103 protein-coding genes, 1 tRNA gene and 3 pseudogenes (2 of these 107 only partly in view) are annotated in these 115,343 nt (G+C 60.9%); 34 read left to right on the top strand and 73 right to left on the bottom strand.

All coding sequences use genetic code 11. The annotated features are described in order from the left end of the window. From XH96_RS33805 to XH96_RS33850, 11 genes are all read right to left on the bottom strand, one after another. A protein-coding gene (locus XH96_RS33805; RefSeq protein WP_027563340.1) for a DUF3024 domain-containing protein crosses the window boundary here: on the bottom strand, positions 1-325 show its 5' portion. 35 nt of this gene lie to the left of the window's left edge; the window shows 325 of its 360 coding nt (coding positions 1-325); it begins with the start codon at positions 323-325; its stop codon lies beyond the left edge, outside the window. After that, complete coding sequence (locus tag XH96_RS33810; RefSeq protein ID WP_092218298.1) at positions 322-579, bottom strand: nitrogen fixation protein NifZ; 258 nt, start codon at positions 577-579, stop codon at positions 322-324. The genes XH96_RS33805 and XH96_RS33810 overlap by 4 nt, the downstream gene beginning before the upstream one ends. After that, positions 576-890: a nitrogen fixation protein NifZ gene (locus XH96_RS33815; RefSeq protein ID WP_092218299.1), complete on the bottom strand. Its 315-nt coding sequence runs from the start codon at positions 888-890 to the stop codon at positions 576-578. Before XH96_RS33815 ends, XH96_RS33810 begins: the two co-directional genes overlap by 4 nt. 356 nt (positions 891-1,246) lie before the next feature. After that, a complete protein-coding gene (locus tag XH96_RS33820; RefSeq protein WP_035730299.1) occupies positions 1,247-1,471 on the bottom strand; it encodes a 4Fe-4S binding protein in 225 nt (74 codons plus the stop codon). A gap of 11 nt (positions 1,472-1,482) precedes the next feature. Beyond that, positions 1,483-3,039 (bottom strand): nitrogenase cofactor biosynthesis protein NifB, encoded by a 1,557-nt coding sequence (gene nifB / locus XH96_RS33825; RefSeq protein WP_194389714.1) that lies wholly within the window; start codon positions 3,037-3,039, stop codon positions 1,483-1,485. 363 nt (positions 3,040-3,402) lie between these two features. Then, a complete protein-coding gene (locus XH96_RS39550; protein ID WP_244553899.1) occupies positions 3,403-3,705 on the bottom strand; it encodes an SIR2 family protein in 303 nt (100 codons plus the stop codon). Continuing rightward, a complete protein-coding gene (locus XH96_RS39555; RefSeq protein ID WP_244553901.1) occupies positions 3,644-3,826 on the bottom strand; it encodes a hypothetical protein in 183 nt (60 codons plus the stop codon). Before XH96_RS39555 ends, XH96_RS39550 begins: the two co-directional genes overlap by 62 nt. 401 nt (positions 3,827-4,227) lie before the next feature. Next, positions 4,228-4,452: a putative nitrogen fixation protein NifT gene (gene nifT / locus XH96_RS33835; RefSeq protein WP_092218300.1), complete on the bottom strand. Its 225-nt coding sequence runs from the start codon at positions 4,450-4,452 to the stop codon at positions 4,228-4,230. Between the two features lie 5 nt (positions 4,453-4,457). After that, positions 4,458-5,630, bottom strand: coding sequence for a cysteine desulfurase NifS (gene nifS / locus XH96_RS33840; RefSeq protein ID WP_210337811.1), 1,173 nt, complete (start codon positions 5,628-5,630; stop codon positions 4,458-4,460). After that, the gene (locus XH96_RS33845; protein WP_194389716.1) at positions 5,627-5,917 is read right to left on the bottom strand and encodes a NifU family protein; all 291 of its coding nucleotides are present in this window, start codon (positions 5,915-5,917) and stop codon (positions 5,627-5,629) included. The genes nifS and XH96_RS33845 overlap by 4 nt, the downstream gene beginning before the upstream one ends. A 39-nt stretch (positions 5,918-5,956) precedes the next feature. Further along, on the bottom strand, positions 5,957-6,277 hold the full coding sequence (locus tag XH96_RS33850; RefSeq protein ID WP_092218303.1) for an iron-sulfur cluster assembly accessory protein: 321 nt from the start codon (positions 6,275-6,277) through the stop codon (positions 5,957-5,959). Positions 6,278-6,548: 271 nt separating this feature from the next. Here XH96_RS33850 and XH96_RS33855 point away from each other — a divergent pair, with 271 nt between their 5' ends. Beyond that, a complete protein-coding gene (locus tag XH96_RS33855; RefSeq protein ID WP_092218304.1) occupies positions 6,549-7,139 on the top strand; it encodes a hypothetical protein in 591 nt (196 codons plus the stop codon). A gap of 9 nt (positions 7,140-7,148) precedes the next feature. Here the strand turns inward: XH96_RS33855 and XH96_RS33860 are convergent, their stop codons facing one another. The 33 genes and pseudogenes from XH96_RS33860 to XH96_RS34020 form a co-directional block, all read right to left on the bottom strand. Then, positions 7,149-7,544, bottom strand: a complete 396-nt coding sequence (locus XH96_RS33860; RefSeq protein WP_092218305.1) for a Rieske 2Fe-2S domain-containing protein — start codon at positions 7,542-7,544, stop codon at positions 7,149-7,151. Between the two features lie 487 nt (positions 7,545-8,031). Further along, positions 8,032-8,655: a host specificity protein gene (locus XH96_RS33865; protein ID WP_246789871.1), complete on the bottom strand. Its 624-nt coding sequence runs from the start codon at positions 8,653-8,655 to the stop codon at positions 8,032-8,034. A 700-nt stretch (positions 8,656-9,355) separates the two neighbouring features. Beyond that, positions 9,356-9,652 (bottom strand): ferredoxin III, nif-specific, encoded by a 297-nt coding sequence (fdxB, locus tag XH96_RS33870; protein WP_092218306.1) that lies wholly within the window; start codon positions 9,650-9,652, stop codon positions 9,356-9,358. 11 nt (positions 9,653-9,663) lie between these two features. Beyond that, entirely contained in the window at positions 9,664-9,864 is a 201-nt protein-coding gene (locus XH96_RS33875; protein ID WP_092218307.1) for a CCE_0567 family metalloprotein, read from the bottom strand. Then, entirely contained in the window at positions 9,861-10,337 is a 477-nt protein-coding gene (locus XH96_RS33880; protein ID WP_092218308.1) for a NifX-associated nitrogen fixation protein, read from the bottom strand. The genes XH96_RS33875 and XH96_RS33880 overlap by 4 nt, the downstream gene beginning before the upstream one ends. Positions 10,338-10,343: 6 nt before the next feature. Next, positions 10,344-10,739, bottom strand: coding sequence for a nitrogen fixation protein NifX (gene nifX, locus XH96_RS33885; protein WP_092218309.1), 396 nt, complete (start codon positions 10,737-10,739; stop codon positions 10,344-10,346). Next, positions 10,736-12,145, bottom strand: coding sequence for a nitrogenase iron-molybdenum cofactor biosynthesis protein NifN (gene nifN / locus XH96_RS33890; protein WP_092218310.1), 1,410 nt, complete (start codon positions 12,143-12,145; stop codon positions 10,736-10,738). Before nifN ends, nifX begins: the two co-directional genes overlap by 4 nt. 9 nt (positions 12,146-12,154) lie before the next feature. Next, positions 12,155-13,801, bottom strand: coding sequence for a nitrogenase iron-molybdenum cofactor biosynthesis protein NifE (gene nifE / locus XH96_RS33895; RefSeq protein WP_194389717.1), 1,647 nt, complete (start codon positions 13,799-13,801; stop codon positions 12,155-12,157). 94 nt (positions 13,802-13,895) lie between these two features. After that, entirely contained in the window at positions 13,896-15,452 is a 1,557-nt protein-coding gene (nifK, locus tag XH96_RS33900; protein WP_092218312.1) for a nitrogenase molybdenum-iron protein subunit beta, read from the bottom strand. 66 nt (positions 15,453-15,518) lie between these two features. Further along, positions 15,519-17,021 (bottom strand): nitrogenase molybdenum-iron protein alpha chain, encoded by a 1,503-nt coding sequence (gene nifD, locus XH96_RS33905; RefSeq protein ID WP_194389718.1) that lies wholly within the window; start codon positions 17,019-17,021, stop codon positions 15,519-15,521. Positions 17,022-17,482: 461 nt separating this feature from the next. Beyond that, the gene (locus tag XH96_RS33910) at positions 17,483-18,730 is read right to left on the bottom strand and encodes a cysteine desulfurase (RefSeq protein WP_092218313.1); all 1,248 of its coding nucleotides are present in this window, start codon (positions 18,728-18,730) and stop codon (positions 17,483-17,485) included. Next, positions 18,727-20,049: a Fe-S cluster assembly protein SufD gene (gene sufD, locus XH96_RS33915; RefSeq protein WP_194389719.1), complete on the bottom strand. Its 1,323-nt coding sequence runs from the start codon at positions 20,047-20,049 to the stop codon at positions 18,727-18,729. Before sufD ends, XH96_RS33910 begins: the two co-directional genes overlap by 4 nt. Positions 20,050-20,066: 17 nt before the next feature. After that, entirely contained in the window at positions 20,067-20,819 is a 753-nt protein-coding gene (gene sufC, locus XH96_RS33920; protein ID WP_092218315.1) for a Fe-S cluster assembly ATPase SufC, read from the bottom strand. A 64-nt stretch (positions 20,820-20,883) separates the two neighbouring features. Further along, complete coding sequence (gene sufB, locus XH96_RS33925; RefSeq protein ID WP_194389720.1) at positions 20,884-22,377, bottom strand: Fe-S cluster assembly protein SufB; 1,494 nt, start codon at positions 22,375-22,377, stop codon at positions 20,884-20,886. A gap of 194 nt (positions 22,378-22,571) precedes the next feature. Then, complete coding sequence (locus XH96_RS33930; RefSeq protein ID WP_035730311.1) at positions 22,572-22,766, bottom strand: 4Fe-4S binding protein; 195 nt, start codon at positions 22,764-22,766, stop codon at positions 22,572-22,574. A 746-nt stretch (positions 22,767-23,512) separates the two neighbouring features. Next, positions 23,513-24,625: an alanine dehydrogenase gene (gene ald / locus XH96_RS33935; RefSeq protein WP_092216242.1), complete on the bottom strand. Its 1,113-nt coding sequence runs from the start codon at positions 24,623-24,625 to the stop codon at positions 23,513-23,515. A gap of 27 nt (positions 24,626-24,652) precedes the next feature. Next, a complete protein-coding gene (locus XH96_RS33940) occupies positions 24,653-24,808 on the bottom strand; it encodes a hypothetical protein (RefSeq protein ID WP_167380821.1) in 156 nt (51 codons plus the stop codon). Between the two features lie 192 nt (positions 24,809-25,000). Continuing rightward, the gene (gene hypE, locus XH96_RS33945) at positions 25,001-26,047 is read right to left on the bottom strand and encodes a hydrogenase expression/formation protein HypE (RefSeq protein WP_194389721.1); all 1,047 of its coding nucleotides are present in this window, start codon (positions 26,045-26,047) and stop codon (positions 25,001-25,003) included. Further along, a complete protein-coding gene (hypD, locus tag XH96_RS33950) occupies positions 26,044-27,186 on the bottom strand; it encodes a hydrogenase formation protein HypD (RefSeq protein ID WP_194389722.1) in 1,143 nt (380 codons plus the stop codon). The genes hypE and hypD overlap by 4 nt, the downstream gene beginning before the upstream one ends. Continuing rightward, on the bottom strand, positions 27,183-27,416 hold the full coding sequence (locus tag XH96_RS33955; RefSeq protein ID WP_092216239.1) for a HypC/HybG/HupF family hydrogenase formation chaperone: 234 nt from the start codon (positions 27,414-27,416) through the stop codon (positions 27,183-27,185). The genes hypD and XH96_RS33955 overlap by 4 nt, the downstream gene beginning before the upstream one ends. Before the next feature lie 2 nt (positions 27,417-27,418). Further along, positions 27,419-29,674 carry a carbamoyltransferase HypF gene (gene hypF / locus XH96_RS33960; RefSeq protein ID WP_092216238.1) on the bottom strand — a complete coding sequence of 752 codons (2,256 nt, stop codon included), beginning with the start codon at positions 29,672-29,674 and terminating at the stop codon, positions 27,419-27,421. Further along, positions 29,671-30,627: a hydrogenase nickel incorporation protein HypB gene (gene hypB / locus XH96_RS33965; protein ID WP_092216237.1), complete on the bottom strand. Its 957-nt coding sequence runs from the start codon at positions 30,625-30,627 to the stop codon at positions 29,671-29,673. The genes hypF and hypB overlap by 4 nt, the downstream gene beginning before the upstream one ends. Continuing rightward, entirely contained in the window at positions 30,627-30,968 is a 342-nt protein-coding gene (gene hypA, locus XH96_RS33970) for a hydrogenase maturation nickel metallochaperone HypA (RefSeq protein ID WP_092216236.1), read from the bottom strand. Before hypA ends, hypB begins: the two co-directional genes overlap by 1 nt. After that, positions 30,961-32,055 (bottom strand): hypothetical protein, encoded by a 1,095-nt coding sequence (locus XH96_RS33975; protein ID WP_194389723.1) that lies wholly within the window; start codon positions 32,053-32,055, stop codon positions 30,961-30,963. Before XH96_RS33975 ends, hypA begins: the two co-directional genes overlap by 8 nt. 100 nt (positions 32,056-32,155) lie before the next feature. Continuing rightward, the gene (locus tag XH96_RS33980) at positions 32,156-33,019 is read right to left on the bottom strand and encodes a hydrogenase expression/formation protein (protein ID WP_092216234.1); all 864 of its coding nucleotides are present in this window, start codon (positions 33,017-33,019) and stop codon (positions 32,156-32,158) included. A gap of 597 nt (positions 33,020-33,616) precedes the next feature. Next, positions 33,617-33,907, bottom strand: coding sequence for a HypC/HybG/HupF family hydrogenase formation chaperone (locus XH96_RS33985; protein WP_027557843.1), 291 nt, complete (start codon positions 33,905-33,907; stop codon positions 33,617-33,619). Positions 33,908-33,923: 16 nt separating this feature from the next. Then, complete coding sequence (locus tag XH96_RS33990; RefSeq protein WP_092216232.1) at positions 33,924-34,505, bottom strand: HyaD/HybD family hydrogenase maturation endopeptidase; 582 nt, start codon at positions 34,503-34,505, stop codon at positions 33,924-33,926. Between the two features lie 11 nt (positions 34,506-34,516). Continuing rightward, positions 34,517-35,226: pseudogene (gene cybH, locus XH96_RS33995) on the bottom strand (Ni/Fe-hydrogenase, b-type cytochrome subunit). Between the two features lie 4 nt (positions 35,227-35,230). Beyond that, positions 35,231-37,015, bottom strand: a complete 1,785-nt coding sequence (locus XH96_RS34000) for a nickel-dependent hydrogenase large subunit (RefSeq protein WP_092216231.1) — start codon at positions 37,013-37,015, stop codon at positions 35,231-35,233. Between the two features lie 13 nt (positions 37,016-37,028). After that, positions 37,029-38,129, bottom strand: a complete 1,101-nt coding sequence (locus XH96_RS34005) for a hydrogenase small subunit (protein ID WP_194389724.1) — start codon at positions 38,127-38,129, stop codon at positions 37,029-37,031. A 348-nt stretch (positions 38,130-38,477) separates the two neighbouring features. Then, a pseudogene (locus XH96_RS39985) lies at positions 38,478-39,729 on the bottom strand (DUF418 domain-containing protein). Between the two features lie 918 nt (positions 39,730-40,647). Further along, entirely contained in the window at positions 40,648-41,337 is a 690-nt protein-coding gene (locus XH96_RS34015) for a molybdenum ABC transporter permease (protein ID WP_194394374.1), read from the bottom strand. A gap of 613 nt (positions 41,338-41,950) precedes the next feature. After that, positions 41,951-42,148: a hypothetical protein gene (locus XH96_RS34020; protein WP_194389725.1), complete on the bottom strand. Its 198-nt coding sequence runs from the start codon at positions 42,146-42,148 to the stop codon at positions 41,951-41,953. A gap of 354 nt (positions 42,149-42,502) precedes the next feature. Here XH96_RS34020 and dctA point away from each other — a divergent pair, with 354 nt between their 5' ends. From dctA to XH96_RS34040, 4 genes are all read left to right on the top strand, one after another. Then, a complete protein-coding gene (dctA, locus tag XH96_RS34025) occupies positions 42,503-43,813 on the top strand; it encodes a C4-dicarboxylate transporter DctA (RefSeq protein WP_092216227.1) in 1,311 nt (436 codons plus the stop codon). 1,073 nt (positions 43,814-44,886) lie between these two features. Next, the gene (locus tag XH96_RS34030) at positions 44,887-47,562 is read left to right on the top strand and encodes a PAS domain S-box protein (RefSeq protein ID WP_194389726.1); all 2,676 of its coding nucleotides are present in this window, start codon (positions 44,887-44,889) and stop codon (positions 47,560-47,562) included. Next, entirely contained in the window at positions 47,559-48,242 is a 684-nt protein-coding gene (locus tag XH96_RS34035; RefSeq protein ID WP_028146457.1) for a response regulator transcription factor, read from the top strand. Before XH96_RS34030 ends, XH96_RS34035 begins: the two co-directional genes overlap by 4 nt. Positions 48,243-48,327: 85 nt before the next feature. After that, complete coding sequence (locus XH96_RS34040) at positions 48,328-48,705, top strand: response regulator transcription factor (RefSeq protein WP_027565169.1); 378 nt, start codon at positions 48,328-48,330, stop codon at positions 48,703-48,705. Between the two features lie 911 nt (positions 48,706-49,616). On the opposite strand, the gene XH96_RS34045 is transcribed toward XH96_RS34040, so the two are convergent. The 3 genes from XH96_RS34045 to glmS form a co-directional block, all read right to left on the bottom strand. Beyond that, on the bottom strand, positions 49,617-49,955 hold the full coding sequence (locus XH96_RS34045) for a hypothetical protein (RefSeq protein WP_194389727.1): 339 nt from the start codon (positions 49,953-49,955) through the stop codon (positions 49,617-49,619). Positions 49,956-50,330: 375 nt separating this feature from the next. Next, complete coding sequence (locus XH96_RS34050) at positions 50,331-52,295, bottom strand: glycoside hydrolase family 127 protein (RefSeq protein WP_194389728.1); 1,965 nt, start codon at positions 52,293-52,295, stop codon at positions 50,331-50,333. A 1,107-nt stretch (positions 52,296-53,402) separates the two neighbouring features. Then, positions 53,403-55,229 carry a glutamine--fructose-6-phosphate transaminase (isomerizing) gene (glmS, locus tag XH96_RS34055; protein ID WP_194394375.1) on the bottom strand — a complete coding sequence of 609 codons (1,827 nt, stop codon included), beginning with the start codon at positions 55,227-55,229 and terminating at the stop codon, positions 53,403-53,405. Positions 55,230-56,219: 990 nt separating this feature from the next. Between glmS and gmd the strand changes: the two genes are divergently transcribed. Continuing rightward, the gene (gmd, locus tag XH96_RS34060) at positions 56,220-57,305 is read left to right on the top strand and encodes a GDP-mannose 4,6-dehydratase (protein ID WP_194389729.1); all 1,086 of its coding nucleotides are present in this window, start codon (positions 56,220-56,222) and stop codon (positions 57,303-57,305) included. After that, positions 57,286-58,263 (top strand): GDP-L-fucose synthase, encoded by a 978-nt coding sequence (locus XH96_RS34065; RefSeq protein ID WP_092218682.1) that lies wholly within the window; start codon positions 57,286-57,288, stop codon positions 58,261-58,263. Before gmd ends, XH96_RS34065 begins: the two co-directional genes overlap by 20 nt. Positions 58,264-58,880: 617 nt before the next feature. Here the strand turns inward: XH96_RS34065 and XH96_RS39990 are convergent. From XH96_RS39990 to XH96_RS34075, 3 genes are all read right to left on the bottom strand, one after another. Next, entirely contained in the window at positions 58,881-59,339 is a 459-nt protein-coding gene (locus XH96_RS39990) for a hypothetical protein (protein ID WP_371739911.1), read from the bottom strand. Positions 59,340-59,341: 2 nt separating this feature from the next. Then, positions 59,342-59,692, bottom strand: a complete 351-nt coding sequence (locus XH96_RS39995; protein ID WP_371739912.1) for a hypothetical protein — start codon at positions 59,690-59,692, stop codon at positions 59,342-59,344. Between the two features lie 409 nt (positions 59,693-60,101). Continuing rightward, the gene (locus XH96_RS34075; protein WP_194389730.1) at positions 60,102-63,206 is read right to left on the bottom strand and encodes an efflux RND transporter permease subunit; all 3,105 of its coding nucleotides are present in this window, start codon (positions 63,204-63,206) and stop codon (positions 60,102-60,104) included. Between the two features lie 4,404 nt (positions 63,207-67,610). On the opposite strand from XH96_RS34075, the gene XH96_RS34080 reads away from it, so the two are divergent. Continuing rightward, positions 67,611-69,272: a recombinase family protein gene (locus XH96_RS34080; RefSeq protein ID WP_194394376.1), complete on the top strand. Its 1,662-nt coding sequence runs from the start codon at positions 67,611-67,613 to the stop codon at positions 69,270-69,272. Here the strand turns inward: XH96_RS34080 and XH96_RS34085 are convergent. From XH96_RS34085 to mnmA, 4 genes are all read right to left on the bottom strand, one after another. After that, positions 69,229-69,305 (bottom strand) — tRNA-Met (locus XH96_RS34085). The genes XH96_RS34080 and XH96_RS34085 overlap by 44 nt on opposite strands. A 274-nt stretch (positions 69,306-69,579) precedes the next feature. Further along, positions 69,580-69,936 (bottom strand): hypothetical protein, encoded by a 357-nt coding sequence (locus XH96_RS34090; protein ID WP_194394377.1) that lies wholly within the window; start codon positions 69,934-69,936, stop codon positions 69,580-69,582. A 46-nt stretch (positions 69,937-69,982) separates the two neighbouring features. After that, positions 69,983-70,621 carry a class I SAM-dependent methyltransferase gene (locus tag XH96_RS34095; protein ID WP_028180689.1) on the bottom strand — a complete coding sequence of 213 codons (639 nt, stop codon included), beginning with the start codon at positions 70,619-70,621 and terminating at the stop codon, positions 69,983-69,985. 247 nt (positions 70,622-70,868) lie between these two features. Beyond that, on the bottom strand, positions 70,869-72,050 hold the full coding sequence (gene mnmA, locus XH96_RS34100) for a tRNA 2-thiouridine(34) synthase MnmA (protein WP_194389731.1): 1,182 nt from the start codon (positions 72,048-72,050) through the stop codon (positions 70,869-70,871). A gap of 351 nt (positions 72,051-72,401) precedes the next feature. Here mnmA and XH96_RS34105 point away from each other — a divergent pair, with 351 nt between their 5' ends. The 9 genes from XH96_RS34105 to XH96_RS34145 all read left to right on the top strand — a co-directional run bounded on the left by XH96_RS34105 (position 72,402) and on the right by XH96_RS34145 (position 82,094). Continuing rightward, positions 72,402-74,000, top strand: a complete 1,599-nt coding sequence (locus XH96_RS34105) for a flagellar hook-length control protein FliK (RefSeq protein WP_194389732.1) — start codon at positions 72,402-72,404, stop codon at positions 73,998-74,000. A 13-nt stretch (positions 74,001-74,013) separates the two neighbouring features. Beyond that, positions 74,014-74,712: a flagellar hook assembly protein FlgD gene (locus tag XH96_RS34110; RefSeq protein WP_194389733.1), complete on the top strand. Its 699-nt coding sequence runs from the start codon at positions 74,014-74,016 to the stop codon at positions 74,710-74,712. Positions 74,713-75,136: 424 nt separating this feature from the next. Next, positions 75,137-75,412: a DUF1153 domain-containing protein gene (locus XH96_RS34115; RefSeq protein WP_002714638.1), complete on the top strand. Its 276-nt coding sequence runs from the start codon at positions 75,137-75,139 to the stop codon at positions 75,410-75,412. 181 nt (positions 75,413-75,593) lie between these two features. After that, complete coding sequence (gene fliF / locus XH96_RS34120) at positions 75,594-77,210, top strand: flagellar basal-body MS-ring/collar protein FliF (protein ID WP_061881323.1); 1,617 nt, start codon at positions 75,594-75,596, stop codon at positions 77,208-77,210. Between the two features lie 39 nt (positions 77,211-77,249). Beyond that, positions 77,250-78,341, top strand: coding sequence for a flagellar motor switch protein FliG (gene fliG / locus XH96_RS34125; RefSeq protein ID WP_194389734.1), 1,092 nt, complete (start codon positions 77,250-77,252; stop codon positions 78,339-78,341). Beyond that, positions 78,341-78,964 (top strand): FliH/SctL family protein, encoded by a 624-nt coding sequence (locus tag XH96_RS34130; protein WP_194389735.1) that lies wholly within the window; start codon positions 78,341-78,343, stop codon positions 78,962-78,964. The genes fliG and XH96_RS34130 overlap by 1 nt, the downstream gene beginning before the upstream one ends. Positions 78,965-78,967: 3 nt before the next feature. After that, positions 78,968-79,318, top strand: coding sequence for a flagellar motor switch protein FliN (gene fliN / locus XH96_RS34135; RefSeq protein ID WP_194389736.1), 351 nt, complete (start codon positions 78,968-78,970; stop codon positions 79,316-79,318). A gap of 49 nt (positions 79,319-79,367) precedes the next feature. Continuing rightward, positions 79,368-80,753: a sigma-54-dependent Fis family transcriptional regulator gene (locus tag XH96_RS34140; protein WP_194389737.1), complete on the top strand. Its 1,386-nt coding sequence runs from the start codon at positions 79,368-79,370 to the stop codon at positions 80,751-80,753. 192 nt (positions 80,754-80,945) lie between these two features. Then, positions 80,946-82,094, top strand: coding sequence for a M20 family metallopeptidase (locus XH96_RS34145; RefSeq protein WP_194389738.1), 1,149 nt, complete (start codon positions 80,946-80,948; stop codon positions 82,092-82,094). 142 nt (positions 82,095-82,236) lie between these two features. On the opposite strand, the gene XH96_RS34150 is transcribed toward XH96_RS34145, so the two are convergent. The 8 genes from XH96_RS34150 to XH96_RS34180 form a co-directional block, all read right to left on the bottom strand. After that, entirely contained in the window at positions 82,237-82,392 is a 156-nt protein-coding gene (locus XH96_RS34150; protein ID WP_028180679.1) for a hypothetical protein, read from the bottom strand. 94 nt (positions 82,393-82,486) lie between these two features. Further along, positions 82,487-83,068, bottom strand: a complete 582-nt coding sequence (locus XH96_RS34155) for a flavin reductase family protein (protein ID WP_194389739.1) — start codon at positions 83,066-83,068, stop codon at positions 82,487-82,489. Positions 83,069-83,102: 34 nt separating this feature from the next. Beyond that, positions 83,103-83,939 carry an ATP-binding cassette domain-containing protein gene (locus tag XH96_RS34160; RefSeq protein WP_194389740.1) on the bottom strand — a complete coding sequence of 279 codons (837 nt, stop codon included), beginning with the start codon at positions 83,937-83,939 and terminating at the stop codon, positions 83,103-83,105. 21 nt (positions 83,940-83,960) lie between these two features. Continuing rightward, on the bottom strand, positions 83,961-84,767 hold the full coding sequence (gene ssuC, locus XH96_RS34165) for an aliphatic sulfonate ABC transporter permease SsuC (protein ID WP_194389741.1): 807 nt from the start codon (positions 84,765-84,767) through the stop codon (positions 83,961-83,963). Further along, positions 84,764-85,939 carry an FMNH2-dependent alkanesulfonate monooxygenase gene (ssuD, locus tag XH96_RS34170; RefSeq protein ID WP_194389742.1) on the bottom strand — a complete coding sequence of 392 codons (1,176 nt, stop codon included), beginning with the start codon at positions 85,937-85,939 and terminating at the stop codon, positions 84,764-84,766. Before ssuD ends, ssuC begins: the two co-directional genes overlap by 4 nt. Before the next feature lie 10 nt (positions 85,940-85,949). Next, positions 85,950-86,072, bottom strand: a complete 123-nt coding sequence (locus XH96_RS39710; protein WP_256439327.1) for a hypothetical protein — start codon at positions 86,070-86,072, stop codon at positions 85,950-85,952. 2 nt (positions 86,073-86,074) lie between these two features. Further along, the gene (locus tag XH96_RS34175) at positions 86,075-87,025 is read right to left on the bottom strand and encodes a sulfonate ABC transporter substrate-binding protein (RefSeq protein ID WP_194389743.1); all 951 of its coding nucleotides are present in this window, start codon (positions 87,023-87,025) and stop codon (positions 86,075-86,077) included. A 545-nt stretch (positions 87,026-87,570) separates the two neighbouring features. Then, positions 87,571-88,731 (bottom strand): cytochrome P450, encoded by a 1,161-nt coding sequence (locus tag XH96_RS34180; protein WP_194389744.1) that lies wholly within the window; start codon positions 88,729-88,731, stop codon positions 87,571-87,573. A 456-nt stretch (positions 88,732-89,187) separates the two neighbouring features. Between XH96_RS34180 and XH96_RS34185 the strand changes: the two genes are divergently transcribed. Then, positions 89,188-89,439 carry a hypothetical protein gene (locus XH96_RS34185; protein ID WP_061881334.1) on the top strand — a complete coding sequence of 84 codons (252 nt, stop codon included), beginning with the start codon at positions 89,188-89,190 and terminating at the stop codon, positions 89,437-89,439. Positions 89,440-89,802: 363 nt separating this feature from the next. On the opposite strand, the gene XH96_RS34190 is transcribed toward XH96_RS34185, so the two are convergent. Together XH96_RS34190 and XH96_RS34195 are read right to left on the bottom strand one after the other, a co-directional pair. Then, positions 89,803-90,675, bottom strand: a complete 873-nt coding sequence (locus tag XH96_RS34190) for a L,D-transpeptidase (RefSeq protein WP_194389745.1) — start codon at positions 90,673-90,675, stop codon at positions 89,803-89,805. Positions 90,676-90,939: 264 nt separating this feature from the next. Then, the gene (locus XH96_RS34195) at positions 90,940-92,190 is read right to left on the bottom strand and encodes a hypothetical protein (RefSeq protein ID WP_194389746.1); all 1,251 of its coding nucleotides are present in this window, start codon (positions 92,188-92,190) and stop codon (positions 90,940-90,942) included. Positions 92,191-92,884: 694 nt separating this feature from the next. Here XH96_RS34195 and XH96_RS34200 point away from each other — a divergent pair. Continuing rightward, on the top strand, positions 92,885-95,383 hold the full coding sequence (locus tag XH96_RS34200; protein ID WP_194389747.1) for a hypothetical protein: 2,499 nt from the start codon (positions 92,885-92,887) through the stop codon (positions 95,381-95,383). Between the two features lie 50 nt (positions 95,384-95,433). On the opposite strand, the gene XH96_RS34205 is transcribed toward XH96_RS34200, so the two are convergent. The 5 genes and pseudogenes from XH96_RS34205 to XH96_RS40000 form a co-directional block, all read right to left on the bottom strand. Continuing rightward, positions 95,434-96,795: an amidohydrolase family protein gene (locus XH96_RS34205; protein WP_194394378.1), complete on the bottom strand. Its 1,362-nt coding sequence runs from the start codon at positions 96,793-96,795 to the stop codon at positions 95,434-95,436. A gap of 171 nt (positions 96,796-96,966) precedes the next feature. Then, positions 96,967-97,170: a hypothetical protein gene (locus XH96_RS34210; RefSeq protein WP_194389748.1), complete on the bottom strand. Its 204-nt coding sequence runs from the start codon at positions 97,168-97,170 to the stop codon at positions 96,967-96,969. A gap of 609 nt (positions 97,171-97,779) precedes the next feature. Further along, complete coding sequence (locus tag XH96_RS34215) at positions 97,780-98,271, bottom strand: septal ring lytic transglycosylase RlpA family protein (protein WP_194389749.1); 492 nt, start codon at positions 98,269-98,271, stop codon at positions 97,780-97,782. Positions 98,272-98,614: 343 nt separating this feature from the next. Continuing rightward, positions 98,615-99,175, bottom strand: coding sequence for a hypothetical protein (locus tag XH96_RS39570; RefSeq protein WP_246789873.1), 561 nt, complete (start codon positions 99,173-99,175; stop codon positions 98,615-98,617). 9 nt (positions 99,176-99,184) lie between these two features. After that, positions 99,185-99,819 (bottom strand): annotated as a pseudogene (locus tag XH96_RS40000) (LLM class flavin-dependent oxidoreductase). Between the two features lie 262 nt (positions 99,820-100,081). Here XH96_RS40000 and napE point away from each other — a divergent pair. The 11 genes from napE (at position 100,082) to XH96_RS34275 (ending at position 109,171) form a co-directional block, all read left to right on the top strand. Beyond that, entirely contained in the window at positions 100,082-100,267 is a 186-nt protein-coding gene (gene napE, locus XH96_RS34225; RefSeq protein ID WP_194389750.1) for a periplasmic nitrate reductase, NapE protein, read from the top strand. Between the two features lie 26 nt (positions 100,268-100,293). Further along, positions 100,294-100,623, top strand: a complete 330-nt coding sequence (locus XH96_RS34230; protein WP_194389751.1) for a chaperone NapD — start codon at positions 100,294-100,296, stop codon at positions 100,621-100,623. A 16-nt stretch (positions 100,624-100,639) separates the two neighbouring features. Then, positions 100,640-103,153 carry a nitrate reductase catalytic subunit NapA gene (gene napA / locus XH96_RS34235; RefSeq protein WP_194389752.1) on the top strand — a complete coding sequence of 838 codons (2,514 nt, stop codon included), beginning with the start codon at positions 100,640-100,642 and terminating at the stop codon, positions 103,151-103,153. Then, positions 103,150-103,620: a nitrate reductase cytochrome c-type subunit gene (locus XH96_RS34240; protein WP_194389753.1), complete on the top strand. Its 471-nt coding sequence runs from the start codon at positions 103,150-103,152 to the stop codon at positions 103,618-103,620. The genes napA and XH96_RS34240 overlap by 4 nt, the downstream gene beginning before the upstream one ends. Continuing rightward, positions 103,617-104,258 (top strand): NapC/NirT family cytochrome c, encoded by a 642-nt coding sequence (locus XH96_RS34245; protein ID WP_210337824.1) that lies wholly within the window; start codon positions 103,617-103,619, stop codon positions 104,256-104,258. The genes XH96_RS34240 and XH96_RS34245 overlap by 4 nt, the downstream gene beginning before the upstream one ends. A 259-nt stretch (positions 104,259-104,517) precedes the next feature. Beyond that, positions 104,518-105,633: an ATP-dependent RecD-like DNA helicase gene (locus XH96_RS34250; RefSeq protein ID WP_194389754.1), complete on the top strand. Its 1,116-nt coding sequence runs from the start codon at positions 104,518-104,520 to the stop codon at positions 105,631-105,633. A gap of 99 nt (positions 105,634-105,732) precedes the next feature. Then, positions 105,733-107,091: a S9 family peptidase gene (locus XH96_RS34255; protein ID WP_246789875.1), complete on the top strand. Its 1,359-nt coding sequence runs from the start codon at positions 105,733-105,735 to the stop codon at positions 107,089-107,091. Between the two features lie 153 nt (positions 107,092-107,244). Then, entirely contained in the window at positions 107,245-107,949 is a 705-nt protein-coding gene (gene msrA, locus XH96_RS34260; RefSeq protein WP_194389756.1) for a peptide-methionine (S)-S-oxide reductase MsrA, read from the top strand. Positions 107,950-107,977: 28 nt separating this feature from the next. Next, entirely contained in the window at positions 107,978-108,397 is a 420-nt protein-coding gene (gene msrB / locus XH96_RS34265; RefSeq protein WP_194389757.1) for a peptide-methionine (R)-S-oxide reductase MsrB, read from the top strand. 106 nt (positions 108,398-108,503) lie between these two features. After that, on the top strand, positions 108,504-108,668 hold the full coding sequence (locus tag XH96_RS34270; protein ID WP_035677634.1) for a DUF3309 family protein: 165 nt from the start codon (positions 108,504-108,506) through the stop codon (positions 108,666-108,668). Between the two features lie 209 nt (positions 108,669-108,877). Continuing rightward, complete coding sequence (locus XH96_RS34275; protein ID WP_027560969.1) at positions 108,878-109,171, top strand: hypothetical protein; 294 nt, start codon at positions 108,878-108,880, stop codon at positions 109,169-109,171. A gap of 126 nt (positions 109,172-109,297) precedes the next feature. Here the strand turns inward: XH96_RS34275 and XH96_RS34280 are convergent, their stop codons facing one another. Together XH96_RS34280 and XH96_RS34285 are read right to left on the bottom strand one after the other, a co-directional pair. After that, complete coding sequence (locus tag XH96_RS34280) at positions 109,298-109,840, bottom strand: DUF4112 domain-containing protein (RefSeq protein ID WP_194389758.1); 543 nt, start codon at positions 109,838-109,840, stop codon at positions 109,298-109,300. Between the two features lie 58 nt (positions 109,841-109,898). Beyond that, positions 109,899-110,324 (bottom strand): DUF5413 family protein, encoded by a 426-nt coding sequence (locus XH96_RS34285; protein WP_061880775.1) that lies wholly within the window; start codon positions 110,322-110,324, stop codon positions 109,899-109,901. A gap of 176 nt (positions 110,325-110,500) precedes the next feature. Here XH96_RS34285 and XH96_RS34290 point away from each other — a divergent pair, with 176 nt between their 5' ends. From XH96_RS34290 to XH96_RS34300, 3 genes are all read left to right on the top strand, one after another. Continuing rightward, positions 110,501-110,713, top strand: coding sequence for a hypothetical protein (locus tag XH96_RS34290; RefSeq protein WP_371740192.1), 213 nt, complete (start codon positions 110,501-110,503; stop codon positions 110,711-110,713). A 36-nt stretch (positions 110,714-110,749) separates the two neighbouring features. Further along, entirely contained in the window at positions 110,750-110,980 is a 231-nt protein-coding gene (locus XH96_RS34295) for a hypothetical protein (protein ID WP_194389760.1), read from the top strand. 247 nt (positions 110,981-111,227) lie between these two features. Next, on the top strand, positions 111,228-111,503 hold the full coding sequence (locus XH96_RS34300; protein ID WP_246789876.1) for a hypothetical protein: 276 nt from the start codon (positions 111,228-111,230) through the stop codon (positions 111,501-111,503). Between the two features lie 27 nt (positions 111,504-111,530). Here the strand turns inward: XH96_RS34300 and XH96_RS34305 are convergent, their stop codons facing one another. After that, positions 111,531-113,120, bottom strand: a complete 1,590-nt coding sequence (locus XH96_RS34305) for a hypothetical protein (protein WP_194389761.1) — start codon at positions 113,118-113,120, stop codon at positions 111,531-111,533. A gap of 37 nt (positions 113,121-113,157) precedes the next feature. After that, positions 113,158-114,450, bottom strand: coding sequence for an adenylosuccinate synthase (locus XH96_RS34310; RefSeq protein WP_194389762.1), 1,293 nt, complete (start codon positions 114,448-114,450; stop codon positions 113,158-113,160). A 425-nt stretch (positions 114,451-114,875) separates the two neighbouring features. On the opposite strand from XH96_RS34310, the gene XH96_RS34315 reads away from it, so the two are divergent. Next, positions 114,876-115,343, top strand: the 5' portion of a protein-coding gene (locus XH96_RS34315) for a DMT family transporter (protein ID WP_194389763.1). The gene runs 465 nt beyond the window's last position; only the first 468 of its 933 coding nucleotides appear in the window; its start codon is at positions 114,876-114,878; its stop codon lies off the right edge, out of view.

A 115,343-nucleotide genomic window follows, 5' to 3' on the forward strand; every position in this document is an offset into this window, starting at 1 on the left:
ATTCGTCGATTGCAGAAGTCAACCGATGGCAAAGGCTGTAAAATTCCCAGATTCCTCGCGCGTGGTTCTTGCGAAACAGCTTCCAGACCCCGCACACGGTATCATAAAGAATCAGCGCGACATCGATGAGAGCGCCATCCTTGTTGACGTTGCGCGAGCAACATGGGCTCTCGACGAGGTAGCCGCCCCTCACCGGCGTCACGTTCGGCGAGACGTAGAGATAGCGCCTGCGTGAGCTCAAGCCGCGCTCGATCCGTTTTCGATCGAGCTCGTTGGGGTGGGGCACCAGCCCGGCTTTTATCTTTCTCATCAGCGCAGCATTCATGGCGAACGCCTCCATTCAAAGCACTGTGATTTCTTCCTTAGACAGCCGATGAGCAGCTGCTTACCAAACTCGACAGCGTAGATCGGCACGTTCGCTTCGGTATTGATCGCGACGTTGATGATCTCTCCGCTCGCTCCGGCGGCGAGCAAGACTCCCTCGGGCTCTGTATCGGGAAATGAGTGGTCGTTAACGAGGTCGACTGCGGTCTTGGCCCGCTCGCCACGCCAATATTTTGGAAAGCCGCGCTGCGTCATGACTCCTCCGGCAACGGCAGATCATCGACCTCCGCGCAGGTGTCCACCGGCTCCAGTTCCCTGCGCTTCATGCCAACCCGGTAGCCGCCTTCCAGATATTCGACGCCGTAGATGTAGAATTGCTGCAGAAACGTGCCGATCGATACGACGTAACCCACCTCTCCCTTCTTGACGAGAACGTCGCCAATCTCCTTGCCGCGATAGGTGCCATCATTGCGGATGGTGCGATTGGCTCGCACCTTTTCGCCAAAGCTGAAGGCAGGCGGCTCGGTGAGCTCGACGACGTCGCTGTCCCGAACGATGCTGTTCATGTATCGCTCCTCATGCTTCGCTCCTTTGGAGATGCGGGGAGCCGCCGCGCCTACCGCAGGCAAGATCCTGCATCATTTCATGATCGCGCGGCATCGCTAGTTACATCGACGATGGCAGCCCTGGCGAGAACGCCGCTCTCGGCAGCGCGAACCGCCTTTGCACCACCGCGCGGAATGAAATGCCCGCCAAGGCCGTGCTGCCGACCAGCTACAGCACGAACGCACGGCAATCCAGCGCAGTCCTCGTCCGTGATGGAGGACCGAACGTCGGCGCCTGCGCCGCCGCCAACGCGCAGCACGTAGCTAATGACGCTTTCTGAACCAGCTATTGGCATGCCACTCATGGGCCTCACGCTTTAAGCTGGCGCCTGGTAGCGAGGCAAGGATGTGTCAACCACGCAGGTGTTGTCGACCGGACAGGCGGCGACACATTGCGGCTCGTCGAAATGGCCAACACATTCAGTGCATTTCGCTGCTTCAATGACGAAGCTCCCCCCCTTCTCCGAGATGGCATCGTTCGGGCATAAGGGTTCACAGGCTGAGCAGCTCGTACACTGCGAGGCGACAATCTTGAACGGCACATATTCCCCCTTTACGCTGCAAAGATCCCAGATCCTTGCCGGATCGCGGCGCCGCCGCGCTGCACGTGCTGGATCTCCCCGCGTTTCACCTTGTCCAGATAGGATTTGAACCAGGCGATCGCCGACTTCTCAATGAACTCATGGGCGTATTGATCGACGGGCTCGATCCCCGCCTCGATCAGTTTGCTTTTCGGGCAGCCGCCGATCTTGGACACGAAGACCGCATGGCAGTCATGGATGCCCCCCATGATGGCGGAAAGCCTGTTCTCCTCGCCATAACCACCCTGGCAGTAAACGTCCACGCGGCGGTAGCCGACGAATTTGGCGCCGGATGTAGAAAGTTCGTAAACCTGGAATTCCTTTGCATGCCCAAAGTGCTCGTTGATCAACCCCGAGCCCTTGGTTGCGACGGCCACTAGAAGAGTGATCGCGCTCCTCTCTCCGGCACATTCGGCAAGCTCCTTTTGGCCGGCCGCGACTTTGGCGGCACGCTCACGGTCTACCCTGCTCTGATATTCCTTGCGCATGTCTAAGTCATATTGGACGTCCATTTTCATGACCTGATCGGTGGTGAACTCTGCGCTGCGATCCTCCCCGAGTAGACCGACCGCATCGGCGCGGCACTGGCGGCAATGCCGCATCATTTTTATCTCCCCTTCACAAGCATCTTGCAGCGCCTTCAATTCCCACGCAGTCGGTCCGCGCTGACCGTTGAGGCCAAATACGGTGCCGTGCTCGGGCGCGGAGATCAGTGGCATGATATTGTGAAGGAAGGCACCGCGCGACTTCACCGCCTTGTTGACCTCGACCAAGTGGCGGTCGTTGATGTTCGGGATCATCACCGAGTTGACCTTGCACAGGATACCTCGTTCGCTAAGCATCTCGAGGCCTTGCAGCTGGCGATCGGTAAGTATTCTTGCCGCGTCGATGCCGGTGTAGCGCTTGTGGTTGAAGAAGATCCACGGATAGATCTTGGCGCCGATTTCGGGATCGATCGTGTTGATAGTGATGGTGACGTGGTCAACTTTGGACCTAGCGATGGTATCAATATGGTCCGGCAGAGCCAGTCCGTTGGTTGACAAACAAAGCTTGATGTCTGGAGCCGCCTTGGCGACCAGCTCGAAGGTCTTGAACGTCTTTGCCGGATTGGCCAGGGGGTCGCCGGGACCAGCGATGCCAAGGACCGTCATCTGCGGAATGGCGGTCGCGACCGCGAGCACTTTTCTTACCGCCTGCTCGGGCGTGAGCTTCTCGCTTACCACACCTGGACGCGATTCATTGGTGCAGTCGTATTTTCGATTGCAGTAATTGCACTGGATGTTGCAGGCAGGCGCGACCGCGACATGCATGCGAGCGTAATGATGATGCGCTTCTTCGCTGTAGCAGGGATGGTTCTTGACCTTTTCCCAGATTTCGATCGGCAGATCGCCTTGCCCTGCCTGCGAGCCGCAGCTCGCCTGCCCGGTGTTGGCGGAAGCGCGGCAGCCCTTATGCTCGGCGGCGGACTTCATCTTGCCGCCATCCACTGCAGCTTTGACATATTTTCCGCGTCCCACGACCGCGTTCATTTTCATTTTTCCCTTCAGGCACTATCGGCCCCCAAGACCATCCGTGAGCCAGCCTCAAGAAGCTGGGTAGCAACTTGCATGCCATGGCGGAGACGATGAAATTGCAGCCATACGCCCACGAATTGGCGGAAACGATGGGCGCTGACTCATGTAAGAACATGCAATGATGCGCTTGTTGTCAGTGCGACAGATACGTCGTCATTCTCACGCAGCGCTTCCTGGTTTGCGCATTCATTCTCGCGCTGAGCTCACCGGAACCCAGCTCCATCTGAACGGATCTTCTCGCGTTGCGGCTCTCGCAAATAACTCGACACGAGCTGGGGGATTCGGGCTTCACAAGGACGCTAATGCGTGATCAGTATCTCAACCGCGCAAGGGAGCCCGGTCGCAAGCGGTGTAAGGCCTTGCTCGAGAAGCTCGTTGCGAGAGAGCGCGTCCGGGATCCACGATCGCATAGTGGGTGTCGGCCGAGCGCTTGATGATCTGCCGGGCATACCTACGCAAGGGCTGATCGTTGAAGCGACAGCCGATGAAGAAAAAGGTCTGTCCGGTGTGCGCCTTTCCTTGATGATGTCCGGAATTGGTGTCTGAATGTCGATTTCGGTCAACGCCTCGACATGTGTGCGTCGGAAATAAGGAAGTTGTTGGCCGGCTGCACGCTGCCATGCGGCTTGTACAACACCGTCGCCGAGCTGCCGGCCACAGCACTGACGACCTCTTGGCCAAATGAATCGTAAAAGCGATACCAGCAATTCTCGTCAATGGCGATGCGGGTGATACCCTGCACTTCGCCCTATCCATCGCACTCACCCAGCACGTCCGCATAGCGGCATCATACCACGGGTCGACTACGACGGGCAGGGACAGGGACGCAAGATGATGGTGCAAACGCGTCGGCTCGACTGGCCGAGCGAAGGCCTGCGTCATCAATGCCGTCATGGCGGACGGTGTTTGCTGATCTCGAGATGCTGCGCCCACGCATTGTCGCTAGCCCGCCGCGGCGGCGTAACCTCGCTCGCGAAGAAGCTGGCCAACGCCTCTGGCGTGGTCGGCATATCGGATCTGCACGATTCGGCGAGGCCAGGACCGAGATAGGGAATGGCGCGCGCGGCCCTCAACCCGGCAGCGATGTCCACGAGCTCGCCTTTGCATCGGCACCATCGACAAAGTCGATCAGTGGGGGCGCCTTCACGGATCGTCCCCCTTCCCGCCCCGTTTTTTAGCGTTAATTGTGATCGGTAACGGTGTGCCGCTCGGCATCTCAGGCAGATCAAGCACCCAGCCATTAGCTACTTTGATCCAGCCGCCCCATAGCGTCTCGTACTCCGATTCAACGATTGGCTCTTCGAGATCCTTTTTTGGCACGTAGATCGACAGGCCCGCGTCCGGAGACCGGCGGATCATGATTTTCACGAGGTCTACTCCCTGACTGCGACGGGGGAGGTGGCGCGCAGGCGAGCCACGATGTCGGACACTGCGCACACGACCTCATCGACCTCCGCGACAGAGGTTTCACGCGACAGGGAAAAGCGCACGACGCCGTGCATCCGCCAGTGCGGCACCTGCATGGCACGCAGAACATGCGATGGCTGAATGGAGCCGGAGTTGCAGGCGGATCCGAGCGACACAGCGATGCCTGCCCGATCGAGATGGTGGGCGATGGCTTCGCCTTCGAGATTGTCGAAGGCAATATTGGTCGTGTTCGCTAACCGATTGCCGGTGTCGCCGAGCACAACGCACTCGCCACTCTTCAAGATTCCCTGTTCAAGACGGTCGCGCAAAGCGCCAATGCGAACGCGTTCGGGTTCAAGCCGCTCCGCCGCAAGCTCGGCGGCTTTTCCCAGGCCGACAATGCCGGGAATATTCTCAGTCCCGCCTCGGCGCCCTCGTTCCTGTGATCCGCCGCAGATCAGCGGCCGGAATTTTGTTCCTCTGCGCAGATATAGCGCGCCGGTCCCCTTGGGGCCGTGCAGTTTGTGCCCGGATAGCGACAGCATGTCGATCGCACTGTCCCTCAGGTTCACGCACACCTTACCGATGGCCTGGACCGCATCAGTGTGAAACAGCGCGCCGGCCTCCCGGGCCAACCCGGCCAGAAACTCCACGGGAAACATCGTTCCGGTCTCGTTGTTGGCCCACATAACGGAGGCAATCGCTGTGCGTGGCCCGAGTGCGCCGCGAAACGCCTCGATGTCGAGCCGGCCGCGGGAATCTACGGGCACGATGTGCGTCTTGACTCCTCTTGTCTCCAATTGCTCGGTTAGCGCAAGAATGGCGGAGTGCTCTACTGCCGTGGTGACAATCTCGTCGCGGTCTTCGTGTGTCGCAAGCGCAGAGAGGATCGCGGCATTATTAGCCTCGGTCCCTCCCGAGGTAAAAACGATCTCATGATCGCATGCGTTCCCTAGCATGATACGCAAGCTACGCCGGGCCTGCCTCACAGCAACTGCGACCTCGCTGCCAAACGCATGCGTGGACGATGCATTTCCGAACTTCTCGGTGAAAAACGGCAACATGGCTTGCACGACGGATGGATCGGTCCGAGTCGTTGCATTGTTATCGAGGTAAATCAGCATTGGATTTTCGCTCAATCCGCCACCTCGCCTGCAGCCACGACGGGGATCAGGCGACCCAATTCGTCGCGTTTATCGACAAGCCGCGCCTGAATACCTTTCAGCGTCACGCTCGAAAGCTTACACAACGTGCGGGCAGCGGACAGCCTGACCATGACCCTACTGCGATTGATCCCGATCAGGTGACAGTCGCAATCATCGCGTCTCAGATTGGGTCGGATCTCTTCGATAGCGCCGCGAATGCGGCGCTCTCGGCCTGTCGCAATGGGCGACGATTGCCTCAGTTGTTCCGGTTGGGCCGGCATGCTTCGATGTCCTCCTTATCAGCTGAACGATCTGTTTCATCAGCCAAACGATTTTCCGCACGAGCAGTTCGCGGTGGCGTTCGGGTTGTGAAACGTAAAGCCAGAACCCTCCAGTGCCATTACGAAATCGATGGTCGTCCCGATCAGATGCTCACGGCTCTTGTTATCGACGAACACCTTCAGCCCATCGCATTCGATCACGGCGTCGTCAGGATTCGGTTCTTCGACCAGACCCATCTTGTATTTGAATCCATTGCAGCCGCCCGGTTCGATCATGACGCGCAGACCGCCGGTCGGGTGCGTCGACGATGAAATCGCGCTCTTGATTGCGTTCACTGCGCTGTGCGTCAGGTTGATCACGGCTTTCCCTCATCATCTTGGATCTAGCTGCTAGGGGCAAGTCACGTGCCAGCGCGCAGACGTTTGATGATGCTCACTTCTTTGAATCGCGACTGTGGTGTTGGAAACCGGTGTCGGGTTTCCGACAAGGCTCCGTGAGCCGATGGCAGGCACTGACGCGTTTTCTTTTAAGTTACGGCGAAGGCCGCTACGCATGGGACGGCAAGCAATTTGCATCGCATCTAGCACCGGCCAAGGAGTCGGTGAAGAGTTTAGATCGAGGAAGAATTTAATGACTGCAATCGAGAACACCGCACTCGGCAGACTTGAGAAGGAGGGCCGCCTGCTCAATGCTGTACTCAAAGGCGGGACTACGAAGGCAGGCCGGTTCGGCTTCCGCGGCGACGTGGCACTACAATTCCAGAATCAGGTCGCGGACGAGAAACGACCGCCAGACTATTCGATTGAGCAGGTGTTGACGATCGCGCAGGACGGCGAACGCACTATTCCGGTGCTGGCCGGCTACCTGCATTCCTTCGCCTATCTTGCTGACGTCGCAACCGTCCTTGACGGCGCCTTAAGCCCAACCGGCCGCTACTTCATGTTCTGCAACAACATTGATTTACTGGCGAAGTACCGAGTGAAGATCGGTGATATTAGCTTTCACGTCCTACCGTGCGATGAATCCACGGTCTGGAAGGAGATGATGGACCTGGTTGGGCTCAACAAGGACGACATCAAGAAGCTCGATCCGGGCGGCAAGCTTGATTACCTTCTCGATGCCGCAAGGGATCTCGACCTGTCCTGTGAGGAGATCTCGTACGACGACGGGCTAAAGAGGATGGAGCCTGTGAAAAACCGCAACGAGAACCGTCCGGTCTGAGCGTGATCTTCAGTTGTTGGCCGATGCATCCTCTTCGACAAGATGAACACCAGCGACGCAGATATCACCATCCAGAACTGCCAAGGCGATCGGGGTGAGCGCCCTACCTTGACATGGACCTTCGACGCACCGGCCGGTGCCAAGTTCGAAGGTCGAACCATGCTTGCCACACATCAGCCTGATACCGTATGGATCGAGGAATTCGTTTCGCACCCAGTCCAAATTGACGCCGTTGTGCGGGCATTTATTGGTGTAGCCAAGCACCTTTTTGCCCCAGCGCACCACAACGATGGACCACGGCCGGTGATTTCCGCGATCATCCACGGCCATAAGATGGAATCCCATAGCTTGGCGGCTCGGAATGTCGTTAAAGCTGCAGATCGCGTAGACGGGATTTGGCTTCATTTATCGCCCATTCATTGCAAGACGCTTTTCATTGTCGCTGTGCAAGCAACCTGCAAGAACCGTACAAGTGCCGGGCTGATAGTGTCTGTGGTAATCCAACGCGCAAGCCAGCCATTGCTGGCTCACCCAATTACCCGCGTAGTCCAGACCAATGAGTTCGACAATTTTGGACTTGCTGCCGTGTCCATGGCGGCCGCGCAGCTGCAGCTTTCGGGTCCAGGCCCTCTGCACCATTTGCCGGATAGCTACCTGCGGTGGCTGATCGTTGCTGCTCGTTGATGGTCACTCCGTAGGCAGCCCCGTTACGCCCCTCGGATCGCATCCCACCGCAGTTTCGTAAGCGCCTTCGGAGAAAGGCTGAACGACCGTTTCAGCCAACGGGGACGACGCAGCGAGCGTGCGCCCCCTTTGAAGCAAGGCCGTTGAGCCCGGGACAGAACGGTTAAATGTCCGTCATTTCAGGCCCGCTGCTGCTATTGCAGCGGATTTACTCCATGTGCATCTCCCTAAGAGCGCGCTCCAAGTAAAATGAAGGGTCATCGTCCGATGAGTCCGTTTCGTAGCTTCTCTGAGGACCGAGATCACTGCCCCCATCTTTGGAAAGATACTTCGTAGGCTTGCCTACCCGCTGCCACTCATCGTTCTCGTTCTTCGCCCACACATCGGGGCGCTGGTGAGGATCAAGCACCCAGTGGTTACGACCTACGGGAACAAAACCCATATCCGCTAGACGAGGTTCCATGCCTGCTAGGGCCGGCCGCGACAAGATCAGTGGCTGGTCCCCGTCCTCTCGCAGTTGATGTTCTAGCAAGATATCGCCAGCGTTCTCGACAAGCGGATGAGTCACCCTAAGATCTACGACGGACGTGATATCGTTGCGCCCAAACTGCTGCTGAAAATGGTCTCCTTTAATCCGAGCCGGGCCTCCTACTCTTAGAAGCCCGACAATTTCGTCGCTCAACCGGTAGCTGTAAAATCGTGCTGTACTATTTGGATCGTCGTACGTGTTGGCGTAACTTCCAGCAACCGTTGCTGCGCGCTCAGCCTTTTGGGAGACGAAGTCCGAGTACTCTCCTGGATTCTCGGCGATGTGCCTGATATCATTGCGCAAGACTCTCTCAACTCCGCGCAAAAAGGAGTCTCGGTCGATCTCTCTAATGGGCGGTTCGGAAGCGAGAGAGTATGACGCCGCTGGTTCGGATGATGACCCACCTCGCTCCATTCCTGCAACTGTTTCCGCAAACCGGGGACTATGTCCCGCTTCTGACGAATCGTCAGTTTGGTTACCGGTTGTAAACTGGCTGGATGAGCCAACGCTTCTGCCATACATGAGAGCGCTCTCCTATCGGCAAAGTTGCACGCAACTGAGCTCGTGCCGTGCAAGCTCTGTTGCTAGGATAGGATTCCTAGCTGACCACAACCCGACAAAAATACCCTGCGCTTCGGCGTGACTACCTCTGCGCGTGAGTTACAAATGTCGCTGCGACAAGCCGCGATCTGTGGGTAGAATCGCACGTAAGATCGCCGGCTGCCGATCCGTCACAGAGACCGACGTCTAATGATGATGACTCGCAGATTCCCTATCAGCAGATGGGTACCAGGCTAGCGCTGCGGGAGGCGCGACTCGCCTTCCACGAATAAGCAGACCTTGAAGAGGAGTGGTTTGTGAGCAGCGGCTGTTGTATCGGCATAACATAGCTGGCCCCACCCAATCGAGATCCTTGCGCGGTTCTCACCATGAGTTCACCTGATCAAAATTGCACCTTTCCTCACCTATATCTCGCCTGCCGCGACAGGACGAGTGTGTTCACTCACGCCGCTTCAGGTATAGCTGATGTGTGAGTCTGGCAGTTGGCCGGGCAAACCCTGGCGCATGCACCGCAGCCAATGCAGGCGCCTTGATCATTCAGAACCATGACCTTCTTTTCGATCTCATCGTCGTTGTCATCGAGGTTGACAAATTCGCCATCCTCGCTGATTCCTTTCAACGTCATGACATCACGGCCGCAAACTTTGAAACAGCGACCACAGCCGATGCACTTCTTGGCATCGATCGAGATCAGGTATTGTGGCGTCCAATCGCGTCCGTCTCGTGTTTGAAACGACATGCGTTGCCCCTTTAAGTTTTTTCAAGCGCCTTCAAGTCGAGGCCCTTCCGCTCAAGTTCGGCATAGGCATCGTACGCCTTCTGCGCCACCAGCATGATCGAGGTCCAGTTGATGGGTAATTCTTCGGAAAGGTCGTGCAGATCCATCTTCGCCTGTATCGCCTTCGCCGACACCTTCCTTAGTTCCGCCTTCAATGTTTCACGATCGCTCATGAGTATCCCCAATAGTTTGCCACGTCCGGAAATTTCCGAATCAAGTCGATTCCGTCGCTGACGTACTTGTCGCCCTCCTGCGCGAGCTTTACGAAATTATCAAATCCGAAGCGATGGACGTCGCGCAGCTGCTTGTTCACGGCGATCAGCCGACCTGAGATGAGCACCATGCGGCCGAATCCTTCATGATGCAGATCCAGAATCGGCTGGATCATCCCGCCGGTCTCCTTCTCGATCGAGAGCGCGACCGCATCGAAGAACAGCTTAAGCCGCCACAGTGTATCGGAATCGGGATCACCGATAATCGGCAATGCGCGCCTTTTCTGCTTATCCAGGATATAGGGTTCGAGCAGGTCAAGATCACTCTTCGCCTCCCAGGCTCCGTTGGTATCCTGAGCACGCCAAATCTTGATCAACTCCTTGAGAAACGGCGCGTCGACGGCGCTGCCCTGTTGCTCTATTTTTGCGGTCATATCACCTCATTCGTCGAACTCGAACGTACGCCCTCGGTCCTTTGCCATGGCCTTGCGTAGCCAGGGAGGTGGCGTGCCCTTCAGTACGCGCTCGAGTTTTTCGAGCAACACCAGAATGCTTTCTGGCTTGTCCACCTTGATAGGATGGATCTTGTTGGCCACCACTCGCGCAGCCCCGGCACCACCAATGGCGGCGACGTAAAGGATTGCGCAATCCTTGATCGCCTCGATCTTCGGCGCCAACTTGTCGTCGTTGCCGTCTTCCTTTAGATCGCCCTCAAACTCGATCGCTTTGAGAAGCACGTGCCCTCCAGGCGTGACATCGTAGATTGCGATATTCTTTGCCCAACCAAAATGGGCGTCGACTCGTTTCAGGTCCTGAGTGGCAAACGCGACCTTCATCCAATCGACCCCGCAGCCGCGCCGGTGGAGCTGCGATAGCCCGAGCAAAGTGGCAGCCGGGACGCAGTCCGCCACTTATCGGGCGTAGGCCGATCGTTTTCCTCGCGGTGCGCGATCACGAGGTTGGCGATTTCAAAGATCAGATTGCGGGTACCACGATAGCCCACGGATAGTTGGTGTCCCGCACCAAGTCGATCGAACATCGGAAAACCCGTGCGATAGAAAGGCAATTTCAGCCGAGCCGCCGCTTGCCTGCCATGCGAATGCGTGATCAAGAGGTCGCAATGGTGTGTTTTGGCAAGCCCTTCCAGATCCTCGAGATCGCCAATGAGTACCTCGTTGGTCTTGATCCGCTCGATCACCTCCGACTGAGTGGTCGTCACGACCGCTGTCACCTGCGCGCCCATGTCGTGCAGCATGCCGGACAGATCGAACAGAAGATCTGGCTCGGCGCCGATAGCAACTTTGCGACCGCCAATATGGAAATGTGCGTCCAGCATTGCATCGGCGAGCTGACCGCGCTGGCGCCGATATTTCAAGGGTATGGGGCGGCCGCTGATCTCGCTCAGGAAGGTCATGAATTCGTCGCTCGGACAGAGACCACACAGCCGCTCGAAGACACGAAAAGGCACGCCGGTTTTGACCTGCATGACCTCTGCCGCACGCTGCATCTGCGCCCCGATTGCAATCGTCCATCCGGCGCGCCCCATGCTCGCAATTTCGTCGACGCCGATGCCGCCGGTGGTCGTTGGCGTATACTCATCGGGGATATGCCCATCGAGCGATCCGGCCAGGTCAGGGAGGAAGGACGGGCACAAGCCGAAATCCTCCACTATGGCGCGGAGTTCATCAATGTCGCCGGGCGTCAGGTGACATCCTGGCAGAACATTCACTTTCAATGGGTCCCTCAGGCCATTGGCGCTGGGCCCTTCCACCAGCACCTCCACAATGCGTGCCACAGCCTTCTCCCACCCGTCCTGAAACGCGCCCTTGAAATCAGGCGTCGAGACATACACCATTGGCAACTTTGCGAGTGGCGGGTGCTTGTTGCGGATTAGCTTGAGGTAGGCATCCACATCGTCGCCATTGGTCTCGGTGACACCGGTCGAGCAGATACCGATGACCTTTGGCTTGGTACGGTTGTAGATGTTCAGTATCGCCTGCTCGAGATTCTCATAACCGCCGAGTACGGTCGCGACCTCGCTCATCGCCGTGGTCTGCAGCGGTACTGCCTCTTTGAAATGCCGGACGAAGAGCGTGAGCCCGAAGGATGTGCATCCCTGGGAGCCGTGCAGAAGCGGCATCGCCCCGCGCAGCCCCATGAAGGCGAATGCGCCGCCGATCGGCTGACTCATCTTCAGCGGGTTGACAGCGCAGGCTTTCGTCGGCGCCGTGACGATGGCCATGACGCCTCCCTATTCTGCGGCCTGTCGCATGGCAGATGGCTCGGACACCAAGATACCTTCGATGCGTCTCTGGCAGCAGCCACCGGCCGCATTGGTATGCTCTCTCACCGCTGCGACGCTCCTCAGGCCGTGCGCGTAGATTGCATCCTCAATCGTGCCCAAATCGACCGCGTTACACACGCAGATCTTCCTCGCGCGGCGCGCGGTTTCGGCGAGCGCCGGATCGCAGGCGATCGCGGCCACGGGCGATTGCATCTGCTCCATCGCCTTGGCCAATACATCCCATGGGGCCGGTCGACGTAGCTGCTCCCACATCGGACTCGAGAGTGACTTATCGATCTCCTCCACCAGCTTGACCATTCCGACATAGCCCATATAGGCGTGGCAACGCTCCTGATTGATATCGAGCCATGGCATCGCCGCTTTCAGCGCGACGAACTGCGACTTGCCGCCCGATAGCATGATGTCCGCTTTTGCGTCCTTTAACATCTTAAACATCTCGCGCGGCGTCATGTCCTCAATCATGTGGGCGTCCTGCCCCATGAGCTCCTTGATGCGCTCCTTGTCTTTCCCGGTTGATTTCTTGACGCTGGTTCCGACTAACTCAAGCCCAGATTCCTGGAGTGCCGCAACGATCGACCATGACTTGACGCCGCCGGTAATCAATAAAGCCTTCTTGCCTTCGAATCGTGGCTTGTACGGCCCTATCGCAGCCCGGGCCCACGCTTCCTCGCGCGCGATCACCGATTCAGTGCGCCCGAGCAGATCTGCAGGCGCACCGCGCTCAACCAATAAGCGGGCAAGCTGACGCAGCGATACGCTCGAATCTTGAATACCGTAGAACGCCCCCTCGAAGAACGGAATCCCGTAGCGTTGCTCCATCTTGCGTGCGACGTTGATCATGGACTTTGAGCACACCAACATCGCCGCCCGCGCGCGATGGGCTGAAGCGACTTCGCGATACTTGCCATCGCCGGAGATGCAGGAGAGAATCCGTATTCCAAGTTCGTCTAGCAGTGGCTTCACTTGCCAGAGCTCTCCCGAAAGGTTGTATTCTCCGATCAGGTTGATATCGTACGGGGTGGTGTAGTCTGGCTCTTGCGTCCCGATCACATAGTCGAGCAACGCCTCGCCGGCGAGCTTGTTACCGAGGTTCTTCGAGCCGACGAAGCCCGGGGAATTGATCGGGATCACCGGCTTTGCGAACCTTTGAGATGCGGCCTTACAGACTGCGTTGATATCGTCGCCAATCATCGCCGGGATGCAGGTTTGATAGACGAAGATCGCGGGCGGGTCGCACTTGTCGATGATCTCCTTGATCGCTTTGCAGAGCCGCTTCTCGCCTCCGAATACAATATCGGTTTCGCTCAAATCGGTTGTGAACGAGGTGCGCCACAGATTCGAGCCTGACGACGCCGCGCCGCGATTGTCCCAGGAATTCCCTTCGCACGCGATCGGACCATGCACCAAGTGAGCGACATCGGTGAACGGCTGTAGCGCAACCTTGGCGCCATCGAAAGCACAGCCGCCCGCAGCGCTACCCGGCTGCAGTTGCTTGGTGCAGCCGTTCTTGCGTTCAGCCTCCGACTTACTGCCGTTCTTGGCGCAGCCCGGCTCGTCAAAAATATTCTGGACCGTGGCCGCTAGTGATCTCATCCTTTTTTCCTCTCAGCGCAAACTAATTGCATGGTCAACGGTCATGTGCTTGTGCCATCGCAGTTATTGCGATGGCACGCGACACGGTCGCTCATCAACGAATGATGTCAAAGCTGTAGTCAGTTTTGCCAAGAACGTTCGTCTTCTTGTCCATTTCATCGAAGACCTTGTCCAGGATCTTCACGAGTACATTCAGGCCGCCCTGATAGCCCCATAGGGGGGACCGGTGATGGTGATGCCGATCAAAAACCGGAAAGCCGATGCGGATCAGTGGCGTTCCAGTATCGCGCTCCAGATACTTGCCATAGGTGTTGCCAATCAGAAAATCGACTGGCTCGGTGAACAGGAGTGAGCGCATGTGCCAGAGGTCCCGGCCCGGATAGGCTTGGCAGCCCTGCCCGAATGGCGAGCTTGCAAGCAGCATCTGCATTTTTTCGTGCCATGCCTTGCTGCCGTTCGTGGACAGCACATGGGTCGGTTCGGCGCCGAGTTCGAGCAGAAACGCAGCCAGCCCATAGCAAAGATCCGGATCGCCATAGATCGCGAACTTCTTGCCATGGATATGCGCGCTGGAGTCAGCGATGGCGTCGACCAAGCGGCCACGTTCTCGCGCAAGCTGCTCGGGAATCTCCTTGCCGCTGATGCGTGACAGCGCCACGATAAAGTCATCCGTTGCGGATAAGCCCACCGGGTAGTTGAAGGATACGATGTCCTGCCCATGCTCAGCAACGAATGGCAGCGTTTTTTCGGTGCACCACTGCTGCATGGAGATTGTCGCCTTGGCGTGAACCGCGTTGGCCGCATCTTCCAGCGTCGTGCCTCCGTCATACATCCGGAATTCGCCGTCTGTCGGAGTATCGAAGACTTCAGAATTATCAGCGAGAATCGTGTGCTGGATGCCCATCAACGCCAAGATGCGCTTGATTTCGCGAAGGTTCCCGACAGTATAGCCATCGAACCCGCCAATGATGTTGATCGCCCCGTTCTGCTTGCGCGCCAGCTTCGGCGCTGTTCCGGCCTTACCGTCCCAAAAATGCTCCAGAATGCCCTTGAGCGCATTGTCATAACCGGTGACGTGGCTCCCGACGAACGCCGGCGTATGGGCGAATGGCACGTCGAAGTCCGCCGGGACCGAGCCTTTTTCTTTCGACGTTTTGATGAAGGCATTGAGGTCATCGCCGATCACCTCGGCCATGCAGGTGGTCGAGACCGCAATCATCTTGGGTTTGTACATGTTGTAGCTGTTCGCGAGCCCGTCGATCATGTTGTTCAGACCGCCGAATACGGCAGCGTCTTCCGTCATCGACGAGGAGACGCAGGAAGAAGGCTCCTTAAAGTGCCGCGACAGATGGCTGCGGTAGTAGGCAACGCAGCCTTGCGAGCCGTGGACGAAGGGCAGCGTGCCCTCAAAGCCAACAGAGGCGAATACGGCGCCAAGCGGCTGGCATGCCTTGGCCGGATTTACCGCTAGCGCCTCCCGCGCAAAGTTCTTTTCGCGATATTCGGCCGTCTTCGTCCATTCCTTGATGCGTTCGACCTCGGCGGGATCGCGCGGATTCTCGAATATCTTCTTCTTGGCCAGCATCTCCTGGTATTCTGGACCTCGGAACAGTTCGAGATGATCGAGCACGTGTTCGGCACTCTGCGCCATTGTTGAAATCCTTCACAATCGAGATTGGTGTCGCCCCGGCCTTCGCGCAGACCGAGATGAGTTGGTTTATTCTGCAGCCAGGAGCTTGGCCCTCGAAGCTTCCTTCCAGGGGGCCTTCGTTTTCTTCCAGACGGGCGAGTTGATGGCCATGTCCATGTCGCGGGCAAAGATGGCAAAGCCATCATAGCCGTGATATGGGCCCGAATAGTCCCAGGAGTGCATCTGCCGGAACGGCACACCCATCTTTTGAAAAACGTATTTTTCCTTGATGCCCGAGCCGACGAGGTCAGGCTGGAGCTTTTCTACGAAGCGCTCGAACTCATAGCCATTAACGTCATCGTAGATGAGCGTGCTGTCCTTTACGTAGTGCTGAGCTGTGCGCTGATAGTCGTCGTTGTGACCGAACTCGTATCCGGTACCAATGACTTCCATCCCGAGGTCCTCGTATGCGCCGATCACATGACGCGGACGGAGCCCTCCGACGTACAGCATCACCGTCTTGCTCTCCAGGCGCGGGCGATATTTTGCGATCACAGCGTTCACCAGCGGTTGGTACTTTTCAATCACCCGCTCGGCGCCTTCCTTGATCTTGTCGTCGAAATAGCCAGCAATCTTGCGCAGCGACTCTGCGATCTTTGAAGGTCCGAAGAAGTTGTACTCGCACCAGGGGATACCGAACTTCTCTTCCATGTGGCGCGAGATGTAGTTCATAGAACGGTAGCAATGCAGAATGTTGAGCTTTGCCTTCGGCGTTGCCTCGAGCTCAGCTAGTGAACCGTCGCCGGACCACTGCGCTATCACCCGCAGGCCCATCTCCTCTAGCAGAATTCGCGATGACCAGGCGTCCCCGCCGATATTGTAGTCTCCGATGATCGCAACATCGTACGGCGTCTGCTCAAACTTTGGTTTGCCATCGGACTCGAGCTGGTCGAAAATCCAATCGCGCACCGCATCGTTGGCGATGTGATGGCCTAGTGATTGCGACACACCCCGAAAGCCCTCACAACGGACCGGCACGATGGTCTTGCCGCCGTATTCCTTGGACTTCGCTCTCGACACGGCCTCGATGTCGTCACCGATCAATCCGATCGGGCATTCCGATTGGATCGTGATGCCGTTGTTGAGCGGAAACAGCTCCTGGATTTCGTCAAGAATTTTGACCAGCTTTTTGTCGCCACCGAATACGATATCCTTTTCCTGGAAGTCGGAGGTGAACTGCAGGGTCACGAAGCTATCGATCCCCGTCGTGCCAACGTAATAATTTCGTCGGGAGCCCCACGAATATTGACCGCAGCCTACCGGGCCATGGCTGATATGGACCATGTCCTTGATCGGTCCCCAGACCACTCCCTTTGACCCTGCATAGGCGCAGCCTCTGATTGTCATCACGCCAGGTATGGATTTGATGTTGGACTTCACCCCGCAATCTGACTTGCCGGCTTGGTGAACGTTGAGGTGCTTGGCACGCCGTTTCGCGGTTTTCTCCGGATAGACCTTCAGCACCTCCTCGATGAGCTCTTTATTGCGAGCCCTGATTTCTGCGATGCTCTGGGTCGTGGCGAGACTCATCTGATGTCCTTCAAAAGTTAGCTGTTGCGAGGGCGGCCTCTTGGGCAAGACTTTTGCAACCAGCATGCCAGCGCATCATAAGCACCAAAAACTTAGCAATCAAAATCGCTTAGCGCGCCTCGTGCGGTTACGGTGGCTGGTGTTGCGAACCCGACATTACGCTTGGGGCAGAGAACTCTTGGCTTGGCCCTGTTCGAAATTGAACAAGGGCTGGCTATGCGTGAAATTGCCAGCCCAATTCTCGAGCGTGTTCGCGATCGCAGTACTCTGCGATCGACCTCGCCGAAGGCGCCGCACTGGAAGACCGGCCGCAAGAGCGGCTGGCCGACACAGGCCCATCAATCCTATGTATGCTTGTTGCGACCTACAGGTGCTTACCTGCTATTTTGCGATGAGGTGCATGACCTCATCCTCCAGGCCTCTATGCGAGCTGCCCACCTGGAGATCGCAGGCTCGCCGAATCACGAGAACAGCTGCCGCGCCTTGATAAGCGCACGCACGAGCACATCGATCTCCTGACGTGTATTGTAAAGTCCGAGGGACGCGCGGCACGTTGCCAGCACGCCGAAGCGCTTGAGCAGCGGCATCGCACAATGGGTCCCCGCCCGCACCGCCACGCCGGCGCGGTCGATGACGGTGGCAATATCATGCGCATGCGCCCCCTTCATATCAAAGGAAACGATCGGTCCCTTGTGTGCCGCGGTCCCGATCATGCGCATGAAATTGATCCCCGCCAGCCTCTCCTGCGCGTAAGCGAGCAGTACGCTCTCGTGCCTGCGGATTTGCACCTTGCCTATTGAATTGATGTAATCGATAGCTGCCCCTAAACCGATGGCTTCGACGATCGGCGGCGTACCTGCTTCGAACCGGTGTGGCGGATCACCATAAATGACGCCGGAACGCGAGACCTCGCGGATCATCTCCCCGCCGCCGTTGAAGGGCGGCATCGATGCCAGATGCTCAGACTTGCCGTAAAGAACACCGATCCCGGTCGGACCATAGAGTTTGTGGCCTGTCATGACGTAGAAATCGCAATCAATGTCGCAAACGTCGGCGCTCAGATGGACGCAAGCTTGCGAGCCGTCAACCAGCACCGGGATATCACGAGCATGCGCGATCCTCACCACGTCTTTCACCGGCAATACCGTGCCGAGCACGTTCGACATTTGTGTGATTGCAACCATCTTGGTGCGTGGGGTCAGCAGTCGCTCAAACTCATCGAGCAAGAAGTTTCCGTCATCATCCACTGGCGCCCATTTGATCACTGCACCGAGTCGTTCCCTGAGAAGGTGCCACGGCACAATGTTCGAATGGTGTTCCATAATGGAGAGCACGATCTCATCACCCGACTTAATGCGTTCACGGCCAAAAGTCTGGGCGACCAGATTGATTGCCTCCGTGGCGCTCCGAGTGAAGATGATCTCTTCGTTTGTACGCGCGTTCACAAACCGCGCCACCTTGGTACGGGCGCCTTCATACGCCTCGGTCGCCGCGTTTGCGAGGTAGTGCAAGCCGCGATGAACGTTGGCGTATTCGCTGGAGTACACCCGCATCATACGGTCAAGCACCGCGTTTGGCTTTTGCGAGGATGCAGCGTTATCGAGGTAAACAAGCGGCCTGCCGTACACCGTCATGGCGAGCGCGGGAAAGTCCGTACGTATACGGTTGACGTCGTAACTGCCATTGCTCACCGCGGGATGTGCGCTCATCGCCCCGCCTGCAGCCAGTGTTCAGCTTGAGCTGTCACAAAATCGCGCAGATTCTCGGAAGTGATCTCCTCAATCGACTCGCCAAGGAACGCCTTAATCAGCAACGACTTCGCATCCTTCTCGGGTAGCCCTCGAGCGCGCAGATAGAATACGAGACTGTTGTCCAGCGCACCCGATGTCGCTCCGTGGCCGCAGGTCACGTCGTCAGCCAAGATTTCAAGTTCCGGCTTACTGTCGGCCTCAGCCTCGTCGGATAAGAGCAACGCTCGCGTCGTCAGGGTGGCGTCCGTCTTCCGGGCGGCAGGACGAACGACAATTCGGCCCTGAAATACCGAGCGGCCTCGATCGTCGACGACCGCGCGGAACTTCTCCCGACTGGTGCAATGTGGCACGGCATGGTCGACCACCATAGTTGTGTCGGCGTGAAGCTCGCCCCTGATGAGATTAACTCCATTCGCCGAGACATCGGTTCCCTCGCCAGCCAGCGAGATGAATCCCTGATAGCGGCTGATGGAGCCGCTGCAGGTCATGCTGAAGAGGTCGAGCTTAGCCCTGGCGCCGACTGCGATGATCGCCGACGAGATATTCACGGCGTCAGAGGCCGCGGCTGCGACGTGGATATACGAAAGGCTCGCCTCGTTACCGACTAGGGCGATTATCGCATCGTTGGCTTGATAGCCGCTCGCGCGTTCAGCCGAGACGAAACTTTCCACGATGGCCGCATGCGCGCCTTTACCAAGCTGTAGATACGAGCGTGTAAAGGTGGACACCGACACGCCGGTTGCGACGTGCACGATTTGAATTGGACGCTTCACCGCGTTGCCGTCGGAGATCGTAATCACCAGGCCATCTGTTGCCATTGCGGCGTTGAGCGAGATAGCGGAATCGCTCGTCGTCGACAGCACCAGACCTGCCATGTCGCCAGGGACCGAATGCTCCAGAACCTCTCGCAGCGACCGCACAACAAGTCCATTTTCCAGCTTGCCGAGATCGGATAGCTCCGGCACGAATATACCATCCACCAAAACCAGTTTGACCGCCTGATCGGCAGACACATGCTGGGCCGACACCTTTGCGCGCACTAGTGCCTCCGCATCCGGTCGCGGAGCGAGTGGCAGCACCTCGCCGATCAGGGCGCGCAGATCGGTGTATTTCCAGTCCTCCATGCCCCGATGCGGAAGGCCGGTACGCTCGTAGACCTCAAATGCGCTCGCCCGGATTTGAGGAACAAGGCCTGCACCAGGCAGCCGTCCACGCGCCGCAGCGAAAACATTGCCACTTGTGCGTTGGGGGTCGGCTTTGGGCAAAACCTGCTTCATCGGAGCCCCTAGAGCCGTCAGGCCGCGTCTTCGAATTGGCCGTAGCCACAGGCTTCGAGCTCCAGCGCGAGTTCCTTGTCGCCGCTCTTCACGATCCGCCCTTTAGACATCACGTGCACAACGTCCGGCACGACATGGTCGAGAAGCCGCCGATAGTGCGTGATCACGATCATCGCTCGTTCGGGCGAACGCAAGCCGTTGATGCCATTGGCGACGATACGCAGCGCGTCGATGTCGAGGCCGGAATCGATCTCGTCAAGGATGCACAGACTCGGCTCCAACAATGCCATCTGCAAAATTTCGTTGCGCTTCTTCTCGCCGCCGGAGAATCCGACATTAACGCCACGCTTGAGCATGTCCTGGCGAATGTTGAGTGAACCGGCCACCTTGCGGACTCTTTTCAGAAATTCGGGGGTGGAGAATTCCTGCTGGTCCCGCGCCTTTCGCTGGGCGTTCAGTGCCGCCCGCAGGAAGTTCATGGTGGTCACGCCAGCGATCTCGACCGGATACTGGAATGCCAGGAACACGCCCGCGGCGGCGCGTTCGTCCGGGTCCATCTCGAGAAGGTCCTCGCCCTTGAACAGGATCTGGCCGTCGATGACTTCGTAGCCGGGTTTGCCGGCAATGACGTGCGACAGGGTCGATTTGCCGGAGCCGTTCGGTCCCATGATCGCGTGCACCTCACCCGCATGGACGTTAAGATCGAGGCCGCAAATAACTTCGCGGTGTTCGACACCAACATGCAAATCTCGGATTTCGAGTAGCGCCATTCTAATCTGATCCCTGAAATGTCATCTGGCGAGCCGCATTCGGGGCGGCTCGCGGGAGGTTGGGTTATCCGACAGATCCGTCGAGCGAGATCGAGATTAGCTTCTGCGCTTCCACTGCGAATTCCATCGGCAGCTTTTGCAGAACTTTCTTGACGAAGCCGTTGACGACGAGGCCGACGGCCTCTTCCTGCGAAAGGCCGCGCTGGATGCAGTAGAACAGCACGTCCTCGGAGATCTTCGAGGTCGTTGCTTCGTGCTCGAACGTTGCCGACGAGTTCTTGGCCTCGATGTACGGCACCGTGTGCGCGCCGCATTTGTCGCCGATCAGCAGCGAATCGCAGGCGGTGAAGTTGCGCGCGCCGGTCGCTTTCCGATGCGCGGTGACGAGACCGCGATAGGTGTTCTGCGACTTGCCCGCCGCGATGCCCTTGGAGATGATGCGGCTCGACGTGTTCTTGCCGAGATGGATCATCTTGGTGCCCGAATCGACCTGCTGGAAGCCGTTCGAGATCGCGATCGAGTAGAACTCGCCGCTCGAATTGTCGCCACGCAGGATGCAGCTCGGGTACTTCCAGGTGATCGCCGAGCCGGTTTCGACCTGGGTCCAGGAGATCTTGGAACGATCACCGCGGCAGTCGCCACGCTTGGTGACGAAGTTGTAGATGCCGCCCTTGCCTTCCGAATTGCCGGGATACCAGTTCTGCACCGTCGAATATTTGATCTCGGCGTCATCGACCGCCACGAGCTCGACCACGGCCGCGTGCAGCTGATTCTCGTCGCGCTGCGGCGCAGTGCAGCCCTCGAGATAGGAGACGTAGGAGCCCTTGTCGGCGATGATCAGCGTGCGCTCGAACTGGCCGGTGTTGCGCTCGTTGATGCGGAAATAGGTCGACAGCTCCATCGGGCAGCGCACGCCCGGCGGCACGTAGACGAACGAGCCGTCGGAGAACACCGCCGAGTTCAGCGTTGCGTAGAAATTGTCCGAGGTCGGAACCACCGATCCCAGATATTTCTGCACCAGCTCGGGATGCTCGCGGATCGCCTCCGAGATCGGCATGAAGATCACGCCGGCCTTCTTCAGCTCCGCCTTGAAGGTGGTCGCAACCGAGACCGAATCGAAGACCGCGTCGACCGCGATCTTGCGGCGGGCGGGATCTTCCTCGCCCACCTTGGGCTCGACGCCTTCGAGCATGGCGACTTCCCGCAAGGGGATGCCGAGCTTCTCGTAGGTCTTCAGGATCTCCGGATCGATCTCGTCCAGCGAGGTCACCGTCTTCTTCGGCTTCGGCGCCGCGTAATAGTAGATGTCCTGGAAGTCGATCTTGGGATACTCGACGCGCGCCCAGGTCGGCTCGGTCATGGTCAGCCAGCGCCGATAGGCCTTCAGCCGCCACTGGAGCATCCAGGCGGGCTCATTCTTCTTCTGCGAGATGAATTTTACGATCTCTTCCGACAGCCCCTTGGGGGCCTTCTCGGAGTCGATCAGGGTCTCAAACCCATATCGGTACTGGTCGCCGATGCGCTTCACGCGCTCGACTGTCTCTTGTAAAGCTACCATTGCCCGCTCCACCGGGGCAACGACAACTCCCGCCGGCAGGGACTCCGCCGCAATCGATCCAAGCGGATCGCGCAAGTCGCCGGCAACTCGGGGCCAGCGAGCGAGAGAAACAGAAGACGAATCCGACGGACGGCCGCTGTCGATAGCGTCTTCATCATGTTTCGCGCAGGAGCTCCCCTCATCGACTACTCCACCTATGCCGGCACACAGGTATCTGGCACCGGGCAAACGACCGCGCATTGCGGCGCGTCAAAGTGCCCCTCACATTGGGTACACTGGGTCGGATTGATCACATATATATCGTTCTTCAGGCTGATCGCGGCATTGGGACATTCGAACTCACATGCACCGCACACGGTGCACTGGGATGCGATTATCTTGTAGGCCATCACTGCGATTCCATGAGCGAAAGTTGCGGACAGTTTCTTGCTTTCAAGTCTTGTGCCAAACAGTTTAACCCGATTTTGCCTGAGCTATTTTTGATAACGCAAGTCGCGGCCTCGACACGGTGTCGCAAATCCCACAGCGCATGACAGTAGCTTGTGCTGGATGCCGTGGTTTGCGCATGGTCCATCTCACGGCAGTCAGCGATCAGGTGAACCGCGTTCGCCAAACCCAGGGAACGATCTGCAATCCTTGCTAAGGCCGCCGCGCCGCGGCGATGATGGATGCGCCGCGCGACTTCAAAAAGTTCTCCGCCGGTGTGTCGGGTCGCCCCCGAGCCGCCTCTTGATGGTTCCACTCACCGGTACAGTGGCGGCGCCGGCGACAGCACCACGGTAAATAACCCGCGGCAGTCATCACCGGCCCGGTTGGCGTCTCCACAGTCAGTCAGATTGGCGGCGATCAAGCCAGACAAAGTCGCGCCGGTGATCGCGGGCCCTCACGGGCGCATTTTCAATTGGCTCGGATTACCTGGCAAAGCCGGCATTCATATGCGCTATATGGGCGAATGTACATTGTCTCGCATCGTGCGGGGACTAAAGCGAGGGGCTCGTCTGGCGATCCTTCGCTTCGCTCCACGTTCGAAATGCATGCCGGCGCCGGTAGCAGATCGATGGAGCCGAAAAAAAGAAGCCACCCCGGAGGAGGGTGGCCTAAGTCAGGGAGGAAATGCCCATAAGGGCCTCTGGGATCAGGCCGCAGCCTGTTCGATCGGTGAGAAGGGCAGCCCGAGGCTTTCGGCCGCCGCTTCGTAAGTTAGCCGGCCCCGATGGACGTTGAGACCTGCGCGCAAATGCGGATTTTCGAGCACGGCGGTAAAGCCCTTGTTGGCCAGAGCCAAACCAAACGGCAGCGTCGCGTTGTTCAGTGCCTGGCTCGAGGTCAGCGGCACGGCCCCGGGCATATTGGCCACGCAATAATGAATGATGCCATCCACTTCGTAAGTAGGATCAGCGTGAGTGGTTGGGTGCGATGTCTCAAAGCAGCCGCCCTGATCGATAGCGACGTCCACCAGCACCGCCCTCTTGCGCATCGAGCTCAGCATGCTCCGGCGGACCAGCTTCGGCGCGCTCGCACCTGGAACGAGCACCGCACCAATCACCACATCCGCCGCAAATACCTCTTCCTCCACAGAGTCGATAGTCGAAAACCTAGTGCGAGCGCGTCCTTCGAATAGCTCGTCCAACTCGCGGAGCCGGAGTATCGAACGGTCGATGATGGTGACCTCTGCGCCCAGACCAACCGCCATGCGTGCCGCGTGCGTACCAACGACGCCACCTCCGATCACCACGATTCGGGCAGGCTGAACACCAGGCACTCCACCGATCAACAGCCCTCGTCCGCCTGCACTCCGCTTCAGGGCGCTGCCCGCCGCTTCGATCGCAAGCCTACCCGCGACCTCGCTCATCGGCGCCAGCAGCGGAAGACCACCATGCGGATCAGTTACGGTCTCGTAGGCGATCGCAGTGCATCCAGATTTCAGGAGGCCCTTAGCCTGCTCCGGGTCGGGGGCCAGATGCAGATAAGTGAACAGGATCTGATTTTCCCGCAGCTGACACCACTCGGACGGCTGAGGTTCCTTAACCTTTACGATCATCTCGCTCGATGCGAATACCTCAGCTGCCGAAGTTAGAATCGTTCCCCCAACAATGCGATAATCGTCATCGGTTGCACCAATGCCAGCGCCGGCATTGGTCTCGATCATCACGCGGTGGCCCGCTGCCACGTATTCGCGGACAGCTCCCGGGGTAAGGCCCACGCGATATTCGTGCACCTTGATTTCCTTGGGGACTCCGACCTTCATTTGAAAACTCCTGCCTGAAGCGCCTTTCTAATCGGAAGCGAGCGGCGATGCTGCGACGCAGCCGTCAAAATGGCGCAGAAATTCAACGATATTTGACAAGGTTCGCAGGATTTCAAACCCACGGGTGCCGAGCGGATCGTGTGACCATGCGCTGCGCAACCGTCGAAACTGCGCGATGGCCATGAATCGTTTCGAATTGCGTTCTCGGCTCCTGGAAAAACTAACAAGGGATATTCAGCACGCCCAAAGAGCAAACTCGCAGTCTGCCGGTGGGCAGATTGCCCATAGAAGGGATGGTTTCCAGAGCTGATGGGTGATGGCTCACGACCATTGATCATAAACTTGGTTTCCAAAAGCTGGACGATGCGCAGCGTGTCAACAGATCCGAGGCAATTGTTCGCCCCACAACCAGTCGACGATTCGTCGACCGCCGAAACCGGTCGCCATCTGGACAAATTTCCGATTGTCAGCCACCGCTTCGCCAATATCAGCTGCATCGGACCCGAGCGGGTGTGCCTTCATGGCTGCAAGCACGGCGTCAGCCAAATCAGGTGCGACGATGGCAACGAGCTTGCCTTCATTGGCGACATGGATGGGATCCAGTCCAAGGAGTTCGCAGGTAGCCGCAACCGCCGGCTTCACCGGAATGGATGCTTCGTGCAGACGGAACCCGAGCTCGGATTGATGCGCAATCTCATTGAGGGTCGCGGCAAGCCCACCCCGCGTGGGGTCGCGCATCACCCGGATGCCGCTACCGCCGGCGGCAACCATGACCGCCACGAGATTATGCAAGGCTGCGGAATCCGAGCCGACCTCGGTCTGAAAAGCGAGGTTCTGACGTTTTGACATGATCGTCACCCCATGATCGCCGAGGCTGCCGGACACCAGCACACGGTCCCCCACCCTTGCCTTGTCGGCGGAGAGATCGAGCTCATCGGCCACAATCCCGATCCCGGTTGTAGAGATGAACAGACCATCCGCCTTGCCGCGCTCAACAACCTTGGTGTCTCCGGTAATGATGTGAACGCCGGCACTGCGCGCTGCCGAGCCCATCGAATCCGCGATCACCTTCAGATCAGAAAACGGGAAGCCTTCCTCGATGATAAAACTGGCCGACAGATAGAGGGGACGCGCGCCGGACATCGCGACGTCATTGATGGTGCCGTGCACAGCCAGTGACCCGATATTGCCGCCGGGAAAGAACAGCGGCGAGACCACATAGCCGTCGGTCGTCATCACCATTCTGCCCGCCGCAACCTCAAACGCTGACTGATCATTGCAGCGGGCGAGCCATTCATTACCAAAGGCTTGGTGAAAAAGGCCGGAGATCAGCTGTGCCATGGCACGGCCCCCGGATCCGTGGGAAAGATCAACGCGTCCGTTCTCGAGGTCGAGCTTGCGCTGATAGCCCTTTACGCTCATGACGTCCGCCTCAACGGTTCATCGCGAACTCGGCCATAGGTCCAATACGCCGCGCAAGCGCCTTCCGACGATACCATGCAGGACCCTATGGGAGTTTCCGGCGTGCAGACGGTTCCAAACAGCTTACAATCGACTGGCCGCTTGGCGCCACGCAGAATCGCGCAGCACTCGCAGGCTGGATTGTCTGCGACACGCAGGTCGTGGATCGCAAAACGCGTCTCAGCGTCGAATTGCGCGTAAGCCGGTTTCAGCTTCAGTCCGCTGTTGGGTACGAGTCCGAGCCCACGCCATTCAAACTGCGCACGCAGTTCGAATATCTGCGATACCTCGTCTTTGGCACGCCGATTGCCTTCACGCGTCACCACGCGACTGTACTGGTTCTCCACCTCGTTGCGATCTTCGTTCACCTGCCGCACCAGCATCAGGATAGCCTGCAACACATCGAGCGGCTCAAATCCCGCGATCACGATCGGCTTGCCAAATTGTTCTGCCAGGGGCTCGTAAGGCTGCGTACCAATAATGGTGCTGACATGTGCAGGCCCGATGAAGCCGTCAATTGGAACCCCGCCGGTGTCGCGGATTTTGGGGTTCTCGAGAATGCTGTGCATCGCAGAGGGTGTAAGCACGTGGTTGCAGAACACGCTGAGGCCCTTCAGCCGCTTCTTCTCGGCAATTCGGATCATCACCGCCGTCGGCGGCGTCGTAGTCTCAAATCCGATGGCAAAGAAGACCACCTCGCGGCTCGGTGCCTGTTCGGCGAGCCTGATAGCATCGAGCGTCGAGTAGACCATCCGAATGTCGGCGCCGAGCGCTTTAGCTCGCAACAGGGACTGTCCTTGAGACCCAGGCGCGCGCATCAGGTCGCCGTACACGCACAGAGTGACCTCTGGTCGGTCGACAAGCCGGATCGCCATATCAATTCGACTGGCGGGCAGAACGCAGACCGGACAACCGGGCCCGTGGATCATGCGGACGTTCGCGGGCAGCAGATCCTCCAGGCCATAACGGGAGATCGCATGAGTGTGCCCGCCGCAGAACTCCATGAACCGATAGGCCCTTTGCGAACTAACCTCGCCGCCAATCGCACGCGCAATTCCTTGAGCGATGGCCTTGTTGCGAAATTCGTCGGCAAATTTCATGATCGGCGTTCCCCTGCGCTGCCTAGCTCCTGCAGCAGCTCCAGCGTGCGCTCGGCTTCCACCGGATCGATCTTGGCCAACGCATAGCCCACATGGACAAGGACGCAATCACCGACCTCGAGCTCGTCGACGAGAGCAATCGATATCTCTAGGCTGATGCCGTCGATGGACACTATGGCCATGTCGTTGGGAAGAATTTTTGCAATCTTTGCCGGAACCGAAAGACACATAGTCAGGCTGATCCTCCCCTGGCGGACGACTGTTGAGCTATTTGCAGAGCGGCAATCCAGGCCTGGCCAAGGCTCAAACCGCCATCATTGGGCGGCACCCGCCGTGGCACGAGCGGGATAAGGCCGGCAGCGCTGCAACCGCGCGGGATTTCATCCGCCAGCGCCGCGTTCAGGAAGCAGCCACCGCTCAGAACGACCGTGTTAACGCCAGTTGTCAGCGCAGACCGCGCGACCCAGTCAACGCAGGCGGCGGCGAAAGTGCCATGAAACAGGCCGGCTCCGCCCACCGCGTCAATGTCATCTGCAATCAACCGCGCAAACAGCGGGCGAAGCGACAGCACGCCACCATCGATCGTCCAGCCGGCTTCGAGAATCGCAGTCCGCCGCACCAGCGCCTCGAGCTTCATCGCCGCTTCGCCCTCATAGCTCTGCAAACTCGCAATCCCCAGCAGCGCCGCTGCGGCGTCGAACAATCGGCCCGCACTGGTCGTGGTGGCCCCGCCCGGCTGTTCGAGCAACGCCGACATACATCCAGCCTGCCGTTGTGCCGCAAAGCGCAGCCCGATTTCGTTACCCCGACCGAGTCCGTGTAATACTGCGCTGGCCATCCGCCACGGCTCGCGGGCTGCACGATCTCCACCGGGCATTTGCAGGGGCGCTAAGTGCCCGATGCGTTGGCACCCCGCCCCTTCGCACAACAATAGCTCGCCACCCCAGTTACCGCCCTCGGAGCCAAGGCCATGGCCATCCAGCACCAGGGCAAGCGCAGGTCCCGCATGACCGTGCTCGGCGATCACTGCGGCAGCGTGTGCGTGGTGATGCTGGACAGCGACCAGCGCGCGGCCATTGGCTTCCGCAAACCGGGTAGAAGCCATATCAGGATGCAGATCATGGGCCATGGCGACAGGCTCTACATCGAGGCTCGATGTAAGGTGTCGGATCGTCTCCTCGAATGCGCGGATGCCTTCGGCCGTATCCAGATCGCCAATATGCTGGGAGACGAACGCTTGGTTGTCCCGCGTGATGGTGACGGTCGATTTCAGTGCGCCGCCGACGGCGAGCACGGACGGCACCGACTTCGCAAGCCTGATCGGTTCGGGAACATAGCCACGGGCACGACGAATGAATCGCGGCCGGCCAGCCACCACCGAGACCACGGAGTCATCAGCACGTGTCACTATATCTCGATCATGGGTCACGATAAGGTCGGAGATCCCCTTGAGCCGCTGCAGCGCCTGCGCGTTGTCGATCAGGAGCGGTTCGCCGCAAAGGTTGGCGCTGGTGGCGACGATGATCGGGCTGGTCCGCGCACATGTCCCTGCCGAGCGAAGCGCATGAAGGATGAGGTGATGCAGCGGCGCTACAGGCAGCATGACACCCACGCGCGATAAGCCAGGAGCTATGGCGGGCGCCAAATTGTTGCGCGAACACAGAAGGACGATGGGGCGTGCTACGGATTCGAGCAGCGCAAGCTCGGGCGCATTCGCCTCCGCGATGTCGCTGACCCGCTCTATGGAATCGACCATAACCGCGAAGGGCTTCTGAAGGCGCTGCTTTCTCCTGCGCAAACGCTGCACGGCACCCTGGTTACGCGCGTCGCAAAGAAGCTGGTATCCTCCGAGCCCCTTGATCGCCACGATTTGTCCGCCCGCGATTGCCGCGGCAATGGCGCTGATCCCATGGCTGAGCCGAGGCCCGCATGTCGGACACGCGATCGCCTCCGCATGGAACCTGCGGCTCGCCGGATCGGCATATTCGGCCGCGCAGGCAGCGCATAGCCTAAAAGCCCGCATCACGGTGTTGCGGCGGTCGTACGGAAGCCGTTCGGCGATGGTGTGCCGTGGGCCGCAATGGCAGCAACTGACGAAGGGGTAAAGGTAATGCCGACTTTCTGGATCGAACAGCTCGCTGAGGCATTGCTGGCAGGCAGCAGCATCAGCGACGATCTGAGTTGACAATTTGCCGGCTTCACTCGTGCCGATCGAAAATTCTTTCGCCTCGAGCGCCGCCGTCTCCCGAACGCAGATGTGGTCGATGCGTGCCAATGGAGGTGCCTCGAGCGGCAACGTTGCTACAAAGTCCGACGCACGGTTGCCCTCGACCTCGATCGTAACGCCCTCGGGGCCGTTGATGACAAACCCAGCCAATCCGTAGCGCACGGCGAGTCTATAGACGTAAGGACGAAAGCCGACCCCTTGCACGGCCCCAGCCACGCGCACGCGCAGTCGCGTTCGGTCGCAGGTGGTTGCGGCGCTCATCGCCTTATGTCCTCTACGGCGCGCCTTTGATGCCATGCCCGTCTATCGATCCAGGCGTAGAGCGCACCAAGACCCTCGCCCGTACGAGCCGAAACTAAAAGCACCTCGATGTTTGGATTGACTCGTCTGGCGTATCCGATCGTCTTGCCGAAATCGAACTCAAGCAGCGGGGCCAGATCAATCTTGTTGATCACCATGAGCGAAGAAGCTGCAAACATATCAGGATATTTGAGCGGTTTGTCTTCACCTTCGGTAATGGATAGCAGCACGATCTTGCAGGCCTCGCCAAGATCGAAGGCTGCGGGACAAATCAGATTACCGACGTTCTCGATGAAGAGAATACCACCCGTGAGCAGTGGCAACTGGCGATAAGCCTCGCCAATCATCGCAGCGTCGAGATGGCAACCCTTGCCGGTGTTAACTTGAATGGATGGCACGCCGGCGGCCCGAATGCGTTCGGCGTCGTTCGAGGTGTGCTGGTCGCCCTCGATAACTCCAACCGGCCGGCTGCGCTTGAGCTCAGACGCCGCGCGGACGAGTAGCGTCGTTTTACCTGCACCGGGACTGGATAAAAGATTAAATACAAGCAGGTCATTGGCGAGAAAGAGTGCGCGGTTGTGCGCCGCAATCCCATTATTCTTGCTAAGAATATCGCGCTCGATCTGAATGACCCGCTCTCTGCTCATACCCGCCACCTTCAAGCCAGCCGGCCCGGCACCACTCAGAAGCGCCTGCCCACCATGAGCCTGGTGATGGGCGGAGCGAGGATTGCGACTATGACTATCACCAGCATGGTTCGAACGCTGCCGCCCTTGGTCGTCATGCGGACGGGCACAATGGCGATCGCAATCGCCCTGCATATGGGCATCGTATCCCTCATGGCGCTCCGCATCATGCGCCTTGGCGCGTTTGGTCGACGGCGTCCCTTCGGTGCAGCCGCAAACGGTACACATCAATCGATCTCCAGCTCTTTCACGCGCATCTGTTCGCCCGCGGTTACCTGCAACTGATAGCTGCCGCAGCAAGGACAGCATTCACCGCGTCGCGCAATCTCGACGCTCTTCGAACAGCTCATGCACCAGGCAACGCCTGGCAGTTCGACGATATTAAGGACTGCCCCCTCGGCGGCCGTCCTCGTTGCAACGACAGCAAAGCAGAACCTGAGCGCTTCAGGCGCGGCATGGGTCAGCGCTCCCATCTCTAGACAGACGCTCCGCACCCGCGAGAACGATCGCCGACGTACCTCCTCCTCGACGATTTGAATGATGCCGAGACAAATCGCCATTTCATGCATCGCCAACTTCGCGAAAATTGAGGGTGAACCCGACGCACGGATCCAGCGATGCGATCACCGCATCGACTGCATCCCGACGTCGTCCAGCCGTCAGCACCGCTCCCTGCAGGCTGCGGACAAGCGGTCCGCACGGGTGGAAGTTCCACTCCGTCGGCGCAAGGAATTCGAAGCGGGATATCCGGCCTTGAGGATCGAGCTCAACCGCGTGGTAGAGACGCCCCCTGGCGCATTCGACCGCGGCCGCCGCACGGCCCGGCCCTAACTTGTATCTTTCGATAATCCCGTGCTCTGCCGAGTCAATCTGAGCACCGGCCTTGAGCCAGGCACATAACCGGAGCGTTTCAGCAATTCTGGCCCTCAGCCGCTCGGCCGCACCGGAAGGGCTGGGCGAGAGTCGATCACGCGTCATTTGGCGCGCCCACGGACCCGTCTCGGGCACGTTTCCGTCAAGATCCGGACAATAGCAAAACCTCGCGCCATCCACGAGCAGCCGCGTAACGATGTTGAGGTCGTCAGCAACGGACAGGAACGAGTGCTCCGCCGGAATTCGCTTAAGGTCGATCTCATCAAGCGCTGCAATGCGAAGCGCCAATGGGCTACCGGACCTCACCGCGCCCCCCTCATTCGTCATGCCGAGCGCGTTCAGCGCAGCCACAATCCGCGCTGTTGCTTCGCATTGAGCGGAGTGCCGGGGCGACTGTGCGCTGCCGAGAAGCGCTGACATTGCCCGCATCAGGGAGCGAATTGCCGCCGCACTGGCGATGTTTTGCGTAAGATGTCCGACAAACAGGGCCCGTAGCAAATCCGCGATGCGCTCGATAACGATAAGCGTAATACGACTCTGTTTTGTCGTACGAGTGATCACTTCGTCCCGCGCCGTCTCGACCGCGGACAGCAGTGCAGTTTGCTGTGCAGCGGCACACAATGCGAACAGCCGCGGCAGCACCTTGAGCAGCGACGAGACTTGCTTGCCAGCGAACAGCCGTGCCAGCGGCGGCCTGACTCGCGGAAGGATCTCGATCGCGGCGACTATGTCGGCAGCTAGCGATACGGTGACATCGATTTTGTTGCCGGCAGCGAGGCTCATGCGCACCGCTCCACCAACATCCTGGGCGAGGTATGCCGGCGGTCGCCGCGCCCGCTCCGTCTATGGGATCCCTCCAGAAGGCGAACCTTCTCCAAGCTTTTCATGTGAAGTACGCCTCAATAATTTCCTGCATGCGCTCGGCAGAGTCCTGCAAATCCTCGTCGGCGGCCAACGCTAGCATCGGCACGCCGCCGACCTCCAACGTATCAAGGATGATATTGTCCGTAGAATTGAAGAACTGGACCGACCAGACGTTCCTGATCCCGGTCGCCTGCACTCGGCATGTGCTGTAGCCGCGGAAGATGAGTTGGACCGGACCATTCCCCAGGCTTTGCTGCAGGAATGCCAGGTCGATAACGCTCATCGGCAGCAAGGTGAGATTGATGATATGCGCGCGCATTCCAAAGCGCCAGACGCGGGCCCGCTCGCGTATTTCGGCGAGGACCGGTTGCACGTTCATCGCGCCGTCGGGCGCGGGGCCGATCGCAAGGTCGGCGGACGTCAGGTCAGTTGCGGCGCGCCGGACAATCTGCGGGATCGCTCCGACCTCAAGATATTCGCGCGCCGGCTCGCTTCCGATGCGCACGCGCCAAATTCCTGCAAGCACGGACTCACGGATTTGCGCCAAAGAGCCATCTGGCAGCGCAACCACCCCAGCGACCTCACCGGCTCCGAGCACTTCGCCTATCAGCTTGCGCTCGGGATCGCTGAGATTCGCGAGTCCGTACAGTTGTGTCCGAGCGCCGCTCTTCTGTCTGCCAACGGCAGCGGCGGCATTTGATAATAGCGCGGTGGCATTCGGATAGGTCCTTGCAAGCTCGTCGCCGTCGCGCCAAGCGCGCTTGGCGAGCGCACTCGCACTCGTTAACCCGCTGTAGAATACATCGAGACTTCCAGAGCCGGTGGCAAGGTCATTCGCCGCCCCGTAGGCGACGTCGGATACAACGCGGATCGCTGTTTTCATAATGCGATGTTCCGTTGGCTGCATCGTGAGGCAATGCACTTGCCGACACAAGCGCTGCCGGCGTGTGGCCGGACCCTCGGTACCGAAACGCGATCCATCGCGACGAAACGGACCGGTCTCCTACCGATCAGGCGGAGTGTATCGTGCCGTCGGGTGAGGATCGGCGTCGACGGGCCTCGCGGGTCGAGCCACTCAACCAGTTCGCCACTTACGGCGCGCGCAGGCACTGCCCCTTGCCTGCGCCGCCGAAACGTCTTGACCATCTCAGAAAGTAAGAATGCGACCTGGATGATGCGGAGCAAATATGTGGGATCAGCCGCCGGCAGCGGCATCACGGCCGCTTTCACGGGAGCATGCGCGACCAGGCGCGCATCGACGCTGACGCGCTCGGCGTCGGACGGAGCGGGCCGCGCCAGACCATGCTGCGCCGGCTGCAACTTCATCACACGCCTTTCTGATACTGTTCGGTTCTGCTAGGAGGGTAATAGCAAGGCGCGTGCCAATCAGAAGCGCCTGACATTTTCCATGCCGAGGTTACGTGCGACTGGAATTCGATTTGTGAGCAAGCGTGATCGGCGCAACTGGCGAGCGGAACTGCTAGCGTAGGTGCTCGGGCAATTGCGGCTCATGACCGATCAAGTCCGCAAAGAAGCGATCGCAGTCCTGGCCGTTGAGGGTGGCCTCAAGTCCTTCAAGTGCTTCCGAGATCAGCCTTGCTTCATTTTCATCCAAAAGCCGCACCGCGGTATCGATATGAACGAGCACCTTGGCGCCGGCCGAGGCGTCGGAGAGCAGCATGACCGAGACGCGCCGCTGTTCATTGCCATACTTGCAGAGCGCCACGATGCCGTCGGTCTCGACAATCGTCATTGGCAGGCCAAGGCACATGGTCAGTCGCGGGCCGCTAGATCGGCTGCGCCCCCATCTCATAGTTTGCACGGTCGATATTGTTTGCCAACAGCCGTTCTGATGCAGGCAGCGGCGCGGTCCGCGGCTTTGCCGGCGAGCCCCACTGCGCCAGGAGTTTGCAAGCCAGTTTAATCGCAGGCGCAATCTGGAGGCGTACCGGGGTGGTCAGCGGACCGCCCCAATGCTCCAGGTTCATCGGCTGACAGCCGATGAGAGCGAGCTCTCGCGGGCGACGGCCAAGCAGGTCGGCCGCACTCAAGACCTCCTGAAAGCCGGTCTGATGTAGGCTCACCTTCTTGACGGCGGTAAATTTTGGCACTTCGTCATCTCGCACCAGCTTCAACTGCCCGGGCAGCAATCCATAGTCGACGGCATCGAACACGATCAGGCGATCGGCCTGCTCCAGAAAACTGACGAGGTAGAGTCCCTGTGTGCCGCCATCGAGGACCGTTACGTTGTCATCGATCACGTAGTACCGGTGAAACTCCTCGACCGCCCGCACGCCGAATCCCTCATCGGCCCACAGGATATTGCCGATGCCGAGCACCAGGATCCTTTTCTTGTTTTCCGGTTGCATCCGCTTTCCAGTCAATCGCGAAACCCACACTCACCCGATATCACAGAAGCGATGCTGCGGCGCGACATTAGTCTTCCCGGATGGCCGCGTAGATGTGGACCAGCGCAAACGTCACGATCACCCACAGGCCGAGATGATGCCAGGTATGGACGTCCTGACTGTTCGGCCAAATTGAAAATACCCAGCCGAATAGCGTGTACTGCCAACTGTCAGTGCCGGCACCTTGCCCATAAAGTGCAAAGCCTGTGACGACCATGAACGTAATTGTCTGCGTAAACATGAAGAACATCGCGAGCTGAGCAAGACGGTTGTGCCCGACGCGCCTCCCGGGCTCAACTGTCAGGAACGCATACCGGCGAATCTCGTGGTACACTTCGCGCCAAAAGCACTTGCGCCAGAGCGGCACCCAAAAGATCTGCATGGCATACGCGTTTCCGACTAACGCCCAGTAGATCCGCAGAAGAAAGCCGATACTGAGCACATATCCCGCCGAGAGATGAGCAAAGCGGATATAGCCGAACAGGAAATTGCCGCTTGCCTCTCCCGACATTGCCGGTGTCCCGGTTCCAATGACATAGCCGCTTAAACTCAGCATCAGAATGGCCGCAGCATTAACGCAATGCCACAGTCGCACCGGCGCGTAAGCAATGGCAGCGCCGATGCTGCGTTCAGTGGGTTCCGCATCGACGGCGGCAATTAGCTTCCGAGCTCTGTCCAGCATGTCGTTAACGAACATTCACTGAGGCCATTTCCTGGCCGTCAGGACTCATCACGTGGGTCGAACAAGCCAAGCACGGATCAAAGGAATGGATCGTGCGCAAGATCTCCAGGGGCCGCTGCGGATCGACCATCGGGGTACCGATCAGGGCGGCTTCAAAAGCGCCAATATTGCCCTTGTGATCGCGAGGAGATCCGTTCCACGTCGTCGGCACGACACATTGATAATTGTCGATCTTGGCGCCCTTGATCTTGATCCAATGCCCAAGCGCGCCGCGTGGGGCCTCACTGAACCCGTAACCCTTAGCCTCCTTGTGCCAGCTTTCCGGCTTCCACTTGCTGACGTCGGCAGTTGCCGTATTGCCTGCCTTGATGTGGATTACCAACTTATCCTGGAAATAGCGCATCTGATGCGCCGCCCACTGGCATTCGAGCGCCCGCGCCGCAGTACGGCCAAGCGTCGAGAACAGCGCAGTCAGGGGAAGATTGAGCCCCTTGAGTAGTCTCTCGGCCGGCTCCTTGAACTCGGCTTTGCCTTGCGCATAACCGATGATGTATCGCGCCAACGGCCCGACTTCCACGGCCTGGCCGCGCCAGCGCGGCGCTTTGATCCAGGAATACTTGCCGCCTTCGTCGAGTTCCTTGATATCTGTCTTGCTGCCTTTGAGTTTTGGCCCAAGTTCAAAAGACGGCTCGGTGATACCGTCCCAGGGATGCAGTCCACAACGATCGCTGGGGTATCTATACCATGAATGCGCGACGAATTCCTGGATCTGCTCGGGATCACCATGGTCGATCGGAAGGATCTCCTTGAGATTGCCACCAAGAATGACCCCGCGCGGCAGCTTGAAACAGGAAGAGTCATTTGCGTTTTCGGGGATATCGCCATAGGACATCACGCTCTTGCTCGAAAGTCCGCCGCCATGGAGCCAGTCCTTATAGAACGAGCAGATCGCGACAACGTCGGGCAGGTAGACCTGCTCGACAAACTCGATCGAACGGTCGATGATCGAGGAGACGATGTTCAGTCGCTCCATATTGATTGCACCCACCGCACCAGTTCCGTCGATGTTGATCGCGCAGGGCACGCCGCCGACCAGCCAGTTCGGATGCGGGTTCTTGCCACCATAGATGGCTTGGATCTTGACGATCTCCTTCTGGAAGTCCAGCGCTTCCAGATAATGCGCTACAGCCATCAAGTTCGCTTCCGGTGGCAGCTTGTAGGCCGGATGTCCCCAATAGCCATTCTTGAACGGACCGAGCTGCCCTGATCCGAAAAATTTGGTGAGCCGGATCTGCAAATCCCTAAAGTAGCCGGGGGACGATAGCGGCCAGGGCGAGATAGACTGCGCGAGCGCCGAGGTGGACTTGGGATCGGCCTTGAGCGCGGAGACCACGTCAACCCAATCCAACGCGTGCAGGTGATAGAAATGTACGAGGTGATCATGCACGAGCAGACACAGCTGCATGATGTTGCGGATCGAATTGGCATTCTCCGGAATCGCAATTCCTAGTGCATTTTCAACCGCGCGCACGGAGGTGAGCGCATGGGTGCCGGTGCAGACCCCGCAAATCCGCTCGGTGAACGCCCAGGCGTCGCGCGGATCGCGTCCGCGCAGGATGACTTCGATGCCACGCCACATCGTCCCGCTTGAGACCGCATTGCGGATCACATTGTCCGAATCGAGATTGGCTTCGACACGCAGGTGGCCTTCGATCCGCGTCAGTGGGTCGATGACGATTCGCCTGCCTGAACGATCGAGATTGAACCCATTCGGTGTCTGGACGGCCAACGTCGCTCCCTCCTCAACTCAGTTTACCTTTGGGGGCTGCGCGATCCGACTTGTGGGTCAACCGCTTCACTGCGGTGACCGCCGCATGGGCAGCGACCGTTAGCCCAACTACGCCAGCAGCGGCCATGCCGATCTGGTCGGCGTTCTCCTCGATGCCGAACTGCTTGATGGTTGTGAGACGGTCGTAAAAAGACCCATTATCCCAGAAGCCGTCTTCGGAACAGCCGAAGCAGCCGTGCCCGGATTGAATCGGAAATGAGACGCCGCCGTTCCACCGAATGGCCGAACAGGCATTGTAGGTGGTTGGCCCTTTGCAGCCCATCTTGTACAGGCAATAGCCCTTGCGCGCGTACTTATCGTCCCACTCTTCGACGAATTGGCCAGCGTCGAAATGGGAACGCCGATAGCACTTGTCGTGAATGCGCTCGGAATAGAACATACTTGGACGCCCTCGGCGATCGAGCTCCGGAAGCTTTCCGAACGTGGTGATGAAAGTCACGAGGCCACTCATGACCTCTGCGATAGGCGGGCACCCGGGCACCTTAATGATCGGCTTGTTGGTGATCACCTTATCGATCGACGCCGCGCCAGTCGGATTGGGCTTGGCCGCGTGCACGCATCCCCATGACGCACACGTGCCCCAAGCGATGATCGCCATGGCCTCTTCCGCCATGCACCTGAGCTTTTCAACGAACGGCTTGCCGCCGTCAATGCAGAACATGCCCCCCTCGTTCAGCGGTGGATTGCCTTCGACGGCGAGCACATACCTGCCTTTGTACTTGGCACGAGTTTCCTCCAGGATGGCTTCGGCCTGGTGTCCCGCCGCCGCCATGATCGTATCGTCATAGTCGAGCGAAATCATCGAGAGCAGCGCGTCCTTGATCAAGGGATGGGCCGAGCGGATAAAGCTTTCCGAGCAGCAGGTACATTCGAGCCCGTGCAGCCAGATGACGGGCACACGTGGTTTGGTCTCCAAGGCGTTGGCAATACTGCTTGCGGCGAGCGGACTAAGTCCCAAGCTCGCGGCAGTCAAAGTGCAGAATTTGTGAAAACTACGACGCGTCATACCTTGGCGTCTGATCACGCTGTAGAACGTTTCCGTTGGACCACCCATAAAGCCTTCCGTGTGAGTGTCGTCGGCCGTAACGAATTACTGACGTTCAGCAAGAAACAAGCCAGCGAAGCGAAACACTTGACTGATACCAAGTCACCGCTTCAGCACTGCGGACTGTCGAAAGCAGCGAGCCACAGGCTGCGCCATTGATCTTTCATGCAAACGGTGTCCGGTTTTGGACGTTCATGTGAGCACTTCTACAGAGCAGCAATATAGTTCATCACTGCATGGCGACTACGTCATGCTCGCTTTGACACCTCCGGAGGTCGCTGAAGGCACAAAATCAGCCGTACCCGCTTGGGCGGCTTCCACTTGAAGCAGAACGCAGCTTGGGTATCGGGGCCCGCATCAAACTGCTATAGTCGCGCGCATGATGGCTGAATTGACCGTTGCCCGGATCGGCTGCGGTACCCCATACATGCACGAGCGCCAGAGCCACTCGACCGGACCGAACCGATAGCGGCGCAGCCACCAAGCGCTGAACACCACCTGCGTGACACACGAAAATGCCGATCGCCAGTGTCGCGGTCACGCCGAGGCGGCCAAATTGGCCTAGACCATAGCCGTAGAAGATCCAGCCGCAGATCACAGATTGCGCCAGATAATTGGTGAACGCCATGCGGCCAAGCGGCGCGGCCCAGCCGAGCATTCTCCGCCCGCCCGGGAGGTTCACAGCGGCGATGACTGCGGCGGCATAACCCAGGGACATTACGACAACGCCCAGCTCTTCCACCAGAAAGCGCGCGCGACCGAGCGACGGCCAATCGAAGAACTCTTGTCGTGCTGCCGAGAGACTCAATCCGCCGCCGAGAAGAATGGCGGAGGTTGCGATGACGAACAGCAGGCGCCGGTTCGCCGAAGCCCGACGCAAAACTCCGCTGCGCCACGCAAGGGCGCCGATGAGGAACAGCGCGACAGTGCGCGGAAACACCATGACGTGCAGCGGAAAAATAGCCGGCACCTCGCGGATCCGAAACGCGAGCACATCGAAAAATCCGCCCGTGCCGTACACACGCGTCGCCTCCGCGGCAAGAGCGGCCATCTCGGCCGCACCCGGCAGCGGCACGATCGGCGATAACAGCGGCATGGTCACGTAGAGCCCCAGGAGCAGCAAGGCTGCACCTGCCATAAGCCACCGCGGGCCGCCGAGGAAGAGCAGCACCACGAAGCCCGCCAGCGCGTATTCGACGAGAATGTCCCCGTTCCAGATTAAATAGAGATGCACCAGGCCAATAGCCAGCAACACCAGCAGCCTGCGCACGAGCAAGATCATGCGCCGTGCATTGCCGGCAAGCCGCTCGAATTGGATCGCAAGGCCAACCCCGAACAGCAGCGAGAGGAGCGAAAACGCCTTCAACTCGACCATAACCGTCAGCACAGCCGCCACCACCTGGTCGAGCGGCCCCGCCCGCTCCACGTTCGGTAAGAACAGCGCGAAGATCGAGATCCGAAATATGGTCACGATGTTCATCGCGAGCACGCCGAACAGGGCCACGCCCCGCAGCACGTCAATTGCGTCGAGCCGCTCCGACGGGCTCATAGGCTTTCTTGACGCGTCACTCGCCGGCGCAGGTTGCGAGCCCATGCTTCCGCCGGTCATTGCAGGATTCCCCCCATTTGCGATGGAGAGATTTAGAATGCCGCCTCGTACCGCGTCAAACTACCAGAATTGGGCAAAGTCTCACATTGCGCTCGATGTGAGTTCGGGGTTTTGTCGGATCTAGCCGATGTGGTCCGGATGGGACCGGCAAGGTCCGGTTGAGGTTCAAGGCTCCCCTCGACAGCCAGCATGCCCTTGGTCGGGTCATCTCTCGGACGAGGACATCGCCGCGCTCTGAGTTAAGGTCAGCCACGCGTCACAAGCTGACATGCGCGACCGAGAGAGGCGAGCAACTAAGGGGGCACTGCGCTCAATTATCTTCTTGGCAAGGCCACCTGATGTAGCGGATCGGTCAGGTCGAGCTGAACGAAGAGACAGGCAAAAAAAGCCGTAGCTTCAGGTGATTGCTTCTGTCAGCTTAGCTCCCAAGTTTCGGGCATAGGTCGTAAAATGAACCTCCAGGCCAGATGTTTTCGTTGGCCAACTTGGTAATTCCTCCGAAGTCATGCGCAAGAAGTATCTCGATCATGTGACTGCCGAAACCCCTCCTGGTCGTTGGGCCGCCGGTTTCCCGCCAAGAGAAGCAGAACTCCTCCCCCTCGAAAGCCCAACCGATAAGAACATAGCCTTCATCACAGGAAAGGACCCCATGCTTCACCAGCGTTCGTCGCGAACTCGTGGATCGCCATCGCAAGGGACAGAGCCTGCTTTTGACTTCAGCTCCACTGCTGGACCCGACAACCTTAAGCGATCGGCGCTCGAACCGTACGGTGCGAGGAGCGGAGTGCACTGAATTGAGCCGATTCCAGCAGCCGCCGCGGCCATAACAAACTTGTTCATTGTAGCCTCGCAAGGATTGATGGATCTGGCTTGCAATACTGCTGCTCGGTCGTGATCGGATATGTCCGCCCCGCTAACCTAAGACCGTTCGGTGCCTCTCCTGGCATAGTGTCGGTCGATGAGGGCTAAGGTGGAGATTGCCGCAAAGGCGAACATCACCATACCGCCGGCAACTACACTCGCCTCGCGCCAGCGCGATGCTTGGACGTAGTCTACGACGTAGGCTGACAAAACCTTGGTGCGCCCAGGAATGTTGCCGCCGATCATCATCACGACGCCGAATGTGCCGATCGTATGAGAAAAGCCAACCACGGCGGCTTTAACAACCTCCAATCGCGCCAGCGGCCCCCTGATGGTAATGAAGGCATACAACGACGAAACGCGCCCCGTAGTTTCCAAGCGGCGATCTCCTATCCCAACAAAGGCGTTACGGATCGGCTGCACCACCAACGGCAACGCCGAGAGGACCGATCCGATCACAATTCCTGCGAAGGTAAAAGCGAGCGTGCGCTCGCCCCACAAAGTGGCGAGAACGCCACCCGGCCCGTTTGGGCCGAGCAACACGAGTAAGCAAAAGCCGAGAGCTGTCGGCGGTAGCACCAGCGGCAGGGCAATCATCGTCGTCACCGCCTCACTCAAAAGAGTCTTTGAGCGCGCTAGCCACCAAGCGAGGGGCACACCAATCACGAGGAGGATCACGGTCGTTACGGCGGCTAGCTCAATCGTGAGCGCAACAGATTGCGCAATCTCTGCCGAAAAGACATCCATGTGCGTCAGCCCAAAAGTGAAAGCAGGTCGTCTTACGGTTCCAGTGATCGCCTGCACGTCCGGCTCGCCCAGGCATGTGGCGCGGGTCGCCTTTTAGTCGCGCCGCGCTTCATGGCGGCCGCCACATTTACGCGCGTCGTTTCTACGAGCAAGAGCAGCGTCGCAGGTCTCATCGACAACTCCTGTAACAGGGCCGCCTCCATCCAGGTGACGGCGGCACCTCCTCGTTTGAAATCAGCAATTCCTGTGCCGCGTGCAAACGGCGCGGCGCGCTATGCCCGACATGGGAGAAATTCGCATAGACGTCGACGTCGCCGTGGCGCGGAACTAACGCTATGTCAGATTTCTGGCATCTCTGTTGCCGAGCAGACAGGCACGGTCAAGCAACGGAACGGCAGAATTTGATGCGGCCAGAGATGCCTAGGTAGTTTGTCGGTAGCTCAAACACCGTCCTCGTTGGGCCGATAATAAAACGGATCCAGGAGGCCTGCCCCTTGGCAGCAACGCGAACGATCTAACTGAGTAATCATCGTAACGCTGCTTCTGCGACGCGGCAGAAGGCGCGGGCCGAGAGCGAAGGCGGAATCACGACCAACCTGCCTAATGCGCATCGTTAGCGCAGGCTGGAGACAAATGCCCCGTGCACGACGAGCTTTGCCGCTAGCGACAAGGCAGTGCATCGATTCAAGATATTGTCACGCAATCGAGCTCCTAAAAGGCTTCCATCTCGTGGATGAGTGCGATCCAAACTATCAATTTTACCGATCTCATCTACTGTTGCATCCATCAGCAGTTGGCGCATATCGATCACGCTCGGGCTTCTATCCCGAGACGGGACTCCGCTAATGCGCTCAGCCGATCAAGTTGCGCGTCTCGCTGCGACTTTTTGTTTCGACCTTGCGAACGCGGGCCGAGCACCCAAACCGATACCGCCCGGAGACAGACGGTTTGTCCGAGACTGCTTAATCGGGCGCACTTTTAGCAACTGGTGCATATCTTGCTTAACGAGAAGGGATAACGCAACTAAACGCCTGCCTTTGGAACGACGCGCCGGCTCTCGAACCGTCTTCAATCGGACACGGCTAAAATGATGAGTCTCGTATGACGCTGTCGTCTCTCAATGACGCGGCGGCTCGCATTCGAGTATATTCGGGAAGGAAGCGTCATGACCACCATGGCAACTGCGGCGCCCGCACGCGCGTCGCAAGCTTGGTATAAGATTCTCTACGTGCAGGTGCTGATCGCGATCTTGATTGGCGCCATGGTCGGTTGCCTATGGCCCTCTGTCGCGACCAACGACTGGGTCAAGGCGCTCGGTGACGGATTTATCAAGCTCATCAAGATGGTGATCGCGCCGATTATTTTCTGCACCGTCACATCTGGTATTGCGCATATTCAGGATGCGAAGAAAGTCGGGCGCGTCGGCGTCAAGGCGCTGGTCTATTTCGAAATCGTCTCCAGTTTTGCCTTGGTATTGGGCCTGCTTATGGGCAATCTGGTCCAAATCGGTCATGGCCTTGCGGTCAAGCCGGACGCGGCGGCGGTCGCCAATTACGTCAAGCAGGCGGAAGCCTCGAAGACCGTCGATTTCTTTCTCAACATCATTCCGGATACCGTAGTCGGCGCCTTCGCCCGCGGCGATGTTCTGCAGGTTCTCCTGTTCGCGATCCTATTCGGCTTTGCACTGATGGCGCTAGGAACCCGCGGGGAGCGACTGCGAGGCATGATTGACGACGTCGCGCACGCGGTGTTCGGCGTGATCGCTATCATCATGAAAGCGGCTCCGATCGGCGCCTTCGCGGCCATGGCCTTCACTATCGGCAAGTTCGGGCCGGCAGCACTCGGCAATTTGATCGGTCTGATCGCGCTGTTTTACGCGACGGCGGCGTTGTTTGTCGTGGTGGTGCTCGGTTTGATCGCGCGCCTCGTCGGCTTTTCAATCTTCAAGTTCATTCTCTATATCAAGGACGAGATTTTGATCGTGCTCGGCACATCGTCCTCTGAAAGCGCGCTGCCGCAATTAATGGAGAAGCTCGAACGGCTGGGCTGCTCCAAGCCCGTGGTCGGCCTGGTGGTGCCAACTGGCTACTCCTTCAACCTCGACGGCACCAATATCTATATGACACTTGCGACATTGTTCATTGCCCAGGCACTCGGGGTCGATCTCACCTTTGGCCAGCAGCTCACGATCCTGCTCGTGGCAATGCTAACGTCGAAGGGAGCAAGCGGCGTCACCGGCGCGGGCTTCATCACGCTCGCTGCGACGTTGTCGGTGGTCAGCCCAGCGCTGGTGCCGGGCATGGCAATCGTATTTTCGATCGACAAGTTCATGAGCGAGGTGCGCGCCCTTACTAACATCACCGGCAATGGCGTCGCCGCCGTGTTCGTATCCTGGTGGGAGGACGAGCTCGAGCACACGACGCTGCAAGCTCGGCTCAACCAGCCCAACGTTTCCACCACTATCGACACACGATGAGATAGGTCCCGGATCCTGACCGCCGCCATTCAAAGACGGGTTGAATGCAAGCGCAGCGACATTTCTCGTAGTTTGAATCGAGACAGCCGACTTGACGAGCCGGAACTTTCACGGGCGATCGCCAGTGCGCAGCCCTTGCCCCACCTCGCCCGGGGCCAGCCGCCCTGAAAAGATTCCCGTCGAGCAAAAGAGTCGGGCTTTTTTACCAGTCATTTTCAAGCGCGTCTTTCACCGTAAGCTTCCAGCCATCCGAACGCTTCTGCGACATTTGCCGCGCCCGATATCAGGACTGCGACAGAACGGGTCGGCCTGACAAGCTAGTTCTTGCTCCGCGCACAATCGTGTGTGCGGTCACTGCGCTTGCCTCGTCCGGCCAACGACGTGGGTAGCGATCCTGTGACGCGACTCACTCCCTTGTTAAGGTCCGCGCTGTCGCATTAGATCAGATGGTGTGTGATCAGCACGGATTAGATGGCACCTTGACAGAGCTGTCGCGGGTCGCAGACGGCTAGGTCGGTTCGGCGTCGCTGCGCGCGCGCTCGGTTCCGGCCAACGCCCCGGAGGCAAGTCCTCCGCACCGAGGCGTGAGGCCGCAGGACATACAAAGCAGTCGCGTAACTTCGCCTTCGTATCTCCGCACATGACCATTGCGTTTTCTTCCGCATGACCGATCGTACCGGCGAGATGAGTGGTTCGGCAGCTTGTCTTTGTTCTTTCCGGTTCGGCCAGGCGCCCCTGATTGTTCCGGCTCAACGTCTTGACTGAACTGCAGCCGCTGTCCTCCTGCGGCTGGTTATCCCGGCTGCAGCCTCGAGCGCCTGCCCGGAGTTATCGGCAACGGAGGAAAGCAGGCACCTGAGCATCGATTGCAGGCGTGTCACCGCGCCATATTGAAAGGTTTAGGACGACTATACGTACGTCTGTAATGCAATTTTTCTCTGCGCGTGCTCAGTTCACCACCAAGCAATCGAGCGGAACCGCTCACCAGCGGGTGCTGGTGCTGAGTATTGCCCTATTTTTGCCTAAAATGTTATAGCTCCCCCGCCGGAGAAAAGAGGCCGGACGGTATCAGAATGCGTAGCCCGATCAGCAGTTTAGAACGTTCAGCCCCTCAGCTTACGTTCGGCAGCATAGCGCTGGCCGTGGTAACTCTGGCTTGCTTGTACCTTCACGCCCATTTCGCCGCGACGGCGTTCGCCTATTTGTTAGTGGTATTGCTGTTTTCGTTGATGGGAAGCTTCATTGCGTCGTCCGCGCTTTGCATCATAGCCATCGCTGCTCTCGCTTACTACTTTGCGCCGCCGGCGTTCAGCCTGCGTATCGATGACCCCCAAGATCTGCCGGTGGTTGTTGCATTCTTTATCGCCTCGATTGTGGGAGCGCACCTGATCGGAAAGCTCCGCCAGGAAAGAGAGGCTGCGCGTGTCGTTGCGGCCAAGCTTCAGCGGAGTGCGGCCGATTTGGAGGATCGCGAAAAGCGGTGGCGCGCCATCTTCGAGCACAATCCCGCCATGTACTTCATGGTCGATGAAGCCGGCACTATCCTCAACGTCAATTCACTCGGCGCGACACAACTCGGCTATGCTCGTGCTGAACTGATCGCTCGATCAGTGCTGGACGTATTTCTCGAGGAGGATCGCGCTTTCGTTCGCGAATGCGTTCGGACGTGCCTTGAGGATGTCGGACAAACGCGCACTTGGGACGTCCGGAAAGTCAGGAAGGACGGCTCGGTGTTGTGGGTACGTGAAAACGCCAAAGCCATGCTCTGGGGCGATGAGCAGCCCATTGTCCTTATCGCCTGCGAAGATATCACGGAGCGAAGGCGGACAGAACTTGCCCTGCAGCGGAGTGAAGCACATTTAGCCCAGGCGCAGGAATTGAGTCACACAGGCAGCTTCAGCTGGAACCCCACTACGGGCGAGGCCTTCTGGTCAAAGGAAACATTTCGCATTTTCCAATTAGATCCTGACACAGTGCCGCCGGGGCCGCAGCTCGTCGTTGAGCGCACTCATCCAGATGATAGGGCTTCAGTTAAAGAACTTATCGATCGCGCGATGCGAGACCCGAGCGATTTCGAGCACGAATACCGGCTCCTGCTACCGGACGGCTCGGTAAAGCACATCCATGCGCAGGCGCGAGCGACGAGAACAGCCTCTGGTGACATCGAGTTTGTTGGGGCAGCTACGGATATCACGGCGGCGAGGCGAGCAGAACAGCAGCTGCGCCGCAGCGAGGCCTATCTGGCCGAGGCTCAGCATCTCAGTCACACGGGCAGCTGGTCCTGGGACGTCTACCGTCTAGATTTCATATATCGGTCCGCCGAGGTCGATCGTCTGTTCGGCTTTAGCCCACAAGAGCCGGTATCGATCGAGACCATTCGATCGCGCATCCATTCGGACGACTTGCCGCGGCTACAGGAGGTGCAGCGCCAGGCGATTGAACACAAGGAGCGGCGGTTCGAATATGATTTTCGTATCCTTCTACCGGATGGCGGGATAAGACGCATACACTCCGTTGCGCACGTGGTGGTTGGCAGCGATGGCAACGTCAGCGAGCTGATCGGAACACATATGGATGTGACCGAGCAACACGCAGCTAGGGAACGCCTGGAAAACACACTTGTCGCGCTGCGCGAAAGTGAACAGCGCTTTCGCGACTACGCCGAAACAGCTTCCGACTGGCTCTGGGAGACCGGGCCGGATCATCAGGTCACTCGCTTATCCGAGCACACCAGTGCTGCGGGAATTTTGGCGACAGGATTGATCGGCCTGCTTCGCTGGGACATTGCGTGCGACCTCGAAGAGGAACCCGAGAAGTGGCGGCAGCATCGGGCGACATTGGAGGCCCATCTTCCGTTTCGGGATCTCGTCTACCGCACCGTGAATCGGACAGGTTCTCCGATCTACGTCCGCACGAGTGGCAAGCCTTTTTTCGATGGAAAGGGCAATTTTCTCGGCTACCGTGGCGTCAGCACTGACATCACCGCCACCATTCGCGCCGATCAAGCCGAACAAGAACTACGAAGGGCACAGTCGGAGCTTGCGCATGTGACGCGTGTAACGACTTTAGGAGAGCTGACAACCTCCATCGCCCACGAAATAAACCAGCCACTCGCCGCTATTATCAGCAACGCCGATGCGTGCCTCGGTTGGATGGGCCGGGAAGCGCCTAATCTTTCCGCCGCCCGCTCTTCGGTGGAGTGGATCATCGAAGACGCAATCCGGGCAAGCGAGGTGATCCGTCGTATTCGCGCGCTCGCAAAGAAGGGCGAGATTGAGATGGTGCCGCTCGATATCAATGAGGTCGTTAAGGACGTCATTGCGCTGGTAACACGAGAGCTGGTGAGCCACCGAGTGACGTTACGAACCGAGTTGACGGCAGGGCTGCCTAGGATCCTCGGCGATCGGATTCAGCTACAACAGGTGATCATCAATCTCGTGATGAACGGAATCGAAGCCATGGATGCAGTTACAGAGAGGACACGCGAACTGCTGGTTCAATCATCGAAGGACGATGTGGGGCACGTCCACCTTGCCGTGACCGATTGTGGCGTCGGCATCGCCGAGAACGACGCGGACCGCGTCTTGGATCCCTTCTTCACCACCAAATCGACTGGCCTTGGAATGGGTCTTTCAATCTGCCGGTCGATTGTGGAAGCTCATGGAGGACGACTGTCGATGGTCCACAAAAATGGACCGGGTGCGACGTTCCAGTTCGCCTTACCGCTGTATAAGGAGGCCGTCTCGTGACTGCACGATTTGGCGCGCCAGATGAAGGCAGCAATGCCGAGGCCTCGACAAAGGCGACCGTCTTCGTCGTGGAGGATGACATCTCCATGCGTCGCTCGCTTACGAACCTTTTTCAATCGGTAGGGTTAGGCGTCATTGCATTCGGATCGGCGCGCGAAATGCTGCAGAGCCCAATCCCGGACATTATTAGCTGCCTAGTTCTTGATGTCCGGCTGCCAGGCTTGAGCGGCCTTGACTTCCAGACCGAGCTCGCGAGGTTGAACATACATATTCCGATCATTTTCATTACCGGCCATGGCGACATTCCAATGACTGTCAGGGCCATGAAGGAAGGAGCGGTCGATTTTCTCAGCAAACCGTTTCGCGATCAGGAACTGCTTGATGCCGTGGTTGCGGCGACCGAACGCGATCGCAAAAGACGGGAGGCTCAGCAGACGGTCGCGAACCTGCAGTCTTTATTTGAGACCTTAAGCCCGCGCGAGCAGGCGGTGATGAAACTGGTCGCTGCCGGCCTGATGAACAAGCAGGTCGCCGCCGAGCTTGGGCTCGCCGAGATTACGGTCAAGATCTACCGGGGACACGTAATGAAAAAGATGCGTGCACGCTCGCTGGCCGACTTGATCAGAATGACTGAGACGCTGGGAGTTCGCACTAATCGTCCTGAACAAACGCAAGTATGATTTTACAAGTTCATCAGTCGAGCCCACTTTTCGCGCAAGGTGGCTAATGCTTGCAGCCGCTATTCCCGCTTCAGGAGGGCTCGTCTTGTCCACGCCTTTGATTTCCGTCGTTGACGACGACGCCTCAGTCCGTGCGGCGACAGAGAATCTTTTGAAATCGCGTGGCTACATCGCCCAAATATTTGCGTCGGCCGAGGAACTCCTGAGGTCCCCGCAATTGGGCGAGACATCCTGTGTCATTACCGATATGCAGATGTCGCCTATGAGCGGCCTGGAGCTGATGGCAGAGATGCGGACACGGGGTTACGACGCACCATTCATTTTCATTACCGCTTTCCCCAACGACCGCGTGCGCGCGTCAGCGCTGGGTGCCGGAGCGATTGGCTTCCTCGCCAAACCCTTTGCCGGACAAACGTTAATCGAGTGCCTCGACACCGCGCTGAACGGCCGAGGCGGCATCTGATGCAATCAACATGCGGCTTGAATTGCTGTGCGATCTAAACGCTCCACGCGTCGATCTCGCCACCGATCAACCTCTTCGGAGTCAAACACGCTAGTTGCTCTAAAAAGCGAACGAGAGGACGAATTGTTGTCCTGTCCACGCTTTACCAACTATCGCCGGGCGGCTAGTTTGGCGCAGAACAATCTTATCGCCGCGAGGACCGGAAGGGCACGTGAGCTCGGCTCATTCTGTAGGTCAACGTTCAACTTAACGCTCACGCAGTCGGCGACTTAAGCACTTCTTAACGCGTCTGGATCGAGGCTATATACTTCACCGCAGAGTGGAGCTGGCGCAAGAGCGCTCGGTAAAGCAAGAGATTGGCTGTTCGCAGCCCGACTGCAGTGACGATGATAACGGTGCTTCGCCAGGACAACCGCCTCGCGTGTTGTGTTGAGCCTTTTCTGGTGAAAGAGCTCTGCACGATGCGCGCTCACGGCTTCGTTATGTCCGTTGACGTATGCCGGCCGTCTTGCCCATAAACGCCGCTTCGCTGTGCATTTCCTTGCCGACCGACTCACGGCAGGCGCGACGCGCTTACTACTTCGTAGGCCGTCCTCTGTAGGGGGCTTCTGCCTCCAAGCCGCCCAAGGTGCTCGGCGCAACACGCCAGGCCCCTGGGGGGCCGGGCGCACTTTGGCGGCACCCCATGCAGGTCCTCGCCGCAGCGAGCATTGCCGTATTGCCTTGCGCAGTCAGCCCCCTACTTCCAACGCTCAAACAACTCAGCAACCGCCGGGCCAAGGAGCACTCTGGGGGCAGTCTTCTGAGCCAACTCAGAGGAACTCTCAGCCGAAAAGGCGATAAGCACAGAGGAGCCCGGAGCAGGCTAGATTAGTCTACTCCATCGGGCCCAATCTCCGGTGATCCCATGGTCACATAAAATCATCCTCATAATCGTATGCTGAGCGGCTCGCTGGGATCTCGGTATCACTACCTTCACTGTCGTCAGCTTTGGAACGATACCGCGCAGGAGCGCCTTTTCGCTGCCATTTGCCGTCGCTTTTCCTTACCCACTTGTCTGACTTCTCCGGGTCGAGAACCATGTTGTCGGCGTCAACCTCGATGAATCCCATCTTTGCCGCACTGGCTCTTGCTTCCGGATTAGCCGGACGCGAATTGAGCAGCGGCTGTTCGCCGTCCATTCGAAGCTGGTGCTCGAGCAGGATATCGCCAGCGTTCTCGACAAGCGGATGAACGACTCGAAAATCCACAGTAGAGGTAGTCCCGTGGTGGCATCTAGTTTTGGCTTCTTGGGCTGATAGGGAGCCTGGCTTAGCAAAACTTGACGTGGCCGCCCTCACGTTGGCTTGTCGTAGGACTTCTTTCTGAACGACACGGGGACACACGCTCGTGCCGTTGGCATTCGCCAGGTTTTGATGAGAGGTCGCGAACAGCTCCGAGGAAGCTCCTTTATTAGGAATTTGGTTGATCGCCGTCTCATATCCGGGTTTTCTTTTCGACGTTCCAGTGGAACTCGCGGACCGCCTTCAACGGATTGGCCCATTTCCAGAATTTGAGCAACGATATCGCCTGCCCAGAAACGTAGCCTAACGTCGGCTCGTAGAAGCGCGACCGGGCGTTCGGCGTCAACGCTCATTTACCCAAATCCGCATTTCGCCTTCGCCGCGGTTAGCCCAGCTGAACAACGGAATGAATGTCAGCTGCTGCGGTTCTAGCTGTCCAGGCACTTTGTCGTAGTGATAAAGCGCCGCTTCTTCATAATGCGTGTGTTGCAACCGCGTCCCGTCGGCCTGCAGCAAGATCTTGCCACTAAAGAGACCAGTTCCTTCGATAAGTGAGAACCGACTGTCTGCATTAAGCCAAAGGTTGTGTAACTCGGTCCCGTTGTCGGCCTCCTCCAGACAATAAATTAAGGGCCCACGCTGGATGGCCACCTTGCCGGCCAAATTGCGAAGTTGTGGATGGCCGTATACGCGACGCACTTGCATTGGCAGCGATAGTTTGACGCGATCTCCCTGCCGCCACGTTCGGCGAATGTGCAAATAGCCCTTGCGCGGCTCGCAATTCACGGGCTCGCCGTTCACGCTCGCCTGCGGCGCGCTGCACCATTCCGGCAGGCGCAGGGCGAGCGTGTGGGCAATTGGCGGCGCAGATTCGACGGCGATTTCCACCTGGTCTCTCCAGGGATAGCTGCCGCTTATGAGCAACCGCAGCGCATGTCCGTCGACGGATATTGCCACCCTAGTACCAACGTAGAGATTTACATAGAGCGCGTCGGTGCTGGGCGTGTAGATGTAGTGACCAATCGATGTGAAAAGGCGTGCGATGTTCGGTGGGCAGCACGCGCAGCCAAACCATCGTCGTCGAACCGGCGAGACGTGATTGTAGATGCCATTAGACCTCAGCGTTTTGGGATGCACTTCGAGCGGGTTAACATAGAAATAGTGACGCCCGTCGAACGCGATGCTGCCGAGAACGGTATTGTAGAGCGCGCGCTCCATCACGTCGGCATAGCGGCCGTCCAGTTCCATCTCCAACATGCGGCGCGCGAACATCATCAGGCCAATCGACGCGCAACTTTCCGCGTACGCCGTATCATTTGGCAAATCGTAATCGCTGCTGAACGCTTCGCCGGCGCCTTGCGAGCCGATGGCGCCGGTAATATAGATCTGGCGCTGAACCATGTTTTGCCATAGCCGCAGGCAAGTTTGGCGCTGCTGCTCGTTCTGGCGCAGACGCGCGAGATGAGCTACTGCCGTCATGAGGTATACAAAACGAACCGCATGACCGGTTGCGGTCCGCTGCTCCGAAAGCGGCAAGTGCGCTTGGCTATACGCTTTGTTTTTTACCATCCAAGGCGCGGCATCGGATTTGGCCACGCAGGATTGCTGGCGCTTCTCGTACTCAATGTCGTAGAAGTGTGGCTCCGTGCCGCGTTGCTCTACGAAATAATTAGCCAGCGTGAGATATCGCTGCTCTTTTGTCGCTTCGTAGAGGCGTACCAACGCAAGTTCGATTTCCGGATGGCCATCATAGCCGTGCAACTGATCGCACTCTGGGCCGAAAACTGTGCAGAGGTGGTCAGCAAGCCTGCAAACGACCTCCAGCAACCGCCGTTTGCCAGTCCCCTGAAAGAATGCGACACCCGCTTCAATCAAGTGGCCAGCACAATAAAGCTCATGGCACTCCGTTAAGTTGGTCCAGCGCTCCTGAGGCGCGTTCAGTATGAAATAAGTGTTGAGGTAACCGTCGCCGCTTTGGGCAGCCGCAATCAATTCAACCAGCTCGTCGACGGCTTTCTCCAGCTCTGGATTTGGTGCCTGGCATAGCGACCATGCAGCCGCCTCAAGCCATTTTGCGACGTCACTGTCCTGAAAAACCGTGCCATGAAACTCGCCGCTCGCACGCCCGGCAGCAAGGCGGAAGTTCTCTACCGCGTGACTCGGTATCACCTCGGGATTGCGATCGTTTAGCACCTCCCATTGGTAGGGAATTGCCACTTCCCTGACCAGCTGCTGGCATTGCCCAATCAGTGGATCCGAGACCTGTAGGTTGTGAAGATCGACTTCGCCCACATTTCGTTCATTCATCGCGTTCCTCCTTGAAGTGTGGCGAGCGGAGACCTAGCTCGGCAAGCCATCTCACCACGATTGCGTTGTTGAGCTTGTCGCCCGGAGATTTTCGGCTACACACTCGTACTCTCGGGGCGAGGCTTCAAAACGATCAAATGGAGAGCTGCCCTAAGGCGCCGCCCTCCCAGACATGCGTTGAGAGCAGTCCGTCGAGGAGCGGGACAGCAAATCCCGTGCCCGGAATAAGGAGCGGTTCTTCTGGTCAACCAGATCTGCGGCTCCCCGTAGGAGCCCAATGCGATTGCTGCCCACCAACCGGATTTGCCAGTCGTGCTAAATCCCGCGTCGCTGCAAGGCTGGTTGATCCTGCTATATGAGCGGGTCGGCCGTCGCTGGATATAATAGTAGTACTCTCCTGCCGCTAAAGCCGGGAGCACCGCGTCTTTCCGGTGCGACGCCCCCTGCACTTGATTATAGGCCCTCGACCTAGCGCGAGAATGTTCGGTTTCTAACAATCCATTTGATGACACGTAGCAGCTGGGAGGGCCGCAGTGACGCGTATGGTCCAACAGGATTGCGTGAGCCGCTGCTAGGCGCCGAAGCGACAAACTGGACTGCTAATCCTAAGCAATCGTCGCAGGGAGTCGAAGTGCATGCTCGACGTGCCCGACATGTGGGCCGATGTGGGCAATCGGGAAAAGTAGGTTGTTGCGCGTATGCGCCGCCAGTGAACAATCCGCGACGGAGCGGCTCGAATCTGTCGTGTGCACCGACTTGCTCGTCGGCTTCGGCAAGGTGGGAGGATGAGTTAGAGAGTCACTTTTGTGCACCGAGCTTCAGGCTGATTTGGCCCTGCAAAGGAGATAGCAGGCTGGATAACCGAGAGCCGACTTGGATCTCCCAATTGTGCGTAATTCCCACTTGTTATCGACCGTTCCGCTCGAACGACAGCATGGTAACGTCCACGCCATTGGCGTTGGCCGGTTAACGATGATGACGGAAGCAGGACTGACTCTGCTCATCGAGCTGGATCGGTCTACGATTTAGCTGTTGATAATGGGATCGTTCTCCGTGAGCTCGCCCACTCCATTAGTGGCCTCACCGCTCAAATATGACACTGCCGCCTCATTCCACAGTCACCGATTTTGCTAGATTACGCGGCTGGTCCACGTCCGCGCCCCTTACGAGCGCGGTATGGTAAGCCAAGAGCTGAACCGGAATGGCATAGACCATTGGCGTAAAGCCTGCGACCATCTCCGGCAGCACAATGGTCATGAGTGTGTCCACCGTTGCTTCCAAAGCACCCTTCGAATCGGTCATCAGGATGATCTTGCCGCCCCGAGCCGCAACTTCTTGCATGTTCGAGACGGTCTTCTCGAAGACCTCGTCATAAGGCGCGATCACCACCACAGGCACTGCCTCATCTATCAGCGCGATCGGTCCGTGCTTGAGCTCGCCGGCGGCATAACCTTCTGAGTGGATATAGGCAATTTCCTTCAGCTTGAGTGCGCCCTCCAGTGCCAGGGGGGCCGATGTGCCACGACCTAGATAGAGCACGTCCCTTGTGTCGGCGATATAACGCGCGAGCTTCTCGATCTGCGGCTCAATCAACAGTGCCGTAGCAATCAACCGCGGCACTTCGATAAGCGCACGCACAAGCTTCGTTTCCTCGATCTCAGACAGTTTATCGCGCTCTTTGCCTGCTGCGACGGCAAGCGCGGCCAATACCATCAGCTGGCAGATGAATGCCTTGGTGGAGGCGACGCCTATTTCTGGCCCCGCCAGCGTCGGCAGAACGGATTCGCTCTCCCGCGCAATCGTCGACGTCGGGACATTGACCACAGATATCGTGTGCACGCCCTGGTCCTTGGCGTATCGCAACGCAGCTAACGTGTCAGCGGTTTCGCCCGACTGCGAGATGACGATCGCGAGATCGCCCCGGCGCAATGGCGCCTCCCTGTAGCGGAACTCGGACGCTACATCGATCTCGACAGGCAAGCGCGCCAGCCGCTCGAACCAGTATTTGGCGATGTGCCCGGCATAGCTTGCAGTGCCGCACGCCGTAATTGAGATGCGCTGAATGGATTTAAAGTCGAATGGCAATGTGAGCGGCAGGGCGACGCGCTCGGCCGCCGTGTCGAGATAATGCGCCAATGTCTTGCCGGCCACTGTCGGCTGTTCGTGAATTTCCTTGGCCATAAAGTGGCGATAATTCGCTTTGTCCACAAGGAGGGACGATACGCCAGACTTTGATGTTTCCCGCTCGACGACAGATCCGTCTACGCTATAGATCACGTACGTCGTGCGCGTAAGCACGGCCCAGTCGCCGTCTTCAAGATAGGTGATGGTGTCGGTCAAAGGCGCGAGCGCGATCGCATCCGATCCTAGATACATTTCGCCGTTACCATGCCCGATCGCAAGGGGCGACCCCCTACGCGCGCAGATCAAAAGATCGTCGTGGGCCTTGAACAGGAACGCCAGCGCGAAGGCACCGCGCAGCCGGGGCAGCGACGCTTGTACCGCATCCTGCGGCGAGTAACTCTTCTTGAGATAAGATTCGACGAGATGCGCCACCACCTCTGTGTCTGTCTCTGAATTAAAATGGGCTCCATTCCGCTCCAGTTCGGCTCGCAACTCGCGGAAATTCTCAATGATCCCGTTATGAACGACCGCGACATTTTCCGTCGCATGCGGGTGAGCATTGCTCTCGGTCGGCTTTCCATGGGTCGCCCAGCGGGTATGACCGATTCCCGTGTGACCCGACGGCGGATAATAGCGCAGCCGCTCCTCAAGGTTTCTCAGCTTACCTTCAGCGCGGCGGCGCTCGATATTGAGACCTTCGAGAGTCGCGAGGCCTGCGGAGTCGTAGCCCCGATATTCCAATCTCTTGAGCGAGGCCAGCAACTGCCCAACGACCGGACCACGCCCCAAAATACCAACAATTCCACACATATCGATCAATGCAGCCCAAGTTTAAGGAGTCAGGAACCCGGTCATGAAATTCGCTTACCCGATGGTAACAGGTGTCGAGTTCGGTTTTCGCGACCGCCTGTACCGCCGCCGCATTCACAAGCGTGAGTTAGATCTCTTTCAGCCATCATCGCTTCGCGCGGCTACATTCCACTTGTAACTGGCGATCGAGTACAAACGGCGCAGCAGCTCTAGCTTGAATTGTTCCGCGTTACTGGATACGTTTTTCCAGCGCGGGTTTAGGAGACTTATCATACTTGAACCGAGGCAACTTACGCTCGGCCAGGTTAAAGCATTGGCGCCGAAGCTCCATTGTACGAAAGTAAGCTCTCGATATCGAAACGTTCGTCGATCTATACCAACGTTTGCTACTCTTTCTCACTTTGTCGCGCCTCGCCCCTCACTGCCTGCCGCGAGCTGGACATTAGCAACGGCACAGATCATGGTTGATGAGTCGACCCAAGATTGCGTGTTCTGTTCGGAAGTTAAAAGCGCTTTGTAGACTGCGGCTCTATGAGCAAGTTTTGGCTGTGTTCTGACTTGCGTGCCGCCATTCCGACAGATGCATTGACGAATGCGACGTCGCTCTCCCACGCCATGACGAGACCGCACGAAATGCACACTTGCTCCTGAGGACAGATAAGGAGCACAGACCGCCGCTTCTATCTCATTACAAATGTCGCCCAGGGGCAAACGCGCCGCGAGCACGCGTAAGGGCGTTTTGCCATCCATCTCGCCTGCTTAGGAACATCGCGTCGCTAGGGTTACTGGGCTTCATTTTTGAAGCTCAATGTGTTGGCATCCTTCAGTCCAGATATAAATGAATGTATATAGTGTGCATTCCTACATGATGTGTATGACTGAGCTAACGATCGCTTTCTTTTAATTGCGGGTGGAGCGCGTGTGCGCATCTAGATTTTTCGAGAAACGGCTTCGCAATGGTGTTTCTTTGCGGCGCTACTAAGGGAAACTATGGCGGCTCAGGAGTCAAAACGGCGCGTTGCGCTGATTACGGGCGTCACCGGGCAGGACGGCGCCTATCTCGCCGAATATCTGCTGTCGCTTGGCTATATCGTGCACGGCATCAAGCGCCGCTCGTCCTCGTTCAACACCGCGCGTGTCGATCACCTCTACCAGGACCCGCATGTCGGCAACGGGCCGTTCCTGATGCACTATGGCGACATGACGGATTCGACCAATCTGATCCGGCTGATGCAGCAGATCCGCCCCACCGAGATCTACAATCTCGCCGCGCAGAGCCACGTCGCCGTCAGCTTCGAGAGCCCGGAATATACCGCCAATGCCGACGCCATCGGCGTGCTGCGCCTCCTGGAGGCGATCCGCATCCTCGGCATGGAGAAGCAGACACGGTTCTACCAGGCCTCGACCTCCGAGCTCTACGGCCTCGTGCAGGAGATCCCGCAGAAGGAGACCACGCCGTTCTATCCGCGCTCGCCTTATGGCGTCGCCAAGCTCTACGGCTACTGGATCACGGTGAACTACCGCGAAGCCTACGGCATGTTCGCCAGCAACGGCATCCTGTTCAACCACGAGAGCCCCATCCGCGGCGAGACCTTCGTCACCCGCAAGATCACCCGCGCCGTCGCCCGCATCGAAGTCGGCCTCGAGGACACGCTCTATCTCGGCAATCTCGAAGCCAAGCGCGACTGGGGCCATGCGAAGGACTACGTCGAAGGCATGCACATGATCCTCCAGGCCGACAAGCCTGACGATTTCGTGCTCGCCACCGGCGAGACGCGCTCGGTGCGCGAAATGGTCGAGCTGGCCTTTGCGCAGGTCGGCCGCCGCATCGCGTGGCGCGGGCAGGGCGTCGACGAGACCGGCGTCGATGAGGCGACCGGCAAGACCGTGGTGAAGATCGACCCCACCTATTTCCGTCCGACCGAGGTCGATCTCCTGGTCGGTGACGCCAGCAAGGCGCGCCAGGTGCTCGGCTGGAAGCCGAAACGGACGCTTGCAGAACTCGTCGAGGAGATGGTGGCGAGCGATCTGGCGGACGCGAAACGGGACGTCGGCCGTGGCAAGCACAGCGTTTGAGCTGAAAGATAAAAGCGTCTACGTCGCCGGCCATCGCGGCATGGTCGGAGCCGCGCTGGTGCGCCGGCTCGAACGGGAGGACGTCAAGCTCGTCACGGTGGATCGCCGCGAGGTCGACCTCTGCAATCAGGCCGCCGTGTTCGACTGGTTCGCGCGCGTGCGGCCGCAGGTGATCTTTCTTGCCGCCGCAAAGGTCGGTGGCATCGTCGCCAACAACACGCTGCGCGCCGAATTCATCTACGACAACATTGCGATCGCGGCCAACGTGATCCATGCCGCGCACCAGAACGGTGCCGAGAAGCTGATGTTTCTGGGCTCGTCCTGCATCTACCCGAAGCTGGCGCCGCAGCCGCTAGGCGAGGATTCCGTGCTGACAGGCCCGCTGGAGCCGACCAACGAGCCTTATGCGATCGCCAAGATCGCGGGCATCAAGATGGTGGAGGCCTATCGCAGCCAGTATGGCAGGGACTTCATAAGCGTGATGCCGACCAATCTCTACGGTCCCGGCGACAATTATCATCCCGAGTACAGCCACGTGGTTGCCGCCCTGGTCCGCCGCTTCCACGAGGCAAAGCTCGCGGGCTCGAAGAGCGTTGTGGTCTGGGGCACCGGCACGCCGCGCCGCGAATTTCTCTACGTTGACGATCTCGCCGACGCTTGCATCCATCTGATGAAGACCTATTCCTCGCCGGAATTGGTCAATATCGGTACCGGCGAGGACATCAGCATCGCCGAGTTAGCACTCATGGTTGCGGCCGCCATCGGTTTTCGCGGTGAGATCAGATTCGACACGTCGCGCCCTGACGGCACACCGCGCAAGCTGCTCGACGTCGGGCGGCTGTCCAGGCTCGGCTGGCGCGCCACGACCTCGCTTGAGGACGGCATTCAGCTGGCGTACCGGGCGTATCGCGCCGACGGCGATGAACGGTACCAAAGTGATCTGCCTGTTCCGGGATAACGGGCCCAATCCTAGGCATCAATCCGCGGTGAATGTCCAGCCGAGCGCACTTGCCGCTCACGTCCTCCAACTTTGCTTCGCAGTTGACAAGCGTTCATTGTCACCGGGCTCGGTCGGACGCCAAGAACCCAAGTGACGCGATGTATCATAGCTACGACGCAGCATGGCCATGATCGAGACCTGCTACCATGAAGTCGAGAGCTCATCGTCTCAAAGCCGCTAAGTGCCGACCGCTGGACGGTCATTAGTCGGAAGCTTACTGGTGTCCCTTTCCTCTCGGCCAAGGCCTTAGCGATGGTCTGTCATCATCCTCGCTGACAGCGTAACGATGGACATGAGCGCGCCCAATATCCCAAACGCCACGCGCAAGCCAAACATGTGTGCGACGAGCCCAATGCCGGCGGGTCCAACGAGTATACCCGCGTAGCCGGCTGTCGTGACAACCGCGATCGCAACGGCTGGCGGCATTATTTTCTGTTTGCCGGCGCGTCGACAAAGTACAGGTACAACATTAGAAATGCCCAATCCAATGAGCAGGAACCCCGCCATAGCAATTAACGCAACGGGCGCGGCCACCACAGCCAGGAATCCTGTTACGATCGGCAGAGTCCCAAGTATCAATATGGCACGGTCACCGATTCGCGCCACCACGGCATCTCCACCGAGACGCCCTGCGGCCATTGCGATTGAGAAGAGCATACAACCAATGCCCCATGCGCTTCCGCGAGAATATCTCGTTCAACGAGAAGCAAAGCGCTCCAATCGAGCATTGAAACTTCGACGAGGAAAGTGATAGCCGCGAGCACAGCTATTAGCAACACACTGCGATTGGGCAAAACAAACGATGGCCCCTGCTGCCCCGCCCCCGCCGCGAGCAACCCCGGCCAGGCCGATACAATCGCGATCGTCATCAGCGCCGAACAGACCAACGTCGAAAAAAGCGGGCCAAGCTGCAGCGACAGGAGCGAGGTCACGGCGGCAGAGCCGGTGAATTCCCCAATGCTGTACTGGGCGTGGAAGCCAGACATCAATGGACGGCCCGTGACGCGCTCCAATTCAATCGCGTGAATGTTCATGGCTACATCGATCGAGCCCAGTGAAACGCCGAAAGCAAACAGCGTAGCACCGAGCCTGACAGGTGTGTTTTGGCAATTCCAAGGCACGGCAATAAGATCGCGAGTCCAAGTCCACCCCCAAGGATAATGGGCTTGCTGCCGTACCGCGCATTCAATACGCCGGTCAAAAGCATCGCGATAACGGATCCCGTTCCGAGACAGAGCAACAGAAAACCAAGCATGCGGTCACCGACCGCGAGCCGCTCCTTGGCGAGGGGCACCAAAGGCGTCCAGGCCGCGAGGCCGAATCCGGCCACAAAAAATGCGAGCCGGATCCCAAGCAGGCCGGCAGACCAATTAGCAGGCAGGATCACGGGCGCTCCTGAGAGAACGGGGTCGCGAGCGCGACGCCCCTCATCCTGCGTGCGTCGCCTGCAGGCGGCGCTATCGACAATGATGGCCTCAAGCTGGCATTCTTTATCCCTGCAAATGCAATGCCGTCACAAAATTAGTAGACCACCTCACTAGGCAAGCGGACGGTGATCGTCGAGCCCGTGGATAGGGTGTGTCGGTTGTTCCTTCCCGGTTAAGCTGGCCATAAGAGGGTGACAGTTTTTGCTGATCTGCGACAACCGGAGGCTCAACGCTCACTGTGGCTTTGTCGCAAAGCCTACAAACCTCGCAAAGCCAACGGGGCGTGAAGATCTCGATTTGTAAGGTAACGTGAAGCGATCGCGGGCCCCTTCGCGTACCACACTGAGCGAACCTGGATTGATTTTATCGTCATTGCTTGGCCATCTGGGCATCAGCAGCGCCGGTGAGGTCGAGATCGGCAGCGATCTTCGCGCGGCCGGAGCTCGCATCGGCACGATGATCGGACGCGATCGCGACATAGACCGCCGGCAGCACGAAGAGCGTGAACAGCGTGCCCACAGACATGCCCGCGACGAGCACGAGCCCGATCGAGAAGCGACTCGCGGCGCCAGCTCCCGTTGCGGTCATCAGGGGTATGAAGCCCGTGACCATCGCCGCAGTGGTCATCAAGATCGGACGCAGTCGGACGCGCGCCGCCATCTCTATAGCCGAGCGACGGTTAAGTCTCTCTTTGAGCTGCAGCTCATTGGCGAACTCAACCATCAGGATGCCGTGCTTGGAAATTAACCCGACCAGTGTCAACAGTCCGATCTGGGTGTAGATGTTCATCGTCGCCCAGCCAAAGAATGGCGGGATCAAGGCGCCGACGATTGCCATCGGCACGCTGATCAGGATGATGAGGGGATCGCGCAGACTTTCGAACTGCGCCGCAAGCACCAAGAATATGATTATGAGTGCAAATGCAAAGGCAATGGCCAGTTGGTTACCCTCGTGCACATATTGGCGCGCGTCGGCAAGGAAGTCGTGACTGAATCCTGCGGGCAGTTTCTTCGCCTCCGCTTCCAGGAAGTCCACAGCCTGACCGATCGTGACGCCGGGCATCGGCACAGCCTGAAAGGTCGCGCAGTTGAGCTGATTGTAGTGGGTGAGCGCGTTCGGATCGGTTGCAGTCTCGATGGAGACTACGGTCGAAAGCGGAAGCATCGAGCCCCCCGCAGTCTTCACATAATAGCTCCCGATTGCTTGCGGCGCCAGGCGTTCTTCGCGGGGCACCTGCGGGATCACCTCGTAAGAGCGGCCCTGCAAATTGAAGCGGTTGACGTAGTTTCCGCCGAGTAAGGTGGCGAGCGCGTTTCCGATGGTCTGCATGGTGATGCCAAGCTCGTTGGCCTTGGATCGATCAACCTTGATTCGCACCACCGGCCGGTTGAACTCGAGGTCGGAGTCGCTCACCATGAATAGACCGCTCTTCTGCGCGGCTTCCTTCAGCTTCGACATCTGCTCGTAGACGGATTGGAAGTCAAACGTCGAATTGATCACCATCTGCACTGGTAGGCCATCCGAACCGCCTGGAAGTGGCGGCAAACTAAAGGCAAACGCGTTGATGCCTTCAATTTTGGACAGCTCGGCCTGGAGGAGCGACTTAAGCAAGATCGATGAGCGCTTGCGCTCGTCCCATGCCTTGAGCAACATGCCGGCCATGCCACTCTGCTGGCCGCCAACACCATTGAGTACAAAGCTCAAATCGGTCTCTGGAAATTTTTGGAGCGCGTGTTCGAGCTTGGTGCCGTAATAATCGAGGTAGTCGATATTGGCGTATCTCGGCGCCTTGGTTAAAGCGAATACGATACCTTGATCCTCCTCGGGTGCGAGTTCCTTGGAAGTATTCACATAAAGAAAGCCGACGAGGCCCAGCATGGTCAGCGCAAACAGGCCGGTAATCGGACGATAGTCGAGCGAGCGGTCGAGCTTTCGGCCGTACCATCGTGTCATGGTGCTGAACCCGCGGTTCACAAATGTTGCAAACCGCCCCCCCTCTGCGCGCCTCAGGAAGACCGAGCACATCATCGGCGATAGGGTCAAAGCAATCACGCCCGACACGATCACCGCTCCTGCCAGCGTAAACGCAAACTCGCGGAACAGCGCGCCAGTGAGGCCGCCGAGAAACCCGATTGGAGCATATACCGCAGCCAAGGTAATCGTCATGGAGACAACGGGGCCGACGATCTCGTGCGCGCCCCTTATAGCAGCCTCTAGAGGCGGCGCACCTTCTTCCAAATGGCGATGAATGTTCTCCACCACAACGATCGCGTCATCGACCACGAGACCGATTGCGAGAACCATCGCAAGGAACGTCAGGAGATTGAATGAAAACCCCAGCGCCAGCATCATGCTGCAGACACCAACAAGCGAGAGCGGAATAGTGACCACAGGAATGATGACCGACCGCAGCGACGCCAGGAAAAGGAAGATTACCGCCACCACGATCACGACGGCTTGGATGAGCGCCTTCTCCACCTCATCGAGCGACGATTGAATGAATTTGGTGGAGTCGTAGGCCACGTTCATCTTCAGTGACGGCGGCAGGTTACGCTCCATTTCTGGAAACAGCGCCCGAACGCCTCTCGCTATGTTTAGCGGATTGCCTTGCGGGCTTGCTCGGACGCCGATAAAGACCGCGTGCTCGCCGTTCATAGCGACGCTAGTGTCAGTGGTCTGCGCGGCAAGCTCGACTATCGCAATGTCCGCTATGCGTACAAAGCCACCGTCATTGGATTTGACGATCATGCGCTTGAAGTCATCGACACTCCGCAGATCCGTGTTTGCCGTAACATCGGAGATAGTGAAATAGCCCTTGGTCTGGCCGGCCGCGGCCTGGAAGTTGTTAGCGGCGAGTGCAGCCGACACTTCGGCCGGCGACACGCCGTGCCCTGCCATTTTCGCGGTATCGAGCCATAGCCGCATCGCAAAGCTCTGGCCGCCCAGGATGTCTGCCGCTGCGACGCCGTCGACCGTTGACATAGCGGGCTGCACAACGCGCGAGAGGTAGTCGGAGATCGCGCTGGCCGCCAGTTCCTCGCTGGAGAAGGCGATATACATGACAGCGGTGGCCTGACCGGTCGACTTAGTGACGACCGGATCGTTCGATTCCTTCGGAATTAAGTATTTAACTGAGTTTACCTTGGAGAGCACCTCGGTGAGCGCTTCATTGGGATCAAAATTGAGCTTGATGTAGACTTGGATCGTGGAGGTACCGAGCACCGATGAGGAAATAACGTAGTCGACGCCCTCGGCGGAAGCGACTGCCTGCTCCAGGGGAGTGGTGATGAACCCCTGGATCGTATCGGCCGAGGCCCCCGGATAGGAAGTCGTGATATTGACGACCGTATTAGATAGCTTGGGATATTGCCGGATCGGCAGTACCGTGGCCGCGCGAACGCCGATCAGTAAGATCAGGCAACTAACAACGACAGACAATACCGGACGTTTGATGAAAAGCTCGGTAAATGCCATCTCGACTCGCATTTCAAGAGGGGTATGCAAATTCGCCGGCAACGTACACCAGCGATGATCATCAATGCGGCGACTGTACTAGAGACCCGAGCACAAGCGACGCGTTATTGGCTACTCTAAGAGCTCACGCGCTGGCGAGCGCGGACGCCCTGTCCTCCGCTTCCAATTTCGTCGCTCAATAAAGTGCTATTCCGCTGATCTGGTGGCTGATCGGGATCTCGATAGTGGCACCTTCTAGGAAGCTCCTGCCCTTTTTGCGTGCAACAAGATGTTCGTCTCAACACCTGATTGGAACGCGCCGACTTCTGGCAAGGCATCAGTTCAAACTTCGCACTGAACCGCAGATCGAATGATCTAGGTTCGACATCGAAAGTACAAACGATCTAACCGGCGCTCAACTCTACAAAGGTAAGTGGGTGATATAGCATCGGCTGCAAAGCACTAAACCAAGGTTTGTCGAATTGGCCGCTGATCGCCGCCAACAAGACTTACAGGGTTGCCGGACACAACGTTCACGGCCCCACACATTCCGTGCGCACGCACTGTCGCTTGGCTGACGCGCCGAACAAATTCGTATCGGCGCTCGCCCTCTGCTACCAGCTCGATCCGCCTCTCGTAACAGTGGCTTGAGTGTTTCTTGCTCGATACACTGCGCACGGTTTGGCCACTCATTACGCTACCGGGTTGGCAACGCAAGTATTACGTTGTCGATCAGCCGCGTTGAGCCAACATAGGCGACCGCACAAAGCGCCGCGGGGCGCAGCAGTGGCCTCGGTTGCGATCTGTTTTACCTGTGCGACGCGGTCGTCGAACGCTCCGACTTCCGGGCACGTGGCAGCCAGGGTTTGGCTTGGCGATGCAAAATGTCTTATGCAGCGATCACGGTCCATCCAAGCCTTCTTCGCGGAACGCTTGGCCGTTTGGTGAAACTGCAGGGCGCTGCAGTCTTCGTCACGCCACCTTACGATTACGCTTGGCACTATGGCCCCTCGGCCATTCCGCGTCAGAGGCGCATTCTTATGGGTATCCATCCGATCCTCACAGGAGTACGCTAAAGATTCGGCATCTTCAGCTTCCTCGTTCAGGGATGGACAACCGACCGAAAACTCACATCTAAGTGGTCTCAGAGGCATCCTATTCGAAGCGGCTGCCCCTTGCGGCCCTCTAGAAGCGCGCGTATGCGCGCAGCGATCTGCCGTGCTTCGTTCGGCCGCAGGTTGGGCGTCATGCAATCGAGTATGGCTAGCATCGCCTGAACTTCGTCGATGTTAAATATTGCGGCGTCGCGATCTGATGGTCCTAGCGACTGATCGGCGGCACGGGCTTGATTGGCCGCAAGCACCGCAAGGGCTTGCGACCGCAAGGACATGATATGCCGCTCGAATATATGCATTTGTTGGCCTGAGCTGCCCTGTGGGCATAGTGCCGCAAGCGCTGGTGGCCAACCCCGTCACGAAGACTGGAGTTGGCCACCTTTGCTCCCGGGAGGCTCAAATCCTCAAGGCTATCAACTTGTATCTTCTAGAAGTACCGAAGGGCACCTACCAAAATCGGTCGGTCCCATCCTCACCGGCGGCTCTCTAAGCTAGGTTTTCGCCCTTAGATAAATTGGAGACACCAGCATGCCCAGACACGTGCGCTGTGCATAAACAGGAATGAACAGCCAAACGCGCATGAGAGACGCGAGAACGTTGACGGAGTAAATCCAGACGGAGCGCGATAGAGGCAGTCCCTTGGAAAGTTTATCCGAGACCTCGAAAGCCACGACAGGGAGTACCGGCAACGCAGTCGGCGTCGTCGTCGCTACACATGGCGGACACAATTGCACCAAGATAACCGCGGCCGCGGCTTCGCAGGCAAACCTCCTTCCCTTCCAGGGGGTTGGTGATGATTGATCGGAAGCAGTGCGGCGCGGCTCGGCGCCGTTTGGTGGCACTGGCGCAGACGTTGTCCCTTGCCCGTCCCCATTGCTAATTGAACTTAGCACTCGGCGCTCGTCCCCCACGGGGCAGCGCTGCCCCTGCAACCCCGCTAACAGGCTCCAAGCCCAGCTAGCGGTGGCAAAATGCTAATCGGGAACTTAGCGCTCGCAACACGAGTAATATTGCCAGAACGAGACCTAGCCCGTAAGTCGGAAGCAGTGCGAACACGGCTCGGCGCCTGACGGCCTGGGGGCATCATGAGGCACGATCTCTGCCGCATCCGCGGTGCAATGAGCTTAACGGAAGCGTAACTCGGCACATGGTGGTCCTTCAGCTCATGCGCTGTCCCTGCCACGCCCCCGTTAAACCCAACGATTGTTTATCGGGGCTGGCTTACCGAAAGCTGACAGACCTGCGCAGCAATTTACATAACGAAAAGCAGCCCATGTGGCCGCTTGCCGCCGAGAGCGATATCGACGTTTACCTCTCGGATAGTAGCCACTCGGCATGTTTGCGATCAGCGGCAGCCGCTCCGGGGCAACGCGCCGGATAGCGCGCAGCCAATCCACTGCACGTTTATGACTGAGTGACCTCACGCCCCCCGGCTCGTGCCGGCTTTTTGACCGCGCAGGACTGGCCATTCGGATCGCGCATCAGTTGCTTTCGAACCCGAATACGCCGCGCCGCTTACCGGCGTCCGCTCCACGCTAGGTTCTCGTACCGAAGATGATTGTGTCCGTTTCGCCAAAATGCGCTACCAAGCCTTCATGAGGCCCATTAGCCTGTGAGCGTCTAAACTAGACTGAATTGGCGAGTTCGACAGAAAGCAGCGCGCATGCGACTCGGCGCCTATATCAAGGAGCTTTCCCTATCACGTGCCGCTGGCTCAGTAGTTAGCCCCCGGGGATCACAAGGTAAGGCACCCGGCTTTCCTGCGATGCCCGTCGCCTCAGGGTACGGTGGGACTTTAGCGATAGAGCGTCCTCGGGTGACCTACCAGCATTGGTGGTCATGCACAGCAATCGAGAAACTGCTGGTCGAACTTGAAGATATGCGCGTTTACCCCGCTGATCCTGGGCAGGTTAAACTTCCCCGCTGCTCCGGTGGGTGCCCGTGGATAGCTGATTACGGTGCCTCCTCAGCATAGATTGCCCGCGGTGCTTCTCACCTCAGTTAAGCAAGTGATGGGTTCTGGGATCTGATGCTGAGGTCGATCATATCGGTCGTTCGATGCGCACCACGGCTGCCGTGAGCAATACCACTACGTTGTAAACCGTCGAGAACAGCGCGACACTCGAGCCGTTTCGCGGTGGCGGACGTATTGAAGACGCATCAGAGCTCATCGGCACGATGAGACCCCAACCCTCAATGCAAACTGGAATAGGAACGGTCGTATCAAAGTCTCTTTGATAACGAGTTTGATACGGTCGCCGCCTTTGGCCGTCACAGAGAGGCATGTAAAGCAAAGGAGGACATCAATTGATCAGACCTTCGGGCCTCATCCTGCGGCTCGCCATTCCCGCCTCTCGTCGGTGCATCTTTCGCTCATGGGGCAAAGGGTCGTGGGCCAGCGAAAGGCATCGATTTCGTCAAAGATCGGTACCTATGGTGCGCTTTGCTGGTTCGAACGCCTGTTTCATCGAGGAAGTTATCTGGTGGCGAAGGGCCACGAGGTAACTACGCCAAACTCGGAGGTTGTCTCTCGACGCCGGTGACGATTACGTCGAGCGCGTGGGTCTTACCGTGTGCCGTCGGTCCCTAGACCAAGGTGCCGCTCGTAAGCTGTGACTGCGGCGAACAATATAGTTCCCCACGCGCTTGGCTCATCAGTTACGGCGAGATTGTCAGGTAAGACAAGAACTTCGGATGCCACGCACGCGCCGACGCGGGAGATATCTTCCAAAAGAAGCGGCTCCAAAAACTAAATTTCCTCCCGGCCCGTTTCCACGCAATATCCAGGCTCATCGGCCTGGCCCTAGTAGTCCGCCGATCATTGCCCGAACCGCGAAGATCATTTCCGCTCGCCTGGATAGACCTGCTAGAGACATTTGAGCCATCGGGTCCAATCAGAGCGAACTGGTGGCGAAATCGATAGCTGGAACAGAGTCCGTGACGGAGCCCGGAGTTTCCACCCTGGTATTCGCTAGATTGAGACGATATGCCCCTCGGAGCAGTATCAATTCGGCGCAAGCAAGGCCGTTCGCTCCCCTCTTTTTCATCGATTAAGCACCCGATTGCACGACGAGCTCATAGCGGCCGTTGCACTTAGTTATCATCCGAGCAGGATGCTCGAGATGATCAGTCCCCACCACCTCTTGTCGACTGGCGCCAGCGCGGGTGCGTGCACCTCGTTGAGCCTCGCGATGGCGTAGAGGCTCGATCGTGCGGGAAGCTGATCGTAAATTTGTCTTGCAGACGAATCCAGACAAGGCGATCTTACGTCTCGCGCGAGTACTTGCTCGTGTGGCCGCGAGGGAAGATCATGAAAGAGAGCTCGCCAATCGAAGAGACGACAAGGAAAAGAGCGACGATCTATGCTCGATTCTCAACCGATCTGCAGAACGAGCGGTCGATTGAGGATCAGCTTTCACTTTGTCAAAGCTATGCCGAGCGCCAAGGTTTGACTGTTGTCAGTACCCATGAAGATCGGGCTCGTTCAGGCGGGTCCGTCATGGGCCGCGAAGGCCTTCTGCGGATGTTGGACCAGGCGCGAGAGAGATCCTTCGACGTGGTAATCGTCGAAGCGCTCGATCGCCTCTCTCGCGACATGGAAGATCTCGCTGGCATTCATAAGCGGCTGTCATTTCTCGGGATCGAGATCCGGGCGGTCCACGAGGGAGTCGTTAACACTGTGCTGGTCGGCCTTCGCGGTTTGGTCGGACAACTCTATCGTGAGGACAACGCGCACAAAGTGCGTCGCGGCCAAGCGGGGCGGGTCAAGCAAGGTTTGGCTGGCGGCGGCCTGACATACGGGTACGCCGCGGTCACTGGAAGAAGCGGCGAACGAGTGGTTGTCGAGACCGAGGCACAAGTGATCCGGCGCATATTTCAGGAATACGTGGACGGTCGTACGCCTCGGGAGATCGCGCATGATCTCAATAAGGAGGGGATATCACCTCCGCGGGGGCGAGCCTGGAACGCCTCAACAATCAATGGCAATCAAGAGAGGGGCGCCGGCATTCTGCTGAACGAACTCTATATGGGGCGCCTTATCTGGAACAAAGTCAGGATGGTGAAAGATCCCGACTCGGGGAAGCGCCTGTCACGACCAAATCCGAGGAGTGACTGGCAGATCGCTGAAGTGCCGCATCTTGCAATTGTCAGTCCAGAGTTGTTCACAGCCGCCCAGCAACGCAAAGGGGAGCGCAGCCACGGCCACCCCAGCCATCAACGTCGGCCCCGTCGGATGTTATCTGGCTTACTCCGTTGCGGTTCATGCGGCTCGGGTATGGCAACGAATGGACAGGACAAATCGGGGCGCGTTCGGATTCGTTGCTCGGCGGCCACCGAAAGTGGCACGTGTCCTGACGCCAAGACGTTCTATTTAGACACGGTCGAGAGTGCAGTCCTCAGCGGGCTAAAGGCCGAATTGCGCGCGCCGAAGGTTCTTTCGGAATACGTGCACACATATCTAGAGGAGCGGAAGCGCCTCGCAGCTACATCAAACGCAAAACGGCAGCGCCTTGAGCAGCAGCTTGGGCAATTAAACCGGGAGATAGAACGACTGGTGGATGCGATCGCAAAAGGACATGGCGATCCGTCTGTTCTCGGACCGCGATCAACCGCACTGGATGTCGAACGAAAGCGGATATCCGAGGAGTTGCAGAGTGAACCCCTCGCCCCGAAGGAAATCGCGCTGCATCCGGCCATCCTCAAACGATACGAGGAGCAACTCGGTCGGCTTGAAGAAGCACTAGCAAAAGGTGCCAGTGCGGGCGACGGAGAGGCCGCAGAAGCCATCAGAGACCTGGTCGAGACGGTCACTGTGTTCCGCGATCCAGCGCGCCCAGGTGGTGTAGCCGTCGAGATAGCAGGCCGGCTAAATGCCTTGCTCGGGGAAAACGCCTATCCCAACCAAGTCAAAGGAGTGTGGGGAAAGGTGGTAGCGGGGGAGGGACTCGAACCCCCGACCCCAGGATTATGATTCCCGTGCTCTAACCAGCTGAGCTACCCCGCCACAGGGATCGCGGCGGCGACTGAGGCCGATCTCGCGAACGCGCGGCATATAAAGAAGCGAGCGACGGGAAGTCAAGCAAAGCGGGCCGCCTTTTTCCGGCCTCGCCGAGGCCAGGTCGCACAAGCTGCCCGGCGAATACAGCCTCTTTTTCAATGCGTTCGTCATGGCCGGGCTTGCCCTGGTCATCCTCGCCTTCAACGCCTTCATTCGCAGCCCAGGAACGTGGATGCCCGGGACAAGCCCGGGCACGACGAGATCCTGGGGGACTAAAGGCCTATTTCGGCCTCACATTCGGATCGCCGCCGGGGCTGCCGGGGGGCGGGATCACCGGGGTGTTGCTGCCGGTGTCGGGGGCCGGCGCGTGCATGTCGGGGTCGATGCCGGAGGGCGGGCAGAGCACGCCGTCGGATTTGGCCAGCTTGTCGCCGAGCGGTTCCCGGGACTGGCCGGTGGTGGTGCCGTCGGCCTGACGATTCGGACGGTCCTGCGGCGTGCAATTGACCGCGTGCTGCGGGGACGGCGGCGCGGTCTGTTGCGGCGGTGTCGCCGGGGCGGGCGGGGCCTGCGCGATCGCGCTGCCTGAAGCGGCGATCAGGAGGCCAGCCAGAATGATGTGTGATGTCGTGCGCATGAAAAGGAAACGCACGCGCGGCGTCCCCTGTTCCCATGTCACGCAATCACGATTTGCGGTAGCGGATCAGGGAGAAATGGCCCATCGGCGGCATGGGGCGGCGCTCGGTGAGGGTGATGCCGCCGTGCCTGGCGGCCCAGTTGACGAGGCGGGCCCACGGGAATTCCGGGCGCCAGCCGAGGCGGCGGGCGATGGGGGCGAAGGCGAGCTCGAACAGCTTTCGGGGGCCGCTCTCGGCGCCGATGTGGTTGACGAGGATCAGCTCGCCGCCGGGCTTGAGCACGCGGACGAACTCGTCGAGCGTACCTTCGGGATCGGGCACGGCAGTGATGACATATTGCGCGACCACCGCGTCGAAGAATTTGTCGGGGAAGGCGAGGTTCTTCGCATCCATCACGGAGAGCACTTCGACGTTGCTCAAGCGAAGCGCGCGCACGCGCGCCTGCGCCTTGCGCAACATCGGCTCGGAAATGTCGACGCCGCAGATCTTCGTCGTGCGCGCGTAGTCGGAGAGCGAAAGCCCGGTGCCGACGCCGACGTCGAGAATGCGGCCGCCGATGCGGTCGGCCTCCGCGATGGTCGACTGCCTTCCGGCGTCGAACACCTTGCCGAACACGAGATCATAGACCGGCGCCCAGCGGCCATAGGCCTTCTCGACCCCGGCCCGCGAGATGTCTGCTGCCATGCCCCCCTGCCCTGCGCGAAGATTCTCTAATAAGGTGTGTTTGTTGGTGAGAACGGATCCTGCCCCGCGCGCGGTCTGGAGCCTCTCCCGCTTGCGGGAGAGGTCGCGCCGAAGGCGCGGGTGAGGGTTCTCTCCCCACCGGGAGTATCCCATTGCGGAAGCACCCTCTCCCCAACCCTCTCCCGCAGGCGGGAGAGGGAGCGCACTTCCGGTCTCGCGAGAGTGCAGTCCGATGATCTCATGATGATCAGCCGCGGACCACTTCCGCCAGTGGGCGCGAGGTAGCAGCGCCGACCTTCGCCGCGGCGCTCTGGATGAAGCCGCCGCCCAGCACGCGGGCCTGGCCGCTGGCTGCGTCGTAGAACACGCAGGCCTGGCCGGGCGAGACGCCCTCCTCGCCGGCGACGAGCTCGACCTCGTATTGGCCATTGCCGCCGCGCAGCCACGCCGGCTGGGGGCTGCGGGTCGAGCGCACGCGCACGAACATCTCGAGGCCGCCGCCGATCGCGCTGTCGATGTCGCCATCGCCGATCCAGTTGACGTCGCGCAGCACGATGCGGTGCATCTTCAGCGCATCGCGCGGACCAACGACGACGCGGCGGTGCGCTGCATCCAGCCGCACCACGAACAGCGGCGAACCGGATGCGATGCCGAGGCCGCGGCGCTGGCCGACGGTGAAATTGGCGATGCCGTTGTGCCGGCCGAGCACGCGCCCCGAGAGATCGACGATGTCGCCGGGGTCCATCGCGTTCGGACGCAGGCGCGTGATGATGTCGGTGTAGCGGCCCGTCGGCACGAAGCAGATGTCCTGGCTGTCGTGCTTGTCGGCGACCGCGAGCCCAAAGCGGCGCGCCAGCTCGCGGGTCTGCGGCTTAGTCATGTCGCCGAGCGGAAAGCGCAGGAAGTCGAGCTGCTCGCGTGTGGTCGCGAACAGGAAATAGCTCTGGTCGCGGTCGGCATCGGCCGCGCAGACCAGCGCGCGCGAGCCATCGGGCAGGCGGCGGGAGGCAACATAATGACCTGTCGCGAGCGCCTGCGCGCCGAGCTCACGCGCGGTCTTCAGGAGGTCGCGGAACTTGACCGAGCGGTTGCACTCGACGCACGGCACCGGCGTCTCGCCGAGCGCGTAGGAATCTGCAAAATTGTCGATGACGGACTCGCGAAAGCGGTCCTCGTAGTCGAGCACGTAATGGGGAATGCCGAGCTTGGCCGCGACATCGCGGGCGTCGTGGATGTCCTGGCCCGCGCAGCAGGCGCCCTTGCGGTGGGTCGCCGCGCCATGGTCGTAGAGCTGCAGCGTGATGCCGACGACGTCGTAGCCTTCCGCCTTCAGCAGCGCAGCCGTCGTCGAAGAATCGACGCCGCCCGACATGGCGACGACGACCCTGGTGTCTTCGGGACGGCCTTCGAGATCCAGACTATTCAGCATGGGCCTTAAAGCGTTGTGACGGCGGCGTAGCGCGATCCGCGATTGCTGTGCCTTCTCGCGGGACATCGGCGATCCCCCGGAACTTTAGTTCCCGAAGGGCACGGCTGCCCAAGTCGAAAGCGGCTGAGAGTGACCTCTTTAATATAGGCGGCATTCCGGTGAAGCAATCACGCGAGCAGCCAGCTTAGGGCAATTCTTGCCGGGGCCGGCAGAAATGGCGGGGACGCCGGCGCGCTGCCGGGCGACGATATAAACAATCAACATATTGATTTTGCTGTATAAATTTACATGGAGGGACACTGGCCCGCTCCTTGCTACCCCTTGTCCGAAGTTGCTTCCAAGGGGTCGCCTGTGGTTGGTCGTACGTCAGATGTCGTGGCAAGCGTGCAAGTCCAGAGCGCGCAGCAAAAGCCTGCCCGGTCGCAAGCCTCGAAAGACACCCCCGCGAGCGACGCTTTCGGCTCGCTGGTCGACAGCAATACCCAGGCAATCGCCAACAAGGCGCAGGACACAGCCCCGCGCCGGAGCGATTCGACGTCATCCTCCACGGCATCCGACCGAAGTCCGCGCGACACCTCTTCCACGGAGCAGCCTTCGCAGAGCAAGGCGAGCGACGATACCGAGACGTCTGCGCCGGCGAAGAACGACAAGAGCGACGCGGCCGGCGATTCCGCCAAGGACGCCGGCAAGATCAAGGACAAGTCCGAGACATCGGACGCCAAATCGACGGACGAATCCGACGAGACCAAGGGCGACAAGACCGACGGCACCGACGCTCCAGCCGCCGCCGTCGATGCGGCTGCCGCCGCGTCGACTGATGCGACGCAGCCCACCCTGCCCGATCCGAACGCGATTGTCGTTGCCGCGCCCGTCGTGCCGGCCGATCCGAATGCGGCTGCGAGCCAGGCCGGCGATGCCGCCGCCTCGCCGCTGACGATCGCCGCAGCAGGTCTTGCCGCCAGTGCCTCCACTGCGGCGCAGATCGCCGGCAACAAGACCGATACCGCCGGCGACAAGAGCGCCAAGGCCGCGGGCGCCGAGGTCGATGCCGAGACCACGACGACGCTCGGCGAGACCGCGACCGGAGCGAGCGAGGCGACCGCGACCGAGGCAAAGGCCAATGGCGGACTGATCGCCGCCGTCAGCCAGGGCACGCCGAAGACCTCGTTCAAGGACGCCGCAACCGCGCAGGCCCAGAGCGACGTCTCGAATATCGGCCAGGACACCGGCAAGGCGAACGCCGCGCAGGCTCCGGCGACCGCGACGGCCGCGCATCCGCAAGCCGCAAAGCCGCAGGCAGATGGCGGAGCGACCGAGGCCAAGGCAGCCCTCGCCGACCGCGCCGCCGACCCGGCACAAGGCGCGCCAGCCACGCACACGCATGCGGGTGCGCAAGCCACCATCGCGCCGACGGATCCCGGTGCGCAGGCCGCTTCCGCCGTGCAGGCGCCGCTGACCAATACGACCTCGGCCGCCACAGCATCGACCGCGACGCTCACCGCGACCGCCGCAACCCATGCGGCCGTGCCGATCAGCGGCGTGCCGATCGAGATCGCGGCTGCCATTCGCGCCGGCAAGTCCCGGTTCGACATCAGCCTCGACCCGGCAGAGCTCGGCCGCATCGACGTCCGCATCAATGTCGACCGCAACGGCCAGGTCACCTCGCATCTTACGGTGGAGAAGCCGGAGACGCTGTCGATGCTCAAGCAGGACGCACCGCAATTGCAGCGCGCGCTCGACGATGCAGGCTTCAAGACCGGCAGCAACGGGCTGTCCTTCAGCCTGCGCGACCAGAATTCATCGGGTCAGAATTCCGGGCAGAATCACGAGAATGGCGGCAATGCCCGCCGGCTGATCATCAGCGAGGACGAAACCGTTGCCGCCGCGCCCGTCGGACGCGGCTACGGCCGCATGCTCGGGTCGAGCAGCGGCGTCGACATCAGAGTGTGAGGAGTATTCAAAAATGGCCACCACGAATGCCGCCACCGCCCCTTCCGTCGTCTCCGGCACCACCGACATCCCGAAATCCTCCTCGATGAGCTCGACCACGGGGTCGACGCTCGCAAGCAACTTTCAGACGTTCCTGACGCTGCTGACGACGCAGCTCCAGAACCAGAACCCGCTGGATCCGCTCGACACCAACCAGTTCACCCAGCAGCTGGTGCAGTTCGCCGGCGTCGAGCAGCAGCTCAAGACCAACGATTCGCTGGCCCAGCTCGTCACCCTCCAGCAGACCACGCAGGCGACCCAAGCGTTGGGCTTCGTCGGCAAGACCGCGCTGGTCGACGGCTCGACGACGAGCATGACGAACTCGGCGGCGATTTGGCATCTCAACGTGCCGACGGACTCCACCGTCGAGATCTCCATCGCCAATTCCAGCGGCCAGACCGTGTTCACCGGCAAATACAGCTCCTCCGCCGGCACCGACATTCCCTTCACCTGGAACGGCATGGGCAATGACGGCACGCAATGGCCCGACGGCAAGTACACGATCTCGGCCACGGGCAAGGACGTGGCGAACAACAATGTCGGCATCGCCGCGCAGGTGCAGGGCGTGGTGTCGTCGGTCGACCTGACCCAGTCGCCGCCGCTACTCACCATCGACGGTGCCAGCTACACGCTGAGCCAGGTCAAGAGCATCATCGCGACAAGCGCCTATTGAGGGGAAACGCTGCAACGACAAATTCAGTTGTCATCCCAGCGAAAGCGGGGATCCACACCCCAGGAAGTCGTTTTCGCGCGAGGCAGTAACCCCGAGTCTTCGTAAGAACGACTCCCTGGGGTTTATGGGTCCCGGGCTCGCGCGGAGCCTGTCATCGGGCCGCGCTTCGCGCGGACCCGTTGGCGCGCCCCGGGACGACGGTTGGGGCCTCGGCGGCACCGCGCTCGGGTCCGGTTCGTTAGTAAAGTATTTACCTTCTGCCCCGCTTGGCCCGCCGGAATCGCGTCTCCCGCCGGTCGAGACGGCCTTGTTCCCGCAAGTTTCAACGAGAATTGTATTGAAGCCTTAGGCTTAGCGGATTTTTAAGCCGCGGGGCGTAGGGTTACTGGCGTGAGTTCAGTGGTTGAGAGTTTGTGAGTACGCCATGACAGAACCCCATCGCCCGAGGGTAAAATACGTCATCGGGCCGGACGGCAGTCCGTTGACGATCGCGGATCTGCCTGCTCCGGGCACCAAACGCTGGGTCATCCGCCGCAAGGCCGAAGTCGTCGCCGCTGTCCGTGGTGGACTTCTCTCGCTCGAGGAGGCCTGCAGCCGTTATACCCTGACGGTAGACGAATTCCTCTCCTGGCAGTTTTCCATCGACCAGCACGGTCTGGCGGGTCTTCGCACCACCCGCATCCAGCAATATCGCCAGTAGGCGATCCGGAAATCTGCGGCTTTTGAAGAAAATCGGCCTCGCCCTGCGAGGCCGATTTTTTTGATGATGCAGTTTTGTCCGACCTCTTAACTCTCGTTAACCATATCGAAACCATCACCTAGGCAATAATTGCCCACTCGGCCTTTCCGGTGAAAGCGGCCGAATCTGTTGGGGCGGTTGCTTGCAAGGGCTTGCGGACTTTCTGAAGAGTATCGGTGCCGCCCGGTTCGGGGCGATGATCGCGGTCACTGCCGCGCTCATCGGCTTCTTCGCCTTCGTCATCATGCGCGTCACCACGCCGCAGATGACGACGCTGTTCACGGACCTCAGCGTCGAGGATTCCTCCAGCATCATCAAGGACCTGGAACGCCAGGGCATCCAGTTCGAGATCCGCAATGAGGGCTCCATCATCATGGTGCCCAAGGACAAGGTCACGCGGCTGCGGATGAAGCTCGCCGAGGGCGGCCTGCCCAAGGGTGGCGGCGTCGGCTACGAGGTGTTCGACAAGTCGGACGCACTCGGCACCACCTCCTTCGTCCAGAACATCAATCATCTCCGCGCGCTGGAGGGCGAGCTCGCCCGCACCATCCGCGCCATCGACCGCATCCAGGCCGCGCGCGTCCATCTGGTGCTGCCCGAGCGCCCGCTGTTTGCGCGCGAGGCGCCGGAGCCGTCGGCCTCGATCGTGGTCCGCGTCCGCGGCTCGCTGGAAGCCCAGCAGATCCGCGCCATCCGCCATCTCGTCGCCTCCGCCGTCAACGGGCTGAAGCCGCAGCGGGTCTCGATCGTCGACGAGGCCGGCCAGCTGCTCGCCGACGGCGCGGCGACCGATCCGGAGCAGACGGTCGGAGACGAGCGCCGCATCGCCTTCGAAAAGCGCTTGCGCAAGCAGGTCGAGGACATCGTCTCCTCCGTGGTCGGTTCGGGTCGCGCCCGCGTGCAGCTCTCCGCTGATTTCGACTTCAACAAGATCACCCAGACCTCGGACAAGTTCGACCCCGAAGGCCGCGTGCTGCGCTCGAGCCAGACCCGCGAAGAGCAGAGCATGACCGCCGACAACAACGGCCAGGTCACCGTCAACAACGAGTTGCCCGGCAACCAGCAGAACAACGCCGCCGCCGTCGCCAAGGACCAGAGCAAGAAGTCCGAAGAGACCAACAATTACGAGATCTCCCGCACCACCAAGACCGAAGTGACCGAGGCCGGCCGGGTCAACCGCATCTCGGTCGCGGTGCTGGTCGACGGCATCTACAGCAAGAACGACAAGGGCGAGCTGGCCTACCAGGACCGCACCAAGGAGCAGCTCGACAGCATCGCCACCCTGGTGCGCTCGGCGATCGGCTTCGACCAGAAGCGCGGCGACCAGGTCGAGGTCGTGAATCTGCGCTTTGCCGACGCGCCTTCCACCGCGCCGATCGGCGAGTCCTCAGGTTTCCTCGGCATGCTCCAGTTCACCAAGGACGACGTCATGTACTTCGTCGAGCTCGGCGTGATGATGCTGCTCGGCCTGGTCGTGCTGTTCCTGGTGATCCGCCCGCTGGTCAAGCGCATCCTCGCCTCCGACGAGGTCGCCGCCGCCATCTCCGGCGTGCTGACGGGCCCCGCCGCGTCGGAAGAGGCCGCGCCGGCCTCCGGCCAGCCGCTGCTGCCGAGCGGCGCCGCCAGCGCCATCGACGTCGCCACCATCCAGGGCCAGGTCCACGCCCAGTCCGTTCATCGCGTCGGCGAGCTCGCCGAGCGCAACCCCAACGAAACCGTCGCCATCATCCGCCAATGGCTGACCGAACCCGCCAAATGACCAAGCAAACTTCGCCGGTGAATCAAGAAGTGATCTGACATGGCCGCCTCCCTGCAAAACGCCAATTCGAACGACATCACCAGCGTGATCTCCACGCTGGGCCAGCGCGCCGGCAGCCGCGGGGGCAGCAAGGCCGAGGCGCTGGCCGGGCCGAAGCGTGCTGCGATCCTGATGCTGGCGCTGGGCGAGCAATATGGCGGCAAGATCTGGAGCTTGCTCGACGACGACGAGGTACGCCAGCTCTCGCTGGAGATGTCGACGCTTGGCACCGTCGAGGTCGAAACCGTCGAGGACATGCTGCTCGAATTCGTCTCGCGCATGTCGGCTTCCGGCGCGCTGATGGGCAATTTCGACGCCACCGAGCGCCTGCTCCAGCAATACCTGCCGCCGGAGCGCGTCAACGGCATCATGGATGAGATCCGCGGCCCCGCAGGACGCAACATGTGGGAGAAGCTCTCCAACGTGCAGGAAGAGGTCCTCGCCAACTACCTCAAGAACGAATATCCGCAGACCATCGCCGTGGTGCTGTCGAAGCTGAAGTCCGAACATGCGGCGCGCGTCCTCGGCATCCTGCCCGAGGAGCTCGCGCTCGACGTCGTCAACCGCATGCTGAAGATGGAGGCGGTGCAGAAGGAGGTGATCGAGAGCGTGGAAAAGACGCTGCGCACCGAATTCATGTCCAACCTGTCGCAGACCCGCCGCCGCGACGCCCACGAGGTGATGGCGGAGATCTTCAACAATTTCGACCGCCAGACCGAAACCCGCTTCATCACCTCGCTGGAAGAGGACAACCGCGAATCGGCCGAGCGCATCAAGGCGCTGATGTTCACCTTCGACGACCTCGTGAAGCTCGATTCCGGCTCCGCCCAGACCCTGATGCGCAACGTCGACAAGGACAAGCTCGGCGTCGCGCTGAAGAGCGCCAACGAGGACGTCCGCAACTTCTTCTTCGGCAACATGTCCTCGCGCGCGGCCAAGATGCTCCAGGACGACATGGCGGCGATGGGCCCGGTGCGCCTGCGCGACGTCGACGAGGCGCAGGCGCTTCTGGTCAATCTCGCCAAGGACCTCGCCGCCAAGGGCGAGATTATGCTGACCAAGAACCGCGCCGACGACGAGCTGGTGTACTGATGGCCGCCCCGGCAAAATTCCTGTTCGATACCGACTTCGCGGCGCCCGAGCGGACGACGCGCGAGAAGGCCGCGACGGCAGCCGAGATCGCCCAGAAGATCGCGGAAGCCGAGGCGCGCGCCTACCAGCAGGGCTTTGCCGCCGGCCAGCACGAGGCCAAGGCCGAGAGCGACCGCCGCGTCGCGCTCGCCATGGAGGAGATCAACATCGCAATTCGGGGCGTCGCCTCCGGCATCGGCAACATCGAGACCAGGATGGAGACCGAAGCGGTCGAGGTTGCGGTCGCGGTGGCGCGCAAGCTGTGCGCCGATCTCGTCGCCGCCGAGCCGCTTGGCGAGGTCGTCGCGCTGGTCAAGGACTGCTTCTCGCATCTGGTCGCGACGCCGCATCTCGTCGTCCGCATCAACGATACGCTTTACGACGCCGCGCGCGAGAAGATCGAGCGGCTCGCCAAGCAGAGCGGCTTCGAGGGCCGGCTGGTGATCCTGGCCGAGCCGGAAATCGCCACCGGCGACTGCCGGATCGAATGGGCCGATGGCGGCGTCGTGCTGGAGCGCGGCGCCATCGCGGCCAAGATCGACGAAATGGTCGGACGCTATATCGCGTCCCGCAGGGGGAATTAAGCCATGAGCGACACAGACGGACAGGTCCCACTGCCCGATCTCAACGGCCCGATGCCGCCTGCTGGCACCGACGTCGGCTACAACGAGGACGAATATGCGGCGCGTGCCGCCGCCGACCTCGAAGCGGTGTTCGACGTGCCGGTGCAGGTCTCGGCCGTGCTCGGCCGCTCCAAGATGGACGTCGGCGAGCTCCTGAAGCTCGGACCAGGCACGGTGCTCGAGCTCGACCGGCGCGTCGGCGAAGCCATCGACATCTACGTCAACAACAAGCTGGTCGCCCGCGGCGAGGTCGTCCTGGTCGAGGACAAGCTCGGCGTCACCATGACGGAAATCATCAAGGCCGAACGCGCCTAGCACAAGGACATGACGCGCGGCAGCGCGAACAGACGGACAGGAGACTGATATGCGGCTTCTCATCGTTGGCACATTGAAGGGCCAGCTCACCACCGCCACCAAGATCGCGATGGAGAACGGCGCCACCGTGACCCATGCCGAGGATCACGAGCAGGCGATGCGCGTGCTGCGCGGCGGCAAGGGCGCCGACCTCCTGCTGGTCGACGTCGCCCTCGACATCCGCGACCTCGTGCTGCGGCTGGAGGCCGAGCACATCCACGCCCCGATCGTCGCCTGCGGCATCACCAACGACGCCCGCGCCGCGGTCGCCGCGATCCATGCGGGAGCCAAGGAATACATCCCGCTGCCGCCGGATCCGGAGCTGATCGCCGCGGTGCTCGCCGCCGTCGCCAACGATTCCCGCGAGCTGGTCTATCGCGACGAGGCGATGGCAAAGGTGATCAAGCTCGCCCAGCAGATCGCCGGCTCGGACGCCTCGGTGATGATCACCGGGGAATCCGGCACAGGCAAGGAGGTGCTGGCCCGTTACGTCCATACCCGCTCGACGCGCGCCAAGCGTCCGTTCATCTCGATCAACTGCGCCGCGATCCCCGAGCACCTCCTGGAGTCGGAGCTGTTCGGCCACGAGAAGGGCGCCTTCACCGGCGCGGTCGCGCGCCGCATCGGCAAGTTCGAGGAGGCGACCGGCGGCACGCTGCTGCTCGACGAAATCTCGGAGATGGACGTCCGCCTGCAATCGAAACTGCTGCGCGCCATCCAGGAGCGCGTGATCGATCGCGTCGGCGGCACCAAGCCGGTGCCGGTGGACATCCGCATCATCGCCACCTCGAACCGCAACCTCGCCGAAGCCGTGCGCGAGGGCACGTTCCGCGAGGACCTGCTGTTTCGGCTCAACGTCGTCAATTTGAAGATCCCGCCCCTGCGCGAGCGCCCTGCCGACATCCTGGAGCTCGCCCAGCACTTCGTGAAGAAGTACGCCGAGGCCAACGGCGTGCCGCTGCGCCCGATCTCGGCGGAAGCCCGCCGCGTGCTCTCCGGCAACCGCTGGCAGGGCAACGTCCGCGAGCTCGAAAACACCATGCACCGCGCGGTGCTGATGGCGCACGGCGACGAGATCGGACCCGACGCCATCATCACGCCGGACGGCGACCGCCTCGATCTCGCCAAGACCGCGCCGGCCGTGGCGCATGCCACCATGGCCGCCGAGCAGGTGACGCGCGCACTGGTGGGGCGCACCGTGGCCGACGTCGAGCGCGACCTCATCCTGGAGACGCTGAAGCACTGCCTCGGCAACCGGACCCATGCCGCCAACATCCTCGGCATCTCGATCCGCACGCTGCGCAACAAGCTCAACGAATATGCCGACGGCGGCATCCCGATCCCGCCGGCGGGAACGCCGGGCGAGTATCCGCGCATGCCGATGGTGGGGGCGTAGGCGGCCACGCTGGTTGAGAGAATGCAGATGCCCGGGCTGGTCCCGGGCATTTTGTTTGTCGGTAGGACAAACACTCGCACCACCCTCGGTGTCGTCCCCGCGAAGGCGGGACATGGCCGCACCGCGTTAGCCGACTAGGTCACGCCTGCGCAAGGTCCTATAACCCCGCGTGAAAACCACGCGAGGGACCACATGTCTGAAGCTCAAATCACGGATTGGCTGGCGTCGCAGCGGCAGGCGATGATCGATCTGCTCCGCGACGTCGTGAACATCGATTCCGGATCCTACGACAAGGAAGGCGTCGATGCGGTCGGTGCGCGGTTCGAGCGGCACTTTGCCGAGCACGGCATTCCGTTCCGGCGCGAGGCCAACGTCACCTTCGGCGATGCGATCCATGCCGAGGTGGCAAAGCCCGGCAGCAACGAGAAGCCCGTGCTGTTGATGGGACATCGCGACACCGTGTTCGCCAAGGGCGAGGCCGGGCGGCGTCCGTTCACGATCAGAGATGGCCGCGCCTATGGACCGGGTGTCGCCGACATGAAGTCCGGCCTTGTCATGAACGTGTTCGTGGCGACTGCCTTCCACAAATTCGGCGGCTCACCGCACCCGATCAAGGTATTGATCACCTCGGACGAGGAGATCGGCTCGCCCTCCTCGCGCCCGGTGATCGAACGCGAGGGACGCGCCGCCCGCGCGGTGTTCAATTCAGAGCCGGGCCGCCCCACCGGCAATATCGTCACCGGCCGCAAGGGCGGCATCTTCATGCATCTCGGCATCACCGGCAAGGCCGCGCATTCCGGCGCCAATTTCGCCGCCGGCATCAGCGCGATCGGCGAGCTCGCACACAAGATCGTGCATATCCATGCGCTCACCGATCTCGACAAAGGCATCACGCTCAATGTCGGCCTCGTCTCGGGCGGTCAGTCCGTCAACACCACGGCGCCCTACGCCGAGGGCCAGATCGACCTGCGATACGTCGATCCGGCGGATCGCGCGAGGGTGATGGCCGCAATCGAGACGATCGTCGCAACGTCGTACGTGCCGGGCACGAGCGCGACGCTGACGATCAAGGGCGAGTTCGTGCCAGTGGTGCAGAGCGCGGATTCGAAGGCGCTGTTCGAAAATTATCAGGCCGCCGCAAGACGGGTCGGCCTCACGACGCTGCAGGGCGAATTCTCCGGCGGCTGTGCCGATTCCGGCTTCACCGCCGCGGTCGGCACGCCGACGATCTGCGGCCTCGGGCCGGTCGGCGGCCTCGCGCACACGCCGGAGGAATATCTCGAGCTCGACAGCATCGTGCCCCGCGCACAGGCGCTGGCGCTGGCGATTCTGCGGGGATAGCCGCCACGCACTCCGTCGTCATGCCCGGGCTTGACCCGGGCATCCACGTCGATCCCAAATTGCCGATGCACGTGGATGGCCGGGTCAAGCCCGGCCATGACGAGGAGAGAGGGCGGCGCGCACCCGCGCGCACGCATTCAACTCACGAATAACTCGGTGCGTCGGGCTTGCGGAAGATGTGGATGGGGTCGCCCGGCACGATCGGAGAGCCTGAGAACATCGCGTAGGCGTAGAGCGCGAGATAGGCGATCGCAAGCGCGCCGACGGCGTAGAAGGCCCAGGTTGCAACGCGTTTCATCGATCCGCTCCATTGCCGTCCCGCATGGGGGTTCAGGCGCTTCTAGAGCGATGACGGAGAAAAGGCCAGCCTTCCGCGCCGACACGCGCGGCGATCAAATGCCGCGCCGGCCGCGCGCGGGAAGGCTGACGTCCGCAAGCCTGGCCGCGTCCTCGTCCTGGTCGACCGCCACATACTGGCCGTGCCAATAGGCAAGGGCCGCGGTGCGGGCCGAGCTCCTAATGTCCCTGACACGGCCGATGACGATGCCGTGCGAGTGGCGTTCGACGATCTCCTCGACCTCGCAATCGAAGGCGGAGAGCGCGCCAACCAGGAGGGGAGCGCCCGAGACCGCCGTCACCCATTCGGCGCCTTTGAAACGATCGGCGCCCTTCAATCCGCCCTTGCCGGAAAAGCGCTCGGCAATCTCGAGCTGGTCGGCGTTGAGGATGTTCACGCCAAAGGCGCCGTGGCGCTTGATCAGCGGAAAGGACGACGCATCGCGGTTGATGCTGACCAGCAGCGTCGGCGGCTCGACCGACAGCGAGGTGACCGAGGTCACCGTCATGCCCGTAATATCCTTGCCCCGCCCGGCGGTGATGACGCTGACGCCGCCGGTGAGGTGGCGCATGGCGCCGCGAAAATCGACGGACGAGACGGGGATTTCGGTCATGAGATCGCGGGGCACTACATTCATGGCATTGCTCCCCGAAGCGGGGATTCCCTCATATTTAGGTACGATCGTCCGCCGACAAAAGGTGGCTCAGGATCGAGCCTTCAAGGCTTGCGAGCTCGACCGAGCCGCGCTGGCGCGGCCGGGCCGCGTTGACCGTGACGTCATGGGCGATCCGGCCCTCCTCGATCACCAGCACCCGGTCCGCCAGGGCGACGGCTTCGGAGACGTCGTGGGTCACCAGGATCGCGGTAAAGCCCTGGTCGCGCCAGACGCGTTCCAGGAGCCGCTGCATCGAGATGCGGGTCAAGGCGTCCAGTGCGCCGAGCGGCTCGTCGAAGGCGAGCACGCGCGGGCGCGAGACCAATGCGCGGCCGAGCGCGACGCGCTGCTTCTGGCCGCCCGAAAGCACCGAGGGCCATTGGTCGCGCTTGTCGGCGAGACCGACCTCGATCAGCGCCTTCTCGGCGCGGTCATGCGCATCCTTGGAAGCACGATCGCGGCCGAGGCCGACCTCGACATTGGCGAGCACGCGGGCCCAGGGCAACAGCCGCGGCTCCTGGAACATCACGCGGATGTCCTCGGGCTGAATATCCTGGCCGAAGCCGATGCTGCCGGCATCGATCTTGTCGAGGCCGGCGATCAGGCGCAGCAGGGTGCTCTTGCCGCAGCCGCTTTTGCCGACGATCGCAACGAACTGGCCGGCGGGGATGTGCAGATCGATGCCGCGCAACACCTCGTTGTCGCCGAAGGATTTGCGCAAGCCCCGGATGCTGAGCGGCAGGCCGCTGGTCTGCACCGGACGATCCTCGCGCACCACGCGGGCGTGAGGCACGAAATTGGCGCGGCTGGCGAGCTCGGTCTCGGGAAGGGAGGTACGAAGCGCTGTCTGCATGTGATTCCCAGTATTTCTTGCTCAACGTTTCTGGAAGGCGGGGTGCCAGGAGAGGGTCAGGCGCTCCAGCACGCGGGAGGCGCTGTCGGCGAGCTTGCCGAGCAGGGCGTAGATCAGGATCGAGAGCACGACGACGTCGATCAGCATGAACTCGCGCGCCTGCATCGCCATGTAGCCGAGGCCCGAGGAGGCCGCGATGGTCTCAGCGACGATCAGGGTCAGCCACATGATGCCGAGCGCGAAGCGGATGCCGACGAAGATCGAGGGCAGTGCGCCGGGGAAGATCACGCGGCGGAACAATTCGCCGTCGGTCATGCCGTAGATGCGGCCCATCTCGATCAGCTGCGGATCGACGGTGCGGATGCCGTGCAGCGTATTGAGGTAGATCGGGAAAAAGACGCCGAGCGCCACCAGGAACAGCTTTGCGCTCTCGTCGATGCCGAACCAGAGGATGACCAGCGGGATCAGCGCCAGATGCGGCACGTTGCGCACCATCTGCAGCGTCGTGTCGGTGAGCTTCGCCGAAAGCTGCGACAGGCCGTTGGCGAGGCCGAAGGCAAAACCGATGCCGCCGCCGATCAGAAAACCGATCGAGGCGCGCCAGAACGAGACCCAGATGTTGCGGACGAGTTCGCCGGAGAGCAGCAGCTTCCACCCGGCGAGCACGACGTCGCTCGGCGCCGGCAGCACGCGCGTCGGCACGAAGCCGGTGACGCTCGCGACCTGCCAGATCGCGATGATGGCGAGCGGCACGATCCACTGGATCAGGCCGTCCAGGCGCGGCAGGCGCAGGCTGCGCGGAAGCGAAATGCTGTCGATCAGGCTCATGACTGCGACACCCGGTGCTGCGGACGGAGATCGCTGCCGACCGTCTCGCCGAACGGACCGCCGTTGAAATGGAGCTTCGTCACGTTGCCCGGCTGCTCCAGCGCGAGCAGCGGAAACACCAGCTCGGCGAAGCGGTAAGCTTCCTCCAGGTGCGGATAGCCCGACATGATGAAGGTATCGATGCCGATGTCCTGATACTCCCTGATGCGGGCCGCGACGGTCCGGGCGTCGCCGACCAGCGCCGTGCCGGCGCCTCCGCGCACGAGGCCGACGCCGGCCCACAGATTCGGCGCGATCTCGAGCTTGTCACGCCTGCCGCCATGGAGCTGCGCCATGCGCTGCTGGCCGACGGAATCCATGCGGGCAAAGTTCTTCTGCGCCAGCGCGATGGTCTCGTCGCTGACATGCCTGATCAGCTCGTTCGCGGCGCGCCAGGCTTCGTCATTGGTCTCGCGAACGATCACGTGCAGACGAATGCCGAAGGAGAGCTTTCTGCCGCGCGCAGCAGCGACCTCCCTCACCTTCGCGATCTTCTCGGCGACCTGGGCCGGCGGCTCGCCCCAGGTGAGATATTTGTCGACGGTGTCGACCGCGACGTCGATGCCGGCATCGGACGATCCGCCGAAGTAGAGCGGCGGCCGCGGCGACTGCACCGGAGGAAACAGCAGCCTGCCGCCCTCGACATGGATGTGCTTGCCCTCGACATTGACGGTCTTGCCGGCGAGGAGGTCGCTGTAGACGCCCAGGAACTCGCGGGTGACCTCGTAGCGCTCGTCATGGCCGAGGAAGACGCCGTCGCCCTTGTTCTCGACCGGATCGCCGCCGGTGACGACGTTGACGAGCAGCCGGCCGTTCGAGATGCGATCCAGCGTCGCCGTCATGCGCGCCGCCACGCTTGGCGATTGCAGGCCGGGACGGACCGCCACGAGATAGCGCAGCCGCTCGGTGAACGGCGCCACGCTCGAGGCGACGATCCAGGAATCCTCGCACGACCGGCCGGTCGGGATCAGCACGCCGAAATAGCCGAGCTGGTCGGCGGCCTGCGCGATCTGGCGCAGATAGTTGAAGTCGACCTCGCGGCCGCCGATGCCGGTGCCGAGATAGCGCCCGTCGCCATGGGTCGGCAGGAACCAGAGGATGTTGCTCTTGGATTGACTCTTGGATTGGCTCATGGATGTGCTCCTAACCGTAGGTCGTGCCGACTGCGGCGGCGACGATGCCGATCGAGAGCACGATGGCTGCGATCAGACGCTGAATGATACGTCTCATGTTCAAACCCTTGTGGATGGGAAGGCCGGTCGGCACGATCAGGCTGCCGGGTTGCGCCAGACGATGTCGCGAATCACGATCGGCTTCGGGATCAGGCCGAGCTTGTAGAAGCGGTCGGCGACGCCCTGCTGGGTCGCGACGATGTCGTCGGTGACGGGGCCGACCACGAATGACGAGCGGTTCGCCGCGATGGTCTGGATGTCGAGAGGAATGCCGGTGACTGCAGCGAGCGATTTCGCGACCTCGTCGCGGTGCTGCTCGGCCCATCTGGCGGTCGCGGTGGTGACGTCGACGATCTGTTGCAGGATCGTGCCGTGGTTCTTCGCAAAGTCGCGATTGGCGATATAGAACGAATTGGTCTTGGTGACCTCGCGCGCATTGATCAGGATGCGGCCGCTCTGCCTGATCTCGCCGATCGCGAAGTAAGGATCCCAGATTGCCCAGGCCTCGATGCTGCCATTGGCGAAGGCAGGCCCGGCGTCCGGTGGCGTCAGGTAGACCGGGGTGATGTCGGCATAGGTGAGGCCGGCCTTCTCCAGCGTCTGCACCACGATGTTGTGCGCGCTGGAGCCCTTGGTGAAGCCGATGCGCTTGCCTTTCAGTTCGGCGATGGTGCGGATCGGCGAATCCTTCGGCACCAGGATGCCCTGGCCGTTGGTGATGGGCTGGCCGGCGGCATAGACGATCGCGGCGCCCGCGGCCTGGGCGAACACAGGCGGGGAATCGCCAACCGCGCCGTAGTCTACGCTGCCGACGTTCATCGCCTCCATCATCGGAGGCCCCGAGGAGAATTCGACCCACTTCACCTCGATGCCTTGGGGCGCGAAATGTTTTTCCAGGGCGGCCTGCTGGCGCGTAATGACCAGCACACCGTTCTTCTGGTAGCCGATACGAATCTCCTTCACCGCGGCTTGCGCGTTGCCGTGCGAGGCAAACGCGGCGACGGCCGCAGTTCCGACGGAAAGTTTCAGAAAGTCCCGACGCTGCATTCCACTCTCCGGGCCGCGTGCGGCCGTCATCATTCACGTTTGAGGAATGATGGTGTGCGTCATCGGAGCTGTCGAGATGTCCGGGAAAATAGCGATGCGAGCACTGCGGTGCATGCTGCGCGCGTGATTAATCTTTCGAGCGGCGAAGCGAATGAGGATGGAATTTTTCTGCACGCGAATGTGAGAGATGCACGGATCTGGTCGAGCGCTCCTCCGGTGGAACACAAAACGTGAAAAACAACCCCATGCACAGTAGCCGAGACGTGCAAGATCAATGAATTACGATTTATCCGAAGTTTGCTTGACCCGTCGGGCAAAACAGGGGCATAATTGCATGATCCCGAATAAGGGCAGAGGTGTGAGGCCCCCCTTTCCGACTTCCACTGTCATTCCCCGCGAAGGCGGGGAATCCAGTATTCCAGAGGCGCCAATGCTTCACACGACGGCTGCGGCGTACTGGATCGCCCGCCTTCGCGGGCGATGACACCGAACGTATGACGAGCGGCGCGCCACAATCATTCAGGTGAGCCCCGAGCACCACGGGCTTAGTGCCACCTCACCGGCAGATTGATCAGCCCGCGGAAGGCCCAGCCGCCGAGCCGCACCGGCTCGTCATCGGCGATCTCGAATCTGGCGCGCGCAAACACGGTCGGCAGCGCGACGTCGGCGATCATGGCGCGGGAGGCGAAGGCGCCGGCGCAGAAATGCGGGCCGGCGCCGAAGGCGACGCTCTTGGTGGTGTCGCGGCGCACGTCGAACTGGTCGGCGCGCTCAAAATGCTTCTCGTCGCGGTTGGCGGAGCCGAACATCAGGAACACGCGCTCGTCGGTTTCGAAGGCGACGTTGCGGATGCTCCAGGGCTTTGCGATCCGCCGCGGCGACATGCCGATGGGCGAGATCCAACGGGCATATTCCTCGAAGACCTGCAGCCAGGACACTTCACCGCGCAAGACCAGATCGAGCTGCTCGGGATGGGTGAGCAGCGCCCAGACCGTCCCGGCGATCGCCTTGCGCGGCTCGTTCTGCCCGCCCGAGATTGCGAGCTTGACGTTGGCGCGCACGCTCTCCATCGGCATGCCCGAGGCGAGAAGGACGCCGAGAATGCTCTGGTCTGGATGCTTGCGCATCACCGGCAGGATGTCGTCGATGGCCGCATCGATCCCCGACGTCGCGGCGTGGCAACGGGCCTCGACGGTGGGATCGCCGGCATAATTGGCGATGCCCTCGATCATGCCTTGCGACCACGCATCCATGTGCTCGAAGCCGATATTGGTGAGGCCGGTGATCGACTTCAGGCATTCGCCGGAGAACGGCAGCGCGAAGTCACGCATGAAATCGATCCGGCCGGGCCCGAGGCGGTCGAGGATTCGATCCGCATGGGCCTGGAACAGCGTGGTCCAGTGCGCCTTCACCGTCTTCGGCGACACCGTCGGAAACATCGCGCGCCGCTCCACCTGGTGCGCCTCGCCGTCCTTGCGCATCATGTTGTGGCCCATCAGCCGGTTCATCAGGCCGGCGGGCTGGTGCGAGGAGAACACGTCGATCTGCTTCTCGGAGATCGAGATGTCGTCGCGGCTCGTCAGCAGCGTCGAGCCGAGCTGCGGCACGAAGGCGATCGGCGCCTCTCGCCTCATCTTCGCGAGCATCGGATAGGGATCGGCCCAGAAGGCGGCGGGGTCGATGTCGATGCGCGGCGCGGTGCTCAAGGCGGTCCCTCCTGATTTCGTATGCTTCAGGGCAGATTAGCGAACTCCGCGGCCGCCGTCTGTCCCTAGCGATAGGGACGGGCGGCATTGGTCTGTTTCGTGAGCCTCCGGCAATGAACTATTAATCGTGAGCACGCGCCTCACGTGCCAGCTGATCGATTATCGCCTAAGTTGCAATCGACAATCATCGAAGAGCTCTGGCGCAAAATCGCATGCAACCATCCGATTGGGCCGTTGTCCTGTACTACGCGTGGCCAGTCATCTTGATACCCGCGGGATGGCTCGTGTTAGGGCGATTGTGCCGGGAACGCGCAGCTTCCGGGGCATCGATGATCGAATTGCGGGAGCAGCACCTCGCAGAAACACACCGGATGAGCGCTGTGATGGAGAGGATCGCAGCTGTTCTCGAGAAGAACAACGGGAAATAGTCGAAGTTACTGGCTTGGGAGGTTGTGGATGACCGTAGCCGATATACTGCTTGCGATGTACTCTTGGTGGCCGTTCATCCTGATGGTGGGCGGCTCGATCCTCGCGATGCGTGCGATGCGCCAACGCACGTCGTCAGGTGCCACGATGATCGATCTGTATGAGCAGCAGATTGCCGAAACGCGCCGAACGAATGCCGGATTGGAGCGAATCGCTGCTGCTCTCGAGCTTGGGATGGGCACGGCCGGATCCCAGGCCAATAAGGGTGGCGGAACCGCTTGAATACGCAAAATGTCCGCGAGACCAAATCGACGGCACGACGGTGAAGCCCCCCAATCCAAATAGGCATCGATCCAGTTGGCGATACCGCTGGACTCCGGATCGCGCGGGCACTGCATGGATGCTGATGTCAGCAATTATCGCTGTCGCCATCTTTGCGGCCGTCGTGATTCATTATCCACTCCTGCCACAGCGAAACGCCGGTGCCGGCTTTGGACCCGACTGGGACTGCACACCTCAGCCCAGAGGCGAACCCACTTGCATCAAGAAGATTGATCGGTAGATCAGCCTGGACCTGCCGCCTGGACAATCAAGCAGTTGCTATCGCGGCCCCTAGATCGCCGCCCGTCGGGACCGAGGACTAACCTACCGGGCCTCGGCAACCTTCGGCCCGGATGACGGTATCTGCGCGTTGGCCGCCGAGGACCGGTTCGACGGCGATGCCGGGTCCGGCGACCGGAAGGCGGCATCGGCCGGCGCTCCCGGGGACGGCCTGCGGGCTGCGGTCGCCGGAAGCACGATCACTTTCGCTCCGACCTTCACCCGCTCGTAGAGATCCGTGACGTCCTCGTTGGTCAGCCGGATGCAGCCGGACGACACCTTCTTCCCGATCGTCGCCGGATTGTTGGTGCCGTGAATTCGATATTCGGTCTCGCCAAGATACATCGCCCGGGCGCCGAGCGGGTTGCCGGGGCCGCCCGCCATGAACCGCGGCAGATAGGGCTGGCGCGAGACCATCTCCGCAGGCGGATGCCAATCCGGCCATTCGGCCTTGCGGGCCACGGACTGCTCACCGGACCATGTGAAACCTTCGCGGCCAACACCGATGCCATAGCGCATCGCCTGCCTGTCGTTCAGGACGAAATAAAGGAACGTGTTTCCGGTATCGATGATGACGGTGCCCGGGGCCTGGCGGCTCGTGTAGTCAACCACCTGGCGGACGAGCGCTCCGGGAGCGCCAGCATCGGCTTTTGGCGGTTCGACCAGCGGAGCCGGGACCGGAATCGGAGCTGGAGCCGGGGTGAGAGCCGCCGTGGACGCATGAACTGGAGCCACGTAAACCGGCGTTGACGATGCCCGGGCTTCGCGCGCGGACGGTGTCCGTGCCGGTTGCACGCTCGCCGGGCGAGACAGCAAACCGTACCCCAATGCGGCGACGGCCACCGCGCCAATGGCAACTCTCGCGGCCATTGGTATTGCGAGCGTCTCAGCCTTTTCACGTTTGGCCCGCTTGCTCACGTCTCTCCCCAGGTCATCATGCCCAAGAGAGGTACCCAGCAAAATTTAAGAAACTTCCAAGCGATTTCGCTCAGACTGGAACCGCAAGCTGTGGTTAACGCCGAACTCGCGTCGATTTGGCTTGGGTTCTGCCAAGTCCGATCCAACCTCGACCGCGCCGACGCGGCCAGACGCCATCATAATCTTCGCCTTAGTGCCAGAACCGGACATGCCGCCTTTGCTCGCGTCACCACTTATGCCTTGCGAGCGCGGAATGATGACACCTCATCGAGCACCGCCGCTCGGCGCGTCTGACGTCGGGGATCGACGCTCGTTTGACATCGCTGCTGGCTTCCGCGGCTGTTGATATGGCTGCAACTCGCCCGCCTCTGTGAATACGAAATTAAAGCACTGATCATTAATGGTCAGGCGGCTTTTGGACGGCTCGTGCACTAGGGTGCTTTTCATTTCCCAATGCACGTCTGAGGGTCGAATGCCGGGGCCAAATACGATGAAGTTGCTGAATTGAGACGCCCAATTCAGGCGGTTGCGATCGTTCGTACGAAGAACTGATTGGCTACAAGTCTTGGTGATGATATCGTCGCCCCAGCCCTCTTGCAGCACCACGATATCATTGCCCCACCCCAGATGCAGAACATGGTCGCCACGGCCCGGGTTGACGATGTCATCTCCCCAGGAGTCATCTAGTACGTTGTTGGCCTTGCCGAGCACGAAGAACTGATTGCCGAAGGCGCATTTCAGATTACCGCCGCCGGCCTGGCCGCCGAAGTAAAAGCCCTTACAATCGCTACCGCTGTCGACCGTGCCTACTGCGGCTTCCGGGTTGAATAAATAGCGGGGGCCTATCGGCGCCCCCGGATCGGGACCGAGCCCTCCATTTGGAAACAGCGTTGGAAGTTTGTGGTCCTTCATCAAATCGATCAGAATTTTCATGGTCGGCCGGAATTCGGCAGGCGCTCGATCCATCGCGGCCTCGTAATGCGCGATGGCTTCTGCCGGCGTGGCCGAGAGCAAGACGCGGACCTCAGCGGGATGCAGGATCGGTGCTGGAGCGCGCATGTAGTGGTTGCGAGAGGGCGGGATCGAAAAGTATGTACCAGCGTCATAGTTGCCCTGAAAACTCGTTTCGGCCAAACCAGACTCCTGCTGTGCCGCAGCCAGAAAGCCGCGGTAGTGATCGTGCATGTAGCGCACGTTTTCGCCAGCCCCCTCCCACTGATAAGCCCATACGGGACATGATGAGCGATTGACGATATCTACGTCAGCGGACGCGCCGCTGACGCGCTGCTCATCACGTCCAAAGAGGATGATTTTTTGCAACCTTGCACCCGACTGCAACTCGATGCGCCACAGGCTCGGCTTGAAGGAACTAAGGGCAAGCACCACCGGCTTATCGGTTGGCCCGATAACGATGCGGCCGGAGCCAGAGTATGAACCGATCAGATGCAACTCGGCAGCTTGGTCTGTCGGTACTATCTCGTTGAGATAGCCCGCATCCCTGTTGTCTCGCAGCAAGGGAGTGATCGAGGTCGGCGGATGGGAGAGCGGCAGGCTTGTACAGCTGGGCTGCGCCTCCGCTATGAGTGGATTAGCCGCGCATAGGCCAACAACAAACAACCAAAGCGCCAGGCATCGCATTCGCGGATGTCCTCGAAACTGGGTTTGAAGATCATCGGCTGAATATGGCTAGAGGCGAGCGAACTCGGAAAGGACCAAATGAACTAGCGTTAATGGGGGGTATCTGAATATCAACGCGATGCCCGCTCCGGGTCAAAGGCGCCGTTTGAGCAGTCGGTCGGGTACTTCCGGTCTACCCCAATGAACGGACCTCTCCAGAGCCGGTCGCCATATCTCAAAGGTGCCACTTCCAGGATGCGCAGCACGCCTCCGAAGTAGACGTTCGCGTTACGCGGACCGGCCGCGACACCACCTGTTATCAGGCCCTGCCGCAGGACATCGCCGCTGGCGGCAGATATGCGCCACTCACGATGAACATGCTGCCGCTCGGCGGCCCGCGCTTTGAACTCCTGAGCCGTCCCTGCCGGCCAGGCTGGAGACCCAGCTTGCGCACTTTCAGGATTCCGCTCTACACTCTTAGACAGCATCGACACACTAAAGTATCCACAAGTTGTGTCTCGCGATTAACGGGACATTAACCCGCGGCTCAAGCGCGTACCGTGGCGTTGTCGGACAGGAGTGGACCAGCCCCATGTGGAAAGACCCCATCAAGAGCACGCCTTCGATCATCCAGACCGATTTCGGGCCCTTCGGGCAGAGCCTGCCGGGGGACGGTGAAGCCTATTGCGGCCCGACGTCGATGGTCATGGGCCTTTACTGGCTGTCGGCAAACGGCTTCACGCAGGTTGCTCCTGCGGTCTACAACGGCGAGGACGACCCCGTGGCGATCAACCTGGAAAGGGTGGTCGCGGGCTTGATGCAGACGTCGAGCGAGAGCGGCAGCTTCGTGGACGGCATGACGAGCGGGATGGCCGACTATCTGTCGGCCTGCGGAATCGGGCCTGATCTCTATCAGTTGACGAGCACTCCCAATCCGGACCTCGCGTGGCTCGCCGATCAGTTGGCCCCGAACGTGTCCGAGAGTCCGCAGACGATCGTCTTGGCCAATTTCGCGGTTGGCTGGTTTTCCGTTTCCCAGACGACGAAGGGATACATGGAAAATAGCGGCGGCCATGTCCTCGCGCCGCTCACGGTGAACCTGACGGGCGGCACGATCACCATCAACAACGCTTTCCCCGCCTCGTTCGAGAACGTACCCAACCTCCCGTCCAGCAATCCGCAGACCGTCCAGATCGCGCAGATGCCCAGCGGATGGACGCTGCAAAATCAGCCGCTCCCCTCCGAAGACTACAGCCAGGTCGTCACCGACGCGCTCACCGGGTGGGGCGTCTACGCCGTGCTCTGGCAGGGGCAAGCCTGGGCGATCTCGCCGTCGGCGCTGCCCTCGACATCCGGATACGAACCCAGCACCTGGACGATCAACAAGCCTAAGGTCATCAACACGAACGGCGGCACGCTGACCGTCTTCGCGCCGATCTCCGGGCTGGGCGGCCTCCACAAATACGGTGAAGGCACGCTCCTGCTCACCAACACGAACCAGCTGATGGGACACAACACCGTAGGCGCCGGGACGCTGGCAAGTACCCGGACATCCGGCACACCATTTGGCAGCTTCAGGATGATGGTGACGAACGGCGGAATACTCGAGCTTCGTTCGGACGGCGCGACGGCCGATGTGCAGATCGCCTCGGGACATCTGGCGACGTTCGTCATCGGCTCTACGGGAGGCGCCTTGCAGCTTTCCGGAAGCGGCAACTATCGTGTCGTGATCGGGGGCAATGACGACGGTACCCTGACGAACATTGTCCGCAACTCCGGCGGGACTCTTGTCATCGTGCCGGGCGGCGGCATGGCCCAGCTCGGACTGACGCAACAGGTGTTCGTGGCAGGAACGGGAGCAAACCTGCCCGTCGTCACGAACGGGATCGTCGCTCCCTACATTCTCGGAGAGGACGACGACGCGGCCAGCTCGGGCAAGTTCCTGACCTATTCGTCCTCCGAGGGCTTCGCGAGCGCGGCGACCGTGTCCTCGACGGATGTCGGCATCAACGACGTTCCGGCCGATGCGGTCTACGAGGTCGTCGACAGCCAGGCGGTCGAGAGCGGCGGTGTGCCGCAGGTGGCGGCGCTCGAAGTGAACGGCGGGGCGATTACGGGCGGCGATGCGAGCATTCTGGTCGGAAGCCAGGCGAGCGGCGACACCGCAGGCCTCATCATGAACGGCGGCAGCATCGCTACTGCGAGCCTTTCGTTCGGCGCGGCGGAAGGCCTGATCTACACCAATGCCAGCGGCGGTAGTTCGCAGATCGCGGCCGCCATCGAGGGGTCGGCGGGCCTGACGATCTTCGGTCCCGGCACGCTGACCCTGAGTGCAGACAGCAGCGGCACGCTTTCCGGTCCGATCAGGGTCAATGGGGGTACGTTGATTGCCGGCGCTACCGGTGGATCAGCAACGGGTGCCGGCGAGGTGCTGGTATCCTACGCGGCGACGCTGGAGGTCGTCGGCACGGTGACCGGCGCGGTCGTTGTCGGCGAGTCGGGCACACTGTTCATGAACGGCGGGACGGTCTCGGGCCCGGTCACCATTGCAGCGACCGGCACCGATACGCCTGCTCCCGGCGGCATATTACAAGGGAGCGGAACAATCAGCGGGACCACCTCCATCAGCGGCATCATCCAGTCAGGCCCGCAGGCTGGCCTGATCACGTTCACCGGCGAGACCACTATGACCGGCGACGCGAGCTTCTATTGGCGGCTGCAGAAGCTCGTGGACGATGCTGACCCCGGAGCCGGACCTGGGATCTACTGGAACGCGCTGCAGTTCAATTCGCGGGATACGAACCTCGGCACCGAGAATGCACCTCTCTGGCTCTTCCTCGACTTCAGCGCCGTCGACGGGGACCCGGACGGCGGCAACGCGTTCTGGACGAAGCCCCATACCTGGACGCTCTTTACCTACGCAGCCGATGCCGGTGACTATTGGCCGGCGTACGAGAACTTCTCGTACCAATCCGGGAACTTCAGCACGGTCTTCGACAACTGGGTCGTCTCCCTACAGTGGAAACCGGCCGCCTCGCCGCAGAGCCTCCCCGAGCGATGGCGCGCGAACGCTCGTGCGAGAAGCAGGTAACCTTGGGATCGTGCGCGACCTCGTCCACCGAACAGGGCGATGCGCTGCTGCTAACGGGCAAGCGCATCCTTGTAGATAATTCCATCTTTCATGATGATCTTGAGATTGTTGGCGGGGTCGGCAAGAAGGCCGATATTGTCCAGGGGATTTCCGTCGACGAGCAGCAGATCCGCGAGTGCGCCCTGTTCCACGACGCCGAGTTTGCCGGGATAGGGATTCCGCTTGCCCGACAGCGCCAGCAGTTCGGCGTTCGTCGATGTCGCCATGGTCAGCGCCTCGGCGGGCGTGTACCAGCGAGCGAGTGAGGCCAGGATGGCCCCCTGTTGGCGGGCCAGCGCTGCAGAGAACAGGACGTCGGTGCCCCACGCCGTCTTGATCTTGTACTTCTTCGCCAACTCGTAGGATCTGGCTATGCCGGGCCAGACCTCGTCCGCCTTGGCCCGCTGGATCGAGCCCACAGGAAAGCCCAGCCTAAGGTCCTCGGGGAGAGGCTGCATGCTCAGCCAAACACCCTTCTCCGCCATCAGCTTCGCTGTTGCGTCGTCCATCAGGAAGCCGTGTTCGATACACTTCACCCCAGCCGCAATGGCTCCCCGAATCGCAGCAGCCGTAAAGGCATGCGCAGCGACATACGTGCCCCAATTCTCAGCCGCTTCAACGGCGGCGCGTATTTCGGGTTCGGTGAACGTGGTCACGTCGATGGGACTGAAAGGCGACGACACTCCGCCGCCAGCCGTCAACTTGACCTGGGAAGCGCCTTGCATGAGTTGCTCGCGGACACGGACGCGGACCTCGTCGGGGCTGTCCGCAATCATTGCCCCACCGGTCTGTTCCATGCGGGTGAGCATGCCGCCGATCGTCCGCGGCAGGTCGGTAAGCTGGCGGAAGTCCCCATGCCCACTCGTGACGGTAATGACCGCGCCGGACGGATAAATGCGCGGACCCTTGATGATACCTTCGTCGATGGCGCTTTTGAGCCCGAACACCGGCCCGCCCACATCTCGAACGCTGGTAAAGCCGCGCATGAGAGTGTGCGTGGCCTCGTCGCCAGCGACAAGATTGACGTAGCCGACGTCGCCGAGCGACTGTGCCGGCGTGACTCGGATCAACATCGCATGCCAATGGTTGTCGATGAGGCCGGGCATCAGTGTGCGTCCGCCGCCTTCGACAATGCGAATGTCCGCCGGGCTATTCACCGCTATCGGCTGTAGCGAGATTGATTCTATCTTGTTGCCGCGCACCAGGACGTTGGAGGAGGCAGACAGCGTGGCGCTCTTGCCATCGAAGATGCGGACGTTCTGAAAGAGCGTGGCCGCGCCACCTGCCTGAAGCGCTTGCTGCGCCAGGCTCGCTCCACCGAGCCAGGTCGAGAGCACCACCGCGATCGACAGCGAACGGCATGTTCCGCTCATCGACGGTCGAATCCGCTGCGCGCTGTACAATTCATTCAAGAAAGCTCCCGACATCATCGCGCACGGCCCCTCTCGTTGCGTATCGGCTGCGTTCGGTTGAAGCGGCCAGACCTTCGCGATTGCGATGCCGTGCATGGCTCTCGCAGCGACAGACCGATCTCGCGGCCTCGGTCAGAGCGGATCGCCCTGGTTGCGCCTCATGATCTTGAGAACCAGGAAGATCGCGCCGGCAACAAGGAAGGCAACACCGATCGCGGTGACTCCGCTGGACTCGCCGCTCAAGCCGAGCGCCGTCATCAGCAAGCCGAAGAGCAGGAGAAGGATGCCCGCGAGTTTCTTGATCAGGAGGATTGGTCTTTCAGCCGCGATCGCCATCAGCGCACTCCCTTTTTATCGACTCGTTTCCGCTATGCCGTTCTCGCCGCCGGCGGCCGTGCATAGGTCAGCCAGGCTATGCCGAGAGAGATCAGGTCGACGCCGAGCACACATCCGAGCACCCAAAGGCCTGTCATCCGGAATCCACTGGGATAACGAGGCCAGCCAGGATTCCGAATGCGCCGGACAGCAGCATCATCCGAGTGGCTGCGAAGGTCGCGCAGCCCCTCCAACGCGCGGTAAAGAACGAGGCCATCGCTTCCAGCTCACGAGGAGCTACTGTAGCGTGTAGACATTCGCAATGAAACGACAGGTAAACTGACACAACGGAGCTGTCGAAAGGCGTCGCCGAAGCTTGCGGCAGCAGCCAGATGATTTCAGTCCGTAAATTCGTTCCCTCCATCGCACGATCGCCATTGGCGACCGGAAGTCGCGGTGATGCCGCGGGCGGCCATCGACGGCGACCGCGTGCGCCGGATCTGTGTCCGTAACTTCGACTACCGCAGTCGATGCGACTTCACGGTGCGCCACGAGGAGCGCTTGGCAGGTCTGCTTCGGGTCCGGCAACGGGCATCGCCAACGCAGGTGTAATTCAATCGCGCGGGACGTTCAGCCCACCGGCCCCGGTGTCCAGTAGTCCCCTGAAAGCGGGCTAACTCGCACGTCATCGATGACTCCGAGCTCGAGGCTCGGATCGAAATGCCGCATCGTGCGCTCGTTGAAGTCGATGATGCGGCCGGGCCTGAGTGGTCCGACGTCATTGATCTTGACGATGACCTTCTTGCCGACGGCCTCGACGAGGGCATATTTCGGCCTGGCACCGAATTGGACCCCACCGAACTTCCGGCGCAGGCTCGTCTTGATGGCAGCCGACCAGACGGAGGGATCATAACGCTCGCCAGAGGCTGTGCTCGGACCGCCCTCCTCCTTGCCGGGCTTGAACGGATTGTACATGGATGCAGCGCCAACGACCGCATCCCCGGAGGCGGCATCGACGACGGCATTTGAGTGAACCCCACGCGTTTCACTTCGCGCAACGGAAACGGAAACGGCAAGCGCAACCAGGGCGCCGCAAAGTGCGGCGCTCGAGCGGAACAGCATTATATCTCCTGTGATTTTCGATCGTCGATTCCGGGAACCGCAAACAGGCAAGCGAACGCGGCAGCGTTCATGAAGCTTGCACCGTTGTCTTGCGGGTTCGAGCCAAACCCTTGGCCATGGAACCGTTGTGCGAACCGGGGTGGTTCCCACGCAGTGTTTTAAGTTGCCCCCGACTAAGACAGAGATTGCGTCAGCAACATGACTTAACGGACAGTCTAAAGCGCGATGAGATCGGGATGAATTGTCATCGCGCTTTAGGTTGTTGTTTGCGCGTGATCTCCGCGCAAACGCGTTCCGCGTTTGTCGCGAGGGAAAACCGCTTCACACTTTTCCGGATCATGCTTTAGCCCGCCGCCGCCTTCACCGGCGCAACATTGTTGGCGAGCTTGCCGTAGCGATCCGTAAAAGCCCGGGTGTCGATCTCTTCGAGCTTGATCTCGCCGCTCATCACGCCTTGCTTCCAGGCTGCCTGCGCCGGATCGTTCTGGAACTCCGGCATCACCTCGCGGCCGAACAGCTCCAGCGATTCGCAGATATGCTCGTGGCTGTTCTTGCCGGCCTGATTGAGCAGGATCACCTGGTCGATGTGCGAGGACTGGAAGCGCTTCAGCTTCCTGCGGATGGTCTCGGGCGAGCCGATCAGGCCGCCGCGCAACGCCGCCTCCTGGGCTTCCGGGTTGTCGCGCTTCCACTTGTTGTATTCGTCCCACATGTTGACGGTGTAGGGCGCGGGACGCTGGCGGTTCTGCGCGGCGCCGTAGAAGCGCAGCGCGAACTGGAAGAAGGTGGCCCCGTCGGCGCGCGCACGCGCCTCCTCGTCCGTCTTCGCGCACATGAAGAACGAGACCAGCGCCATGTTCGGGTTGATCTCGTAATCGGCCAGCTTGTGCAGCCGCTTGGTCATCGCGTTGTATTAGGCGTGCACCCAGGCGTGCGCGGCGTCGGCGCTGACGAACTGGAAGCCGAGCGCCCCGAAGCCGTGGCGGCCGGCGCGCTCGATGGTCGGCAGCTGCGAGCACGCCATCCACAGCGGCGGATGCGGCTTCTGCACCGGCTTCGGCACGACGTTGCGCAAGGGGATGTCGAAATACTTGCCGTGATGCTCGCTGCCGGCGTCCTTGAACATCGGAAAGATCGCGGCGACGGCCTCCTCGAACACCTCTTTCTTGGTCTCATGTCGCGCCCGAACGGCTCCAGCTCGGTGATGGAGGCGCTCTCGCCCATGCCGAATTCGCAGCGGCCGTTGCTGAGCAGATCGAGCACCGCGACACGTTCGGCGACGCGCGCCGGGTGATTGGTGGTGAGCTGGAGGATGCCGTGGCCGAGCCTGATGTTCTTCGTGCGCTGGCTCGCCGCGGCCAGGAACGATTCCGGCGAGGGCGAATGCGAATATTCTTCGAGGAAGTGATGCTCGACGACCCAGGCGTGGTCGTAGCCGAGACCGTCGGCGAGTTCCATCTGCGAGAGCGCGTTCTGGTAGAGGGCGAGCTCGTCGCCGGCCACCCAGGGCCGCGGCAGCTGCAGCTCGTAGAAGATGCCGAACTTCATGGCGTCGCTCTCCCGCTTCTTGTTGTTGATCGCATCTTAGGGGGTGAGGCGGCGCTGTCTACCGAGCGGCAATTCCGCCGTGCGGGAGAATGATCCCACATCCGTGCGCGGATATCGCACCGCCTCAACGTAGCGCTGCGACATCCGCGCAGGCCGGTAGGTTGATCCAGATCAACGCCGCGACGGCCCGAATGCCTCAAATGTGCAGCAAGGCAACGGCCCGGATGCCGTCCCGATTCCCCACATTCAGATGAGACCGAATATGTCGGCCCCAGACGACGCGACTTCGCGCGTGCGCCGCAAGCGCATGGAGATTTTCGCCTTCCTGTTCCTGACCGCGGTCGTGATGCCCGTCCTCGCGGTCGGAACGGTCGGCTCCTACGGCCTGGGCGTCTGGATCTACCAGATGTTCGCCGGGCCTCCCGGCCCGCCGGCCGCCCCGCATTGATTCCCTTCCAGCGAAAGACAGGCATCATGGCCCAAGCCGCCCACAACAGAGCCACACTCAACCGCCGTGCCTTGATCACCGGCCGGGTGCTCAGCGCCGATCGCATCATCGCGCCGCCAGGCGCCGAGATCGCCAGCATCCTGGTGCAGGCGCGGCCCGAACGTCTCGCCGAGCTCGAAGCCGAGATCACCGCGCTGCCCGGCTGCGAGATCCACGGCCGCGATCCGCGCGGCAAGCTCGTCGTCGTGACCGAAGCGCCCGATGCCGGCAGCCTCGGCACCCTGCTCAACACCATCCAGTCGCTGCCAAACGTCTATTCCGCAGCGCTCGTCTTCCACGCCATCGAAACCGCCTGAGTCAGGAAGAGCCATCATGACATCGCCCAAGCTCGACCGCCGCCAGATGCTGAAGCTCGAGGCAGCCGCGATCGCAGCGGCCGCCGCAGGCATGCCGGTGCCGGCGCTTGCCGCCAATCTCGTCGCCGAACGCCAGGCCACCGAACTGAAATGGGACAAAGCCGCGTGCCGCTTCTGCGGCACCGGCTGCTCGGTGATGGTCGCGACCAAGGACAACCGCGTCGTCGCCACCCATGGCGACATCAAGTCCGAGGTCAATCGCGGCCTCAACTGCGTCAAGGGCTACTTTCTCTCCAAGATCATGTACGGCCACGACCGCCTGACGCAGCCGCTGCTGCGCAAGACGAACGGCAGGTACGACAAAAACGGCGAGTTCACGCCCGTCACCTGGACCGAAGCCTTCGACATCATGGAGCTGAAGTGGAAGGAGGCGATCAAGAAGCGCGGCCCGAACGGCGTCGCCATGTTCGGCTCCGGCCAGTGGACGATCTGGGAAGGCTATGCCGCCTCGAAACTGTTCAAGGCCGGCTTCCGCACCAACAACATCGATCCCAATGCACGGCACTGCATGGCCTCGGCGGTCGCCGGCATGATGCGCACCTTCGGCATCGACGAGCCCCCCGGCTGCTACGACGACATCGAGGCCACCGACGCTTTCGTGCTGTGGGGCTCCAACATGGCGGAGATGCACCCGATCCTGTGGACGCGCCTGGCCGACCGCCGGCTCTCCGCGCCGCATGTCCGCGTCGCCGTGCTCTCGACCTTCGAGCATCGCTCGTTCGACCTCGCCGACATCGGCATGGTGTTCAAGCCGCAGACCGATCTCTACATCCTCAACGCCATCGCCAACCACATCATCAAGACCGGCCGCGTCAACAAGGATTTCGTCGCCGCGCATACCGTGTTCAAGCGCGGCCAGACCGACATCGGCTACGGCCTGCGGCCCGAGCATCCGCTGCAGAAGAAGGCGACCGGCGCAGCGAAGCCCAACGACGCCACCGACATGAGCTATGACGAATTCGTCAAGTTCGTGTCCGAGTACACGCTGGAGAAGGCCGCCGAAATGTCGGGCGTGCCGCTCAACCGTCTCGAAGCGCTCGCCGAGCTCTATGCCGATCCGAAAACAAAAGTGGTCTCGTTCTGGACCATGGGTTTCAACCAGCACACCCGCGGCGTCTGGTGCAACAACCTCGTCTACAACATCCATCTTCTGACCGGGAAGATCTCCGCGCCCGGCAACAGCCCGTTCTCGCTGACCGGCCAGCCTTCGGCCTGCGGCACCGCGCGCGAGGTCGGCACCTTCTCGCACCGCCTGCCCGCCGACATGGTCGTGACCAACAAGGCGCATCGCGATCACGCCGAGCACATCTGGCGGCTGCCCGAAGGCACCATTCCCGACAAACCAGGCGCACATGCCGTGCTGCAAAGCCGGATGCTGAAGGACGGCCTGATCAACGCCTATTGGGTGCAGGTCAACAACAACCTCCAGGCCGGCCCCAACATCAACGAGGAGACCTATCCGGGCTTCCGCAACCCCGACAATTTCATCGTGGTCTCGGACGCCTATCCCTCGGTGACCGCGCTCGCCGCCGATCTGATCCTGCCGACCGCGATGTGGGTGGAGAAGGAAGGCGCCTATGGCAATGCCGAGCGGCGCACCCAGTTCTGGCATCAGCTCGTCTCGGCGCCCGGCGAATCGAAGTCCGATCTCTGGCAGCTGATGGAGTTTTCGAAGCGCTTCAAGATCGAGGAGGTCTGGCCTGAGGAGCTGATCGTCAAGAAGCCCGACGTTCGCGGCAAGACGCTATTCGACGTGCTCTACAGGAACGGCCAGGTCGACAAATTCCCCGTCACCGAGATCGAGCCGGGCTATCTCAACGACGAGTCCAAGGCGTTCGGCTTCTACGTGCACAAGGGCCTGTTCGAGGAATATGCCCAATTCGGCCGCGGCCATGGCCACGACCTCGCGCCGTTCGACACCTATCACCGGGAGCGCGGCCTGCGCTGGCCGGTGGTCAACGGCCAGGAGACGAGGTGGCGTTTCCGCGAGGGCAGCGACCCCTATGTCAAGCAGGGCACCGACGTGCAGTTCTACGGCCATCCCGACGGCAAGGCGCGCATCTTCGCGCTGCCTTACGAGCCGCCGGCGGAATCGCCCGACAGCGAATATCCCTACTGGCTCTCGACCGGCCGCGTGCTGGAGCACTGGCATTCCGGCACCATGACGCGCCGCGTGCCCGAGCTCTACAAGGCCTTCCCCGAGGCCGTCTGCTTCATGCATCCGGACGATGCGCAGGAGGCCAAGCTCCGCCGCGGGGATGAGGTGAAGGTGGTCTCCCGCCGCGGCTTCATCCGCGCCCGCGTCGAGACCCGCGGCCGCGATCGGCCGCCGCGCGGCCTCGTGTTCGTGCCGTGGTTCGACGAATCCAAGCTGATCAACAAGGTGACGCTGGACGCCACCGATCCGATCTCGCTGCAAACCGATTTCAAGAAATGCGCCGTGCGCATCGAGCGGGTGAACATGTCATGATGAAACGATCCGCAATCGCCCTGCTCGCCTTCGCGATCGCAGCGGGCACGAGCTCGCTCACCGCGCAGACGGTGACGTCAGGCCTGCGCGGCCCGACCCCGCTCAACGACGAGGGCCCGGCGCCGCCGATGCTGCCGAACCGCAACACCTCCGAGAGGGAGGTGCGCAACTATCCGGAGCAGCCGCCTGTCATCCCGCACAGTATCGACGGCTACCAGGTCGATCTCAACGGCAACAAATGCCTGTCCTGCCATGCGCGGGCGCGCACGGCCGAGTCGCAGGCGCCGATGGTGTCGATCACGCATTTCATGGACCGCGACGGCCAGTTCCTGGGCTCGGTCTCGCCGCGACGCTTCTTCTGCACGGAATGCCACGTGCCGCAGAACACCGCCAACCCGCCCATCAGCAACGATTTCATCGACATCGACACGCTGCTGTCGCGCGCAAGCCCGGGTGGCCGCCGATGACGACGACCGCTGACGAGCCCGAGGTCAAACGCGGCTTCATCGCGCGGTGCTGGGTTTTCGCCCGCGAGCTCTGGCAGGTGCTGACCCGGCCGAGCTCGGTGTTCGCTCTCGGCACCCTGGTGCTCGCCGGCTTCGTCGCCGGCGTGATCTTCTGGGGCGGCTTCAACACCGCGCTGGAATTGACCAACACCGAGAAGTTCTGCACCGGCTGTCACGAGATGAAGGACAACGTCTACGCCGAGCTGAAGTCGACCATCCACTTCTCCAACCGCTCCGGCGTGCGCGCGACCTGCCCGGACTGCCACGTGCCGCACAACTGGACCGACAAGATCGCACGCAAGATGCAGGCCTCCAAGGAGGTCTGGGGCAAGATCTTCGGCACGATCGACACGAGGGAGAAATTTCAGGATCACCGCCTCGAATTGGCGGCGCACGAATGGGCGCGCTTCAAGGCCAACGATTCGCTGGAATGCCGCAACTGCCACAGCGCCGATTCCATGGACATCACCAAGCAGTCGCCGCGGGCCTCGGTGGCGCACCAGCGCTTCCTGTTCACCAAGGAAAAGACCTGCATCGACTGCCACAAGGGCATCGCCCACCAGCTGCCCGACATGCGCGGCGTGCCGGGGTGGCAGTAGGCGGCGCCTGAGTGAACGCCTCGTCCTTCGAGACGGCTGCTTCGCAGCCTCCTCAGGATGAGGCTGAGCGGCATCTCGCCGGCCGAAACTGCCGCCGCGCACTCCGCCCTCATCCTGAGGGCCCGCCAAAGGCGGGCGTCTCGAAGGATGGCCGCGAGAACAGCCTTGAAATGCGATCGCCCCGCGCTTGAACCCTTGGTGCGAATGGTTAGTTTTGGCGGGTCGCGAATCGCCTCTTTCGCCCCTCCTCAAGACAGAGATGGCCACTTTCACCCCGCATCAGGATGCCGCGCTCAAGGCCGTTGGCGACTGGCTCAAGGCCAAGCCGGGCCGGGGCGGCACGCCGCCGGTATTCCGCCTGTTCGGCTTTGCCGGCACCGGCAAGACCACGCTGGCGCGGCACATCGCCGACGGCGTTGACGGCGAGGTGAAGTTCGCCGCCTTCACCGGCAAGGCCGCGCTGGTGATGCGCAACAAGGGCTGCGACGACGCGTCCACCATCCATTCGCTGATCTACCGCGCCCGCGAATCCGGCGAGGAGCAGCCGAGCTTCGAATTGTGGGACGATGCGCCGGCATCGAAGGCGAAGCTGATCGTGATCGACGAATGCTCGATGGTCGATGCCGAATTGGGGCGCGACCTGATGTCGTTCGACTGTCCTCTCCTCGTGCTCGGCGATCCCGCGCAGCTGCCGCCGATCCAGGGCGGCGGCTTCTTCACCAACACCACACCGGACGCGATGCTGACCGAGGTGCACCGCCAGGCCCAGGACGATCCGATCGTGCGGATGTCGATGGACGTCCGCGAGGGCCGCGAGCTCGACATCGGCCGCTACGGCGAGAGCGAGGTGGTGTCGCGGAAGGAGCTCGACCCCGATCGCGTCATGGGCGCCGACCAGATCCTGGTCGGGCGCAACAACACCCGGCGCGCCTACAACATGCGGGTGCGCCAGCGCCAGAACATCGAGGACGCCTTTCCCGTCGCCGGCGACAAGCTGGTGTGCCTGCGCAACAACCGCAAGAAAGGTCTGTTCAACGGCGGCCTGTGGCGCGTGAAGTCGCGCAACACCTCGCGCTCGAAATCGCGCATTCTCAGCATGCGGCTCTCGCCGGACGAGGATTTCGGCCACAAGGTGACGAAGGTCTCGGTGCGCGCCGACTGCTTCGAGGGCGGCATCGAGCAGATCGGCTGGGAGCAGCGCAAGCCCTATGACGAGTTCGACTACGGCTACGTGCTGACCGTGCACAAGTCGCAGGGCTCGCAATGGGACGATGTCGTGCTGTTCGACGAGAGCTTTGCGTTTCAGGAGTCCAGGGCGCGGTGGCTCTATACCGGCATCACGCGGGCTGCGAAGCGGCTCAGCGTGGTGGTGTAGAACTCGCCAATCTCCGGGTGAGCGGCTTCACCGAGATGCATTCACTGCCCGCTAGGCTTTGCGATGAATCCCTACGAAGACCGCATTGGAGTGGAGCGAATGACGGCGCGTGCAACAAAGCCCGAGCATCCCGAAACCGTTCTCGATAGTCTCGCTGCGAGCCGCCGGGACTTCCTGAAATCGGCGAGCGCGGCAGCCGGTTCGCTCGCGCTGTCGATCACTGCTCCAGGGATTGCCCTTGCGGCGCCGAGCGGACCGGTGCGCATATCGAAGCAACGGCTCAATACGCTGGCCGCGAAGTTCTATGCCGTCTTCAACGAGGGCAACATCCTGCCGGCCGCCTTCCCCGACAAATTTGCCGCGCGCCATGACGTGGAGTTGAGGCGCATCGTCACCTTCACGCGCATCCCCGAAACGGGCGAACGCGTCAAGGTCAGCGGCCTGCTTGCGGTGCCGGCCGGCGCGCGCGGCGCCTTGCCGCTGTTGTCATGGCAGCATGGCACGATCCTGTCGTTCGACCAGGTCCCCTCGAACCTGCTGCGGCTGGAGGACGAGACATACGAGCTGCGCGACAATGTCGATTCGATCGAGACCTTGTTCAACGTGCAGCGCTTCGCCGGCAACGGCTATGCCGTCGTCGCGGCCGACTATGTCGGCAAGGGCCCCTATCGCAATGGTCGGAACGAAGCCTATGCCGTGAAGGGCGCGACCGTACAATGCTGCCTCGACATCCTGAAGGCGGGGCTGCTCGAACTGCGCAAGCTCGGTCTGCGCCAATCATCCCTGTTCCTGAACGGTTGGTCGCAGGGCGCCCTGAACACGCAGTGGCTGAAGCAGGAGATGCAGCGCCGCGGCATCAAGGTGCGGGCGGCTGCGGCAGAAAGTCCGTTCAACAATCTCGCCGAGAGCTTTCACTACTGGGCGAACCCCGCGGCTTTTATTCCGGCCTCGGACAGCTCGTATCCGATGCCGCCAGCCTGGATCACGCCTTGCATGATCGTCCTGCTCGGCAGCTATCGGCGCTATTACGGGCTGAACGGCTTGTTCAAGACGGCGATCAAACCGCAATATCAGGCGTTCGCGGAGACGTACTGGTCCGATTACAGCCTCGAGGGCGAGATCGCGAAGAGCATTCCTCCCGCCGGCGATTTCCTCGTCGATGGCTTCTTCGATCGCTTCACCAGCGATACGAACAGCGCCCTCCAGCGCCGCCTCGGCGCCAACGGCGCGACCTTCTGGGATTATGATTCCCCGACCAGATTCTACTACGGGCTGGCCGACGAGGCTTTGCATCCACGCCTGGTGCGGCCCGCAATCGCCGCCGGCGGACATTTCGCGGAGGGCGTTCCGGTCAAGGGCGCAAGCCATCGCAGCACGTTCCTGTCGAGCCTCTATGGCGAGGCGGACGTCCTGAACGGACAGTCGACGGCGTTCGACTGGTTCAATTCGCTGGCGTGAGCGGGCGAGCGCGCCGTCACGATCTCGTGTCCGCCCGGACGTAACAATCGGCGGCTGCGTCCGTATCTCGGATGGTACGAAAACGCGGCCGGGCAGGCTGTTCGCCTGGTCCCGGCCGCCCTAGACTGTCAGCCCTTCCGAAAGAGGATTGCCATGCGCCGAACCGCCATCGCCTCCCTGCTCGCCGCCACCACCGCCCTGACGCTGGCTTTCACGATGCCGTCCCGGGCCGCGGAGGAGGCGGCCGTGATCCCCGCCCCCGCGCTGGACGCGGCGCCCGCGAGCGGCATCCAGACCGCCGTGGTCGCCGGCGGCTGCTTCTGGGGCGTGCAGGGCGTCTTCCAGCACACCGCGGGCGTCGTCAACGCGGTCTCCGGCTATGCCGGCGGCACCAAGGCGACCGCCGACTACCAGACCGTCTCGAGCGGCCGCACCGGCCACGCGGAATCGGTCGAGATCAAGTACGACCCGAAGAAGATCTCCTACGGCAAGATCCTGCAGATCTATTTCTCGGTGGTGCACGACCCGACCCAGCTCAATCGCCAGGGCCCCGACGTCGGCCCGCAATATCGCTCGGCGATCTTCACCACGTCCGACGAGCAGAAGAAGGTGGCGGAGGCCTATATCGCCCAGCTCAACAGTGCGAAGGTCTTCAACAAGCCGATCGTGACCAAGGTCGGCGCGCTGGAGGCATTCTATCCGGCGGAGGCCTATCACCAGGATTATCTGACGCTGCACCCGAACCAGCCCTACATCGCCTATAACGACATCCCGAAGGTCGAGAACCTGAAAAAGCTGTTCGCGGATAACTACATTGAAAAGCCGACGCTGGTGAACGCCAGCAAAGCCACCAACTGATCGAGATCATTGAAGAAACGGGAAACCCATGCCCGACACCAAGACGAAGATCACGGACGACAAGGTCATCAAGAGCGAAGAGCAGTGGCGGCGCGAATTGACGCCGATGCAGTACGCCGTGCTGCGCGAAAAGGCGACCGAGCGACCCTTCTCGGGCGAATATGAGCACGACGAGCGCGCCGGCACTTATGTCTGCGCCGGCTGCGGCAATGTGCTGTTCGCGTCCGACGCCAAGTTCGATTCCGGCTGCGGCTGGCCGAGCTTCACCCAGCCCGCGGTCGAGAGCCATATCGACGAGGAGCGGGATACGAGTCACGGCATGGTCCGCACCGAGGTGCTCTGCGCCAAATGCAGCGGCCATCTCGGCCATGTCTTCCCCGACGGACCCGGGCCGACCGGCTTGCGCTATTGCATCAATTCCGCGGCGCTGAAGCTCGAGCCCAAATAAGCTTGCGCGCCGCCGGGTTCCCCGGTGGAACCCGGTGGTGTGATGTGCTTTTCTCCCTTGGCGGTGCGGCCGATCAGCGCATTCGGCGACCGCCAGGGAGGATGCCATGACACTTGGGACCATCCTGATCATCCTGGTGATCATCTATCTGCTCGGCGGCCTGTCCGGCCGGTTCGGCGGCTACGGCTATGGTCTGGGCCATTCCGGCATGGGCATCGGCGGGGTCGTGCTGGTGGTGCTGATCGTGCTGCTGCTTCTTGGCAAGATGTAAACCAGCTAAGTTGTTGAAATGATTTAGTTTATTTCGCCAGCGGAGCTGCCATGCGTGGATTCATCATCTCGCGTCGCAGGGGTCGCATTTCTGTCAAATCGGCCTATATTAGTGGACGAGAATGACATGCGGCGGGCCCGCCTGGCGGCTCCTGCCCTCCCCAACCCCACGCGCTTAAAGCCCCAGAGAAGATCACGAGGTCTTTGACCATGCGTCCACTGCGTCCGTTCAACTTCAACACCTCCGCCGAACTCTTTCCCGCCGCGATCCGCAAGAAGAAGCGTGCAGGCTTCACCTATCGCCGGTTCGGCACCGCGGCCGAGGCCGTGCAGTTCGCGATGGAGCAGTTGCCGACGGATTCTCTGAACGGCGCCTATCTCCAGGTCGAGGAAGCCCGCTTCGACCAGAACGGCATCCGCTCGCTGTACGAGAGCGAAGCCTTCCCGCTGCCCCGTCGGCCGAAGCCCGCGCCGGCCGCCGAGACCGACGCCGACGCGGCGTAAGCTTTTCGCTGAGCCTTACGATGTGCGCAGAAAGCGCGATGGCCGAAAGGTCGTCGCGCTTTTTGCGTTTTTTAGTTCTCCCAGGTGCACCGAGCCTGACGCTCGACTGTCATAATCCTTCACGCCTCACATCCGCGGCTGCTTCTCCAGCCAGCGGCGGAGCAGGCGGACGTTGCGCATGTTGGCGCGGAACATGACGTCGAAGGCGTCGCCCGCGAACGGGACCAGGCCGACCACGCCGTCGACCGCGACATTGCCGAGCATGCGCGCCGTGATGTGCCAGGGCGCGCCCAGCGCGCGGGCCTCGCGCACCAGCCACAGCGAGATCGCGGTCGTGATGATGTCGCCGACGACCGGGATCAGGCCGATGAGCCCGTCGATGCCGTAGCGGATATTGGTGCCGGGCAGGATGAAGGCGACGTCGAGCAACTTCGCGATCGCCTCGAGCCGCGCGATCCGCTGCTCGCGCGTCAGGTTGCCGAACGGACTCGCCTGCCCGAACTCGAAGCGAAACTCGCGAAATCCCTGCTCCAGGCTCTCGGGCCTGATCTCGTGGCCTTCCTGGTCGATGATCGGCCCGCGCGCCTCCTTGCCGGAAAAGGGCGCACGCGAGCTGCTCCCCGTACGGGATCTGCGAGGAGCAAGGATGTCGTCGTCAGACATGGTCATGGTCTCTGGGCAACGCGCCGCGGCGGCGGAGGTTGCTGCCGCGATCGAATGCCGCGCGTCAGGTCGGCGCCGCCGCTGCCTGCGGCTCCTCGACATAGCGATGCACGAGCCAGGAGGAGATCGCCGCCGGCACGAATCCGACGAGGCCATACAGGATGAACTGCACCGCGCCCGAATCCGGCCCGCGCGAGCTGTAGGTGAGCGACGCCAGGACGAAGGCGAACAGGCCGACCAGAAGCATCCGCAGGCCCGGACCGATCCGGCGGATATGGATCAGGATGTCGTCGACCGCGCCGATCATCAGCGCGGGCAGGAAGCCGAACAGATAGCTGTATTGCAGGGTCTTGAAGAACACCGCGAACAGCTTGCCGACCTCGCCGAGGCTGGTCTGGGCCCAATAGCCGGACTGGTAGGTCGTCGTCAGCAGCAGCAGGAACCCGCCCACGAACGGGCCGACCAGCGCAAACACCAGATAGCGTTTCATCAAATACCCTCACCTTCGCCAATATTATAGCAGCGCAGCGGGAACCTTGAACAGCGGGGCGCCGGGCCCCCACCGGATGGGAACAAGTGGCAAGGCGACGAGTTCATGCTGGACCTGAACTTGACCCTGGCAGATTGGAGCCACCGATGTCCCCTCAACTCGTTCTGGCGACAATCATGCTGGCGGCCCTGGGCGGCCTCTCGAGTGTCCCCGCCTTTGCCCAAGGCCATATGGGCACGCCGCAGGAGCAGAAGGCCTGCTCGCGGGATGCATCGCGCTTCTGCCGCAAGGAGCTCGGCAACGACATGGCCGTGCAGAGCTGCCTGCAGGCCAACCGCGCCAAGCTGTCGCGCGCTTGCAGCAAGGTCTTTCAGAGCCACGGCATGTGAGGATCGGAACCCATCCCGCGAACGGAGAGTGATGCCATGTTGCGCGACGAACAACTCTCGATCCTGCGGGACATCAGCCAATCCGTTGCCTTTGCCGACGAGCGGCAGGGCAAGGTCGGGCAACTGATCGCCGACGGCTACGTGATGAAGGACGGTGATCTGTTCGAGCTCACGGCGAAGGGCGTCACCGCCGTCGAGGAACACGCTGCCGCTCTCGGCGTGAGCGATGCGGAACAAGCGGGCGCACCCTCCGATCGGCTGATCTGATCGCGCGCGACGTGACTCGCGCGCAACAATTGCGAATTCCTTTGCGCCGGCCATTGCAGGCTCGTGACAATGGCGCATACTTCGCTCGGGCGGCGCAGCACTTTCGATTCGAGCATCAAGAGATCGAGCGACCACATGCGGGACCAGAGTTCCCGACGTGAAGGCTGTGACGTACGGCAGATCAAGCCGCGTGCGGCGCCCCAAAACCAAGTGGCTCAAGCCCTAGGGAAATCGGGGACCCATTCGCATGACACGCCATCAGACGATCGTTTCGCTGTTCGCTTTCGCCGTCACCAGTCTCGCACTCCAGACATCACCTGGCCTCGCCTTCACGCAAGAAGCGCAGCAGATGTGCTCGGGCGACGCGATGCGGCTGTGCTCCAGTGAGATCCCGGACATTCCACGGATCACCGCCTGCATGGTGAGGAACAAGTCGCAGGTCAGCCCCGGCTGCCGCGCCGTGATGGACCGCGAGCACGCCGCCGCCGCGGCATCGCGCAAGCGCGAAGCGGCGGCGCGGTAGTCATTCATACCGAATGACGGCAGCGCCTCAATCGCCCCACTGGGCGAAGGCGTCGTTGAAGGCGCGCTCGCCGGGGGCGCCCTTCTCGATGGCGATGATGGCGCGGCGCTGGTTGGCGTAGACCAGGGGCACGTCGAACCAGGAGCGCTCCTTCAGGAGCTGGACGTTGCGGGCGCGGTCGGCATCGACATTGGAGAGGCCGACCAGGAAGAAGCCGTCGGTGACCTTGACCGCGAGGCCGGCGAGCGGCGTGCCGCGCGCCTGCTCGTTCGACTTCATCAGGATGCCGGGCACGTTGGAGACACTGCCACCCGGAAAATCCGGCGGCAGGATGAAGGTCAATTCCGCGGTGTGGCTCGCCGGCAACGAGGAGTCGGTGTTGCGGCGGAACGACATCGTCATCTTGAACTTGCGGTCGGGGATCTCGATGTCGGCGCGCACGGCGACGTCGGCCTTCTGGTTGCCCGAGGCCTTGATCGGCTCGAGCCGCCACACCACCGAGCCGACATATTGCTTGCCCTTCGGGTCGGACGGATCCTCGTCATAGAGCACGACCTTCTGCGCCACCGGCGCGACAGGCTGGTCGCTGGCCGAGGGCTGGCCGACGCGATCCGGGATCTTCGGCTTGCTCTGCGGCTGCGCCGGGCTCGGCGTCTCCACGACCTGAGTCGCGGACGGTTTGAGAAAGCCGTTGACGATCTGAACGGCCTGCTTGCCCCAGAGGATGCCGGCGCCGACCAGGATCAGCACGATGCCGACGGCGATCGCGCTCTTGAACGGAAATGCCGAGCCGGTGCGGACGCGCTTCTTGGCCTCGCGCTCGGGCGCGGCGCGCGGACGCGGCGACGGCGGCGCGTAGCGCTCGGCGTCCTCGATCGCTTCGTCGTAGGAATAGGGCGCCTCGGACTCGCCGGCGCGGTTCTCCAGGCTCGGCTCCAGCCGGTCGAATTCCGGCGAGGGCGAGGGCACGTTGGCATAGGTGCGGCGCGCGGCGCGGCTGGCCTGCGCGGCAGCGCCGCCGAGATCGTTGGCATCGGCCGTGATGTCGCGGAAGCCGCGCACGCCCGGTGCCGGCGGCGGGGGTCCGACGTCGGGCGGACGGCGCGCACCGGCGCGATCGCGCCCGGCGGGCGGCGGCTCCGGCGGCGGCGGGACGGACGGTCCCGGCGGGCGCGGGGCGTCGAAACGGGGAGCGCGCGGCGGACGCGGGGCGTCGCCCTGCTCATCGACGCTGATTGACGGACGATCGGCCCGCGGCGGCGTCGGGGCCGGTCGCGTGCGCGGCGGGGCCGGCTGAGATGCGGGAGCGTTGGCTTCGGCGGCGCGGGTGCTGGCCCTGCGAAAAGCATCGCCGCTGCTGCTGGAGCGGGCGCCGCCACCGGGGCGCGAGGCCTCGCGGGCGCGCTGAGCAGCCTCCGATTCGACCTTGCGAACGGCCTCTTCCAGCGACAGCCGTTCGCGCGTGATCTCGGATTCGGAAAGCGGCGGCTGCACGCTCCGCAGCTGCGCGATCAGGGCCGTGCGCGCCCTCTCATAGAGCGCGCGACGGCTTTCGCCGGGAGCGTTGGGGTCCAAGGCGGCAATAGCGCGGGCGATCAGCGGATAGTAATCAGCCATTTCTACTCAACTATGCGCGCGTCCCGGTAAGATATCGTTAAGCCTCAAACGGATTTTGCACGAGGATAGTATCTTCGCGTTCGGGGCTGGTGGAAAGCAGCGCGACCGGGCACCCGACCAATTCCTCAATCCGCCGGACATATTTGATGGCCTGGGCGGGCAGGTCGGCCCAGGACCGCGCGCTCGCGGTCGGCTCCTTCCAGCCCTCGATGGTCTCGTAGATCGGCTCGACCCGGGCCTGGGCGCCCTCGCCGGCCGGGAAATGGTCGATCTCCTTGCCGTCGAGCCTGTAGCCGGTGCAGACCTCGATCGAATCGAAGCCGTCGAGGATGTCGAGCTTGGTCAGCGCGAGGCCATTGATGCCGCAGGTCCGGACCGCCTGGCGGACCAGCACGGCGTCGAACCAGCCGCAGCGGCGGGGACGGCCGGTATTGGTCCCGAACTCGCGGCCGCGCTCGCCGATCTTGCGGCCGATCTCGTTGTCCTGCTCGGTCGGGAACGGGCCCTGCCCGACGCGGGTCGTGTAGGCCTTGCACAGGCCGAGCACGTAGCCGACCGCGCCCGGCCCGAGGCCGGCACCGGTCGCGGCCTGCGCCGCCACCGTGTTGGACGAGGTGACGTAGGGATAGGTGCCGTGGTCGACGTCGAGCAGCGCGCCTTGTGCGCCCTCGAACAGCATGCGCTTGCCTTCGCGCCGCTTGATGTCGAGCAGCCGCCACACCGTCTCGGCATAGGGCAGCAGCTGCGGCGCCATCGCCATCAGCTCTTTCAGGATCACCGCACTGTCGAATTCCGGCAGGTTGAGGCCGCGGCGCAGCGCGTTGTGGTGCGCCAGCAGGCGGTCGATCTTGTGCGGCAGCGTCTGATGGTCGGCGAGGTCCATCAGGCGGATGGCGCGGCGGCCGACCTTGTCCTCATAGGCCGGCCCGATGCCGCGGCGGGTGGTGCCGATCGCGGTCGCGGCGCTGGCGGATTCGCGGTGCGCATCGAGCTCGCGGTGCAGCGGCAGGATCAGCGTGACATTCTCGGCGACGCGCAGATTGTCCGGAGAAATCGCAACGCCCTGCGCCCTGAGCTTGGTGACCTCGTCGAGGAAGGCGGAGGGATCGAACACCACGCCGTTGCCGATCACCGACAGCTTGCCCTCGCGCAGCACGCCGGAGGGCAGCAGCGCGAGCTTGTAGGTCTTGCCGTTGATCACCAGCGTGTGGCCGGCGTTATGACCGCCCTGGAAGCGGACGACGATATCCGCCTGCTCCGACAACCAGTCGACGATCTTGCCCTTCCCTTCGTCGCCCCACTGGGCGCCGACGACGACAACATTGGCCATGCGCGGGTAATCCTTCGAAGATTTCTCTGTAAGTGGCATGATCCGAACGGAAAACCGGGATCCACTTTTCCGGGATCATGCCTGCGCCCAGCCCAATTCCCGGCCGAGGCCGTTCGCACGCGAGGCAGCCCAACCGGATAAAGGAAGCAGCCCCTCTAGGCAAGCAAGAACGGGGCTTTTTTCAGGCTCAACGCGCGCTCCAAGCCTTTGATATCCCCCGAAAATCCAGAAACCTTCCGGGCCGGCGCGATGGCTTCGACCAAAGCGTGAGAGGCCGCCTTCGCCGCTGCATGGTCGCGATGCGTCCGCCCCCCATTGATGCAACCTCGATTTCCGTGTCTTTGGACAGCGCCGGGTGATCAGCCGGCCCGGGTCTCGCCGGGCCGGAGGCTTCGGCGTACTCCACGCGGGGCCCCAACAGCCACATGTCCGCCACCGGCCACACCACGAGCGCGGAAACATCCGGACACAGCTGGATCGCCAACCAGCCTTATCTGCTGCTCAGCATTACCGCGCTGTGCTGGGCCGGCAACGCCATCGTCGGACGGCTCGCCGCCGGACACATCCCGCCGGTCACGCTGTCGTTCCTGCGCTGGTTCTTCGCCTTCCTGCTGGTGCTGCCGTTTGCCTTCAAGCACCTCGTGCAGGACTGGCCGGCGATCCGCGGCAAGCTCGGCCTGATGGTCACGCTCTCGGTCACCGGCATCGGTGCCTTCAACACGCTGCAATATTGGGCGCTGGAGCATACCCAGGCGCTCAATACGCTGCTGCTGCAATCGGCCGCGCCGCTGCTCGTGGCGCTGTGGTCGCTGGTCATTCTCGGCATACGCCTCACCGCGGCGCAGGCCTTCGGTGTGCTGCTGTCGATGTGCGGCGTGCTGACCATCCTGCTG

This window comes from Bradyrhizobium sp. CCBAU 51765, assembly GCF_015291725.1.
GTDB lineage: Bacteria > Pseudomonadota > Alphaproteobacteria > Rhizobiales > Xanthobacteraceae > Bradyrhizobium > Bradyrhizobium liaoningense.

Excerpts from the sequence above, each read along its gene's own strand:
- XH96_RS33810 (WP_092218298.1), bottom strand. The coding sequence starts at position 579 with ATGACGCAGCGCGGCTTTCCAAAATATTGGCGTGGCGAGCGGGCCAAG.
- XH96_RS33815 (WP_092218299.1), bottom strand. The coding sequence starts at position 890 with ATGAACAGCATCGTTCGGGACAGCGACGTCGTCGAGCTCACCGAGCCG.
- nifB (WP_194389714.1), bottom strand. The coding sequence starts at position 3,039 with ATGAACGCGGTCGTGGGACGCGGAAAATATGTCAAAGCTGCAGTGGAT.
- XH96_RS39550 (WP_244553899.1), bottom strand. The coding sequence starts at position 3,705 with ATGGCAGCGTGCAGCCGGCCAACAACTTCCTTATTTCCGACGCACACA.
- XH96_RS33845 (WP_194389716.1), bottom strand. The coding sequence starts at position 5,917 with ATGCCGGCCCAACCGGAACAACTGAGGCAATCGTCGCCCATTGCGACA.
- XH96_RS33855 (WP_092218304.1), top strand. The coding sequence starts at position 6,549 with ATGACTGCAATCGAGAACACCGCACTCGGCAGACTTGAGAAGGAGGGC.
- XH96_RS33860 (WP_092218305.1), bottom strand. The coding sequence starts at position 7,544 with ATGAAGCCAAATCCCGTCTACGCGATCTGCAGCTTTAACGACATTCCG.
- fdxB (WP_092218306.1), bottom strand. The coding sequence starts at position 9,652 with ATGTCGTTTCAAACACGAGACGGACGCGATTGGACGCCACAATACCTG.
- XH96_RS33875 (WP_092218307.1), bottom strand. The coding sequence starts at position 9,864 with ATGAGCGATCGTGAAACATTGAAGGCGGAACTAAGGAAGGTGTCGGCG.
- XH96_RS33880 (WP_092218308.1), bottom strand. The coding sequence starts at position 10,337 with ATGACCGCAAAAATAGAGCAACAGGGCAGCGCCGTCGACGCGCCGTTT.
- nifX (WP_092218309.1), bottom strand. The coding sequence starts at position 10,739 with ATGAAGGTCGCGTTTGCCACTCAGGACCTGAAACGAGTCGACGCCCAT.
- nifN (WP_092218310.1), bottom strand. The coding sequence starts at position 12,145 with ATGGCCATCGTCACGGCGCCGACGAAAGCCTGCGCTGTCAACCCGCTG.
- nifE (WP_194389717.1), bottom strand. The coding sequence starts at position 13,801 with ATGAGATCACTAGCGGCCACGGTCCAGAATATTTTTGACGAGCCGGGC.
- nifK (WP_092218312.1), bottom strand. The coding sequence starts at position 15,452 with ATGGCGCAGAGTGCCGAACACGTGCTCGATCATCTCGAACTGTTCCGA.
- nifD (WP_194389718.1), bottom strand. The coding sequence starts at position 17,021 with ATGAGTCTCGCCACGACCCAGAGCATCGCAGAAATCAGGGCTCGCAAT.
- XH96_RS33910 (WP_092218313.1), bottom strand. The coding sequence starts at position 18,730 with ATGAGCGCACATCCCGCGGTGAGCAATGGCAGTTACGACGTCAACCGT.
- sufD (WP_194389719.1), bottom strand. The coding sequence starts at position 20,049 with ATGAAGCAGGTTTTGCCCAAAGCCGACCCCCAACGCACAAGTGGCAAT.
- sufC (WP_092218315.1), bottom strand. The coding sequence starts at position 20,819 with ATGGCGCTACTCGAAATCCGAGATTTGCATGTTGGTGTCGAACACCGC.
- sufB (WP_194389720.1), bottom strand. The coding sequence starts at position 22,377 with ATGGTAGCTTTACAAGAGACAGTCGAGCGCGTGAAGCGCATCGGCGAC.
- XH96_RS33930 (WP_035730311.1), bottom strand. The coding sequence starts at position 22,766 with ATGGCCTACAAGATAATCGCATCCCAGTGCACCGTGTGCGGTGCATGT.
- ald (WP_092216242.1), bottom strand. The coding sequence starts at position 24,625 with ATGAAGGTCGGAGTCCCCAAGGAAATCAAGGTGCACGAATATCGCGTG.
- XH96_RS33940 (WP_167380821.1), bottom strand. The coding sequence starts at position 24,808 with ATGGCCATCGCGCAGTTTCGACGGTTGCGCAGCGCATGGTCACACGAT.
- hypE (WP_194389721.1), bottom strand. The coding sequence starts at position 26,047 with ATGAGCGTAAAGGGCTATCAGCGCAAGCTCGACCTCGAGAACGGACGC.
- hypD (WP_194389722.1), bottom strand. The coding sequence starts at position 27,186 with ATGAAATTTGCCGACGAATTTCGCAACAAGGCCATCGCTCAAGGAATT.
- XH96_RS33955 (WP_092216239.1), bottom strand. The coding sequence starts at position 27,416 with ATGTGTCTTTCGGTTCCGGCAAAGATTGCAAAAATTCTTCCCAACGAC.
- hypF (WP_092216238.1), bottom strand. The coding sequence starts at position 29,674 with ATGAGCGCCGCAACCACCTGCGACCGAACGCGACTGCGCGTGCGCGTG.
- hypB (WP_092216237.1), bottom strand. The coding sequence starts at position 30,627 with ATGTGTACCGTTTGCGGCTGCACCGAAGGGACGCCGTCGACCAAACGC.
- hypA (WP_092216236.1), bottom strand. The coding sequence starts at position 30,968 with ATGCATGAAATGGCGATTTGTCTCGGCATCATTCAAATCGTCGAGGAG.
- XH96_RS33975 (WP_194389723.1), bottom strand. The coding sequence starts at position 32,055 with ATGAGCCTCGCTGCCGGCAACAAAATCGATGTCACCGTATCGCTAGCT.
- XH96_RS33980 (WP_092216234.1), bottom strand. The coding sequence starts at position 33,019 with ATGAAAACAGCGATCCGCGTTGTATCCGACGTCGCCTACGGGGCGGCG.
- XH96_RS33985 (WP_027557843.1), bottom strand. The coding sequence starts at position 33,907 with ATGTGCCTTGGCCTGCCAATGACGATTGTCGAGACCGACGGCATCGTG.
- XH96_RS33990 (WP_092216232.1), bottom strand. The coding sequence starts at position 34,505 with ATGCAACCGGAAAACAAGAAAAGGATCCTGGTGCTCGGCATCGGCAAT.
- XH96_RS34005 (WP_194389724.1), bottom strand. The coding sequence starts at position 38,129 with ATGGGTGGTCCAACGGAAACGTTCTACAGCGTGATCAGACGCCAAGGT.
- XH96_RS34015 (WP_194394374.1), bottom strand. The coding sequence starts at position 41,337 with ATGGATGTCTTTTCGGCAGAGATTGCGCAATCTGTTGCGCTCACGATT.
- dctA (WP_092216227.1), top strand. The coding sequence starts at position 42,503 with ATGACCACCATGGCAACTGCGGCGCCCGCACGCGCGTCGCAAGCTTGG.
- XH96_RS34030 (WP_194389726.1), top strand. The coding sequence starts at position 44,887 with ATGCGTAGCCCGATCAGCAGTTTAGAACGTTCAGCCCCTCAGCTTACG.
- XH96_RS34050 (WP_194389728.1), bottom strand. The coding sequence starts at position 52,295 with ATGAATGAACGAAATGTGGGCGAAGTCGATCTTCACAACCTACAGGTC.
- glmS (WP_194394375.1), bottom strand. The coding sequence starts at position 55,229 with ATGTGTGGAATTGTTGGTATTTTGGGGCGTGGTCCGGTCGTTGGGCAG.
- gmd (WP_194389729.1), top strand. The coding sequence starts at position 56,220 with ATGGCGGCTCAGGAGTCAAAACGGCGCGTTGCGCTGATTACGGGCGTC.
- XH96_RS39990 (WP_371739911.1), bottom strand. The coding sequence starts at position 59,339 with ATGAACATTCACGCGATTGAATTGGAGCGCGTCACGGGCCGTCCATTG.
- XH96_RS34075 (WP_194389730.1), bottom strand. The coding sequence starts at position 63,206 with ATGGCATTTACCGAGCTTTTCATCAAACGTCCGGTATTGTCTGTCGTT.
- XH96_RS34080 (WP_194394376.1), top strand. The coding sequence starts at position 67,611 with ATGAAAGAGAGCTCGCCAATCGAAGAGACGACAAGGAAAAGAGCGACG.
- XH96_RS34090 (WP_194394377.1), bottom strand. The coding sequence starts at position 69,936 with ATGCGCACGACATCACACATCATTCTGGCTGGCCTCCTGATCGCCGCT.
- XH96_RS34095 (WP_028180689.1), bottom strand. The coding sequence starts at position 70,621 with ATGGCAGCAGACATCTCGCGGGCCGGGGTCGAGAAGGCCTATGGCCGC.
- mnmA (WP_194389731.1), bottom strand. The coding sequence starts at position 72,050 with ATGCTGAATAGTCTGGATCTCGAAGGCCGTCCCGAAGACACCAGGGTC.
- XH96_RS34110 (WP_194389733.1), top strand. The coding sequence starts at position 74,014 with ATGGCCACCACGAATGCCGCCACCGCCCCTTCCGTCGTCTCCGGCACC.
- XH96_RS34115 (WP_002714638.1), top strand. The coding sequence starts at position 75,137 with ATGACAGAACCCCATCGCCCGAGGGTAAAATACGTCATCGGGCCGGAC.
- fliG (WP_194389734.1), top strand. The coding sequence starts at position 77,250 with ATGGCCGCCTCCCTGCAAAACGCCAATTCGAACGACATCACCAGCGTG.
- XH96_RS34130 (WP_194389735.1), top strand. The coding sequence starts at position 78,341 with ATGGCCGCCCCGGCAAAATTCCTGTTCGATACCGACTTCGCGGCGCCC.
- fliN (WP_194389736.1), top strand. The coding sequence starts at position 78,968 with ATGAGCGACACAGACGGACAGGTCCCACTGCCCGATCTCAACGGCCCG.
- XH96_RS34140 (WP_194389737.1), top strand. The coding sequence starts at position 79,368 with ATGCGGCTTCTCATCGTTGGCACATTGAAGGGCCAGCTCACCACCGCC.
- XH96_RS34145 (WP_194389738.1), top strand. The coding sequence starts at position 80,946 with ATGTCTGAAGCTCAAATCACGGATTGGCTGGCGTCGCAGCGGCAGGCG.
- XH96_RS34150 (WP_028180679.1), bottom strand. The coding sequence starts at position 82,392 with ATGAAACGCGTTGCAACCTGGGCCTTCTACGCCGTCGGCGCGCTTGCG.
- XH96_RS34155 (WP_194389739.1), bottom strand. The coding sequence starts at position 83,068 with ATGAATGTAGTGCCCCGCGATCTCATGACCGAAATCCCCGTCTCGTCC.
- XH96_RS34160 (WP_194389740.1), bottom strand. The coding sequence starts at position 83,939 with ATGCAGACAGCGCTTCGTACCTCCCTTCCCGAGACCGAGCTCGCCAGC.
- ssuC (WP_194389741.1), bottom strand. The coding sequence starts at position 84,767 with ATGAGCCTGATCGACAGCATTTCGCTTCCGCGCAGCCTGCGCCTGCCG.
- ssuD (WP_194389742.1), bottom strand. The coding sequence starts at position 85,939 with ATGAGCCAATCCAAGAGTCAATCCAAGAGCAACATCCTCTGGTTCCTG.
- XH96_RS34175 (WP_194389743.1), bottom strand. The coding sequence starts at position 87,025 with ATGCAGCGTCGGGACTTTCTGAAACTTTCCGTCGGAACTGCGGCCGTC.
- XH96_RS34185 (WP_061881334.1), top strand. The coding sequence starts at position 89,188 with ATGACCGTAGCCGATATACTGCTTGCGATGTACTCTTGGTGGCCGTTC.
- XH96_RS34200 (WP_194389747.1), top strand. The coding sequence starts at position 92,885 with ATGTGGAAAGACCCCATCAAGAGCACGCCTTCGATCATCCAGACCGAT.
- XH96_RS34205 (WP_194394378.1), bottom strand. The coding sequence starts at position 96,795 with ATGAGCGGAACATGCCGTTCGCTGTCGATCGCGGTGGTGCTCTCGACC.
- XH96_RS34210 (WP_194389748.1), bottom strand. The coding sequence starts at position 97,170 with ATGGCGATCGCGGCTGAAAGACCAATCCTCCTGATCAAGAAACTCGCG.
- XH96_RS34215 (WP_194389749.1), bottom strand. The coding sequence starts at position 98,271 with ATGCTGTTCCGCTCGAGCGCCGCACTTTGCGGCGCCCTGGTTGCGCTT.
- XH96_RS39570 (WP_246789873.1), bottom strand. The coding sequence starts at position 99,175 with ATGACCAAGCGGCTGCACAAGCTGGCCGATTACGAGATCAACCCGAAC.
- napE (WP_194389750.1), top strand. The coding sequence starts at position 100,082 with ATGTCGGCCCCAGACGACGCGACTTCGCGCGTGCGCCGCAAGCGCATG.
- XH96_RS34230 (WP_194389751.1), top strand. The coding sequence starts at position 100,294 with ATGGCCCAAGCCGCCCACAACAGAGCCACACTCAACCGCCGTGCCTTG.
- napA (WP_194389752.1), top strand. The coding sequence starts at position 100,640 with ATGACATCGCCCAAGCTCGACCGCCGCCAGATGCTGAAGCTCGAGGCA.
- XH96_RS34240 (WP_194389753.1), top strand. The coding sequence starts at position 103,150 with ATGATGAAACGATCCGCAATCGCCCTGCTCGCCTTCGCGATCGCAGCG.
- XH96_RS34245 (WP_210337824.1), top strand. The coding sequence starts at position 103,617 with ATGACGACGACCGCTGACGAGCCCGAGGTCAAACGCGGCTTCATCGCG.
- XH96_RS34250 (WP_194389754.1), top strand. The coding sequence starts at position 104,518 with ATGGCCACTTTCACCCCGCATCAGGATGCCGCGCTCAAGGCCGTTGGC.
- XH96_RS34255 (WP_246789875.1), top strand. The coding sequence starts at position 105,733 with ATGACGGCGCGTGCAACAAAGCCCGAGCATCCCGAAACCGTTCTCGAT.
- msrA (WP_194389756.1), top strand. The coding sequence starts at position 107,245 with ATGCGCCGAACCGCCATCGCCTCCCTGCTCGCCGCCACCACCGCCCTG.
- msrB (WP_194389757.1), top strand. The coding sequence starts at position 107,978 with ATGCCCGACACCAAGACGAAGATCACGGACGACAAGGTCATCAAGAGC.
- XH96_RS34270 (WP_035677634.1), top strand. The coding sequence starts at position 108,504 with ATGACACTTGGGACCATCCTGATCATCCTGGTGATCATCTATCTGCTC.
- XH96_RS34275 (WP_027560969.1), top strand. The coding sequence starts at position 108,878 with ATGCGTCCACTGCGTCCGTTCAACTTCAACACCTCCGCCGAACTCTTT.
- XH96_RS34280 (WP_194389758.1), bottom strand. The coding sequence starts at position 109,840 with ATGACCATGTCTGACGACGACATCCTTGCTCCTCGCAGATCCCGTACG.
- XH96_RS34285 (WP_061880775.1), bottom strand. The coding sequence starts at position 110,324 with ATGAAACGCTATCTGGTGTTTGCGCTGGTCGGCCCGTTCGTGGGCGGG.
- XH96_RS34290 (WP_371740192.1), top strand. The coding sequence starts at position 110,501 with ATGCTGGCGGCCCTGGGCGGCCTCTCGAGTGTCCCCGCCTTTGCCCAA.
- XH96_RS34295 (WP_194389760.1), top strand. The coding sequence starts at position 110,750 with ATGTTGCGCGACGAACAACTCTCGATCCTGCGGGACATCAGCCAATCC.
- XH96_RS34300 (WP_246789876.1), top strand. The coding sequence starts at position 111,228 with ATGACACGCCATCAGACGATCGTTTCGCTGTTCGCTTTCGCCGTCACC.
- XH96_RS34305 (WP_194389761.1), bottom strand. The coding sequence starts at position 113,120 with ATGGCTGATTACTATCCGCTGATCGCCCGCGCTATTGCCGCCTTGGAC.
- XH96_RS34310 (WP_194389762.1), bottom strand. The coding sequence starts at position 114,450 with ATGGCCAATGTTGTCGTCGTCGGCGCCCAGTGGGGCGACGAAGGGAAG.